Annotated in this window: 73 protein-coding genes and 1 tRNA gene (1 of these 74 only partly in view); 39 read left to right on the forward strand and 35 right to left on the reverse strand. The window is 67.8% G+C overall.

The window, feature by feature from the left end; all coding sequences use genetic code 11:
* Window positions 1–1,331 carry the 5' portion of a tetratricopeptide repeat-containing sulfotransferase family protein gene (locus tag GVN21_RS07160; protein WP_166574036.1) on the reverse strand. The gene continues 676 nt to the left of window position 1, outside the view, so only the first 1,331 of its 2,007 coding nucleotides appear in the window; it begins with the start codon at window positions 1,329–1,331; the stop codon falls past the left edge of the window.
* A gap of 232 nt (window positions 1,332–1,563) precedes the next feature.
* On the opposite strand from GVN21_RS07160, the gene GVN21_RS07165 reads away from it, so the two are divergent.
* The gene (locus tag GVN21_RS07165) at window positions 1,564–1,995 is read left to right on the forward strand and encodes a hypothetical protein (protein ID WP_166574037.1); all 432 of its coding nucleotides are present in this window, start codon (window positions 1,564–1,566) and stop codon (window positions 1,993–1,995) included.
* On the opposite strand, the gene GVN21_RS07170 is transcribed toward GVN21_RS07165, so the two are convergent.
* Genes GVN21_RS07170 through GVN21_RS07180 form a run of 3 tightly spaced genes read right to left on the reverse strand, consistent with a single transcriptional unit; the run spans window position 1,958 to window position 6,447 of the window.
* Window positions 1,958–4,366 carry an ATP-binding protein gene (locus GVN21_RS07170; RefSeq protein ID WP_166574038.1) on the reverse strand — a complete coding sequence of 803 codons (2,409 nt, stop codon included), beginning with the start codon at window positions 4,364–4,366 and terminating at the stop codon, window positions 1,958–1,960. The two genes, GVN21_RS07165 and GVN21_RS07170, sit on opposite strands and share 38 nt — an antisense overlap.
* A 51-nt stretch (window positions 4,367–4,417) precedes the next feature.
* The gene (locus tag GVN21_RS07175; protein ID WP_166574039.1) at window positions 4,418–5,206 is read right to left on the reverse strand and encodes an LOG family protein; all 789 of its coding nucleotides are present in this window, start codon (window positions 5,204–5,206) and stop codon (window positions 4,418–4,420) included.
* Window positions 5,203–6,447, reverse strand: a complete 1,245-nt coding sequence (locus GVN21_RS07180; protein ID WP_166574040.1) for an alpha/beta hydrolase — start codon at window positions 6,445–6,447, stop codon at window positions 5,203–5,205. The genes GVN21_RS07175 and GVN21_RS07180 overlap by 4 nt, the downstream gene beginning before the upstream one ends.
* 133 nt (window positions 6,448–6,580) lie before the next feature.
* Here GVN21_RS07180 and putA point away from each other — a divergent pair, with 133 nt between their 5' ends.
* A complete protein-coding gene (gene putA, locus GVN21_RS07185; protein WP_166574108.1) occupies window positions 6,581–9,628 on the forward strand; it encodes a bifunctional proline dehydrogenase/L-glutamate gamma-semialdehyde dehydrogenase PutA in 3,048 nt (1,015 codons plus the stop codon).
* Between the two features lie 89 nt (window positions 9,629–9,717).
* Window positions 9,718–10,497: an SDR family oxidoreductase gene (locus tag GVN21_RS07190; RefSeq protein ID WP_166574041.1), complete on the forward strand. Its 780-nt coding sequence runs from the start codon at window positions 9,718–9,720 to the stop codon at window positions 10,495–10,497.
* Here the strand turns inward: GVN21_RS07190 and GVN21_RS07195 are convergent.
* The 3 genes from GVN21_RS07195 to GVN21_RS07205 all read right to left on the reverse strand — a co-directional run bounded on the left by GVN21_RS07195 (window position 10,482) and on the right by GVN21_RS07205 (window position 12,739).
* Window positions 10,482–10,961, reverse strand: a complete 480-nt coding sequence (locus GVN21_RS07195) for a hypothetical protein (protein ID WP_166574042.1) — start codon at window positions 10,959–10,961, stop codon at window positions 10,482–10,484. The genes GVN21_RS07190 and GVN21_RS07195 overlap by 16 nt on opposite strands.
* 74 nt (window positions 10,962–11,035) lie before the next feature.
* Window positions 11,036–11,482, reverse strand: a complete 447-nt coding sequence (locus GVN21_RS07200) for a tRNA (cytidine(34)-2'-O)-methyltransferase (RefSeq protein ID WP_166574043.1) — start codon at window positions 11,480–11,482, stop codon at window positions 11,036–11,038.
* Window positions 11,483–11,500: 18 nt separating this feature from the next.
* Window positions 11,501–12,739 carry a serine hydrolase domain-containing protein gene (locus tag GVN21_RS07205; protein ID WP_166574044.1) on the reverse strand — a complete coding sequence of 413 codons (1,239 nt, stop codon included), beginning with the start codon at window positions 12,737–12,739 and terminating at the stop codon, window positions 11,501–11,503.
* Between the two features lie 143 nt (window positions 12,740–12,882).
* Here GVN21_RS07205 and GVN21_RS07210 point away from each other — a divergent pair, with 143 nt between their 5' ends.
* On the forward strand, window positions 12,883–13,500 hold the full coding sequence (locus GVN21_RS07210; protein WP_166574045.1) for a glutathione S-transferase family protein: 618 nt from the start codon (window positions 12,883–12,885) through the stop codon (window positions 13,498–13,500).
* Complete coding sequence (locus tag GVN21_RS07215; protein WP_166574046.1) at window positions 13,497–14,777, forward strand: MFS transporter; 1,281 nt, start codon at window positions 13,497–13,499, stop codon at window positions 14,775–14,777. The genes GVN21_RS07210 and GVN21_RS07215 overlap by 4 nt, the downstream gene beginning before the upstream one ends.
* Here the strand turns inward: GVN21_RS07215 and GVN21_RS07220 are convergent.
* From GVN21_RS07220 to GVN21_RS07235, 4 genes are all read right to left on the reverse strand, one after another.
* Entirely contained in the window at window positions 14,762–16,345 is a 1,584-nt protein-coding gene (locus tag GVN21_RS07220) for an AMP-binding protein (RefSeq protein WP_166574047.1), read from the reverse strand. The genes GVN21_RS07215 and GVN21_RS07220 overlap by 16 nt on opposite strands.
* Window positions 16,346–16,401: 56 nt before the next feature.
* The gene (locus GVN21_RS07225; RefSeq protein ID WP_166574048.1) at window positions 16,402–17,442 is read right to left on the reverse strand and encodes a serine hydrolase; all 1,041 of its coding nucleotides are present in this window, start codon (window positions 17,440–17,442) and stop codon (window positions 16,402–16,404) included.
* Window positions 17,439–18,263 carry a GntR family transcriptional regulator gene (locus GVN21_RS07230; protein WP_166574049.1) on the reverse strand — a complete coding sequence of 275 codons (825 nt, stop codon included), beginning with the start codon at window positions 18,261–18,263 and terminating at the stop codon, window positions 17,439–17,441. Before GVN21_RS07230 ends, GVN21_RS07225 begins: the two co-directional genes overlap by 4 nt.
* 77 nt (window positions 18,264–18,340) lie before the next feature.
* Entirely contained in the window at window positions 18,341–20,692 is a 2,352-nt protein-coding gene (locus tag GVN21_RS07235) for a TonB-dependent receptor (RefSeq protein WP_166574050.1), read from the reverse strand.
* A gap of 170 nt (window positions 20,693–20,862) precedes the next feature.
* Between GVN21_RS07235 and GVN21_RS07240 the strand changes: the two genes are divergently transcribed.
* The 8 genes from GVN21_RS07240 to GVN21_RS21340 all read left to right on the forward strand — a co-directional run bounded on the left by GVN21_RS07240 (window position 20,863) and on the right by GVN21_RS21340 (window position 29,965).
* On the forward strand, window positions 20,863–22,146 hold the full coding sequence (locus GVN21_RS07240; protein ID WP_166574051.1) for an MFS transporter: 1,284 nt from the start codon (window positions 20,863–20,865) through the stop codon (window positions 22,144–22,146).
* Between the two features lie 77 nt (window positions 22,147–22,223).
* Window positions 22,224–23,471, forward strand: coding sequence for a hypothetical protein (locus tag GVN21_RS07245; protein ID WP_240902794.1), 1,248 nt, complete (start codon window positions 22,224–22,226; stop codon window positions 23,469–23,471).
* Between the two features lie 8 nt (window positions 23,472–23,479).
* Window positions 23,480–24,007, forward strand: coding sequence for an NTP transferase domain-containing protein (locus GVN21_RS07250; protein WP_166574052.1), 528 nt, complete (start codon window positions 23,480–23,482; stop codon window positions 24,005–24,007).
* 74 nt (window positions 24,008–24,081) lie between these two features.
* Window positions 24,082–25,308 carry an acyl-CoA dehydrogenase family protein gene (locus tag GVN21_RS07255; RefSeq protein WP_166574053.1) on the forward strand — a complete coding sequence of 409 codons (1,227 nt, stop codon included), beginning with the start codon at window positions 24,082–24,084 and terminating at the stop codon, window positions 25,306–25,308.
* Window positions 25,309–25,543: 235 nt separating this feature from the next.
* On the forward strand, window positions 25,544–26,692 hold the full coding sequence (locus GVN21_RS07260) for a site-specific integrase (protein ID WP_166574054.1): 1,149 nt from the start codon (window positions 25,544–25,546) through the stop codon (window positions 26,690–26,692).
* A 522-nt stretch (window positions 26,693–27,214) separates the two neighbouring features.
* The gene (locus GVN21_RS07265) at window positions 27,215–27,391 is read left to right on the forward strand and encodes a helix-turn-helix domain-containing protein (RefSeq protein ID WP_166574055.1); all 177 of its coding nucleotides are present in this window, start codon (window positions 27,215–27,217) and stop codon (window positions 27,389–27,391) included.
* 74 nt (window positions 27,392–27,465) lie between these two features.
* Window positions 27,466–28,758, forward strand: coding sequence for a hypothetical protein (locus GVN21_RS07270; RefSeq protein ID WP_166574056.1), 1,293 nt, complete (start codon window positions 27,466–27,468; stop codon window positions 28,756–28,758).
* A gap of 205 nt (window positions 28,759–28,963) precedes the next feature.
* A complete protein-coding gene (locus GVN21_RS21340) occupies window positions 28,964–29,965 on the forward strand; it encodes an HNH endonuclease (protein ID WP_166574057.1) in 1,002 nt (333 codons plus the stop codon).
* A 428-nt stretch (window positions 29,966–30,393) separates the two neighbouring features.
* Here the strand turns inward: GVN21_RS21340 and GVN21_RS07280 are convergent, their stop codons facing one another.
* Complete coding sequence (locus tag GVN21_RS07280; protein WP_166574058.1) at window positions 30,394–31,431, reverse strand: hypothetical protein; 1,038 nt, start codon at window positions 31,429–31,431, stop codon at window positions 30,394–30,396.
* Between the two features lie 29 nt (window positions 31,432–31,460).
* A complete protein-coding gene (locus GVN21_RS07285) occupies window positions 31,461–31,679 on the reverse strand; it encodes a helix-turn-helix transcriptional regulator (protein WP_166574059.1) in 219 nt (72 codons plus the stop codon).
* Window positions 31,680–31,743: 64 nt separating this feature from the next.
* Here GVN21_RS07285 and GVN21_RS07290 point away from each other — a divergent pair, with 64 nt between their 5' ends.
* On the forward strand, window positions 31,744–32,214 hold the full coding sequence (locus GVN21_RS07290; protein WP_166574060.1) for a hypothetical protein: 471 nt from the start codon (window positions 31,744–31,746) through the stop codon (window positions 32,212–32,214).
* A 55-nt stretch (window positions 32,215–32,269) separates the two neighbouring features.
* Here GVN21_RS07290 and GVN21_RS07295 read toward each other — a convergent pair whose 3' ends face one another.
* The 6 genes from GVN21_RS07295 to GVN21_RS07320 form a co-directional block, all read right to left on the reverse strand.
* Window positions 32,270–33,199, reverse strand: coding sequence for a DUF4238 domain-containing protein (locus GVN21_RS07295; protein ID WP_166574061.1), 930 nt, complete (start codon window positions 33,197–33,199; stop codon window positions 32,270–32,272).
* 130 nt (window positions 33,200–33,329) lie between these two features.
* Window positions 33,330–34,079 (reverse strand): hypothetical protein, encoded by a 750-nt coding sequence (locus GVN21_RS07300; protein ID WP_166574062.1) that lies wholly within the window; start codon window positions 34,077–34,079, stop codon window positions 33,330–33,332.
* A gap of 66 nt (window positions 34,080–34,145) precedes the next feature.
* Window positions 34,146–34,706 carry a recombinase family protein gene (locus GVN21_RS07305; protein WP_166574063.1) on the reverse strand — a complete coding sequence of 187 codons (561 nt, stop codon included), beginning with the start codon at window positions 34,704–34,706 and terminating at the stop codon, window positions 34,146–34,148.
* Window positions 34,707–34,847: 141 nt separating this feature from the next.
* Window positions 34,848–36,053 carry a DUF6161 domain-containing protein gene (locus GVN21_RS21160; RefSeq protein ID WP_166574064.1) on the reverse strand — a complete coding sequence of 402 codons (1,206 nt, stop codon included), beginning with the start codon at window positions 36,051–36,053 and terminating at the stop codon, window positions 34,848–34,850.
* A gap of 13 nt (window positions 36,054–36,066) precedes the next feature.
* Window positions 36,067–36,837, reverse strand: a complete 771-nt coding sequence (locus tag GVN21_RS07315) for a hypothetical protein (protein WP_166574065.1) — start codon at window positions 36,835–36,837, stop codon at window positions 36,067–36,069.
* Between the two features lie 189 nt (window positions 36,838–37,026).
* Window positions 37,027–37,116 (reverse strand) — tRNA-Ser (locus tag GVN21_RS07320).
* 152 nt (window positions 37,117–37,268) lie between these two features.
* Here GVN21_RS07320 and GVN21_RS07325 point away from each other — a divergent pair.
* Window positions 37,269–38,288, forward strand: a complete 1,020-nt coding sequence (locus tag GVN21_RS07325; RefSeq protein ID WP_166574066.1) for a serine hydrolase — start codon at window positions 37,269–37,271, stop codon at window positions 38,286–38,288.
* Here GVN21_RS07325 and GVN21_RS07330 read toward each other — a convergent pair.
* From GVN21_RS07330 to GVN21_RS07355, 6 genes are read right to left on the reverse strand one after another with little or no spacing between them, the layout of a single operon-like run.
* Entirely contained in the window at window positions 38,272–39,066 is a 795-nt protein-coding gene (locus GVN21_RS07330) for a crotonase/enoyl-CoA hydratase family protein (RefSeq protein ID WP_166574067.1), read from the reverse strand. The two genes, GVN21_RS07325 and GVN21_RS07330, sit on opposite strands and share 17 nt — an antisense overlap.
* A gap of 16 nt (window positions 39,067–39,082) precedes the next feature.
* A complete protein-coding gene (locus tag GVN21_RS07335; protein ID WP_166574068.1) occupies window positions 39,083–40,396 on the reverse strand; it encodes an acetyl-CoA hydrolase/transferase family protein in 1,314 nt (437 codons plus the stop codon).
* A complete protein-coding gene (locus tag GVN21_RS07340; protein WP_166574069.1) occupies window positions 40,393–40,707 on the reverse strand; it encodes a hypothetical protein in 315 nt (104 codons plus the stop codon). The genes GVN21_RS07335 and GVN21_RS07340 overlap by 4 nt, the downstream gene beginning before the upstream one ends.
* A 3-nt stretch (window positions 40,708–40,710) precedes the next feature.
* Entirely contained in the window at window positions 40,711–41,439 is a 729-nt protein-coding gene (locus tag GVN21_RS07345) for an SDR family oxidoreductase (RefSeq protein WP_166574070.1), read from the reverse strand.
* A gap of 17 nt (window positions 41,440–41,456) precedes the next feature.
* Window positions 41,457–42,641, reverse strand: coding sequence for an alanine racemase (locus tag GVN21_RS07350; protein WP_166574071.1), 1,185 nt, complete (start codon window positions 42,639–42,641; stop codon window positions 41,457–41,459).
* Between the two features lie 4 nt (window positions 42,642–42,645).
* Entirely contained in the window at window positions 42,646–43,623 is a 978-nt protein-coding gene (locus tag GVN21_RS07355; RefSeq protein WP_166574072.1) for a threonine/serine dehydratase, read from the reverse strand.
* A 94-nt stretch (window positions 43,624–43,717) separates the two neighbouring features.
* Here GVN21_RS07355 and GVN21_RS07360 point away from each other — a divergent pair, with 94 nt between their 5' ends.
* From GVN21_RS07360 to GVN21_RS07385, 6 genes are all read left to right on the forward strand, one after another.
* Complete coding sequence (locus GVN21_RS07360) at window positions 43,718–44,257, forward strand: acyloxyacyl hydrolase (RefSeq protein ID WP_166574073.1); 540 nt, start codon at window positions 43,718–43,720, stop codon at window positions 44,255–44,257.
* A 4-nt stretch (window positions 44,258–44,261) separates the two neighbouring features.
* Window positions 44,262–44,807 (forward strand): hypothetical protein, encoded by a 546-nt coding sequence (locus GVN21_RS07365; RefSeq protein ID WP_166574074.1) that lies wholly within the window; start codon window positions 44,262–44,264, stop codon window positions 44,805–44,807.
* A 62-nt stretch (window positions 44,808–44,869) separates the two neighbouring features.
* Entirely contained in the window at window positions 44,870–46,090 is a 1,221-nt protein-coding gene (locus tag GVN21_RS07370; protein WP_166574075.1) for a M20 family metallopeptidase, read from the forward strand.
* A gap of 81 nt (window positions 46,091–46,171) precedes the next feature.
* Window positions 46,172–47,641 (forward strand): sensor histidine kinase, encoded by a 1,470-nt coding sequence (locus GVN21_RS07375; protein WP_166574076.1) that lies wholly within the window; start codon window positions 46,172–46,174, stop codon window positions 47,639–47,641.
* Window positions 47,642–47,652: 11 nt separating this feature from the next.
* Complete coding sequence (locus tag GVN21_RS07380; protein WP_240902795.1) at window positions 47,653–48,096, forward strand: response regulator; 444 nt, start codon at window positions 47,653–47,655, stop codon at window positions 48,094–48,096.
* Window positions 48,093–49,118 carry a response regulator gene (locus GVN21_RS07385; RefSeq protein ID WP_166574077.1) on the forward strand — a complete coding sequence of 342 codons (1,026 nt, stop codon included), beginning with the start codon at window positions 48,093–48,095 and terminating at the stop codon, window positions 49,116–49,118. Before GVN21_RS07380 ends, GVN21_RS07385 begins: the two co-directional genes overlap by 4 nt.
* Here GVN21_RS07385 and GVN21_RS07390 read toward each other — a convergent pair whose 3' ends face one another.
* Both GVN21_RS07390 and GVN21_RS07395 read right to left on the reverse strand, forming a co-directional pair.
* Window positions 49,119–49,562 (reverse strand): SRPBCC family protein, encoded by a 444-nt coding sequence (locus GVN21_RS07390; protein WP_166574078.1) that lies wholly within the window; start codon window positions 49,560–49,562, stop codon window positions 49,119–49,121. It abuts the gene before it with no gap.
* Complete coding sequence (locus tag GVN21_RS07395) at window positions 49,559–49,897, reverse strand: metalloregulator ArsR/SmtB family transcription factor (protein WP_166574079.1); 339 nt, start codon at window positions 49,895–49,897, stop codon at window positions 49,559–49,561. The genes GVN21_RS07390 and GVN21_RS07395 overlap by 4 nt, the downstream gene beginning before the upstream one ends.
* Window positions 49,898–49,970: 73 nt before the next feature.
* Between GVN21_RS07395 and GVN21_RS07400 the strand changes: the two genes are divergently transcribed.
* The 7 genes from GVN21_RS07400 to GVN21_RS07430 all read left to right on the forward strand — a co-directional run bounded on the left by GVN21_RS07400 (window position 49,971) and on the right by GVN21_RS07430 (window position 58,192).
* On the forward strand, window positions 49,971–50,537 hold the full coding sequence (locus tag GVN21_RS07400; protein WP_166574080.1) for a carboxymuconolactone decarboxylase family protein: 567 nt from the start codon (window positions 49,971–49,973) through the stop codon (window positions 50,535–50,537).
* A gap of 70 nt (window positions 50,538–50,607) precedes the next feature.
* A complete protein-coding gene (locus GVN21_RS07405) occupies window positions 50,608–51,291 on the forward strand; it encodes a GntR family transcriptional regulator (RefSeq protein WP_166574081.1) in 684 nt (227 codons plus the stop codon).
* An 86-nt stretch (window positions 51,292–51,377) separates the two neighbouring features.
* Complete coding sequence (locus tag GVN21_RS07410; RefSeq protein WP_166574082.1) at window positions 51,378–53,837, forward strand: TonB-dependent receptor; 2,460 nt, start codon at window positions 51,378–51,380, stop codon at window positions 53,835–53,837.
* A gap of 4 nt (window positions 53,838–53,841) precedes the next feature.
* Window positions 53,842–54,882 carry a hypothetical protein gene (locus tag GVN21_RS07415; protein WP_166574083.1) on the forward strand — a complete coding sequence of 347 codons (1,041 nt, stop codon included), beginning with the start codon at window positions 53,842–53,844 and terminating at the stop codon, window positions 54,880–54,882.
* Window positions 54,883–54,898: 16 nt separating this feature from the next.
* Window positions 54,899–56,377, forward strand: a complete 1,479-nt coding sequence (locus GVN21_RS07420) for a sulfatase-like hydrolase/transferase (RefSeq protein WP_166574084.1) — start codon at window positions 54,899–54,901, stop codon at window positions 56,375–56,377.
* 96 nt (window positions 56,378–56,473) lie between these two features.
* Window positions 56,474–57,574 (forward strand): trypsin-like peptidase domain-containing protein, encoded by a 1,101-nt coding sequence (locus tag GVN21_RS07425; protein WP_166574085.1) that lies wholly within the window; start codon window positions 56,474–56,476, stop codon window positions 57,572–57,574.
* Window positions 57,575–57,604: 30 nt separating this feature from the next.
* Window positions 57,605–58,192 (forward strand): TetR/AcrR family transcriptional regulator, encoded by a 588-nt coding sequence (locus GVN21_RS07430; RefSeq protein ID WP_166574086.1) that lies wholly within the window; start codon window positions 57,605–57,607, stop codon window positions 58,190–58,192.
* Between the two features lie 9 nt (window positions 58,193–58,201).
* On the opposite strand, the gene GVN21_RS07435 is transcribed toward GVN21_RS07430, so the two are convergent.
* Window positions 58,202–59,467, reverse strand: a complete 1,266-nt coding sequence (locus GVN21_RS07435) for a cytochrome P450 (RefSeq protein WP_166574087.1) — start codon at window positions 59,465–59,467, stop codon at window positions 58,202–58,204.
* 122 nt (window positions 59,468–59,589) lie between these two features.
* On the opposite strand from GVN21_RS07435, the gene GVN21_RS07440 reads away from it, so the two are divergent.
* Together GVN21_RS07440 and GVN21_RS07445 are read left to right on the forward strand one after the other, a co-directional pair.
* On the forward strand, window positions 59,590–60,288 hold the full coding sequence (locus GVN21_RS07440) for a DUF4336 domain-containing protein (RefSeq protein WP_166574088.1): 699 nt from the start codon (window positions 59,590–59,592) through the stop codon (window positions 60,286–60,288).
* 95 nt (window positions 60,289–60,383) lie between these two features.
* Window positions 60,384–62,075 carry a serine hydrolase domain-containing protein gene (locus GVN21_RS07445; protein WP_166574089.1) on the forward strand — a complete coding sequence of 564 codons (1,692 nt, stop codon included), beginning with the start codon at window positions 60,384–60,386 and terminating at the stop codon, window positions 62,073–62,075.
* A gap of 6 nt (window positions 62,076–62,081) precedes the next feature.
* On the opposite strand, the gene GVN21_RS07450 is transcribed toward GVN21_RS07445, so the two are convergent.
* Complete coding sequence (locus tag GVN21_RS07450) at window positions 62,082–62,924, reverse strand: helix-turn-helix domain-containing protein (RefSeq protein ID WP_166574090.1); 843 nt, start codon at window positions 62,922–62,924, stop codon at window positions 62,082–62,084.
* Window positions 62,921–63,082 (reverse strand): hypothetical protein, encoded by a 162-nt coding sequence (locus GVN21_RS07455; RefSeq protein ID WP_166574091.1) that lies wholly within the window; start codon window positions 63,080–63,082, stop codon window positions 62,921–62,923. The genes GVN21_RS07450 and GVN21_RS07455 overlap by 4 nt, the downstream gene beginning before the upstream one ends.
* A 74-nt stretch (window positions 63,083–63,156) precedes the next feature.
* Between GVN21_RS07455 and GVN21_RS07460 the strand changes: the two genes are divergently transcribed.
* Window positions 63,157–64,356 (forward strand): VCBS repeat-containing protein, encoded by a 1,200-nt coding sequence (locus GVN21_RS07460; RefSeq protein WP_166574092.1) that lies wholly within the window; start codon window positions 63,157–63,159, stop codon window positions 64,354–64,356.
* On the opposite strand, the gene GVN21_RS07465 is transcribed toward GVN21_RS07460, so the two are convergent.
* The 3 genes from GVN21_RS07465 to GVN21_RS07475 form a co-directional block, all read right to left on the reverse strand.
* Window positions 64,340–67,501, reverse strand: coding sequence for a CusA/CzcA family heavy metal efflux RND transporter (locus tag GVN21_RS07465; RefSeq protein WP_166574093.1), 3,162 nt, complete (start codon window positions 67,499–67,501; stop codon window positions 64,340–64,342). The two genes, GVN21_RS07460 and GVN21_RS07465, sit on opposite strands and share 17 nt — an antisense overlap.
* 3 nt (window positions 67,502–67,504) lie before the next feature.
* A complete protein-coding gene (locus GVN21_RS07470) occupies window positions 67,505–68,671 on the reverse strand; it encodes an efflux RND transporter periplasmic adaptor subunit (RefSeq protein ID WP_166574094.1) in 1,167 nt (388 codons plus the stop codon).
* A 102-nt stretch (window positions 68,672–68,773) separates the two neighbouring features.
* On the reverse strand, window positions 68,774–69,115 hold the full coding sequence (locus GVN21_RS07475; RefSeq protein WP_166574095.1) for a hypothetical protein: 342 nt from the start codon (window positions 69,113–69,115) through the stop codon (window positions 68,774–68,776).
* A gap of 79 nt (window positions 69,116–69,194) precedes the next feature.
* Between GVN21_RS07475 and GVN21_RS07480 the strand changes: the two genes are divergently transcribed.
* The 6 genes from GVN21_RS07480 to GVN21_RS07505 all read left to right on the forward strand — a co-directional run bounded on the left by GVN21_RS07480 (window position 69,195) and on the right by GVN21_RS07505 (window position 77,001).
* Window positions 69,195–69,548 (forward strand): DUF2200 domain-containing protein, encoded by a 354-nt coding sequence (locus GVN21_RS07480; protein ID WP_166574096.1) that lies wholly within the window; start codon window positions 69,195–69,197, stop codon window positions 69,546–69,548.
* Window positions 69,549–69,675: 127 nt separating this feature from the next.
* Entirely contained in the window at window positions 69,676–70,887 is a 1,212-nt protein-coding gene (locus GVN21_RS07485) for an AAA family ATPase (RefSeq protein ID WP_205689974.1), read from the forward strand.
* The gene (locus tag GVN21_RS07490; RefSeq protein ID WP_166574097.1) at window positions 70,887–71,336 is read left to right on the forward strand and encodes a hypothetical protein; all 450 of its coding nucleotides are present in this window, start codon (window positions 70,887–70,889) and stop codon (window positions 71,334–71,336) included. Before GVN21_RS07485 ends, GVN21_RS07490 begins: the two co-directional genes overlap by 1 nt.
* The gene (locus tag GVN21_RS07495) at window positions 71,333–73,300 is read left to right on the forward strand and encodes a hypothetical protein (protein WP_166574098.1); all 1,968 of its coding nucleotides are present in this window, start codon (window positions 71,333–71,335) and stop codon (window positions 73,298–73,300) included. Before GVN21_RS07490 ends, GVN21_RS07495 begins: the two co-directional genes overlap by 4 nt.
* Entirely contained in the window at window positions 73,293–76,220 is a 2,928-nt protein-coding gene (locus tag GVN21_RS07500) for a hypothetical protein (protein ID WP_166574099.1), read from the forward strand. Before GVN21_RS07495 ends, GVN21_RS07500 begins: the two co-directional genes overlap by 8 nt.
* 28 nt (window positions 76,221–76,248) lie before the next feature.
* Window positions 76,249–77,001, forward strand: coding sequence for a DNA polymerase III subunit epsilon (locus GVN21_RS07505; protein ID WP_166574100.1), 753 nt, complete (start codon window positions 76,249–76,251; stop codon window positions 76,999–77,001).
* Between the two features lie 6 nt (window positions 77,002–77,007).
* Here GVN21_RS07505 and GVN21_RS07510 read toward each other — a convergent pair whose 3' ends face one another.
* Window positions 77,008–78,636: an ABC-F family ATP-binding cassette domain-containing protein gene (locus tag GVN21_RS07510; protein ID WP_166574101.1), complete on the reverse strand. Its 1,629-nt coding sequence runs from the start codon at window positions 78,634–78,636 to the stop codon at window positions 77,008–77,010.
* 135 nt (window positions 78,637–78,771) lie between these two features.
* Here GVN21_RS07510 and GVN21_RS07515 point away from each other — a divergent pair, with 135 nt between their 5' ends.
* Both GVN21_RS07515 and GVN21_RS07520 read left to right on the forward strand, forming a co-directional pair.
* Window positions 78,772–79,476: a Coq4 family protein gene (locus GVN21_RS07515; RefSeq protein WP_166574102.1), complete on the forward strand. Its 705-nt coding sequence runs from the start codon at window positions 78,772–78,774 to the stop codon at window positions 79,474–79,476.
* 100 nt (window positions 79,477–79,576) lie between these two features.
* Window positions 79,577–80,206: a TetR/AcrR family transcriptional regulator gene (locus GVN21_RS07520; protein WP_166574103.1), complete on the forward strand. Its 630-nt coding sequence runs from the start codon at window positions 79,577–79,579 to the stop codon at window positions 80,204–80,206.
* 22 nt (window positions 80,207–80,228) lie between these two features.
* Here the strand turns inward: GVN21_RS07520 and GVN21_RS07525 are convergent.
* Window positions 80,229–80,912 (reverse strand): class I SAM-dependent methyltransferase (locus GVN21_RS07525; RefSeq protein WP_205689975.1); only part of this gene is annotated, 684 nt, incomplete at its 5' end.

Here is an 80,912-nt window from a genome sequence, read left to right on the forward strand (position 1 = left end):
GCCGAGTGGCTGGCCAGGATCTGCTCGATCAGGGTGGAGCCGGCGCGGGGCAGGCCGACGATGAAGATCGGATCGGGGGCGGCGCTGCCCCAGCCGGCGCGCTGGGCGAAGAAGGCCGGGGTGAAGAAGGCCATCGAGCGGTTGGCGTGGGCGGTTGTGTGGTCGGCGTCATAGTCCAGGCCGGCGCGGCGCAGGGCGGCGCCCCGCGCATAGTGCTCCAAGGCGGCGGCGGGGTTCCCGGCGTCCTCCAGCGCCTTGCCCAGCGCATAGTCGAGATGGAAGCGATCCTCCTCGCCGATGTCGGTTCGGGCCAGCTGAGCCCGCATGGCGGCGACATCGTCTTCGGAGAACCGGACGGTCTTGAGGTTGGCCAGGCTCCACCAGGCTTCGCCGAGCTGGGGCGTCAGGGCGATGGCGCGGCGATAGGCGGCGACGCAGTCGGCCTGGCGGCCGACGGTCTTCAGCGAATGGCCGTAGGACATCCAGGCCTTGGGCTGGTCGGGGTGGGCGGCCAGCACCTCCTCATAGAGGGCGATGGCGCCGGCGTAGTCGCCGATGCGCCCCAGCGCGGCGGCCTTGAGATTGCGGTAGCCGGCATGGCGGGGGTTGATGGCCAGCAGGCGATCGAGTTCCGCCAGGGCTTCCTCCGCCCGGCCAAGACGATAGAGGACGGTGGCGTGGTTGTGGCGGGCCTCGACGAAGCCGGGGGCCAGCTCCAGGCAGCGGGAAAGCAGGGCTTCGGCATCCTCGTTGCGGCCGAGGCGGGCGGCGGTCTCGGCCAGCATGCGGATGGCCGCCACATGGGTCGGCTGGCGGGCGAGGTAGGGCTTGAGCAGGCGTTCGGCTATGGCCAGCTGATTGTCGCAGAGCGCGGCGGCGGCCTGAATCAGCTCGGGATCGGAGACCGAGGCGCGGATCTGCTGGGCGCGGGCCTGCTCGGCGCCCTTGTCGTCCCCGGCGAGGGCCAACTGGTCGCAGAGGGCGTCCCAGGCGACGGCCAGGCGAGCGTCGAGGGCGACGGCGCGGCTCAGCGCCGCGATCGCCGCGCGGCCGACGCCGAGGTCGACGAAGGCCAGCCCCGCCTCCAGATGCACCGGCGGCCAGGCGGGATTGGCCCGGATCACCGGCTCCAGCGCCTGCAGCGCGGGTTCGGCCCGGCCCTGGCGGCGTAGGGCCGCGCCCAGCAGCAGGATGGCTTCCGGATGCCCCGGCATGGCGGCCAGGATCTCCCGAGCCTGAGCCTCGGCCAGGGCCGGCTCCTGGCCAAGCAGGCGGCGGCCATGGGTCAGGGCGGTGGCCAGGGTTCCGGTGGTGACAGCGTCGTCGGTCATCGCGCTAAGCGGTGCACGGAAGCGCGCGGGTTGTCGATGGGGGAGGATCCCGCGTGCGTTTGACAAGCATAAGATGTTGCGGGAGGGTGGCGCATCTGGAGATGAGATGCGCACCACCGTGATTGTCGCCTGCCTTTGCCTCATCGCCGCGATGGGGTGCGAGCGCAAGCCGCAGGCCGCGCCAGGTATCGGGTCGGAAGTCGCCAAAAACCCAAAACCGATAGACCCCGCCATGGCGCCGAAACTCCAGGCGTTGGCCACTAGCGCCTGCCATTGCGAACAGAAGGCCAAGACCAAGGCCGAGGAGGCGGCCTGCTGGACCAACTACTACCAGGTCGGCAAGGCCTCGATCGAAGGGGAGTATGCGACGGCCTGTGCGCCGATCAGCGCGGGCGGCCATGTCTACAACGGCGAGACCCCGCAGGAATTCAGAATCTACACCGGGTCCCACAGCGCGGCCGGCAAGCTGTGCACCGAGCATGAGGTCATAGCTGTGGAAACCGCTTGGCAGGCGGCCTTCGACGCGGGTCTTTCAGGTGAAGCGATGCGGACCCGGATGCGGCAGGCTCTGCAGGACTTCCAGGACGGCCGCGAGGTCGCGATGACCGGCGGCGGTTGCGGGCGGCCTAGCCGTTTGCCGCCTCCGCCCGTGGCGGCGGGCTGAGCGCCGCCTCCAAGGCCGCGAACAGCCGGCCAACCTCGATCGGCTTGGCGACGAAGCCATCCATGCCGGCGGCGGCGTATTCGGCGACCTGGTGGGACATGGCGTTGGCGGTCAGGGCGATGATCGGGGTGCGGGCGCGGCCGGTGGCGGCCTCCAGGCGGCGGATTTCGCGGGCGGCGGTGGGGCCGTCGACGCCGGGCATCTGGACGTCCATCAGGATGACGTCCCAGCTGTCGGCCTGCCAGGCGGCGATGGCCTGGGCGCCGTCGGAGACGACCACCGGCTCGACCCCGACCTGGTGCAGCAGGGTCTTGAGGACCAGCTGGTTGACCTCGTTGTCCTCGGCGGCGAGGACGCGGAGGGTCTCCCCGGTCAATTCGGCGTTGGGCGGGGTCGACGGCAGGACGGGCTGCGCCTCGGCGCGGCTGTCGGCGATGCGGGGGAGCGGCAGGGTGAAGGTGAAGACCGCGCCGGCGCCGATCTCGCTCTCGACGCTGATCTCCCCACCCATCAGCTCGGTCAACTGGCGGCAGATGGCCAGGCCCAGGCCCGTGCCGCCATAGCGGCGGGAGGTGGAGGCGTCGGCCTGTTCGAAGCGGCCGAACAGCTTGGCCAGGGGTTCCGGCGCGATGCCGATGCCGGTGTCGGACACACTGAAGCGGAGGATGCCTCCGGCTCGGGCGACGTTGACCCGGATCTCGCCGGCTTCGGTGAACTTCAGGGCGTTGGAGATCAGGTTGTAGAGGATCTGGCGTACCCGGATCGGATCGCCGAGGTAGACGCCCTCGGCCGAGGCCTCGACCTTCAGGTCGAAGCTCAGGCCCTGCTTGTTGGCGAGGGCGATGAAGGCGGCGTGGGCGCCGCGGGCCAGGTCCTTTAGGTCGAATTCGGCCTCGTCGAGGTCGAGTTTGCCGGCTTCGATCTTGGAAAGGTCGAGCACGTCGTTGAGCACGGCCAGCAGGCTCTCGCCCGACTGGCGGATGACATCCAGCCGCTCGCGCTGGACGCCCGATAGGTCGTCCGAGGCCATGGCCTGGGCCATGCCGAGCACGCCGTTGAGCGGGGTGCGGATCTCGTGGCTCATGGTGGCCAGGAAGGTGGATTTCGCGCTGTTGGCGGCCTCGGCATCGTTCTTGGCGGCGATCAGTTCGGCCTCTGCCGCCTTGCGGTCGGTCATGTTCTGCAGGGCGCCGACCAGGCGCACGGGCCGGCCGCGGGCATCGGTGAACATCTTGGCCGCGCCCTGGACCCAGACCTCGCGGCCGTCCGTGCGCCGGACGCGATAGATGGGGTCATAGCGCTCGCCCGTGGCCAGGTGGCGCTCCCAGGCGGCCTCGACCTCGGCCCGGTCGCGGGGATCGACGCCCTCGTAGATGTCCCGCCAGAGGCCCTCGTAGGTCTTGGGCTCCTCGAAGAAGGTGTCCTCGGCGCCGACCTTGATCAGTTCGCGCTGGACGAAGTCGAGCTCCCAGACATGGAGGTCACTGAGCTCCAGGGCCAGCTGCATGCGCTGTTCGGACCGCTCGGAGCGCTCCAGGGCCTCGACCAGTTCGGAGACGTCGCTGGCGGTCAGGACGATGCCGCCGATCTCGCCGTCGGGCTGTTTCCAGGTCTTCAGCTCGGTCTGCACCCAGACGGTCGGACCGGTGGGCAGGGTGATCCGGGTTCGGGAGACGCTGGGCGGGGCGCCGGCCAGGGCGGCATCGAAGCCCTTGCGGCTGCGCTCATAGACCTGTGGCGCGATGTCGTAGAGGGTGCGGCCCAGGGCCGCCGCCCGCGTCATCCCCAGGCTGCGGGCCCAGAAGCTGCTGGCGGCGATGACCCGAAGCTCGGCGTCGGTCATCACCAGGGAGGTCGGCATGGTGGCGACCAGGGCCTCCAGGGTCGACTGGGTGGCGGCCAGGGCCTGGGCGGCGTTGGCGCGGACCCATTCGTCGGCCACGAACTCGGCCAAGGCGGCCAGCTGTTCGGCGCGGACGGGGTCGTGGGGTTGCGGCGTGGCGCTGACCACCACCAGCAGGCCGGGGACCGAGCCGTCGGCCAGCTTGATCGGAGTGGCGATGTAGCCGCGCAGATAGGGCGGGCCGGAGACCAGCTTCAGATTGGCGTAGCGGGGGTCGGCGCGGGCATCCTCGATCCACAGCGGCTCGCCGGAGGCCATCACCTGCTCGGCGATGTTGTCCCGTCGCTGGTAGGGATCGTTGCCGGCCCAGCGACTGCGCCAGGCGACGCCGTCCTTGACCAGGACAACCGTACTTTCGGCGTCCTCGAACAGTCCCTTGGCAAAACGGGTGGCGCGGTCGAACACGGCCAGGGACAGGTCCAGGCCGAAAGGCGCGGTCATCCGCTCGCGGTCTTCGCGGGCAGCCACCTGTCCAGTTCCCCCCAATTTATCGTTGAGGTCAAAAATGGGGGCGCAGGGTTAACCGGCGGTTGAGGGCGGCGCCTCGATGGACTCATGCGGTCGAAGCCCGCCGGCCAGCAGGGCGGCCCAGATGCCCTCCGCGTCCTCGGCGAAGGCGAAGAAGTCCTGGTCCCCCGGTCCGATCAGGCCGTGCTCGACCAGGGCGTCGAACCCCACGACCGACCGCCAGAAGGCCTCGTCGAACAGCACCACGGGGATCGGCGGCGCCTTTCCCGTCTGGCGCAGGGTGAGGATCTCGAACAGCTCGTCGAAGGTGCCGAAGCCGCCGGGGAAGACCACGAGGGCGTTGGCCCGCATCGCCAGGTGCATCTTGCGCATGGCGAAGTAGTGGAAGCGGAAGGTCAGCTCCGGCGTGGTCCAGGCATTGGGTTCCTGCTCATGCGGCAGGGTGATGTTGAAGCCGATGGATGGGGCGCCGGCCTCGATGGCTCCACGGTTGGCGGCCTCCATGACGCCCGGCCCGCCGCCGGTGGCGATCACGTTGTCGCGGAACGGCTGGCCTTCGAGCAGGGCGCCGCCGCGCTCCGAGGCCAGGCGGCCGAAGGCGCGGGCCTGGCCGTACCAGCGCTGATGGGTCGGGGTTCCGTGCTCGCCCACCCGGGCGCTGCCGAACACCACGATGGTCGATCGCACGCCCCAGGCGCGCAGGGCCTCCTCGGCCTTGGCGTACTCCAGCTGGAAGCGGAGGCCGCGCATGGAATCGCCGAGCAGGAAGTCCTGATCCAAGGCGGCGAGGCGGTAGGAGGGGGAGGCGAGCTGGTCGGCGTTGCTGCGGGGGTCGGTCATGCTTTCAGGTGGGCGTCCAGAAACTGCAGGAAGGCGGTCCAGTCGGCGGTGGTGATCCCATGGCCGCCGCCGCGCGTCCACCAGGCCAGGTCGTCGGCGGGGCGAAAGTCGTTCTTCAGCTGGGTGGCGGTGAGGCCCGACGAACCGAACAGACGGTAGGCGGGGGTGGCGCCCTGGGCGGCGCGGAAGGCGCCCGCGGGGTCGGACCAGGTGTCCGACAGGCCGCTGCCCAGCATCACCGGACGGGGGGCGATCAGGGCGATCAGCTGGTGCTGGTCGATGTCGAGGTCGTAGCGCTGGGCTGAGCGGGCGTAGGCGGGGGAGAACCAGAAGCCGTATTCGTCGGTGATCTGCCGGATGGTCTCGCCGGCGCCGCTGCGACTTAGGCTGGCGCCGCCCCGCCCGGACTGGTGGCTGATCACCGCGGCGAAGCGGGGGTCGAGGGCGGCGGCCAGCAGGGCGGCCTTGCCGTGCCGCGAATGCCCCCAGACGGCGACGCGAGCCGGGTCGAAGCGCGGATCAGGAGTCAGGGCGTCGAAGGCGGAGGAATAGAGGCTGGCCCAGACGGCCAGGGCGCCGGCCCGCCGGTCGGCGGGCACATCCGGCTGGAGGGCGGCCAGGGCGGGTGGCGCGAGGACCGGATCGTCCGGGACGATCTCGCCGGCGTAGAACATGGCCAGGGCGTAGCCGGCCCCGGTGACCTCGGCGATCGAGGGGCCTGAGATGCGCTTGCCCAGAATGACCTTGATCACCGGGTCCAAGGTCTGGCTGCGGCAGGGACCGGGCAGGATGGCCTTGTCCTCGAACACTGCCTCGGGCCGTCCGGGGATGGCCGAGCGGATGCCGCAGAACAGCTCCATGACGATCAGAGGGGCCTGGGTCGCGCCTTTTGGCGAAGCGACGATCATGTGGAAGCGACGGTTCAGGGCCGGGTCGCCGAGACGCACGGTCCACTGCTCGACAAGGGCGTCGCCGACGTCCTCAAGGGTCAGGGTCTCGCGGGCCTCGACGACCGGCGCCCCCAGCAGGGGCGGATGGCCGTAGACCCCATCGAGAAAGGCGGCGCGCAACAGCGGGGCGCGGCGGCTGGTCCAGTCGTCTGCGCTGGTGACCGGTGGATCACCGCGAAAGGCGGCGAGCACTGGAGGCGAGGCCTGGGCCGTGGTCGCCAGGTCCGGCGGCGAGGCGCAGGCGGCGAGCAGGGCTAGAACCGCAAGCAGACTGGCGAGAGCTGGGCGCATGGAAATCCCCTGTCGACGGCCCGACCATAGCGCCGTTTGGCCGCGCCGCCATCGCCCCTTCCCGAAGGGCGCCCAAGGGCGTAGGAGGCGCGATATGAGCACCCCCCCGACCGCCCCCACCACCGCGGCTGGCCTGATCGACTGGGACGGCCTGGACGCCTTCAAGTATCGCGACGAGACCGAGACGGTGCGCGCCCTGCTGGACGCCGCCCCCCTTTCCGCGGAAGACCGCGCCGCGGTGCGGGCCGAGGCCGAGGCGCTGGTGCGCGGGGCGCGGCGCAGCGTGCGGCGTCAGGGGGTGGTGGAGAACTTCCTGCAGGAGTTCTCGCTGTCCACGCGCGAGGGGCTGGCGCTGATGTGCCTGGCCGAGGCGCTGCTGCGGACCCCCGACGAGGAGACCAAGGACCGGCTGATCGCCGAGAAGATCGGCAGCGCCGACTGGGCCAGCCACCTGGGCAAGTCGGGCAGCCTGTTCGTCAACGCCTCCGCCTGGGGGCTGATGCTGACCGGCAAGCTGGTCGAGGTGGACGAGCAGGCGACCAGCGACCTGCCGGGCTTCCTCAAGCGCGTCGCCGGCCGGGTCGGGGAGCCGGTGATCCGGGCCGCCGTCGGCCAGGCCATCCGCATCATGGGCGAACAGTTCGTGCTGGGCCGCACCATCGAGGCGGCCATCGCCCGGGCCAAGGGCGACGGGGATATCTGCAGCTTCGATATGCTGGGCGAAGGCGCCCGAACGGCGGCCGACGCCGAGCGCTATGAGAAGGCCTACGCCGAGGCCATCGCCACGGTCGGGCGGCTGTCGGGCGGCCAGGGGCCAGAGGCAGGCCATGGCATCTCGGTGAAGCTCTCAGCCCTGTCGCCCCGCTATGAGGCGACGCAGGAAGACCGGGTCTGGAGCGAGCTTTATCCGCGGGTGAAGCGGCTGGCGCTGATCGCGGCGAAGCACGACCTCAACTTCACCCTGGACGCCGAGGAGGCCGACCGGCTGGTGATCTCGCTGAAGCTGCTGGAGCGGCTGGCCGGCGAGGCGGAGCTGGGCGATTGGACGGGCCTGGGCCTGGCCGTTCAGGCCTATCAGAAGCGCTGCCCACAGGTGATCGCAGGGCTGGCGGAGCTGTCGAAGAAGACCGGTCGGCGGCTGATGGTGCGGCTGGTCAAGGGCGCCTACTGGGACAGCGAGATCAAGCGGGCGCAGGTGAACGGCCGACCGGGCTATCCGGTCTACACGACCAAGAGCGCCACCGACCTGTCGTACCTCGTCTGCGCCAAGGCCCTGATCGACGCGGCGCCCCACCTCTACGCCCAGTTCGCCACTCACAACGCCCACAGCCTGGCCGCCGTGCGCCGCATGGCCAAGGGCGCCGGGGTGAAGATCGAGTTCCAGCGCCTGCATGGCATGGGCGAGGCGCTCTACAAGGCGGCCGACGACCTCTACGACGGGGTGCTGGTGCGGGCCTACGCCCCGGTCGGCGGCCATGAGGATCTGCTGCCCTACCTGGTGCGCCGCCTGCTGGAGAACGGCGCCAACACCAGCTTCGTCCACGCCCTGCTCGACGAGCGGGTGCCGGCGGAGACGGTGGTGGTCGATCCCATCGCCGACATCACGGCGGTCGGGCCGGGACCGCACCGGAAGATTCCGCTGCCGGTCAACATCTATGGCGATCGGGCCAACTCCATGGGCATCGACATCAGCGTGACCGAGGAGCGCGGGAGGCTGGTGAAGGCCATCGCAGGGTTGCCCGCGATCCAGGCCGGGACCGGCGAGGCGGTGCATAACCCGGCGACGGGCGATGAGATCGGCACGGTCGGCGAGGCGACGAGCGCCGAGATCGACGCGGCCTTCGCGGCGGCGCGCAAGGCGCAAGGCGCCTGGGACGAAGCGGGCGGCATCGAGCGGGCCAAGGTCCTGCGGGCCATGGCCGACGCCCTGGAGGCCAACCGCGACCGGCTGATCGCCCTCTGCACGCGCGAGGCGGGCAAGACCCTGAACGACGGCGTCGCCGAGGTGCGCGAGGCCGCCGACTTCTGCCGCTACTACGCCCGGCTGGCGGAGACCAGGTTCGCCGGGCCGGAGGTGCTGAAAGGCCCCGTCGGAGAGACCAACACTCTGGAGCTGCGCGGGCGCGGGGTGTTCGTCTGCATCAGTCCCTGGAACTTCCCCCTGGCCATTTTCACCGGCCAGGTCGCCGCTGCTCTCGCGGCCGGCAACGCGGTGATCGCCAAGCCGGCCGAACAGACGCCCCTGATCGCCGCCGAGGTGGTGGGCCTCTATCATGCCGCCGGGCTGGACAAGGCCCTGCTGGCCCTGACCCCCGGCCGGGGCGAGACGGTCGGCGCGGCCCTTGTGTCCCATCCGGGCTGCGATGGCGTGGCCTTCACCGGCGGCACGGAAACCGCCTGGCGGATCAATCAGAGCCTGGCCGCCCGGCGCGGACCGATCGTGCCCTTCATCGCCGAGACCGGCGGCCTGAACGGCATGTTCGTCGACACCACGGCTCAGCGCGAACAGGTGATCGACGACGTCATCCTCTCGGCCTTCGGCTCCGCCGGGCAGCGCTGCTCGGCGCTGCGGCTGCTGTTCCTGCCCAAGGATACGGCCGACGGGATCATCGAGGGGCTGATGGGGGCCATGGACGCCCTGGTGGTTGCCGACCCGGCCGATCCCAGGACCGACGTCGGGCCGGTGATCGACGAGGACGCGCGGAAGACCCTTGCCGACCACCTGGAGCGGCTGAAGCGCGAGGCCAAGGTGCTGAAAGTGCTGGAGGGACCGACGACCGGGACCTTCTTCCCGCCGGTCCTGGCCGAGATTCCCACTGGCGACTTCCTGGATCGGGAGGTGTTCGGCCCGATCCTGCACATCGTCCGCTACGACCCCGAGAAGCTGGAGGCGGTGGCGACCGGCCTGGCGAACCGGGGTTATGGCCTGACCCTGGGCGTCCATTCCCGCATCGAGGCCTTCGCCGAACAGGTCAAGCGCCTGGTCCCGGCCGGCAACGTCTACGTTAACCGCTCGATCATCGGGGCGGTGGTCGGAGTCCAGCCGTTCGGCGGCCAGGGCCTGTCGGGCACCGGCCCCAAGGCCGGCGGGCCGGAGGCGTTGTCACGCTATGGCGTGGAGCGGGCGGTCAGCGTGAACATCACCGCGCAGGGCGGTGATCCGGCGCTGCTGAACCTGTAACGCTCCGCATGACTGAAAACCGCTTGGATGACCCTGGGCGGCCCGTGCGATAAGCTTTCAAACAAACGTTCGCAGCGAGGAAACCTACGATGGCCTTCACCCCCTTTGACCTGACCGGCAAGGTCGCCCTTGTCACCGGAGCCAACGGCGGCATCGGGCTCGGCATGGCCGAGGGCCTGGCCCAGGCCGGCGCGGACGTCGTGGTCTGGGGCCAGAACCCGGAAAAGAACGCCGCCGCCGAGGCCCGGCTGAAAGCCATCGGCGGCAAGGTGATGGTCCGCCAGGTCAACGTCGGCGATGAGCAGGCGGTGGTCGATGGCGTGGCCGAGGCCCTGCAGGAGATGGGCCGGCTCGACTTCGTGGTCGCCAACGCCGGGGTGGGTAAGGGCGCGCCCTTCACTGAACAAACCACCGAGAACTGGCGCCGGGTCACCACCGTCAACCTGGACGCCGTGTTCTGGACCTTCCGCGAGGCCGCCAAGCACATGGTCGAGCGGGCCGAGGCCGGCGATCCGGGCGGCAGCCTGCTGGTCACCTCCTCGACCTCGGCCATCCACGGCGCTCCACGCAACCAGGCCTACGCCTCGACCAAGGCCGCCGTGCAGGCGATGATCCGCGGCCTGGCCGTGGAGTTCGCCCGCTACGGCATCCGCGCCAATGCGGTGCTGCCCGGCTGGATCCGCTCGGACATGACCGCCGGCGCCCAGGGCAATGACAAGTTCAATGAGAAGGTCATCAGCCGGGTGCCGATGCGCCGCTGGGGCGAGCCGGAGGATTTCGCCGGCCTGGCCGTCTACCTGGCCTCCGACGCCTCCCGCTTCCACACCGGCGACAGCCTCGTGATCGACGGCGGCTACACTATCTTCTGAGGCGGATCGGCCTCAGGACCGGCGGGCGGGGTCACGGCCAGCGGGCCGCCCTCTTCCCAGACGATGCCGGTGGCGCCGATGGCCAGGCAGGCGGCGTGCAGATCGCCGGCCAGCCGGCCGAAGGCGGCCGAGCGGCGGGCCTTGGTCTTGGCGAACATGCCGAGGTCCATGGAGATGACCACTCGCCAGCGGTCGTCCTCGGCCCCGCCATCCGGCCGGGTCTCGCCCTCAGGACCGGTGGCCAGGGCGACGGCCACCCGCTTGCCCTCGTCATTATAGGCCAAGTCACTGAACCAGCCGAAGTCCTCGGCGAACGGCTCGCAGAACCCCCAGCCCCGCTCCGCGAGCGCCGGCCGCAGCGCCTGCTGCAGGGCCGCCCCGGCAATGCCGTTGACCGACTCGGCCAGATCCTCGGCCGCATCGCGCAAGGGCGCGGTGAAGGTCAATGTCCAGGCGGTGCTCATGCGGCGGGTCCCCGTTTTCCAGAGGATCACCCATCGTGGTTCACGGACCGTATCGGCGGATGAAAAAACCTGGCCTAGAGGCCGCCCGTCTGGCGCAGCGCCTCGAAGAGCCCGATCCCGGCGCTGACCGACAGGTTCAGCGAACGGGCGCCGGGCCGGATCGGGATCACCACCCGCGCGTCCGCCGCGTCATGAACATGATTGGGCGCCCCGGCCGTCTCGCTGCCCATCAAAAGGGTGTCGCCGGGCTGAAAGGCGAAGTCGTTCAGCGGATTTGCCCCCTTGGTGGTGAACAACACCAGCCGGCCCGGCGCCCGCGCCGCCTGGAAGGCGTCCCAGTCGGCATGGCGGGTCATGTGGCCGAGCGGGCCGTAGTCGAGGGCGGCCCGCTTCATGGCCCGGTCGTCGAAGGTGAAGCCGACGGGCTCGATGACGTGCAGCGGCACCCCGAAACAGGCCGACAGCCGGATGCAGGCGCCGACATTCTGGGGGATCTGGGGAGTGTAGAGGGCCAGGCGCATCGGCCCAGTTACCGCCCTTCAGGCCAGGGCGGAATAGACCAGCGTCTTCAGCTCGCGCCGCAGGGGATAGAGCAGCGAGGGCGAAAGCTGGGTCATGAACACCAGGTGCAGCTTCTCGACCGGGTCGACGAAGAAGGAGGTGGTGAACATGCCGCCCCAGTAGAACTCGCCGGGCGAGCCGGGGATCATTGTCTTGGCCACGTCCTGGGTGACCGCGAAGCCAAGGCCGAAGCCGACCCCGGCGTTCTGGGTCTCGCTGAACATCGACTGCGACAGGGTCGAGAGGTCCGATTTGCCGGGCAGGTGGTTGAGGGTCATCAGCTCCAGGGTCTTGCGGCCGATGATCCGGACGCCGTCCAGGCTGCCGCCGTTGCCGAGCATCAGGCAGAAGCGGTGGTAGTCGAGGGCGGTGGAGACGAGGCCGCCGCCGCCGGAGACCAGGGTCGGGGGCTTGCGCCAGACGCTCTCGGACCCCCGGTCGTACATCACCCGGCCCAGCTCCGGCCCGGCCCAGGCGTAGCAGTCGGTCAGGCGGTCGGCCCTGCCGGCCGGGACGTGGAAGCCGGTGTCGTGCATTTTCAGCGGGCCAAAGATGGTCTCTTCCAGATGCTGGTCCAGCGGCCGGCCGGTCAGGCGCTGGATGACCGCGCCCAGCACATCGGTGGAGACCCCGTAGTTCCAGGCCTCGCCCGGCGAGAACTCCAGCGGGACCTTGGCCAGGTCGGCGACGAAGGCGTCCAGGTCGGCCGCCCCGTGCCAGTTCTCCACCGGCCCGGCGTTGGATGGCATGGCGCGGTAGGCGGCGTCGACGTTGCTGCGGTTCTGGAAGCCATACGTCAGCCCAGACGTGTGACGCAGCAGGTCCAGCATCCGCATAGGCGCGGCCGGCGGCCGGGTCATGAACGGCACGCCGCCGCCCCCGCCGGCATAGACGCCGACGCCCTTGAACTCCGGCAGGACCTCCTCGACCGGGGTGTCCACCGCCACCTTGCCGTCCTCGACCAGCTTCATGAAGGCGACCGAGGTGACCGGTTTGGTCATGCTGGCGATGCGGAACAGGCTGCCTTCGTCGATCGGGGCGGCGGCGCCCTCGCGCGCGGCGCCCTGGCTGGAGAGGTGGACGATCTCGCCGTCCCGCGCGATCAGCAGCTGGGCGTGGGGCAGGCGGCCGGTGTCGAGGTAGCGATGCTTGAGGAAAGCGTCGATGTCGCGCAGGCGGGCGGGGTCGAAGCCATGCTTTTCCGGCGCTGCGATCATCGGCTCTTCCCTTCCCCTGGAGCGGCTCTGGCGGCCGGTCGTTCAGCGAAACTTGTATCACTATTGCCGACAAATTGTCGTACAAAGATTTTTGACATCGAGCGCCGCGCGGGACAAGAACGGCCAAGGGGAGACCAGCACCGATGATCGAACTCTACCATTGCGATGATGCGCGCTCGTTCCGCGCCCTGTGGGCGCTGGAGGAGATGGGGCTGCCCTACAGGCTGCACCTGCTGCCGTTCCCGCCGCGCATCCTCTCGCCCGGCTACCTGGACCTCAACCCGCTGGGCACCATCCCGCTGATGCTCGACGGGGAGATACGGATGACCGAATCGGCGGCCATCCCGCAGTACCTGGCCACCCGCTATGGCCCCACGCCCCTGGCCGTGGGACCGGAAGAGGCCGACTACGGCCTGTGGCTCGACTGGCTGCACCGGGGCGAGGCGACCCTGACCTTCCCGCAGACCATCGTGCTCCGCTACACCCGGCTGGAGCCCAAGGAGAGGCGGCTGCAACAGGCGGCCGACGACTATGCCCAGTGGTTCGTCTCGCGCCTGCGTCATGTGACGCGCGCCCTGAGTGACCGCGAATGGCTCTGCGCCGGGCGGTTCACCATGGCCGACATCAGCGTCGGCTACGCCCTGCTGCTGGCCCGCAACCTCGGCCTCGATGGAAAATTCAGCCCCGAGGTCGCCGCCTACTGGGCGCGGCTCAGCGTCCGGCCGGGCTTCCTGGCCGCCAAGGCGGCGCAAGGGGAATGAGCCAGACCCCCGCTCAACATAGTCCCGGCTATGCCCGACTGGTGCTGGCCATGTTGCTGGTGGTCTACACCTTCAACTGGCTAGACCGGCAGATCCTCGGAATTCTCGCCCCGGCCATCAAGGCCGACCTCGGGCTCTCCAACACTCAGCTGGGCGCCCTGGGCGGCATCGCCTTCGCCGCCCTCTATTCCACCCTGGCCATTCCCTTGGCCCTGCTGGCGGACCGGACCAGCCGCACCTGGGTGATCACCGCCTCGCTGACCGTTTGGAGCGGCTTCACCGCCCTCTGCGGGATGGCGACCGGCTTCTGGCAGCTGTTCCTGTTCCGGGTCGGCGTCGGGGTGGGCGAGGCCGGCGGGGTGGCGCCCAGCTACGCCCTGATCTCGCAGTACTTTCCCCCTGAGCGCCGGGCCCAGGCCCTGGCCATCTATTCGATGGGCATTCCGGCCGGGCTGGCTGCCGGCGTCCTGCTGGGCGCGGCCATCGCCAAGGCCGTCGACTGGCGCGCGGCCTTCGTGGTCATCGGCTTGGCGGGAGTGGTCATCGCCCCGATCTTCCGGCTGGTGGTCAAGGAGCCGCCCAAGGTCGCGGCCCCGACCGGAAGCAGCGTGGGCGTGGGCGCGGTGTTCGCCATCCTGTCCCGCAAGCCCAGCTTCTGGCTGATGGCCTTCGCCGCCGCGATGAGCAGCCTGACCGGCTATGGCCTGGCCTTCTGGACCCCGTCCATCGCCATGCAGACCTTCGGGTTCGACCTGACCACCACCTCCTACTTCTTCGGCTCCCTGCTGCTGGTCGGCGGGGTGACCGGGGTGCTGGCCGGCGGGGTGATCGCCGACAAGCTGGGCCGCGCCGACCGGGGCGCCTACGCGAAGCTGTCGGCCTTCGCCTGGCTGATCACCGCGCCGCTGTTCGTGGCCGGCTTCCTGTCGCCCTCGCCGGTGGTCGCCTGGCTGTTGCTGGTAATCCCCAACGGCATGACCCTGGTCTTCGTCGGCCCGCTGACTACGGCGGTGCAGCACCTGGTGCCCGCCCACATGCGGGCGACCGCGGCCGCCTGCTTCCTGTTCATCAACAACCTGATCGGGATCGGCGGCGGGTCCTGGCTGATGGGCGGCATCAGCGATGTGATGACCCCCCACTTCGGCGCCGAGGCGCTGAAGTACTCAGCCGTGGCGGTGGCAGGCTTCTACCTGGTGGCGGCGCTGCTGGGGGCGCTCGCGGTCAGGCCCCTGCGCCGCGACTGGGTGGATGACGTGGCGGCTCAGCCCGCCCCGTAGGCCGCCCGCAGGCCGAGCTTGTCGATCTTGCCGGTCGAGGCCAGGGGCATGGCCGGCAGGCGGACCACCGCGTCGGGAACCCACCAGGAGGCGACCCGGCCACGCACGGTGTCGAGCAGAGCCTGGTCGGTGATCTCCATGCCCTCGCGCAGCTCGACCAACAGGATCGGCCGTTCGCTCCATTTGGGGTCGGCGCGGCCGATCACGGCGGCCAGCGACACCTGCGGCAGTTCGCAGACGATGGCCTCGATCTCGGCCGGGTTGATCCATTCGCCGCCGGACTTGATCAGGTCCTTGGCCCGGCCGGTGATGGTCAGGCCGCCGTCCTGGTCGATGCGGGCCAGATCGCCGGTGTCGAACCAGCCGTCGGCGTCGACCACGGGCTTGGTCTGGCCGAAGTAGCGCTCGATCACCGCCGCGCCGCGCACATAGAGCCGGCCCTCCTGGTCGCGCTGTTCGGTCAGCGGGGCGCCGGCCTCGTCAGCCAGCATCAGGTCGACGCCCAGGGCCGGGCGGCCGGATACCGAAGCCGGGCGGTCCGGGTCGCTGAGGATGCTGAACACGCCCACCGGCGACAGCTCGGTCATCCCCCAACTGTTCTGGACCACCACGCCCAGCTGCTTCTCCAGCCGCTCCATCAGGGCCGGCGGGGTGGGGGCGCCGCCCAGGATGACCCTCTGGAGCGAGGGCAGGGCCATGCCGCTGGCGTCCAGGTATTCGCAGAGGCCGAGGAAGACGGTCGGCACCCCAACGGCGATGGTCACGCCCTCGTCCGCAATGAGCTTGGCCAGGCTCTCCCCATCGGTGCGGCGGCCGGGCAGGACCATTTTGCTGCCGGCCGCCGGCAGGGCGAAGGGCAGGCCCCAGGCGCTGGCGTGGAACAGCGGCACGACCGGCATGACCACATCGACCGTGCGGGCGCCCAGCACGTCGGCCTGCAGCATCTTCAGCGTATGCAGCAAGCTCGAGCGGTGGGTGTAGGTCACCCCCTTGGGCGCCCCCGTGGAGCCGGAGGTGAAGCAGAGGCCGGACGGGGCGGTCTCGTCGAAGTCGCCCCAGATGACGGCGCCGTCCGCGGCCGCGACCAAGGTTTCGAGCGGCTCGACAGTGGCGCGGGCGTGGCCGGCGGAGGGCTCGCCGTCGATGACCAGGACGCGATCGACGCCGGGGGCCTCATCCACGGCGGCGAGGGCCAGGGGCAACAGGTCGGCGCTGACAATCACGATCTTCGACTCCGACTGGCCGAGCATCCAGCCGAGTTGCGTCGCGGTCAGGCGGGGATTGAGCGTGTGACAGACCGCCCCCATGCCCATGATGGCGAACCAGGCCTCGACATGCTGCTGGGTGTTCCAGGCCAGTGTGGCGACGCGGTCGCCCCTCTTCACCCCGAAGCCGGCCAGCACGGCGGAGGTGCGGCGGGCGCGGGCGCGCAACTCGGCGTAACCGAGGCGGGCGTTGTCCTGTCCCTCGCGCGCGGTGACGACCTGCGTCCTTGGATGCCATTTGGCGGCGTGGTCGAGGATGCGGTCGAGCGTCAGGGGGAAGGATTGAATGGCGCCGTCGATCATACGCTGTCCTGTGGGGCTGTGCCCCCGTGGGGCTGGGGCTGGTGGGAGGACGGCGGTCAGTCGATCACCTTCATCAGCCGCAGCCAGATCTGCTGGTCGAAATCGCGGTCGGTGGCAGCCGCGCCGGTGCGAACCACCACCAGCTTGCGGCTGGGCACGACATAGAGCCGCCGGTCGAAGGCCCCGAGGGCGGCGACCAGGTCGGCCGGCGCGGCCTTGATCAGCGGACCTTCGGCGCGCGGGTTCTGCGGCCGCACCACATACTCCCCGCCGTTCAGCCACCAGAGGCGGCCGTAGGCGGGATTGGTCGCCGAGCGGACGAACATCGCGTCGAGCTGGGCCTTTGAAACGACCCGCTTGCCATCTTCGCCGACGCCGCCGTGCAGCACCATAAGGCCGAATTTCGCCACGTCCTGCGGGGTGGTGACCAGGCCGGTGGCGTTGCCGACCGAGGCCAGCGCGGCGGGCCGCTGACGCCAGGCGGTGTCGGTCATGCCCACCGGACGAGTCAGCCAGTCGGTGGTGATCGTCTCCAGCGGCTGCTTGGCGGCGGCGACCAGGACGGCCTTGCTGAGCGCATAGATGGGGGTGTTGTAGAAGAACTGGGTCCCGGTCGGGGCGACGTAGCGGCCCTGTTCGTCCAGGCCCGAACTCATCGTCAGGATGTGACTGACCTTGATCGCCGCCTCCTGCTCGGGCGTGGCCTTGGACCAGCCCTTGCCGAGGTACTGGCTGACCGGCGCGTTGACGTCGATCAGGCCCTTGTCGATGGCGATCGCCACCAGCACGGCGACGAAGCTTTTCTGTTGCGAGGCGACGTCTTCCAGCAGGGCGCCGTTGGCCGCCTTGCCGTAGACGAAGTTGGCGAACATCCGATCCTCGGTCGGGGCCGGCCAGGCCTTGTCGACCAGCACCTTGCCGTCCTGGATGACGATGAAGCCGGTGCTGTTCTGACGGCGCAGATAGTCGAGCAGGTCCTGCATGTCCGCCGACGGCGCCGCGCGGGCGGGCGTGGGGGCAGGGGGCGCCGCGCAGGCCGGAACGGCGACCACGGCGAGGGACATCGCCAGGGCGAGGGCGCTGAGCTTGGTCGTCATTTGGCTTTTCCTGCGGCGCGTCGCCGGGGCGTGGCGGCTTCGGGGCTGGCCATGTCGGTCCGCGGGCGCGGGCTGCGGGCCAGCATGATCCGGGCGACCTCGCCCTGCATGAAGTAGAGGATGTTGCGGGCCGCCTGGCTGGCCTTGTCGGCGTCGCGCTCCACCAGGCCGGCGCGCACCGTGCGCCAGTGCTCATAGGGGCCGGGGCCGTTGGCGTTGATGGCCAGGGCGACATAGGAGAAGTGGAAGCGGGTCTTGCGGCGGACGGCTTCGGTCATCCGCTGGGCGTCGGCGCTGCCGTAGCTGCTCATCTCGCCGAAGATGGCCTCGCTGACCTCCATGATCGCCTCGGCCGGCGCCTTCTCCTCGGCCAGGGCGAGCAGGCGGTCGATCCGGGTCAGGATGCGCTTGATGGCGGCGTCGGGCGCCCGCAGGCAGGCGAAGCGGGCGGCCAGGCCGTAGAGGGCGGCCCGGACCTCGTAGAGGTCGAACACCTCCTCGACCGTGGTGGCGGAGACGCGAGCTCCCCGGTTCTCCTCGATCTCGATCAGCCCGTCGTCGGCCAGCGCGCGTAGGGCGCGGCGCACGATCGAGCGGCCGACCCCGAACTCGCTGCACAGGCGGACTTCTCGCAGCCACTCCCCGGGGGCCAGTTCGCTACGCTGGATACGCACCCGCAGGGCCTGGGCGAGGGCCTCGGCGGTCGGGGCGATGGGGGTGTCGGAACTGGAGGCCAAGGACTTGCCCTTCACGGCATCGCCGTCCGCACCAAGCGGATTCGACGTCGGCTCATTGGTATGGGCGAAGGCGGGGAGGGGCAAGCTTACTGTCCGAAGGGGCCTGGATGTTGTCGTACAAAACGTAGGGCCGCGACGACATCCATCGCGGCCCCTGGCCGTTACCAGCGATAGGTCAGAGTCGCGCCGAAGGTGCGCGGCCGGCTGTAGCGGTTGGCCAGCGGGATGGCCCCCTGCTGCAGCTTCAGCACCGGGATGACCTCGTCGGTGGCGTTACGCACGAAGAAGGCCAGCTCGGTCTTGTTCCAGGTCCCCCCGAACCGCAGGTCGACGTTGTCGATGTCCTCCAACGGGATGAAGGGGGCGGTGGCGGTCACCGTGTCCTGGCCCCCGCCGCGCTGGCCGTTGTAGGCGATGTTGAAGAAGCCGAAGAGGTCTGTCCCGATCGGCTGGCGGTAGTTGAGGTTGGCCGAGAAGGTCCAGTCGGGGATCTGGGCCACGGTGCTGTCCAGGATCGGCGCGCCGGCGACCGCGGCGACCTCCGTGTAGGTCCCTTCCTGGTTGGCGGCGTTCAGGGCGATGGCGAACCGGCCGCTGCCGACCTGGAAGACGGCGTCGAGCTGGGCCTCGATGCCCTGCGTCTCCATGGTGCCGCCATTGATGTTGAAGGCGGTGCCGGCCTGGCCGCAGAGCAGCACCGTACAGCCGTCGCTGACCAGGGTGATGGCGTCGCTGGTCTCGGACTTGTAGGCCGACAGCCGCAGGAAGATGTTGCGGCCGAACTCCGACTTGAGGCCGACCTCGTAGCTGACCGTGCCCTCGTTGCCGTAGGTCGGGGTCAGCGGGTTGGGAGCGGCCGGCACGGTCGTGCCGTTGTTGACGCCGCCCGCGCGATAGCCCGTGCCGGTCTTGGCGTAGACCAGGTTGGATCCGAACCGGTAGCTGGCGTGGGCCGCGTAGCTGAGGTTCTCTTCCTCGAAGGTATAGGTCGTCGGCGTGCCGAAGGGGACGCCGGTGTAGAGGCGGAAGTCGCTCTGGCTGGCGGTCTTGTCGTCGCGGGAATAGCGAAGTTCGCCGCCCAGCGAGAAGGACCCGATATCGTACTTCAGCGAGCCGTAGATGGCCGCCGACTGATACTCCGAAGGCACGACCCGGCGGCTGCCGAAGGGCAGCGGGAAGACGGCGGGACAGTTCAGGGACGTCGGGTTCAGCCGGAAGCAGAGCGGCAGGGTCGGGGTGCCGGCGCAGATGCCGGACGTGGCGGTCAGGGCGCAGGGGTTGGTGGCTACGTCGCGGACATAGAAGTCCTCCTGCGCCAGATACTCGATGCCGGCCAGCCACTGCAGGGCGCCGTCGGCGGCGTCGCCGGCGATGTGGATGTCCTGGTAGAAGGTCTGGTCATGGGCGTCGGTCGCGGTGGCGCTGAACGGATAGAACCCGGCCTGGCCGCTGGCCTGGATCTGGCCCTGGGTCACCAGATCGACCCCCCCGGAAAAGCGCTGGGCGGAGTGGGATTCAGACCACATGCTGGTCGAGGTGACCTCGCCCCAGCCGAAGTCGTAGTTGGCGATGATCATCACCCGCTCGACGTCCTGGTGGAGGCTGTTCTCGACTTCGGAGGGGATGTCGTAGCGCGGGCCGGTGTAGCCGAGCGGCAGGGCGGGAAGAGCGCCCGCCGGGATCACCCACTGGTTGGCGAAGGTCGGCAGATCCATGTCCTGCCGGTCGTAAAGGAAGGTGACGTCGATCGGGCCGTCGTTGTAGCGGATCTGGCCGCGGGCGATGTAGCCGCTGGTGTGGTCGTAATAGACGTCCTGTTTCGGGTTGTAATAGAGGCCGGCCTCCTGGTCGGTCATCTGCACGCCGAAGCGGACCGCGACCTTGTCGCCAAGCTGCTGGTTGACCACCCCTTCGAGCCGGATCTGCTCCAGGTCGGCGGTGTAGGTGGCCGAGACGCGGCCGCCGTTGCGGAACTGCGGCTGGGCCAGCACGATATTGACCGTGCCGAACTCGGAGTTGCGGCCATAGAGGGCGCCCTGCGGTCCCTCCAGCACCTCGATCCGCGCCAGGTCGAAATAGTCGATGCGCTTGAAGTTGCGGCCGCCGAGCGTGCTGCTGCCGACATAGGCGCCGTTGACGAACAGGCCGACGCCGGAGTCGGCGCTGGTGGCGCGCTGGGTGCCGGAGCCGCGCACCGAGATCTCGGCCAGGTTCTCGCTGGCCACGCCGTTGAATCGCATGCCCGGAACGGTCTGCAGGAGGTCGCCGACCCCTTCGATGGGGCTCTTGGCCTCCAGCTGTTCGGCCGAGAGGGCGGTGATGGTCGAGGGCACGTCACGGACGGCTTCTTCGCGGCGGCGGGCGGTGACCACGACTGCGCCGACGTCCGTGGGCTCCGCCTCCTCGCTGGAGGACGTGGCGGCGGGGGCGGCGGGCGCCTCCTGGGCCATCGCAAGGTCCGGCGCGGCGAACGCCAGCACGGCGGCCGACGAGCAGGCAAGCAAGCGCATCATCATTCCTGGTTCTCCCTCTCCCCGATGCCGTCGTTGTCTGTCGCGGCGGGTGAACCTTCGTATTGTCCAACGGCGTTGTCAATATTGTACGACAACATTGACATCATCGTCGGGCTAAAACAGGGTTTGAGCCTTGAGAAGCGTCCTTCAAGAGCGCGGTGGGAAACGAGATGGCGACGGGCAAAGACGAGGGCCAGGGTCCTGGCCTGAAGGTGGCGGTGATGGCCTCGGCCGGCGCCGCGGTCGAATGGTACGACTTCTTCATCTACGGCACGGCCGCCGCCCTGGTGTTCCCGAAGCTGTTCTTCCCGGCCGACCTGCCGCCGTTCGTGGCCCAGATCGCCTCGTTCAGCACCTTTGCGGTGGGGTTCATCGCCCGGCCGTTGGGCGGGGCGCTGTTCGGCCACTACGGCGACCGGCACGGGCGCAAGCGGGCGCTGGTGCTGGCCATGTTCCTGATGGGGATATCGACCACCCTGATCGGCCTGCTTCCCAGCTATGCCTACATCGGCGTCGCCGCGCCTCTGCTGCTGGTGGCCATGCGGTTCGCCCAGGGGCTGGCGGTCGGGGGCCAATGGGGCGGGGCGGCCCTGCTGGCCATCGAGAGCGCGCCGGTCGTTCGGCGCGGCTTCTACAGCAGCTTCGTACAGGTGGGGGTGCCGCTGGGCGTGGTGCTGGCCAACGTGGTCTTTCTGGCGGTCAGCACCCTGACGCCGGAACCGGCCTTCCTGTCCTGGGGCTGGCGGATCGGCTTCCTGCTCAGCATCGCCCTGATCGGCATCGGGGTGGTGCTGCATCTGAAGGTGGTCGAGCCGGAGAGCCAGGAAGGGCCAGAGGAACCGGCGTCGGTCCATTCCCCGCTGCTCCGGGCCATCCTCGGCCACTGGCGGACCATCCTGCTGGCCGGCGGCGCCTTCGTGGCCAACAACGTCTGCTTCTATATCGCGATCACCTACGCCATCGCCTACGGCACGGGCACGGTGGGCATCCCGCGTGAGACCCTGCTGGCCGCGGTGATGACCGGCAGTGCGGTGATGATCCCGGCGCTGATGATCTGCGGCGCCCTGTCGGATCGCTATGGCCGGATGGGGGTCTTCCTGCTGGGCGCCCTGCTGTCGGGGCTGTGGGCCTTCGCCGTCTTCCCGCTGCTGGAGACCGGATCGGCCCCGGCCATCTTCGCGGCCATCGCGGTCCAGCTGGTGTTCGTCAGCATGATGTACGGGCCGCAGGCGGCGCTGTTCGCCGAGCTGTTCCCGCGCTCGGTCCGCTATTCCGGGGCCTCGTTGGGCTACCAGATCGGCGCGGTGTTCGGGGGCGGCTTTGCGCCGATCATCGCCACGGCGCTGTTCGCCCGCTATCAGTCCAGCCTGCCCATCGCGGTGTATCTGGCGGCGGTTTGCGCGATATCGTTCGTCTGTGTGCTGGCGCTGCGTCGCCGGGCGCCGACGACCTGATGTACGGGTTTAGGGAGTAATCACCGATGATCGATGCTAGCAGACGGGCCGTGCTTGGGGCGGGAGCGCTTCTTTCCATGGCTGGAACAGCATCCGCCGCCGCGCCGGTCTCGGCCCGGCCGGAAACCATCGAGGCGGACCTGCTCCGCTATGTGAAGTTCGGGATAAAGCGGGCCGGCGGCCCGGGCGACACTGCCTGCGGAGAGTGGCTGGCCGGCGAGCTGGAGGCGGCCGGCTACAAGGTCGAGCGCCAGACCTTCTCCGCCCCCTTCTTCGAAGAGCGCAAGGCCGAACTCTCGATCGCCGGCGCCACCGCTTCGGTCTATCCCCAGCCCATTGTCATCGCGACGGGTCCCGATGGCGTCGCCGGGCCGCTGGTGCGGGTGGATTTCGCCGGCCGGTTCGCCGGCTCCCTGGAGGGCGCCATCGCGCTCGTCGATCTGGCCCACGGCCGCTGGTCCTCGATGCTGACCCCCGCTGCGAAAGGACCCATCGCCGGCGCCTTTGCGGCCGGGGCCAAGGCGGTCGTGGCGATTACCAACGGCCCGACCGGCAAGGTCATCGCCCTCAACGCCGACGGCCGGGCGCCGATGTTCAAGGGGCCAGTGGCCCTGCTGGCCCCCGACCAGGCCGACCCCTTCCTGGCCGCCGCCTTCCAGCGAGCGGAGGCGAAGCTGGTCCTCGACGGCGAGGGTGGCCAGCGGCCGGCCTTCAACTTCGTGGGCCGGATCGACCGGGGCAAGGGCCGCTGGCTGGCCATCTCCACCCCGCGCTCGGGCTGGTTCACCTGCGCCGCCGAGCGGGGTCCGGGCGTGGCGGTCTGGCTGCACCTGGCCCGCTGGGCGGCCAAGGCCCTGCCGGACCATGACCTGGCCCTGGTCTGCAACACCGGCCATGAGTACGAGTATCTGGGCGCCGCCGAGGCGATGAAGGAAATCGCCCCACCGCCGGCCCAGACCAAATTCTGGCTTCACCTGGGCGCCAATGTCGCCGCCCGCGACTGGCACGACACCCCTGGCAAGCCCTCCCCCCTGCCCAGCGTCGATCCCCAGCGGTTCCTGTCAGTCTCGCCCGAGCTGCTGCCCCTGGCCCGCGAGCTGTTCGCCGGCCTGGCCGGCTATGAAGCGCCGGTGTCGAGCAAGGTGCTGGCCGCCGGTGAATTGGTCGAGGTGATCAAGTCCGGCTACGCCCCCGCCGCCGGGGTGTTCGGCATCCACCGCTATCACCATGTGGCCGAGGACGACGAACGCTGCCTCAACCCCGCCGCCACGGTCGCGGCGGCCGACGCCTTCCGCCAGTTCGTCCAGCGGGTCATCGCTTCCTGAGCGTAACGATGCTCGGCGCCATCATCCTCATCGGCGGCGCCTCCCGCCGCATGGGCGCCGACAAGGCGGCCCTGGACTGGGGCGGCCGCCCGGCCCTCGACCTTTGCCGCGCCCTGGCCAGGGCGGTGGGGGCAAGGCCGGTGCTGGCGGTCGGCCCGCGCGGCGAGGTGACGGACGACACCCCGGGCGCCGGCCCGGTCGGCGGTGTGCTGGCTGGCGCGCGCGCCCTCGCCTCCAGCGGCTGTCGCCGGATGCTGGTCCTGGCAGTCGACGCCCCGACCATCCGGCCGGAGGACTTGCTTCCCCTGCTGACCGCGTCCGGACCCGGCGCCGCCTTCGAGGGTCAGCCCCTGCCGATGGTCATCGACCTGGAGGTCCTGCCGCCCGACGCTGAGGCCCGCTGGCCGCTGGCGAGGCTCGTCGAGCGCGCCCGGCTCGCTCGGCCAGTCTGCCCGCCCAGCGTCATACGTCGCTTGCGCGGCGCCAATACGCCGGAAGAACATCGCGCGCTGATCAGCGGCGAAGACGCTGGCTGAAATGCGACACCCTCCCCTGGCCTTCCCCGACGCAAAGCGGAGCAGGCTGGGCAAAACAGGCCGGAGGACGCCGCATGAACATCGAATGGAGCGCCGAGGATCTCGCCTTTCGGGATCAGGTGCGAGCTTTTCTCGACGCCGAGCTGACTCCCGACCTTCGCAAGGCGGGCGCCAGCCTGACCAGTGTCTATGCCGACTACGAGGTCGGCATGGCCTGGCAGCGAATCCTCCACGCCCGGGGTTGGGCGGCGCCGGCCTGGCCGGTGGAATTCGGCGGCTGCGCTTGGTCGGTCACCCAGCGCTACATCTTCGCCACCGAGACCGCCATGGCCGGAGCGCCGCCGGTCTCGCCGATGGGGATCGGCATGTGCGGCCCGGTGCTGATCGGCCACGGGACACCGGCCCAGCAGGCCCACTACCTGCCCCGCATGCTGAGCGGCGAAGACTTCTGGTGCCAGGGCTATTCGGAGCCGCAGTCCGGCTCGGACCTGGCCACCCTGCAGATGAGCGCCGTCGAGGACGGTGACGATTTCATCTGCACCGGTCACAAGCTGTGGACCACCCACGCCCATGAGGCCAACTGGATCTTCTGTCTGGTCCGCACCGCCAAGGAGGAGATCCCGCAGAAGGGCATCACATTCCTGCTGATCGACATGACCCTTCCGGGCGTCGAGGTGACCCCCATCGTCTCCCTGTCCGGCGAGCACATCCAGAACCATGTCTTCTTCACCGACGTCCGGGTCCCCAAGTCCAATGCCGTCGGCCCGATCGGCCAGGGCTGGACGGTCGCCAAGTATCTGATGCAGTTCGAACGCGGCGGCGGGGTGGCCAGCCCCGGCATGCGGGCTCGAATCGCCAAGGCGGCGGCGATCCTTGAGGCCCAGTTCCCGGACCCGGCCGATCCGGAAGCCGTCGCCCTGCGCCGCCAGCTGGCGGACGCGGCCGTCCAGGTCGAGGCCCTGGCGGCGATCGAGCTGCGGGTGATGTCGGCCCTGTCGGTGGGCGGGGCGCCGGGTCCCGAATCCTCCATCCTCAAGACCGTCGGCACCGAACTCAGCCAGCGCCTGACCGAGATCGCCCTGGCCGCGGCCGGCGCCTATGCGGGGGCCTATCAGCCCCACATGGTCTCGCCGGGCGGACCGACGCCGGGGTTCATCCCGCCGCCGCAGAACGACGGGGTCGGACCGGACTACAGCTGGACCGTGGCCGCCAAGTACTTCAACGACCGGGCAGGCTCGATCTACGCCGGGACCAACGAGATCCAGCGCAACATCATGGCCAAGGCGGTACTCGGACTTTGAAAGCGTCTCCGGCCGTTGACGCGCGAGGCGACCGGCCGGCGGTCCTGTGAATTCAGCTTAGCTGGGAAGGATGGCGGAGAGGGTGTCCGCCGAACTTGTGTCCCGAACCATTCTGGCCTTTCCAAAAGTTCAACTAAAACAAATTGAAAGGGCTCACCTGTCCGTAGCTGTCTGCCACTGTTTCCGGAAATCGGGGCTCTTGTCTTAGGGTATGGCTTAGGGTTTAGGGTGGGTCATGCCCTCAGTTAACAAGCTCACTGCGCTCCAAGTCAGCCGCCTGACCGCACCCGGCTTCTACTCCGACGGAGAGGGCCTCTACCTACGAGTCGATAAGGGGAAGCGATGGGCCTTCGTCTATTTCATGCACGGCAAACGAAAGGAGATGGGCCTTGGCCCTCTGTCGGACGTATCGCTGGCGCGAGCACGCGAGCTTAAAGCCGCGGCAAGGGCATTGTGGCGCGAGGGCAAAGACCCGATCGAGGAACGCCGAAAGGCCAAAGGGGAAGCGACCACGTTTGGAGCCTTCGCCGAGTCCATCATCGGCGATTGGGAAAAGGCGTGGAGCAACCCGAAACACCGTCAGCAGTGGCGGAACACACTTTCCACATACGCCAAGGGGTTTTGGTCCTTACCTATCGACCTGGTCGATACGCACCATGTTGAAAAGGCGTTGAAACCTATCTGGTTGAGCAAGCCTGAGACGGCACGGCGCGTAAGGGCGCGAATTGAACGGGTGCTGGATGCAGCTAAGGCGAAGGGTCTCCGCAAAGGCGATAATCCGGCCCGTTGGAAGGATCACTTGCGCGGAACCATGGCGGGGCGAACCAGGGGTCCAAAGCGCCACCATGCCGCAATGCCATTCGCCGAAGTGCCGGCGTTCATGGTGCGCCTCCGTGAGGCTGAGGGGCTGTCTGCGAGGGCGTTGGAGTTCGCGATACTGACGGCAGGTCGGACTAGCGAGGTGCTTGAAGCCAAGTGGCCTGAGTTCGACCTGGAGGCCCGGATTTGGACTGTGCCCGCCGAGCGTATGAAAATGCGGATTCAGCACCGCGTCCCGCTTTCAGATCGGGCCGTTGAAATCCTGAAGGAGCTAGAGCCCTTAGGTGGTGACTACGTGTTTCCGGGCCAAAAGGCGGGCCGGCCGATGTCGAACATGGCGATGCAGATGCTCCTTCGCCGAATGAAGGTGGCCGTTACCCCTCACGGCTTCAGGTCCAGCTTTCGTGACTGGGTGGGTGAGGTAACCGACCACCCAAGGGAGATTGCCGAGGCAGCACTTGCTCACAAGGTTGGGAGTGAGGTGGAGCGGGCATACCGAAGGGGCGATGCTCTTGAGAAGCGCCGGGTCTTGATGTGTGACTGGGGTAGGTATTTAGACCAATAGGATAAGTAGTAAATCGCACTAAACAGGAAAGCCGCTTATTGGGACGGCACAAATAAGACAGTTATGTTCTCAGGTGACGTAAAAATTTCCTTCTGGACTTTTATTTTCTCCGTGAGCGATACGGCCTCTGCGCCATTTCGGCGTATAACCGGAGGCAGACTTGGCAAAAAATCTTACTACCCACCACACTGAGCTTGAGACTAATCTGTGTGGCGGCATTTCCTATCCGGATTTGAAGCAGGTTGTTGACTGCTTAGGTTCCACCTGCAGGCCGTGCGGACGGCCATTGTCCAATTCGCAGATTGGACGCCTCCGTCGCCTCCGGACGCGGGTAAACCGCCTCTCGTTTTTCACTGAGAGCTGCCGCCTGGTCCCGATATCGCTTCTCCAAGACATCGAGGCGATCTGCGCAGAAATGCAGTTGCTATGCCCTGACATTCAGGTTTGCCGCACCGCCACTGGGTCGGAGGCTAGAGATGCCGAGCTTCAATTCATCGCAACCTTGGCTGAGAGGCGGGATGCATGACCAAGCTTAAGCCTCAGCCGATCGCTTATCGCATCCGCGATGCGGCGGACGTGATCGGGCTTAGTCGTTCGACGCTCTACCATTTGGCTAAGCAGGGTAAGCTCCGTATCCGCAAGGTCGCCGGTCGATCACTGATCGCGCGTGAAGACCTGCTGAGCCTGCTTCAAAGCTAGGCCAACGAGGGGCTGCAGACCCTCCGCGGGCCTTCTCCGACCAACCTCAATCTATCCAAAATCAGGAGACTAATATGAACGGCAGCGCCCTTGCGCTCGCACCGTGGGACGACCCGTGCCCGCAACTTCAGGCCCTTTGCGATCTAGTTGCCGGCCGCCTGGCCGAGGGCGAGAGTCAGCCTAAGAGGACCAAAGACAATCAGGCTAGATTTCATCGCGCCCTAATTGCTGTCTGTGGCGTCAGTGCAATTGTTGCAACAGCGAGGGTATCAGACGGAGAAGGGTATCCCGTCTCGTTCGCGAACGGTGACTATGCCGGCGGACCGATAAGCATCGAACACCTTCGCCAACTGCGGAAGCAGATGGAAGGCGTCGGCCTGCTGAGAGTCGTTGGCGGTTTCCACGATCGGGGCGGAATGGGAGGAAGCAGGGTGACCCGCCTGCATCCCACAGAAGCTTTCCGTGAACTCGTGCAGCGCGCTGGGGTCCGTTCAGCGCACCTGGCGAGGCTTCAGGGCGACCTGGTGGTGATGCGCGGGCTGAGGCCATCGGGCCCGGAGCCGGAATCGGTGAGGGCAAGCCGGCTGACGCTAGACCGCCTGAACCGGTTGAACTCGAAACACAGTCTGACATTGCCCGATGAGGTCTGGGATCAGATCGCCGCTCCTTGGCAGCCCCGGGGGCTCGATGAGTGCCCCGCTCCTGTGGAGTTCCGCGGGATCAACGAGGCGAACGTCTCGCTACGTCGCATCTTCAAGGATGGATGGGATCGCGGTGGTCGGCTGTACGGGGGGTGGTGGCAGAATGTCCCAAGCAAGCCGCGCAAGCGGCTTCTGATTGATGGTTGCCCTACCGCGGAATTGGACTTCAGGGCGCTGCATCCCCGCATCCTGTACGCCCGTCAGGGCGAGGAGCCGGAAGGTGACCCCTACACGCTGGAGGAGTTCGAAGAGGTCATTAGGGGGCAGGGGAAGCGCACTTTCAACAGGATTATAAATGGCACTTGGAACAAGCCCAATAAGTCGAACCCATTAAACTTCGTCAAAGAGGACAAGGGGACTGGAAGGTTTCAAGAGCGGGCTAGGTTTAGAAAGTATGTCGCTGAGTTTCGTAAGAAGCACGCTCTAATATCTGATAGTTTTGGTAAGGGGGTCGGAATTCAGCTTCAGTGCGTGGACAGCCAAATAGCCCTAGAGGTCATCGACGCCTTTCTAGCCATGGGTGAACCAATTTATCCGGTACATGACAGCTTCATCGTTAGGGGCGTCATGAGGGAGAGATTGTGGTCTGTGATGCGGGAGTCATCTTTCAAGATATTAGGTGTTTCAGTGCCTGTATCCGGGCGTCTTGCGATTCCTTGTACCTAAAGCTGTGTGCAAGTGCTTGTCGGCGCTACGCGCCTCCTCCTCCATTACTAGGAGACCTAGTGCCGACTGCTTGCCCCGCTGAAACTGAGCCCCTTCAGGGCGCGCTAGGGGGGCTTGGAACGTTGCCCTTCCCCACCTAGCCGGAGAACGCAGAACCTGGCTGTATGGCCTTCTGACAGCCTTCTAGGCCTGTCCTGATTGGGGGGTGGCAGTGGCGGTAACGAGAAGCGACGTACTGAAGGCGCTTGGCGAGTTTGATGCCCTGGGAAGGTCCGAATTTCTGGCTGCCTACGGCTTCAGAGCTTCCCGGGACTACGTATTGCGCCATGGGGGCAAAGAGTACGACTCCAAGCCGATCTGGGCCGTAGCTCACAAGTGGGATGCTGACGTAGCCCGGCCGCTCAAGGTCAACGAGTTTAGCGGGGGCGCGGCTGACACAGTGAAGAAGCTGCAGGCGCTTGGTTTCGAGGTGGTCAAGGAGCCTTCTAATCCTGACTGGACCTGGGATGAGCACGTCCTGGCCCTAGAACTCTACATGCGCGATCCGACCACAACGCCTGGTCACGGTAGCAAAGAGGTTCTTGAGCTTTCCGCCCTGTTGAACGCCTTGGCCCGTCGATCGGGCCTTGTCGGCAACGATCGGTTCCGGAACCCCAATGGCGTCTACATGAAGCTCATGAACTTCAGGAGGCTTGATCCTGCGGTTCTGGCTGAGGGCAAGAAGGGCCTTTCTCAGGGTGCGGCAGGAGAGGAACGGGTCTGGAATGCCTACCTTGGCAAGCTGGACGAGCTACGGGCGAGGGCAGCGGCTATCCGCCTGGCGATCGATGACGCTGAGGTAGACCTAGTACCCGCGGCGGACGACTACGAGGCCGAAGAGGGCGGCGTTGTGCTGCGCCTCCACAAGTCTCGAGAACGGGATAGGAAGCTCATCGGGAAGAAGAAGGCACAGGTGCTAGCCCAAACAGGAAAACTCGCCTGTGAGCCCTGCGGCTTCGACTTTCGGGAGGCGTATGGTGATGTGGGCGATGGGTTCATTGAGGCCCATCATCGTAAGCCCGTTTCGACCCTCAAGAAGGGCGAGAAGACGCGCCTGGCAGACCTGGCTTTGGTTTGTGCCAACTGTCATCGGGTGCTCCACAAAAGGGGGCTTATGGCAGTTGAAGACTTAGCCAAGCTGATTGGGATTCGACGTGCGCCGGCTTAGCCTCTGCGGTCTGGCGGGAGCGTTCGCAGTGTTCGTCCCGTCCGTCGCCTTCGCTGACCCCTGTAAGGCTATTCCCGATCGCGGGCCGGCTCCGGCTTGGATCAAACCTGATGCCAAATTCTCGGGTGTCGTCCGGTACATAGTGGACGGTGACGGGTTCTGTTTGGGTGGTCGAGACCCGACCAGCTGGATTGAAGTCCGCATGGTGGACTTCGACGCGCCGGAGCTTCGCGAACCAAACGGAAGGGAAGCGAAGGCCAAGCTATCGGATCTGATCTTGGGCAGGAGGGTGAGTTGCACGGTTCGCCCCGGACGTAACGGACGAGCGGTAACCCACGATCGCGTTTTGGCATCCTGTCAGATGGGGGAGCGATCAATCGCAACCGGACTGCGGGCCGCCGGCGTTTCAGAGGGCGGTAACTGAGATTCTATGCAGCCGATTCAACCGTTTCTCCACCAAGAGACAGCAAATCCCCTACGACCATATAAGTGTAAGCCACATACCTGTCAGCTTCGCTCTTCTCAGTGATTGTAGCGTGACTGCCCTTTTGGGCAGCCTGAAATATGCTGTCTAAGCGTTCTCCAAGGAAAGATAGATGAGAGCCCACAATTTCCGAGAACCTACTCGATTCGCTGTTTTCCTCAGCATACGCCATAAGGCGATTTATGTAGTTATCGGCCCCCAGCTTGATAGATTTTTGCTTGGAGCCACTACCCACAATCTTGTCCTCCCTAGCCGGGTATAAAGAATCCGCAAGGTCCTGAAGTATTCTCCTGCAGCTGTGCACAGCGTTGGATATGTCTTCCGGGTTCTCAGATCGCATGTTTTCGTAAATGGCGGAAAAGCGTTTGACCGCCTCCGGTACTCTTAATCCGACTTCTCCATCGACCCTCTGTCGAATTCGACTGAATACATCATCAACGATACCGGAAAATTTAAGTTCATAGTACTGACGCGTGGCATAGTCGTAGATGAGAGCGCGCCGACTTGCCAGCCTTGTCGAATTTTCCTGTATCGATCGCTTAATAGCATTGCGTTCTAACAGGTTTCCTGAACTGTTTACAAACTGGTGGGGATTGGCCGAGCTTATGCTTCCATCCTGCGCAGCGCCCAGCGCGATCTTTTGAATTTCGAGTTGTGTCTCAAGCGTTCCGATGCTCTCAAGGAACATGTAGGTTTCTATGTCTTCGGTCTTCGGTTTCTTCTTCTTATAGCGTCGACCGGAAAGAAGGCCGCGTTTCCAATTTTCCGCGCTCATCCCATTAGGTTCGTGGGGGTATCCGCTGGCTTCATACTTAAACACCTCTGCGAACTCGAAGTCGTTCAGAAGTCGGGCTAGTCGCGTAGCCTTCAAGGCGCAACGATCAAGTGGAATTTCATCTAACTCAATGTTTCTGATAATCTCCTCAGCTAGGCCGAGAGCTTCATCCATTGCTTGCTTAGATGCAGGAATACGTTCGGGCATTAAATCGGCTCGCGGAAGAGGCTTACCTATTAGGGTTCTAGCGGTGCGGCAACAAGGTGCGCCGGGTCCGTGCCCAGGGCAGCCGCTAAACGCCCAATCACACGCAGGCTCGGGTTCCTTCGCCCCGCTTCAATTCCCCTGAGGTAGGTGACGTCAATCCTTCCGTCGGCGGCCAACTCCTCCTGAGTGAGCCCTGCCTGAAGCCGGCTGGATCGAACATTTTCCCCGAAGATTTTGCACCAATCCATTTGCAGGAGAGGGCTTCACCGGGCTTATAGTCACCAGGGATTATAGTCCCTATCGGGGTTGACGATGAATGACACGCTGCAGAAGGTCTTCAAAACAGGGCAGGAAGAGGAGAGTGGCGGTGGTGCCATTTTCGGAATTCTCATCCTCGCGGTGTTGATCGCCGGCGGGCTCGGGCTCGTGAAGGGCTGTTCAAAGGAAGATGCAAAGTCGGCCAAATCAGATGCCGCGGAGGAGGCGACTACTCCAGTTCCTGAGAGCGTCGAGTTGCCGTCAGATGCGGCTGTTAATGCCGCCGCTCGAAAAGCCGTACGTTGGAAGCTAGCCGATCCAGATTCGGCCAAGTTCCGGAATGTGTTCGTTGTAGCGAAGCCCGGCCAAGCGAAGGCGGTCTGCGGTGAGGTAAACGCCAAAAATCAGATGGGCGGTTACGCCGGCTACAAGCGGTTCATCTCCGCCGGCACGGTCAAGCTAACTTATTTCGAAGATGACCTCGCGGACATGGATGAGGCGTGGCGCACACTATGCACGCGGTAGCATGGGCGCAGAGCTTCATCGAGGCATGATCCAAAGCCCCTGATTGTCCCGTTCACTACCTTCCAAACAGCCGGCGCAAGGCCAAGTCTCCCGTATCCACGCCCGGAATGTTCGCAATGATCTGGTCCGGAAGATTGTCGGGCGTTTCGAACTTAAGGTGCTTGCCAACGGCGTAGATGGGCTGAATTTCAGGGCGATCGTTTCGATAGAAAATCGCCGTCCGTGCATAAACCTGCACGACCTGGTTGAGCGCGTCCGCTTCTTCGGAACTTACCGTTAGGCTGAACACTCGGGGCAAAACTGTGTAGCTGAGTGGCACGACAAAAAGGACGCTGAGCCTGGGGGTTACCGGTACTAACATCTCAGGCGCTAGTGCATGCCCGCCGGGCGGAGTGATGTTGTGAAAGAACCCATCGCCAAAGACAAACTCCCGATCGGGCGAGAATATCACAACATACTTTCCTCGACCTGATACCTCTTTTACGGTTCGCTTGTGTGTAGACCGCAAGTTTGAGCCGATAAGTACGTTGCGCTCGCGATCTGGAAGCGGCCCTCGTAAATGCTCAGCGAGGCCGACTGCAATTTCTCTGGTCATTGGACTACGAACCGCCAGCGACACCAAACATTCGGACAGATTCGAGAGTTCTTGGTCTGAGGCAGACCGGGGAAGGAAGCGCCGCCGCCGTTCTACAGGCAACGGGGTTGGCTCATGATGTACGCTTTCAAGCCATTGAATAACGCCGGGGAAATTGCTGTCGGCACGATCGAATTCTTGTTCAAAACTCTCGTCCCAAACAGTCTGCTCTCCCGGCCTGCCAAGCAAAATATGGTGTCCATTGCCGATGACCCCGAAATTGGCGGGGGTTGAGCGTCTGGTATCGCCGTTGGGAAGCAGCCAATTCACACCACCTTTATCGTCTGCCCAATGGGCAGATACGCACTCCGGCCACCAATGGTGCCGTTCCGACTTCAGCCGCCGCTCCATGCCCAAACCCGTCCGCCTCTCACGCGAGAAGAAACTTTTTGTCGCGTTTAAAGATCGATAGGGAAAGGGGGCCGGGGTCAAGATTGCTGCGTTTGAACGTGCCGCGCTAACTAACAGCTCGGGCCTTTGCTCAACATTTCCAGCCTTTGACAACCTTCGGAGCCTTCTCTCGCTCGCTCCAGGATCGGCCTTCATTACGAGCGCGGCGGTAACGCTTGTCGCACTTTTGGAACGCACCTGGCGGAACTGGTTTGCCTAGCTTCAGATAGTCATGTGCGCAGGCGACAATCGCTGCTGCCTCGCCCCCATTCATCCCGGTGTGGATCGCCTGAATGCGTAGCTTTTCAAACGCACCCGGATCGAGCGTGTGCCCCGGAGAGTTGGAGAAGGCTCGAAAAATTGCCCTTGAATTGCTAACGCTGCTGTAAAGGGCCTGGCCTAGGTTGTCTTGAAATATCGTGTAGTCATCCCCCGACAGCAAGCAGAGTTGCATGTCTGCGTTATCTAGCTCAACATAAGTTAGCTCAACTCGTTCCATTACCGGTATTAGGTCGTTATAATTTCCGATGCCGTTCACTGCAAGGTTCCAACCTCGAAACTGCAAATCACCAACGGCGGCCAAGTGGCGGCGGTTCGCGGCCTCCAGATTGCTTACTGCCGTTACCTGGTGGCTATATAGGTTGCTTACGAACGCGGCTTGCTCTTGCCGAAATGCGGCAACCGAGGATGCAACAGCAGCAAACGCCGCCAGAAGTGTGGAGTAAAACAACACCGACTCGCGGTTCTTGAAACGATCTTGGATTGCTCCAAGAGAGCGAGCAATTTTCGACGCCAACGCCGCTAACCGAGGCTGCCGGCGCTCCTCCTTCAACTTGGGCATCGAAGTCCGCCTCAGATAGCTGATCCCGGTTTCCGACTTCAACCAAAGGGCAAATAAATACAACTCTTAAGGCGTTTCCGACCATCCATCCAACGCCCGATAGACGCTGGCCCGACCGATATTGAGCCGCCGCGCAATCTCCGTGGGTCGAATTCCTTCAGCCTTTAGAAGGCGAACCTGGTCGACTTCAACCGTCGGCTTTCGGCCGCTATAGCGACCCTCAACCTTCGCCTTCTCGATTCCCTCCCGTTGCCGCTCTTTCCGAAGATCCGTTTCGAACTCCGCAAACGCCCCTAAGAGGTTGAGCATCAGCCGACCGGTAGTGCTTGCGGTATCAATCTCTCCCTGCTGTAGCGCCCGGAAGTGAACGCCCTTCGCGGTAAGGCTGTCGATCACCTGTCTCAGGTCAACGATCGAACGAGCGAGCCGATCAAGGCGCGTGACAATGAACGTATCCCCTTCCCGGACATAGGAGAGGGCCTGGTCCAGCTGGTCCCTGCCGGCAGTGCTGGTTCCGCTGCGCTTCTCCTCAAAGAGCTTCTCACAGCCCGCGGCTTTCAGTTGCTCCCGTTGAACGTCCAGCGACTGCCCATAGCTGGAAACCCGAGCATACCCGACCATCGCCATTTGATTGTGTCCCAATAGGTTCTTAGACCTTGGAAACGTATCGTCTCAATTGGTTCATGGCAACCCTAGTGAGACAGTTTTTGTGTCTCAGCGGAATGACTCAGATGGGTATACTTCTATGAGAACCGCAATCTATGGAGCCTATCTGGTGGGGCTTCCAATTCTCGCCAGTAGACCAGCCAAGTTCACATCTCCGGGTCCGTCATCTTTGACGATGCCGTCGGCTGAGCTCCTAAACAGGGCGCTGAGAATAATCTGGCGCTCTTGGTCGGAAGCTGCCTGCTCTAGCGTCAGTGCGAGGTAGGTCGAAGTCATCACTGCGCGTTCCTCCGCGTCCTTACGCAGGTGGTGTTCGCTTAGGTACAGCCTGGTAAGGAGCCGGCCGATCCAAAAAGCGAGCGCTCCTAAGGAGCCAAGGCCGGCGGAAAGAATGAAGTAGACTGGTGTGGGGACCTTGACGCTCGCGTTTCCCAACAAAATCAAGCTCGTAGCACCAAAAGCAGCCGCGAATCCAATGACTGCCAGAGGAAAATACCATTTCAACCGCTCAATAGATTTCTCTTCCGCAGCAGCGTGTCGGATGGATTTGTCCTGCCAATATTCAACAGGGGCTTTGAGCTTCATGTGCTCCGTATACGTCGCCTTAACATCAGACAGGTCTTGAATTGCTTGCCTTTCGACGGCGCGTTGCAATTTTTCTCGTTTCTTCCACTTCGCCAGATGCTTTAGCGTGAGTGTTCGGCCCTTTGTTACCGTTCCCGCAACCAACTCTTCCCACTGAACCTGTCGTGAACGCTCAGCCTCAACCAATTTGGCGACCTCTGATCTAAGGTGCTCTCTAGTGTTGGCTCTTTCGGCGCGAAGTCGGGCCGCTAGGTTTTCCGGTGGAATAAGCGCAGGTGCAGCAAACTGAATTAGGGCGGTAAACTGCTCACCGCTCAAACCTTGCCTGAAATTGACTCGTCCGCGGTGCATTGAGTAGGCGAACGCCGCGAGGCCCGGATTGCTCAGGTGGGCAATCGCCCGAAGACGTTCTGCTTCATCGCTGGTGTGGTGGAGGAGGCGCTCGCCTGGAACCGCGAAGGCAGACGCAATGATGCTTGCTGCGCTCGTTAGCGGCTGGCTTTGTTGAGCGTTCAATTCGATGTCGGTTTGAAGCTGCCTAAGGCGTTGCTGGACTTCAACTTCCGTCCCGTAAGGGTCGAAAGCGGCTGTGTTAGACAGCCATTTCCAAGCTTCAACTTCAGCACGGGCAAATGAGCGGGCATCGTCCCAGCTACGAAGCACAACGGTTCCGCCGTTGTCTCCCAAGTCGATCCGTACGGCTTCCATGGTGTCGCCTTTCACTCTGCGTACCCGATCATTTGAGCAGTTCCGGGCTGAGCTCATACTTTGCAGGCGCTGCCTCGTACCGGGCCTTCTCCGCTTGATAGAGCGTTTCGTCTGCGAGCAACTTGTTCATCGCTTTGTAACACGTTCGTGCCACTATAAATCCCAGTCCCGCAAATAACAGCAATCCGATGAAGAGCATCCGGGGCAGCCAAGTTTCAATAAGATCGAACCACCAAGGCGTAATGAATTGACGATATTCATAATCGTCATGTGTGCGAACCTTGATCGGAATTAGCCCATCCTCGTTAAATACGCGCATATATCGAGTCGAGTAGCTGTTTCCCCAATCTAACCGCCACCACATGTAGACCTGTACGCGGGCTCCGGGGGCAATTTTGCCTACCAGAATGTCTTTCGCGTCGAGGTCTACTGTTCGGCTTATCGATTTTCCCTCGGATTTTACGACAAGAAGAGCCGGGTACGGAGCCGCCTTGAACTGGATTCGGATCGGCTTTGATTCGGTAACTCCGTTGTTTTGAATTTCCACAAGAGCGTAACTATAATCTTCCGTATCTGTGAAATCATCGATTGCCGGCCTTGTTATGCCGGCATTTTTCATGACTACCTGAGGGTCGGCCGAGTTCAGAGTCGGAAACGGATACCAGTAGGAAGGGTATACATTCGTAACAAGTCCGCGGTCCGTGAAGGCGGACTTTATTCGGTCTTGAAAGGCAAATGTCGTTACCGCTAGAATGAAAGGAATAATGAGTATTTGAAGCGTGATTGTAAGCGTCTTCACTGGATTTCTCTCCCCCTTGCCCAAGGGGTTCAGCCTACAGTCGTGCTCTGTGACCGCGCAAGCAGGTGCTGTGCTTACTGTCCTGGCATCGGGAAGGGCAAGGCCGTGCTGTTCTTAGGGTGCCAGTTAGGGCGTCCGTTTAACACGGCTAAAAAAGATCAATAAAAACAACAAGTTTTAAAATACCGGTGGCGGAGAGGGTGGGATTCGAACCCACGGTACCCGTCAAGGCACGCCGCATTTCGAGTGCGGTACATTCGACCACTCTGCCACCTCTCCATACCGGTGTAGTGAGCCTTTTTGAGGGGCCCCCTGATCGAAGGCGCGGAACCTAGCGATGCGGACCCTTCAGCGCAAGGGCCGATTCCGTGTGCGACGGAAGGTCCAGGGCGGCGGCGTTGAAGCCAGGGTTTTGGCGAAAGGTGGGCGGCATGATCGGACGGGTATTGGCGGTGCTGGCGTTGGTGCTGGCGAGCGGCTCTCAGGCGTTGGCGGCCGGTCCGGCGGCGGTCTGCGCCGAGGCCCAGGCCTATTCCACGGCGCGCAATGGGGTGTCGGTCCTGGTGCTGAAGAACGGCGCCGCGGTCTGCGAGGGCTATGCGGGCGCCGGCGGGCCGGACAGGGGCTGGGAGATCTGGTCGGGGACCAAGAGCTTCAATGGCATGATCCTGGCGGCGGCGGTGCAGGACGGGCTGATCACCCTGGACGAAAAGGTCGCCGACACCCTCCCCGAATGGCGGGACGATCCGCGAAAGACCAAAGTCACCATCCGCCAGCTGCTCAGCTTGACCAGCGGCATCGAGACCACCGTCGGGCGGGCGCCGGACTATGCCGGAGCCGTGGCCGCCGCCGTGACGGCCGAGCCGGGGACGCGGTTCGACTATGGCGCAGAGCCGTTCCAGGTGTTCGGGGCGGTGATGAACCGAAAGCTGAAGGCGGCGGGAACAGGGGACGCCGATGTGCTGGCCTATCTGAAGCGGCGAATTCTCGATCCGGCCGGGGTGCGCTGGACCAACTGGCGTCGCACGCCGTCCGGTGATGCGCTGTTGCCGCAGGGGGCGGTCTTCACCGCGCGCGAATGGGCGAAATTCGGCGAGTTCGTCCGAGGCGGGGCGGTGAGGGATGGCCGGCCGCTGGTCGATCCCGTCGCCTTCCAGGCCCAGTTCGAGGGCACGGGCGTCAACCCCGCCTATGGCCTGACCTGGTGGCTGGCCAGGCCGGGCGGCTTTGGTCCCCGCACCGCGCCGGTGGATTTCACCGACGGGTCCGCAACCCTTCCGGCCGACCTGAGGATGGCGGCCGGCGCCGGCAAGCAGCGGCTGTATATCCTGCCGTCCTGCGGCCTGACCGTGGTGCGCCAGGCGATGTTCAACCTTCGCGACGCGCGCGGCGGCGGGCCGCAATGGAGCGACCACGCCTTCCTTGCGCCGATCATCAAGGCCTGGTGCTGACCCGGACCGCCTGTTGGAAGGCCCCGCCGCGACCCTCGCCGCCGCCGAAGCGGGCGGCGCCGGCGGCGGCTTCTCCGGACTGCAGGGTCTGCAGGCCGACGCCGATCTCGAAGGCGGCGGCCGCGTCCCAGTCCAGGCTCCATTGGGCCAGGGCCGAGCGGCGGTCGTTGCGCAGGCAGGTCTGGGGGAAGGCTGCGATCTGGCGGGCCAGGTCCAGGGCGACCTCAAGCGCCTGACCATCCGGGGCGATGCGGTTGGCCAAGCCGATGGCCAGGGCCTCGTCGGCGGCGACCGGTCGGCCGGTAAGGATCAGGTCCATGGCTCGCGACTGGCCGATCAACCGGGGCAGACGCACGGTGCCCAGGTCGATCAACGGCACCCCGAACCGACGGCAGAAGACGCCGAAGGTGGCGCCCTCGGCCGCCACCCGCAGGTCGCACCACAGCGCCAGCTCCAGCCCGCCGGCCACCGCAAAGCCCTCGATGGCGGCGATCACCGGCTTGGACAGTATCATCCGGGTCGGCCCCATGGGGCCCAGGTCGCCCGTGCGATGGACGGGGTTGGCCCGGTCCGTTCCGATGCCCTTGAGGTCGGCTCCCGCGCAGAACTGCCCGCCCCCGCCGGTCAGCACCGCGACCTTGGCGTTACCGTCGGCGTCGAACCGCTGAAACGCCTCGTACAGGGCGCGGGCGGTCGGCCCGTCGACGGCGTTGCGCGCCTCGGGGCGGTGAAGGGTGACCACGGCGATCTCGCCGTCGAGGGCATAGGTGACGGACATTCGGTCTCCCTGGATGTCAGATTAGTCCTGCCGCCTTGGCCTCGGCGCTCAACGCCTCTCTGAACTTCGGATCGGCCAGGGCGATGATCGCCTTGGCCCGTTCGAAGCCGTTCAGGCCCTTCAGGTCCTTCCACCCATGCTCGGTGGCCACGATGTGGACGTCGTTGCGCGGCGTGGTCACCGGCCCGTCCAGCCGGCTGACGATCCGCGAGATGGTCCCACCCTTGGCCGTCGAATGGCAGGCGATGATCGACTTGCCGTCCCGGGAAGCATAGGCCCCGCGCACAAAGTCCAGCTGGCCCCCAGCGGCGCTGTACTGGCGCCCGGCCATATGCTCGCTGTTGCAGGCCCCCGACAGGTCGATCTGCAGGGTGGCGTTGACCGAGACGACCTTGTCATTGCGGGCGATCACCGCCGGGTCGTTGACGTAGTCCACCTGCCGGCTCTCCACGGCGGCGTTGTCGTCGATGAAGTCGTAGAGGGCCTTGTCTCCGAGCGCGAAGGTGAAGATCGACCGGCCGGTGTTGGTCGCCTTGCGGGCGTTGGTCACCGCCCCGCTCTGCATCAGCGCCATCAGCCCGTCGGAGAACAGCTCGGTGTGGATGCCGAGGTCCCGGTGGCCGCTGAGGGCGGCGCAGACCGCCTCGGGCAGGGCCCCGATCCCCATTTGCAGGCAGGCCCCGTCCTCGACCAGGCCGGCGACGATGCGGCCGATGGCGGCGTCCTCCGGGGCCGGCTCGCGGCGGGGGTCTTCAAACAATGGGGCGTCGTGCTCGACGATGGCGTCGACCTCGCTGACATGGATCATCCCGCCCCGGACACGGGGCATGTGGCGGTTGACCTCGACCACCACCCGCCGCGCGGACTTCACCTGGCCCAGGCCGTAGTCGTTGCTGGTCCCCAGGCTGAAGAAACCGTGGGCGTCCATCGGTGAGACGGTGGTCAGGAAGGTGTCGATCGGCTTGGGCTCGCTCATCAGCCGGGGCGCCTGGGAAAAGGCGCCGGGCACGAAGCAGATGGTCCGCTTCCCCTCCGCCTCGCCCTGGGCCAGCAGCGCCCGCTCCCAGGGACCCAGGAAGAAACAGTGCGGCCGGATCCGGTCCATCAGCTCATAGCGCAGCACCGTCTGGGCCGCGTGCGGCGTGGAGTGGAAGTAGTAGAGCCGGACCTCGTCGATCTCGTTCGCCTCGGCCCGCGCCGCCAGGGCGGCCAGCAGCGCCGGCGGCTCGGCCAGGGCCATCCCCATCGCTACCCGGTCCCCGGACGCGATGTCGCCCACTGCCTCTGCGGGGGTGGTCAGCTTGCCGGCGTACTGGTCCTTGGGGGTCATTTGACGATCCTGCAGCCGAAGTCCCGTTCATAGACCGCCTCGCCGGAGAAGATAGCCAGCCGGCTGGTCACCCGGGCCTTCGCGGGCAGGCCGGAGCGGTCGACGTCGATGTTGAACCGGTCGAGGTAGGCGCCGAAATCGGTGCGGCAGCTGGCTTCGGAGCGGCCGGTGACGAACAGGCAGGAGCAGACCTGCTTGGCGGTGAAGGTGGCGCCCGTCCGGGGCCATGGGCTGAACTGGACCCAGGCCAGGGCGAGGAGGGCCGCCAGAGCCAGTCCGCCGCTCGCCAGGATCAGGGTCCGTCGGCGCATGGCCTAGAGCGTCAGCCCCCCATCGACGATCAGGGTCTGGCCGGTGACGTAGGCGGCCAGCGGCGAGGCCAGGAACATCACCGCCCCGGCCATGTCGTCCGGCGTGCCCAGGCGGCCCAGCGGGATGCCGCGCAGGGCGCCGGCCAGACGTTCTGGGTTCTCGGTGGTCACCTTGGTCAGCTTGGTGTCGACCAGGCCCGGCGCCACACCGTTGACCCGCACGCCATCGCTTGCCCAGGCCTGGCCCAGGGTTCGGGTCAGGGCCACGGCGCCCGCCTTGGAGGCATTGTAGGCCGGGTTGCCGCGGGTGGCGTGGAAGGCGGCGGTGGAGCTGATGGTCACAATGTTGCCGCGGCTGGCCTTGAGGTCGTCGAAGAACCGCATGGAACAGGCCATCAGGCTGTCGAGGTTGACCCCGACCACCTTGCGGAACCCGTCCATCTGGAACTCGCCCTTGCGATAGATGACCGTGCCCTGGGCCAGGACCAGGACGTCCAGGCCGTCGAAGGGCGAGGCGGCGTTGGCCACCGCGTCGCTGTCGGAGGCGTCGACCTGGGCGAAAGTCAGGCCCTCCAAGTCCGAGCCGTCTTCAACGCGATAGTCGTCCTTCGGCCGGGTGCCCCAGACGGCAACCTTGGCGCCGCGCGCGCGGAACCCATGGGCGATGCCGTTGCCGATGCCGCTGGTGCCGCCGACGACCAGCACCCGCTTGCCGGTGAAATCGAGATCCATCCCCGCCTCCCTGACGCTTAGAGCTTTGGAGCCGTGACCCGCCGCGCGTCCACCGCCCATCGTTCCCATGACCCGTCTTCCGCCACGACAATCAAGGCGTCATGCAGGTTGATGGTCGGGTCGCAGTGGCCGGGCTGCAGCCAGACGATGTCTCCCAGCCTCGGCGCGTCGGTGGGCCAGGGGGCGGCGGGATCCGCATCCAGCGCTTCGACGGCCGTGACGAAATCTCCGCCCTTCAGCATCGGGATGGCCGAGGGATGCAGGATCATTCCGTGCTCGTCCCCCATCGGCCGCCAAAGCGAGCCCGCGCCGGCGCCGGACGCGACCTTGGCCGGCGGGCCGTCGCTGCTCAGCGCCTTGAAGCCGGCATCGACGGTCACGTGGCTCTTGTGGGTGGCCGAGACCACCGAGGCGGCCAGGAACATCGCCTGACGGAAACCCCAGGCCCCGCCGGCCGGCGCCTCGCAGACCTCGTACTCGACGTCCATCACCGCATAGCTGCCGGCCTGCAGCTCGGTGAACACCCCGCTCTTCAGGTCGAAAGCATGGCTGCCGGTGCCGCCGCCGGTGATCACGGGCGGCGCCAGGGCGGCGGCGGTCAGGGCATCGCGCACCTTGGCGGCCCGATCGATAACCGCGTCATAGGCGGCCTGCCGGTCGCTCTTCCCGCCAATGTGCTGGATGTGGCCGGCATAGGCCTGGATGCCGGCGAACCGCAGGCCTTCCGTCTCGGCCGCCTGACGAGCCAAGGCGACTACCTGATCCGGATGGGCGCCGGTGCGGTGGGTGCCGGGATCGAGGTCGACGACCAGGTCGATGACCCCGCCGGCCGCTCGCGCCGCCGCGCCCAGCCAGGCGATCTGGTCGGCATGGTCGGCCGTGGCCCCGATGCGGGCCTTGGCGGCCAGGGCGGCAATGCGCGGCGCGGCCCACTGGGCCGAGGGGGCGGTGACCAGGACGTCGGGGATGCCCGCCGCGACGAAGGCCTCCGCTTCGCCCACCGTCTGAGCGCATAGGCCAACCGCGCCGCGTTCGACTTGCAGCCGGCCGAGCGTCGAGCACTTGTGGGTCTTGCCGTGGGCGCGGAGGCGGACGCCTGCCCGGTCGCAGAGGCCCTGCATGTTGGCGAGGTTGGCGTCGAGTGCGGCGCGATCGATGAGCAGGGCAGGGGTCTGGAGCGGGCGGAAAGACCAGATCGTCATCGGCTCAGATTTCCCCGCTCAGGACTTTGGCAAACAGCTCGGGATCGACGTTGCCGCCCGACAGCACCACCCCCACCGTCTTGCCCTCCACGGGCAGCTTCCCGGCCAGCAGGGCCGCCAGGGCCACACAGCCGCCCGGCTCGACCACCAGCTTCAACCAGGTAAAGGCATAGCGCATGGCCTCGGCGACCTCCGCATCGGTGACCGTCAGCACCCCCGTCAGGTTGGTCTGGTTGATCGGGAAGGTCAGCTTGCCGGGCATCGGCGACATCAGGGCGTCGCAGATCGACCGGGCGCCCTGGTCGACCCCGACCCGTTCGCCGGCGGCGAGGCTGCGGGCGGTGTCGTCGAACGCGGAGGGCTCGACCCCATAGACTTCGGTCGCCGGCGACAGATGCCTGAACGCCGTCGACACCCCTGCCGCCAGCCCGCCACCGCCGACGGGGGTAATGGCCATGTCCAGGTGGGCGCCCAGGGCGCGGGCCTGCGCCTCCATCTCCAGGGCGGCGGTGCCCTGGCCGGCGGCTATATCATAGTCGTCGAAGGGCCAGACGATGGTCATTCCCCGCACTTGCGCAATCTGGCGGGTGATGGCGTCGCGGTCGTCGGTGTAGCGGTCGTAGAAGATCACCTCGGCGCCGTAGTCGCGGGTGTTGGCCACCTTCATGGCCGGCGCGTCCTGGGGCATCACGATCACTGCCGGGGCCCCGACCATCCGCGCCGACAGGGCCACCCCCTGGGCGTGGTTGCCGCTGGAGCAGGCCACCACGCCGCGCGCCCGCTCCTCGTCGCTGAGCCGGGAGATCTTGTTCATCGCCCCGCGGAACTTGAAGGCCCCGCCGCGTTGCAGGGTCTCGGGCTTGATCAGCACCCGTCCGCCCAGCCGGCCGTTCAACGCCGGGCTCTCGACCAGGGGTGTGACCACAGCCAGCCCCTCGATGCGGGCGGCTGCGGCCTCGATGTCGGCGAACGTGATGGTCATGTCGGATCCCTGCGGCAATCACCCTCTGCTAGCCCTTTGCGCGCAACCCTCAAAGCCCGTAAGACCGGACATCAACTCTTGTCGGGGGCAGCCCATGCGTGCGGTGTTTGTCGGGGCGGCTATGGCCCTGGGTCTCGGGTTCGCGGGCGCTGCCCAGGCGGGCGAGGTCGGCGTCGGCGTCGGCGCCCACGACGTCGACCTGTGGAAGGAACAGTGCTGCTTCGAAGGCGGCCAGAACCTCGAGCTCCACTGGCGTTCCGATCCGCTGGAGGTCGATCGCGGTCTCGGTATCTGGCGCCTGTGGGCCATCGGCTCGGTCAACAGCGACGAGGGGACCAACTTCGCGGCTGGCGGCATCCAGCGCCGGTTCTGGGGCGACAAGAAGGTCTACGCCCAGCTCAGCGTCGGCCTGGCCGTGCACGACGGCGAGGACGGCGACCCGCCGGTGGCCAATCCCGACCGCATCTATTTCGGCTCACCCGTCCTGATCGCCTCCGAGGCGGCGGCGGGGGTCAACTTCAACGAAAACTGGTCCGGCGAGATCGCCTATTTCCACATGAGCCACGCGGGCCTGGCGGGCGACCAGAACCCGGGCCTGGACGTCATCTCGGTCCGGCTGATCAAGAAGTTCTAGGGCGATGAAAGCGGTCTGGTTCGCGGTCGCCCTGCTGGCGGCGACCCCGGCCCTGGCGCAGGCTCCGCCGACGGACAAGGACCGGCAGGCCCTGCTGCAACGGTGGGGCCGGGCGGCGACCGAGGACGCCGAACGGCTCGCCGAGCGCAATCGTCCTCGGCGGCCCGAACTGCTCAATGCCGTCAAGGCGGCCAATCCGGGTCAGGAGGCGAAGGTCGTCCCCATCGTCCGGACGGCAGAGCTCTGCGTCGCCGAAGGCTCCGTCTATCAGACCCGCCTTGACGCCCTGGAAGTCGCCGCCGGCATGACCGACCCTGAGATCCTGGCCCTGACCGAGTTCTACGAGGCGGTCCGCGCCCAGGACGCCGGCGCGCCGACGGACAAGGAGGCGCTGGCGGTGCTGGCCGCCAAGGCGCCGCTCGACAAGCTAGGCGAGGGTCTGACTGCGATCAGAAAGCGTGGCCTCTCCGAGCACGCGAAGACCCATGCCCGCGGCTGTCTCGAGACCATGAACAACGCCTTGGAGCGGGAAGGGCTGAACCAGCCCTGAGCGGCGCGTGACAAGGCTCCGTCCGTCGGCCTACGGTGCGTTTCGAACCTTCGGAGCCCCGCATGAACGCCCTCGCCATCGACCGTGACGCCTGGACCGCCGCCGGCGACGCCGAGTTGCATGACGCCATCGAGCTGCGCCGGGCCATCCATATGGAGCCGGAGCTGGGCCTGCACCTGCCCAAGACCACCGAGAAGGTGCTCAAGGCCCTCGAAGGGCTGCCTCTGGAGATCCGCCAGGGGCCCTCGACCACCGGCGTCCTGGCCATCCTGAAGGGCAGCGCCAACGGCCGAACGGTCCTGCTGCGCGGCGACATGGACGCCCTGCCGCTGACCGAGGACACCGGCCTGGAGTTCTCCAGCCGCACCCAAGGCGCGATGCACGCCTGCGGCCATGACACCCATGTGGCCATGCTGGCCGGCGCCGCCCGCGCCCTGTGCGCCCGTCGCGACCAACTGCCCGGCACGGTGATGTTCATGTTCCAGCCGGGAGAGGAGGGCCACCACGGGGCCCGCTTCATGCTCAATGACGGGCTGATCGACCCGCTGCCCGACGCCGCCTTCGCCCTGCACGTCTCGCCCAACATGCCGACCGGAACCTTCGCCAGCCGGCCCGGCCCGCTGCTGGCTTCGTCCGACAGCATCCGCATCCGGATTGTCGGGGCCGGAGGCCACGCCTCCATGCCGCAGGACGCGGTGGACCCCATCCCGGTCGCCTGCGAGATCGTCACCGCCCTGCAGGCCTTCGTCACCCGCCGGGTGTCGGTGTTCGACCCGGCCGTGCTGACCATCGCCCATATCGACGCCGGCACCACCTACAACATCATTCCCGAGCACGCGATCATGCGCGGCACCTTCCGCACCCTGTCGGAGCGTTCGCGCGAACTCGTCCGCGCCGGGGTGAGGACGGTGGCCGAAAACATCGCCGCCGCGCACGGCTGCCGCGCCGAGGTTGAGATCGAGGAAGGCTTCCCGGTCACGGTCAACAACGCCGCCGCCGTGCGTCTGGCCGAGCAGACCGCCAAGGCCCTCTATGGCGATAGCGCCTGGCACACGATGGAGAACCCGATGATGGGGGCCGAGGACTTCTCCTACGTCCTGCAGAAGGCCCCTGGCGCCATGGCCTTCCTCGGCGCCGCCCCGGTCGGCGTCGGCGGCGACTACCGCGCCTGCTGCGCCCTTCATTCCAACCGCATGACCCTGGATGAGCAGGTGATGGCGCGCGGCATCGCCATGCATTGCGCCTTCGCCGAGGCGGTTCTGACCGGCGGGCTCGAAGGCTGAGGACGGCTGTGTCGGCTACCGGCTAGCGACATCCCGCCGCACCGGCTATGGGACGGGTCCACCGTCCGGGGCGACTTCCACATGCAGATCACTGACCGTCTCTTCAACCGGCTCGTGCTGAGCGCGGTGACGGTCGGGTTCGTGGCGGTGCTGCTGGCCGGCTTCGTGCTGTTCGCCACCATCCAGCGAAACCAGGAATTCAATCGCTGGGTCGATCATACTTACCAGGTGCAGCAGGCGCTGGCCGACTTCCGCATCCAGCTGGAACGCTCGGAGACGGCCCGGCGCGGCTACATCCTGCGGCGCGACCAGCGCTACCTGGCCTTCCTCCAAAGTTCGATGCGCGAGCTGCCCGAGGCGCTGGCGCAGGTGGAACGGCTGACCATTGACAACCCCGCGCAGCAGGGGCGGGTCGCGCAGATCCGGACCCTCTATGAGCGCCAGCTGGCCTTCGTCCAGGAGTCCGAACGGCTGGTGAGCGCCGGGGCCATTCCCCAGGCGGTCAACCGCTTCCGCAACGACGGCAGCATCGAGAATATCATCGCCCTGCGCGACATCCTGGTCGAGGCCCGGGCTGAGGAGCAGAAGCTGCTGGAGGTGCGGACGGCGCAGCAGACCGCCGGCCAGCAGACCCTGTTGTGGGTGATGATCGTCTGCGGCCTGCTGGTGCTGGGCGTGGCCGGCGGCTCGACCTTCGTCATCTTCCAGTACACCCGCGACCTGACCGCCAGCCGCCGCTCCCTGACCCGGCTGAACGCCAACCTCGAGGGCCTGGTCGAGGAGCGCACCGTCGACCTGCGCCGGGCCAACGACGAGATCCAGCGGTTCGCCTACATCGTCAGCCACGACCTGCGCTCGCCGCTGGTCAACATCATGGGTTTCACCGCCGAGCTGGAGGCGGCCAACGTCCCGCTGGGCGAGCTGGTCGATCGGGTCGAACAGGCCAATCCGGACCTGCTCAGCGACGACGCCCGCTCGGCGGTGCGTATTGAACTGCCCGAGGCCACCGGCTTCATCCGCGCCTCGACCCAGAAGATGGACCGGCTGATCAACGCCATCCTGCGGCTGTCGCGGGAGGGCCGCCGGGTGCTGACCGCAGAGCCGCTCGACATGACCGCCCTGGTCGAGGGCATCGCCGCCAGCCTGAAGCATCGCACCGACGAGCTTGGGGCGACCATCACCATCCAGGCCATGCCGGACCTGGTCAGCGACCGGGTGGCCGTCGAGCAGATCCTGTCCAACCTGATCGAGAATGCCGTCAAATACCTCAAGCCCGGCCGGGTCGGCCGCATCTTCGTCCGCGGTCGGGCGGAGGGAACGCGGGTCGTCTACGAGGTCGAGGACAACGGCCGGGGCATTGATCCCAAGGATCACGAGCGGGTCTTCGACCTGTTCCGCCGTGCCGGAACCCAGGATCAACCGGGCGAAGGCATCGGCCTGGCGCACGTTCGTGCCCTTGCCTATCGCCTGGGTGGAATCATTTCCTGCGATTCCGCGCTTGACCAGGGCGCCACCTTCCGGCTTTCCCTACCTGCCGTCACGACGACCTGAAGAGAGACACCTTGAGCCAGCATGTCACCATCGTGATGATCGAGGATGACGAGGGTCACGCCCGTCTGATCGAGAAGAACATCCGCCGCGCCGGGATCAGCAACCCGATCCGCCACTTCCTGGAAGGCACCAGCGCGGTCGATTACCTGGAAAACGCGCCCGAAGGCCCAAACCACAACGGCCCGGCCCTGGTGCTGCTCGACCTCAACCTGCCGGACATGAGCGGCACCGACATCCTGGCCCGCATCAAGGGCGGAGACGGAGCGCTGAAGCGCACGCCGGTGGTGGTGCTGACCACCACCGACGACAAGGTCGAAATCCAGCGCTGCTACGATCTGGGCTGCAACGTCTACATCACCAAGCCGGTGAACTACGAAAGCTTCGCCCAGGCGATCCGCCAGCTCGGCCTGTTCCTGTCCGTGATCCAGGTCCCCGGGGACGAACCCACCGCGTGACCGGACCTCGCGTCCTCTACATCGATGACGATGAGGGCCTGCGGCTCCTCACCCGCCGCGCTTTGGAGCGGCGCGGCTATGTCGTGACCACCGCCGCCGGCGGCGAGGAGGGCGTCGCCCTGGCCACCGCCGAACCCTTCGACCTGATCGCTATCGACCACTACATGCCGGGCCTCGACGGGCTGGGGACGTTGGAGCGGCTCAACGCGGCCGGAGTGAAGGCGCCGGTGGTCTATGTCACAGGGTCGGAGGAGAGTCGCATCGCCGTGGCGGCGCTGAAGGCCGGGGCTGCCGACTATGTGGTCAAGACGGTCGGCGACGACTTCTTCGACCTGCTGCACAGCGCCTTCCGCTCGGCCCTTGAAACCGGCCAGCTGCGCCAGGCCCGCGACGAGGCGGAGGCCGCCTTGCAGGCCAGCAACGAGCGGCTGGCGGTGCTGCTGCGCGAGGTCAACCACCGGGTGGCCAACAGCCTGCAGCTAGTCTCCGCCTTCGTCCACATGCAGGCCGGCGCCCTGGCCGACCCCGCCGCCAAGGCCGCCCTGGCCGACACCCAGCAGCGCATCGCCGCCATCGGCCAGGTCCACCGCCGCCTCTACACCGCCAGCGATGTCGAGGCGGTGGATCTGGAGGACTACCTCGGGGCCCTGGTCATCGAGCTGACCGGCGCCTGGTCGACCCCGACCGCCTGCCGCACCCTGACCCTGTCGGTCACCCCCGCGCGGCTGGAGACGGACCGGGCGGTGTCGCTGGGCGTGATCGTGAACGAGCTGGTCTCCAACGCCTGCAAATACGCCTACCCGGCCGACGCCGCCGGTGAGGTTCGCATCCGGCTGCAGCGGGACGATCAGGGCCTGGTGCTGACGGTCGAGGACGACGGCCCCGGCTTTGATCCCGCCGGCCCGGCCACCGGCACGGGCCTGGGCAGCCGGATCATCTCGGCCATGGCCGCCAACCTGAAGACCCGGCTGTCCTACGAGCCCGGCCCCGGCACGCGGGCGGTGATGCGGATCCCCGCCTGATCAGATGAGCGCCTCGCCCAGGTTGTCGAGGGCGGCGCTCCAGCCGGCCTTGCTGCCGGCGATCATTCCGCCGCCGTCGAGAGCGACGATCTGGTTGGTCAGGGTCAGCTTCGATCCGGCTCCGTCGGGCTCGATCTCGACGGTGATCAGGTAGACGCTCAGCAGGGTCTCGCCCTCGCTGCAACGCTCGGAGAACACCAACCGCCGGCCGGGGACGATCGCCTCGTACAGGGTCTCGATCCGGTACCGCAGGTCGCCAGGCGAGCCGCAGCGGCTCAGATCGCGCCCACCCACCCGGAAGTCGGTTGCGTCGAAGACCAGGGCCTCGCCCTTGGGTACGGCCCAGCGTAGCCGCGCGTCCGGATCGGCCCAGGCGGCGAACACCCGCGCGGGGCTGGCGGGATAGCTGCGCTCCAGCACCAGCGTGTCGTGCATCGGGCTCATTGTTCGTCTCCGTTAGTGGTGGCCAGGTAGTCGCCCAGCCGGTCAAGGCGCCGCTCCCATTCCAGGCGGCGCGTGTTCAGCCAGCCTTCGGCGGCGCGCAAGGCGTCCGGCTGCACCTGGCAGGTGCGGATCCGGCCGGTCTTGGTCGACCGCACCAGGCCGCTGGCCTCCAGCACCTTGAGGTGCTGCACCACCGCCGACATCGACATGTCGAGCGGCTGCGCCAGTTCACTGACCGAGGCAGGGCCTCGGGTCAGCCGATCGACCATCCAGCGCCGGCCGGGATCGGCCAGGGCGTGGAAGGCGCGGTCGAGTGGGTCTGAATGCTGAAGCATATGCTTCACTATCAAGCCGTCGCGCCCTTGCCAAGGGGCCGCTATCGTGGCCGTCAAAGAGAGAGGAAACCCCATGCGCCTTGCCGCCCCCCGCATCGCCCCCGTCGCCGACGCCGAGTTCACCGAGGACCAGAAGGCGGTGCTGGGGCCGATGGTCGCCACCGGTCGGCCGGTGCTGAACATCTTCCGCACCCTGGCGCGGTCGCCGGCGGCGCTGAAAGGCTTCCTCGGTTGGGGGGAGTATGTGCTGTCGAGGAAGAATGACCTGCCGGCGCGGGAACGGGAGATCGTGGTGCTGCGCATCGGCTGGCTGTGCAAGGCCGGCTACGAATGGACCCAGCACGTGCCGATCGGCATCCGCGCCGGCCTCACCGAGGCCGAGGTCGAGCGGATCAAGCAGGGCGCCGACGCGGGCTGGAGCGACGCCGACGCCGCCCTGATCCGCGCCTCCGATGAGCTGCACCACGATCACTTCATCAGCGATGCGACCTGGGCGGCGCTGAAGGCGCATTTCAGCGACAAGCAGTGCATGGATCTGGTGTTCACCGCCGGCCAGTACACCCAGGTCTGCATGATGCTGAACAGCTTCGGCGTCCAGCTCGACCCGGGCCAGACCCTGGACCCGGACCTGAGGGGGTGACGACGGCCGCAAACGCCCTGGTTGATTGTCTGACAATACTGTACCGTGATGCCGTGAACCGGAGACTGTAATGGCCGAAGCCGAGATTCCCGCCCGCGGGTCGCTGCCGCTGGACGCCCGGCTTTCGCAGTTGCTCATCCGCGAAATCATCGCTGGGGATTACCCTCCCGGCTCCTGGATCCGGGAGCAGGAGGTCTCCGCCCGGCTGAAGGTGTCGCGCGCCTCGGTGCGCGAGGCCCTGCGCAATGTCGCTTACGCCGGCTTCGTTGAGATCCAGCCCTGGCGCGGGGCCCAGGTGGCCCAGATCTCGCGCGGAGAGCTGCTCGATATCTTCAGCCTGTTGGCCGAAACCTATGCCAAATGCGCCTACTGGGCGGCTGATCGCTTTCCCGCCGAGCACATTCCCCGCCTTTGGGAGCTGTTGGATGCCGCCGGCCGGGCGGTTCAGGGGCGGAGCGACCCCAAGGAGCATTTCGAAGCGTCGTTCGCCCTGGGCCAGCTTATCGGCCGCCATTCGGGCAGCCGGCTGGCCTATCGCATGCTGGTCCAGGTGGGGAACCTGGCCCTCTGGCAGCAGAGCCTGCTCGTCCCCGGGTCGGACCACAGCTACGAGCAATCCCTGTCGGCGCACCGGGTTCTGGTCTCCGCCATCGAGGCGCACGAGGCCGAGATCGCCGAGTCCGCCGCCAGGATGATCGTGATGATCACCCGCCGCTCGCTCGAGGACGGCGCCGTTGGCGCTCGCAGGTCGTAAGAAATACGATAAAGCCTATCAAAAAAGTATTGTTTGACAATTTATTTGAATGAGAGAAATCTCCCGATCAACAAGAGGGAGGATCCATGCCGCATCATCGTCAAACCCTGTTCGCCGCCGCCGGTCTCGGCGTCGTCCTGGCTGCCTTGGCCTCAGCGCCGGCCGCCATTGCGCAGGACGTGCCGGCCCCGCCGGCCGCTGCCACGGACGTGGGCGAGGTGATCGTCACCACCCGCCGTCGCGACGAAGCGCTGCAGGACGTGCCCGCCGCCGTCAGCGCCATTACCGCCGGCGACCGCGAGGCGCTGTCGCTGGAAAACCTCGACGACTACCTGCGCCAGGCGCCCAGCGCGAGCCTGATCGCCTCGGGTCCGGAATACCTCAACGACATCTCCATCCGCGGCCAGGGCGGCGGCCGCCTGGGCTTCTCGGAAACCGCGACCGGCCTGTTCCGCGACGGGATGTTCGTCGCCGGTGGCGGCTTCGGCGGTCGCTCGCTCAGCCGGCTGGACTTCTTCGACGCGGCGCGGGTGGAGGTCATGCGCGGGCCGCAGGGCGCCCTGTTCGGGCGCAACTCGGTGGGCGGGGCGGTGAACGTGGTCACACAGACTCCGGTGGACGCCTTCGAGGCCAACGCCACCCTGCGCCTGCAGGACCCCGACCACGTCGCGTTCGAGGGGGTGGCCAACATCCCGCTCATCGACGGGGTGGCGGCCCTGCGCATCGGCGGCATCGCGGTCGATCAGGCGGGGGGCGAGGTCCGCAACCTGACCACCGGCAACTATCTCGACTACAGCCGCTTCCAGGCCCTGCGGGCTGCCTTGCGCTGGACGCCGAGTGACACCCTGACCATCGACTTCATGTTCGAAGGCTCGCGCAGCGAGGCGCCAGCCTTCGGCAACCTCGGCCGCCGGCCGCTGCGGGCCGACGGCACGGTGATGGATCCCTCGCCGGACCTGCGGGCCGATATGAACCGCGAAGGCGGCGCCGAGATCGACGACAATTCCTACTTCCTGACCGCGGTCTGGGACCTGGGCTTCGCCGACCTGAACATGCGCGCCAGCTACAAGCAGCGCGACGGCATGCGCGGTGGCGAGGACAACGACCACTTCGCCGGCCAGAGCAGCATCGACGTCACCCCGGGCGCGGACACCCGCGGCCCCGACTACACCCTGGTACAGGCCGAGGATTTCAGCCGCACCGGGGTTCAGGCCTTCCTGGCGTCCAAGGGCGAGGGTCGGCTCAGCTGGCTCGTCGGCGTCGAATATCTGTCGTCAGAAGCGACCGTCGACCTCGATCCCAACCTCTGCCCCGCCTACACGGGCACGGCCCAGCCGGCGACGGCGGGCTGCTATGTCGGCGCCGCCGGGGCGCTGACCGGCGTTCCGGCCCAGGTGCGCAACGCTGCCCGGCTTGGCCTCAACCACGACCTGTTCGAGGAAGGCCTGGAATCGCCCTCCCTGTTCGGCTCGCTGGAGTTCGCCTTCACCGACAGCACCCGCCTGGGGCTGGAGGCCCGGGTCCAGACCGACAGCAAGGACTACCGGATGCAGCGCTGGTCGGAGGACCCGCTGGTCTATTTCGGGGCTGGCGCCGTGCCGGCCGGGATGATGGCCCCGATCACCGTCGACCCCGACGGCGCCGGCGGCCCACTGCCCGCCTCGCCCGTGCAGTTCTGTGCGCCGACGCAGACCGGCTGTTCCGCCGCCCTGTCGGCCGTCGATATCAGCACGGACGCCGAATGGACCTTCGTGACCCCCGCCGTCACCCTGACCCAGAAGTTCGGCGAGAACAGCACCGGCTACCTGCGGTTCGCCACCGCCTACCGGCCTGGCGGCTTCAACACCAACCTCGGCCCAACCAATGTGCGGGACGTGCTGCTCGACCAGCTGCAGTACGATCCGGAGTACATCTACAGCTATGAAGCCGGCTGGAAGGGCCGCCTGTTCGGGATCAGCCTGGCCGGCGCGGTCTACTACAGCTGGACCAACGAGGTGCAGGTGACCACCGCGCCCTCCGCCCTGGCCCGCGGCTTCGTGCTCGACAACGCCGGCGACGCCACCATCGTGGGTTGGGAAGTGGAGGCCCGCAAACGCTTCCGCATCGGTCCCGGAACCCTGGACGCCTTCCTGGCGGTCAGCGGGCAGCAGGGCGAGTTCGACGAGGGCGCCGAGGTTCTGTTCGACAGCAACGGCGATGGCGTGCCGGAGCTGAACGACCTGGAAGGCAACGAGGTGCCCCGCATGCGGGACTACCAGATGGTCTTCAACCTGGCCTACCGCTTCCCCATCGTCGGCAATTGGAACGGCCTGGTCTCGACCAGCTTCCAGATGGCGGACGGCGGCTATGAGACCCCGCTGAACACCGCTTCCTATGAGGGCTACAAGCTTCTGGACGGGCGGATCGGGGTCAGCAACGGCACCGTGCGGCTGTCGGTGTTCGGCCGGAACCTGACCGACGAGCGCTACATCACCAACATCCTCAACACCAACGAGTACTACAATGAGCCCCGGGTCATCGGGGTCGAACTTGGCGTGGAGTTCTAGACCAATGGCCACCTACAGCCCCCGCACCTGGGTCGCTTTCGCCGCCGCCGGCGCGCTGGCATTGAGCGCGGTCGGGGGTTGCGCGGCCGCCGCTCCTCCCTCCGTTACCGCAATGGCGGCGGTCGCGACTCCGCATGAGGTCACCATCGTCAAGGGCGAGTGGGTCGACGCCAAGCGCGGCCGCACCATCCCCTACAAGCTCTACCTGCCCAGCGGCGCGGGACCGTTTCCGGTGGTGGTCCATTCCCATGGCCTGGGCGGCAGCCGCGAGGGCTCGACCTACATTAACGAGGCGCTGGCCCGCGAAGGCATCGCCGTCTTCGCCATCCAGCATCCGGGGTCGGACAGCAGCATTCTGAACCCGGAAACCATCGGCGCCAGCCGCCAGGGCCGGCTACAGCTGCCGCCCGGCGCCGCCGAGGGCCGGTTCGGTGACCTGCCCTTCGCCCTCGACCAGATCACCGCCCTGAATGCCGAGGGCCCGTACAAGGGCCGCTTCAACTTAGCGCGGATCGGCATGGCCGGTCATTCCTTCGGCGCCCTCTCGACCCTGATCGCGGTCGGCCAGTCGCTGCCGGTCGTCGATCAGCAGTACAGGGATCCGCGCATCCGGGCGGCCATCGTCTACAGTCCCAACAAGCCGCGCCAGGGCGAGGCGGGGCCTGCCTTCGCCAAGGTGAAGACCCCGATCCTGCACTTTACCGGCACCAAGGACTCCACGCCCCTCGATCTTGAAAAGACCCCCTGGGAACGGACCATCCCCTTCCAGACCATCACCGGCGCCGACCAATTCCTGATCGTGCTGCACGAAGGCGACCATGGGGTGTTCGGCGGCCGGCTGGGCGGCGGCGGGCTGAACAAGCCGACCGATGCGGCCCACACCGCGGTCATCAAGGCCGAAAGCATCGTCTTCTGGCGCGCCTGGCTGCTGGACGACGCGGCCGCTTCGGCGCAGCTTTGCGACATCCCCACCCGGGTCGCGGCCCAGGCGGACGGCTATGTGAAGGCGCAGCGCTGCGGAGCGCCGACGCCTCTGCCGCAGTAAGCAGGAGGACCGGAGTATGCGCGCCCTGATGGCCCTGGCGGCCGCCCTCATCCTCACCGCCTGCGCCGGCCATGCGGAAACCGAGGTCGCGCAGCCCAAGCGGCAGCCTAACGTCATAGTCATCCTGGTCGACGATCTGGGTTATGGCGATCTGTCGACCTACGGCGGGTGGATCCCGACGCCGCACATCACCGCCCTGGCCGCCTCGGGCGCGCGGTTCACCGAGGGCTATGTCAGCGCTGCGGTCTGCGCGCCCTCGCGCGCCGCCCTGCTGACCGGCCGTCCCCAGACCCGGTTCGGCTTCGAGTTCAACCCGGTAGGGCGCGACGCGACCAGCGGCCTGTCGCGGGGCGAGACCCTGATGCCCCAGGTGATGAAGCAAGCCGGCTACGCCACCGGCATGGTCGGCAAGTGGCACATCGGCTCAGGCCCAGGCTTCCACCCGCTCGACCGGGGCTTCGACAGCTATTTCGGCATCCTCGGCGGGGCCGGCGACTTCTGGCTGGAGCAGAAGCCGGGCGACATCCACGCCGCCATCGACGGGGATCAGCTGACCGTCCGCTCCCGCATGCCGGTGGTGCGCGGCCGCGAGCCGGTGACCGAGACCCGCTACCTGACCGACGCCTTCACTGACGAGGCCATCGATTTCGTCGAGGCCAACAAGGACCGCCCCTTCTTCCTTTATCTGGCCCACACCGCGCCGCACACGCCGCTGCAGGCGACGGCCCAGTACGCCGCCCGCTTCCCGGACATCAAGGACCCCCACAAGCGGGCCTATGCCGCCATGGTCTCCGGGCTCGACGACAACATCGGCCGGCTGATGGCGGCGCTCAAGGCGCGGGGGTTGGAGCGCGACACCATCGTGGTCTTCCTCAGCGACAACGGCTGCGCCCACTATGTGCGCGGGGCCTGCACTAACAAGCCGCTGGCCGGTTTCAAGGGCATGTACTGGGAGGGCGGCATCCGGGTGCCCTTCATCCTGTCGGCGCCCGGCCGGGTCGCGCCGGGCCAGGTGATCGCCACCCCCGTCTCCAGCCTCGACCTGATGGTCACCGCCGCCCGCGCCGCCGGGGCGGCGCCGCCCGCGAAGGCTGAGGGTCTGGACCTGATCGGCCTGCTCAAGGCGCGGGGCAAGGCGCCCGAGCGCGGCCTGTTCTGGCGAACGGGCCCCAACTATGCCGTCCGCGAGGGCCGTTGGAAGTTGGTGGTGGTCAACAAGACCGACGACCTCGACGATCCTGCCGGCGTCTACGGCTCGCCCACCCCGGACGGGGTAGGGGCGGTGATCTCACCGCTGGGCCAATGGGTGCTTCTCTATGATCTGGCCGCCGATCCCGGTGAAAAAGTCGACCTGTCCGCCCGCCATCCTGAGGTGGTGAAACGGCTGATGGCCAGCTACCGCGCCTGGGACGCGAACAACGCCCCGCCGATGTGGACCAGCCGCCGCCAGTTCCGCACCGAGGTCGAGGGCTACAAGGTCCAGCTCTACAACTAAGCGATCCGGCCAATTTGGCTCTTCTGTGAGGCGAGCGCCCCTTGGCGCCGCGCCGCTCCAATGGTTCACTCCTGATTAACCATGGGGGTGTGGGCGATGATGAAGGGCCGCAAGTACGAGTCGTTCCACCGGGCGCGTCGCCCGGCGCGGCGGCTGCCGGCCTTCGCCTTCCCGCCGGAAGCCGACTTCGTCTTCGACTCCGGCGTCGAGTCCGCCTTCGAAGCCGGGCCGACGATGAGCAACCACATGTCGACCGCTGAGGCCGACCTGCTGGACGCGTATTCCAACGCCGTGGTTCGCGCCGTCGAGCATGTCGGTCCAGCCGTGGTCCGGGTGCAACCCCTGACCTCTGACCGCAGCTTCGCCGGCGAGGGCTCGGGCTTCGTGGTCACCCAGGACGGCTTGATCCTGACCAACAGCCATGTGGTCCAAGGCTTCAACCGCTTCGCCATCATTACCGCGGAGGGCCGGGCGCTGACCGCCCGCTGCGTCGGCGACGATCCGGACACCGACATCGCCCTGTTGAAGGTCGAGCAGGCGGTGCGCCTGCCCCATGCCCGGCTGGGCGATTCCAAACAGCTGCGCCGGGGCCAGCTGGTCATCGCGATTGGCGCCCCGCTGGGTTTCGAGGCCACGGTCACCACCGGCGTGGTCTCCGCGCTGGGCCGTTCTCTGCGCGGTGAGCGCGGCCGGCTGATCGAGGACCTGATCCAAACCGACGCCGCGCTCAACTACGGCAACAGCGGCGGCCCCCTGGTCAACAGCGCCGGCGAGGTGGTCGGCATTGCGACCGCCGTGATCTCGGGCGCCCAAGGTCTCTGCTTCGCCGTGGCCGCCAACACCGCCAGCTTTGTAATGGCCGAACTGCTGGCGCACGGCCATGTCCGTCGGGGCTCCATCGGCGTCGTGGCCCAACAGACCCCTGTGCCCCCGGCCATGGCCCGCGCCACCGGCGTTTCCCAGGCCTACGCCGTCTGGCTGGCCGCCGTCGAACCCCATGGCCCAGCCGCCAAGGCCGGCCTGGCCGAGGGCGACCTGATCATCGCCGCGGACGGCAAGCCGCTGACCGGCCTTGATGACCTGCTCCGCGTCCTGGGACCCGGCAGCATCGACCGGTCGATCACCTTCGACCTGATCCGCGCCGGCAAGCGGCTGACCGTCAAGGTCACCCCCAAGGCCCGCAAGAAGCACGGCTGACGGCGGCCCGCCCGGGGTCTAGATGATCCGGTGACCAACAAGCCCCGCCCCGCCTCGCCTGACGCCGCCGGCATTCGCGGCCGGGCCCTCGACGCGGCCGCCGCCATCCTGGCCGAGCAGGGGGCGGAGGCGCTGAACCTGCGGGCCATCGCCGAGACGGCGGGGATCGGGCTGGCCTCGATCTACCACTACTTCGAGAACAAGGAGGCGCTGCTGGTCAGCCTGGCGCTGATGGGGCTCGAGGACCTGCGGCGCGACATCCTCGACTACCAGGCGCGGCCGGAATTCGCCTCGCCGATGCGGGGCGGGGCGCGGGCCTTCTTCCATTTCGTGGAGACGCGGCCGGAGCTGTTCTCCCTGATGCTGGGCGAGCGGCTGCTGTCGCGGCATTCGGAGCTGCGCGAGGCCGAGTACCGGATGTTCGAGGCCTACAAGGCGGCGGTGCTGGCCGACGACCGCATCCCCGCCCACCGCCGCGAGAACGCCGCCCACGCCCTTTGGGCCCTGGGCCGTGGGATGGCGGCGATCATGGCCTCCTATCCGGCCGGCCAGCGCCCGCCGGAAATCATGGCCCAGCTGGCCGCTGGGGCGGGCTGGCTCATCGATAGGCCGGACTGATTTCCTGCTCTAGTTCCGAGCAGGGATCACCACCGGCAGGGTCTCGTAGCCGCGCACGAAGGTGGAGTAGGTGCGCTTGGGCTCGCCGACCACCCGCACCTCCGGGAAGCGCTTGAGGATCTCTTCCCAGATGATGGTCAGCTGCAGTTCGGCCAGCCGGTTGCCGACGCAACGGTGGATGCCGAAGCCGAAGGAGATGTGCTGGCGGGGCCGTTCGCGGTCGATGATGTAGGCGTTGGGCTGGGCGATGACGCGGTCGTCGCGGTTGCCCGAGACGTACCACATGACCACTTTCTCGCCCTCGCGGATCAGCTTGCCGCCGACCTCGGTGTCGACCACGCAGGTGCGGCGCATGTGGGCCAGCGGCGTCTGCCAGCGGATGGTCTCGGAAACCATCGACGGGATCAACGAGGGGTCCGCCCGCAGCTTGGCGTACTGGTCGGGGTTCTGGTTCAGCGCCAGGATCGAGCCGGAGATGGTGTTGCGGGTGGTGTCGTTGCCGCCCACGGTCAGCAGCACGACGTTGCCGAAGAATTCGCGCGGCGCCATGTCCCGGGTCGCCGGGTGGTGGGCCAGCATGGAGATCATGTCCGGCGCCGGGGGGGCGTTGACCTTCTGGTTCCAGAGGCCCGCGAAATAGGCCTGGTACTCGGCGAAGATCTCCAGCTTCTCCTCGAGCGTCTCGACCAGCCCGCCCGGCACCGGGATGGCGGTGACCACGTCCGACCAGTAGGTCAGCTTGCGGCGGTCCTCCTGGGGAGCATCGAACAGGGTGGCCAGGGTCATGGCCGTCAGTTCCTTGGACACCAGGTCGACCCAGTCGAACTCCTCGCCGATGGGCAGGCCATCGAGGATCGCGGCGGACCGCTCGCGGATCTGCGGGGCCATCAGCTGCAGGTTGGCGGGCGAGACCGCGGGGCTGACCGCCTTGCGCTGCACGTCATGGCGCGGCGGGTCCATGGCGATGAACATCGGCAGCGGCTCGAAGTTGGATGAGCCCCCGGCGATGGTGATCCCGCCCTTCAGGAAGTCGGAGCTGAAGGCCTGGTGGTTGGTGTCCACCGCCATGATGTCGTCGTAGCGGGTGATCGACCAGTAGGGGCCGTGCTCGCTCTCGGCCGTGAAATGCACCGGGTCCTCGGCCCGCAGCCGCTCGAAGATCGGGAAGATGGTGTCGGCCTGGAACAGGGCCGGCTGGGCCGGGTCCAGGCTCTCCAGCGGCAGGTCGTAGACAGGGTCCCGGGTCCTGCCGAGGTCGATCGATCCGTCGCTCATGGCGCGCTCCCGTCCAATGGTTTTCCGTCACCTGAGGGGTTCGAACAACGTTTCACAAGGGCCTCACTGCCCTTGCGGCCGACCGCCGAAGCGCTTCAACTGCCCCGGCTTGGAGGGCGATCATGGACCGGCCGCTGCAGTCGTTCGGGCCGGACCTCTGGCTGGCGGACGGGCCGATCGCCCAGGTGGCCGGATTTCCCTATCCGACCCGGATGGCGGTCGTCCGCCTGTCCGGCGGCGGCCTGTGGATCTGGTCGCCTGTCGCCCTGACCGAAGGGCTTCGACAGGCGGTCGAGGCGCTGGGCGAGGTTCGCCACATCATCGCGCCCAACAGCCTGCACGACCTGCATCTCGCCCAATGGGTGACGACCTTTCGGTTGGCGACCCTGTCGGCGGCGCCGAGCTTGCGGAAGCTGAGGCCCGACCTGCCCATCGCCCTCGAGCTGGCCGACGCCCCGCCGCCCGCCTGGGCCGCCGACCTCGATCAGGTGCTGGTCCACGGCAACGCGATCACCACCGAGGCGGTGTTCTTCCATCGGGCCAGCCGCACGGTCCTGTTCACCGACCTGATCCAGCAGTTTCCGTCCGGCTGGTTCCACGGTTGGCGAGCCCTGGTCGCGCGGCTGGATCTGATGACCGAGCCCGAGCCCGCCGTGCCGCGCAAGTTCCGCCTGGCCTTCACCGACCGGGGTGCCGCCCGCCTCGCCCTGGCCCGTATCGAGGCCTGGCCGGCGAGCGCGGTGGTGATGGCCCACGGCAATCCGGTCGAACGGGACGGCCAGGCCTTCATCGGCCGCGCCTTCCGCTGGCTGACCGGGTGATCGCCGAACATTGCGCATTTGAAACGAGCGGCCGGTCGCATCCTGGTCCACAGTCCCAGGCCTTGGGGCTTTCTCTGTTCAGGAACCGACCACCGATGAAATCCACCGCTCTCGCGATGGCGCTGACCCTCTGCCTCGCGCCGCTCGCGCCCGCCCTTGCCCAGGCCCAGCCGGCCGCCGCGCAAAAGGCCCCGAGCGACGCCGACGTCGCCCGCTACGCCAAGGACCTGCTGGAAGCCACCTACCCGGCGCAAGGCCCCGGCGCGGCCGTCCTGGTGGCGCGCGGCGACACCGTGCTGTTCCGCGGCGCGCGGGGCGAGGCGGACATGGATGCTCACACGCCCCTGACGCCGACCCAGCTGTTCCGCATCGGCTCGGTGACCAAGCAGTTCGCCGCCGCCGGGGTGCTGAAGCTGGTCGAGGAGGGCAAGGTCAAGCTGGATGATCCGCTGACCAAATACGTGCCCGGCTACCCGAACGGCGACAAGATCACCGTGCTGATGCTGCTCAACCACACCAGCGGCATCAAGAGCTACACGGGCATTCCCGGCTACATGATGACGAGCATCCAAAAGGACCTGACCACGGCCCAGCTGATCGAGGTGTTCAAGGACCAGCCGGTCGACTTCGCCCCGGGGGGCGGCTGGAAATACAACAATTCCGGCTACGTGCTGGTCGGGGCAGTCATCGAGTCCGCCAGCGGCATGGCCTGGTACGACTACCTCGACAAGGTGTTCTTCCAGCCCCTCGGGATGAAGGACACCGGCTACGGCGGTGACCCCAAGCTCGTCGCCCGCCAGGCCAAGGGCTACACCGAACAGGGCGGCAAGGCCGTGCCGATGCGGATCTTGAGCATGACCCAGCCGCACGCGGCCGGCGCCCTTCTGTCGACCCCGGACGACCTGTTGAAATGGAACCGCGCCCTGCATGAGGGCCGGGTGCTTAAGAGCGAGCTCTACAGCCGGATGATCACCCCGGAAGGCGCGGCGGCGGCGTCCGACTACGGTTTCGGCATCGGGCCGGGCAAGGTGCGCGGCGCCCCGACGCTCGAGCACAACGGCGGCATCTTCGGCTTTATCTCCCAGCTGACCTACTACCCCGGCCCCGACATCACCGTGGTGGTCCTGCAGAACACCGACGATGGCCCGGACGTCGGCGGAACGGCCCGCCGGTTGGGCGCCGCGGCGCTCGGCAATCCCTATCCGGCAGTCAAGGCCGTGCCGGTCGATCTGGCCACCCTGAAGGCGGCCGAGGGCGTCTATCGCTTCGACGAGAAGACCAGCCGCATCCTGAAGGTGGTCGACGGCAAGCTGACCGCCGAACGCACCGGCGGCCGGCCGGCGGTGCTGACCGCGATCGGCAAGGACGACTACCTCTATCCGGATGGTTTCAACCGCCTGACCCTGGAGCGCGACGCCAAGGGCGTCATCACCGGCATGCGCTTCTTTCAGATGGGCGAAGGTCCCGGCGTGGTCGGCGACCGCACCACCGAAGCGCTGCCCGCCGACCCGGTGGCGGTGAAGCTGTCGGCCGCCGCCCTGGCGCGACTGCCTGGCGTCTATGAAGTCGCCCCCGGCGGCCCGGCGATGACCGTCACCGTCGAGGGCGAGGCGGTGAAGGCCCAGCTGACCGGCCAGCCGCCGGTGAACCTGCGCGCCACATCGGCCACCCTGTTCGATGCGGTCGAAGCCCCGGCCTCGCTGGAGTTCGCGGCCGGCGACGGCCCCTCGGCCCAGTTCACCCTGCGCCAGAACGGCCGGGAGATCGTGTTCAAGCGCAAGTCCTGAACGGGCTCATTCCGGCTGGGCGATGAACTCGCGGAAGCCGGGCGGGTGGGCGTCGAAAAGGGCTCTGTTCGGTCCCACCCAGTCGGGCGAGGCGTCCCGATGGAGCAACAGGTCCGACGCCAGGGCGTTGTGCAGCACCACGCTGAGAAACAGGTTGTCGGTCCACAGCGCCTCGCCCTCTCGCCCGCCGGTGGCCAGCGGCACGCCGGCGACCAGCGCCTCCCGCCCGTCGGCGACCAGGATCAGCGGCGCTACCGGCCAGACCGTCGCCACCTTGTCCCCGACCGGCGAGACGATGCAGGTCGACCCCTCGACCACGTCCTCTGCCCGCAGCACCAGCCCTGAGGACCGCACCCCCCGCGCCGTCGCGGCGACCAGGGCGGGCCGCAGGGCGGCGACCGGCCCGCCAGACATCTCCCAGATCAGCATCTCGCGGGCCCGGCCGATCATCGCCTCGGCCCGGGCAAAGATCTGGTCCGGATCGGTCATCTGGGTGACCGCCCCGGCCGGGGGCGGGGCGGCGATCCGCTCCAGAAGCCGGGCGGCCTCCTCGAACTGCCGGTCCTGCCGCGCCCGCAGGCGCGCGAGAAGTTCGGCCGGCGGGGCGGCGCGGTAGGTCCGGGGCGACTGGCCCGTGGCGCTGACCGCCCCCTTGGCCTCCAGCCCAGTCAGGGCGGCATAGACGCTGGGCTGGCCCTTGCCGATGGCCTGGGCCAGGCGATAGCCGGTCTGGTCCGGCCGGGCCAGCAGGGCGCCATAGGCCTGGGCCTCGATCTCGGTGAACCCGAGGGGCGCCAGCGCCTGGCGCAACGCGTCCCCGGTCGATGTTACCGAGATATGATCGCTCATTCCGGCCCCTTACCCCACAGTTTCCGCGCGCCAAAATTGAACATCATGATCGGAAACGCCAGCAGCAAAGGCATCGGCGACTGAGTGACGGCCGCGGCCCCCAGCGCAATGAGGAAGGCGACCACGGCCACCCACTCGGCGATTTTCCAGACGCTCACGGCACGGACCTTTCAATTTGATACTTTCAAAGAAAAGTATCATTGTCCGTCCGGCGATGTGAAGGGGAGAAAGGATGGCGCTTGGAGTCCTTATGGTGGCGGCCTTGCTGCAGGGGGCTCCGGCGCCGGTTTTCCGGTTCGAGCAACGCGAGGTCTCCGGCATGACGGGCGCCAACACCATGGATGTCGAGGCGGCGGATCTCGATGCCGACGGCGACCTCGACCTGGTCGTGGCCCAGGAGTTCAAGGCCAACCTGGTGCTGATCAACACCGAGGGCGTCTTCGCCCCCGACCGCACCCTGCTGCCCCAGCCGACCCTCGACGACCTCCCCGGCCCGCCGCAGCTGCGCTTCGAGGGCGCGGGCCATGACAGCGAGGATGTCGCCATTGCCGACTTCAACGGCGACGGCCGGCCCGACATCGTGATCGTCTCCGAGGACGACGTGAAATTCGGCCGGCGCGAGGTCCACGAATATTTCCTCAGCTCGCCAACGGGCTATCAGCGGATCCTGGGCGTGCTGCCGGACAGCGAGGCCGACGCCGTGGTCCACGGCGATGTGGATGGCGACAGCGCCCTCGACTTGGTCATCGCCGGCGCCGGCCCGGTCATCCTGCTGAAGGGCGACGGCAGGGGCGGGTTCAAGGACATCTCCAAGGGGCTCCCGGCCAACAGCCGGGTCGTTCAGGACATCGAACTGGCCGACCTCGATGGAGACGGCGATCTCGACCTGGTGATGGGCCAGGAGGGCGGCCACGCCCTGTGGCTGGGCGATGGCAGGGGCGGCTTCACGGACGCCTCCGACCGCCTTCCCGATCCCGGCAAGGTCGAGGCCCGCAAGGTCGCGCACGTCGATATCGATGGGGACGGGGACCTCGATCTCTACTTCAGCCACGTTGGTTGGCAGGGACGCAGCCCCCGCGATCGCCTGCTGATCAACCAGGGCGGCGGCCGCTTCACCGACGCGACCGCCGCCCGAATCCCCGAGGATGACGACACCACCCTCGACGCCCGCTTCGCCGACCTCGATGGGGATGGCGACCTCGACCTGGTCCGCGCCAGCGTCGGGGCCGTCACCGTATGGTTGAACGACGGGATGGGCCGGTTTTCCGACGTCAGCGCCGCCGTGGTCCCGCCGTTCACCGGTCCCAACCTGGCCGTCGAGATCCAGGACTTCGACGGGGATGGCCGGCCCGACATCTATGTCGGCCAGCTAAGGGGCGGCGGCGGCGGGCCCGAGATCCGGGACCGGCTGCTGATCAACCGGAAGCCTTAGACCGCCACCGAGCCGCCGCGACCGGAAGCACGATCAAGGTCAGCAGGGTCGCCGCCAGCAGGCCGCCTATGACCACGGTCGCCAGCGGCTTCTGAACCTCTGCCCCTGGCCCGAAGGCGAAGGCCATCGGCAGGAAGCCCAGCACCGCCACCAGCGCGGTGGTCAGCACGGCGCGCAGCCGGCTGACCGCCCCTTCCAGCGCCGCCTGACCCGGCGGGGCGCCCTCGTCCAGCCGCTGGCGGATAGCCTGCATCAGCACCAGTCCATTGAGCGTCACCACCCCGGAGACAGCGATGAAGCCGACCGCGGCGCTGATCGACAGCGGCATGCCCCGCGCCAGCAGGGCCAGCGCCCCGCCGGCCACGGCCAGCGGCACCCCGGCGAACACCAGGGCCGCGTCCCGCACGGACCTGAGCGCCAGCACCAGCAGCAGGGCGATGGTCGCGAACACGATCGGCAGGATCAGCGCCAGCCTGGCGCTGGCCCGCTCCAGGTTCTCGAACTGACCGCCCCAGGCCAGCCAGCCGCCAGGCGGCGGGGCGACCTGCCGGCTGACCTTGTCCCGCGCCTCGGCGACGAAGCCGCCCAGGTCCCGGCCGCGCACATTGGCCTGCACCACGATCCGGCGCTTGCCGTTCTCGCGGCTGATCTGGCTCGGCCCTTCGGCGGTGTCGAACCGGGCCACCGCCGATAGCGGCACGGTGGCCGCGCCGGGCTCGGCGTCCTCGGGCATGACCGGCAACTGGGCCATGATGGCCGGATCGTTGCGCAGGTCGTCGGCCAGCCGCACCACCACGTCAAACCGACGGTCGCCCTCCAGCACATGTCCGGCGGAGCGACCCGCCAGCCCGATGGCCAGGGCGTCGGCGGCGTCACTGGCGTGGATGCCCTGGGCGGCCGCCACCGTCCGGTCGACGGTGGCCGTGATCGTCGGCTGGCCGGAGACCTGCTCGACCCGCACATCCGCCGCCCCGTCGATGCCACGCAGCACCGAGGCCACCTGTTCGGCGGATCGGGTCATGGCGGCGAAGTCATCGCCATAGACCTTCACCGCCACGTCGGAGCGCACCCCGGCGATCAGCTCGTTGAACCGCATCTGGATCGGCTGGGTAAACTCGTAGGCGTTGCCGAGCAGCTTGCTCAGTTTCGCCTCCATCCGCTCGACCAGCTCGGCTTTGGACAGGCCCGGATCAGGCCAGTTCTTGCGGGGCTTGAGGATCACGAAAGTGTCGGAGATCGACGGCGGCATCGGGTCCGACGCCACCTCGGCGGTGCCGGTGCGGGTGAACACCACGGCCACCTCGGGCATGGCCTTCAGGGTCTGTTCGACGCGGAACTGCATCGCCTGACTCTGTTCCAGCGAGGTTGAAGGGACCCGCAGGGCCTGAACCAGCACATCGCCCTCATCGAGGGTCGGGGCGAACTCCCGGCCCAGCATCAGGACGGCGACCAGCCCGACCAGCGCCGCCGCCCCCGCCCCCGTCAGCACCGTGCGCGGCCGCGCCATCGCCGCGCCCAGCGGCGGGGCGTAGCGGGCCTTGGCCAGGCGGGTGAGGCGGGTCTCCTCATGATCGGCTTTCGGTTCCCGCACCCACAGCGTGGCCAGGGCCGGGACCAGGGTGAAGCTGAGAACGAAGGCGCCGAGCAGGGCCAGCATGACGGTGGCCGCCATCGGGCCGAACATCTTGCCCTCCACACCCTCGAACATCAGCAGCGGGGCATAGACCAGCAGGATGATCGCCTGGCCGAAGGCGGCGGGCCGCGCCATCTCCCGCGCCGCCCCAGCGGCGATGGCCAGCCTCTCGGAAGCCGATAGCGGCCGTCCCTCCGCCTGGCGGGCGAGGCCCAGCCGTCGCAGGGTGTTCTCGACTACCACCACCGCCCCGTCGACGATCAGCCCGAAGTCGAGGGCGCCCAAGCTCATCAGGTTGGCGCTGATCCCCAGCCGGTTCATCGCCGAGGCGGCGAACAGGAAGCTCAAGGGGATGACCAGGGCGGTGATCACCGCCGCTCGCACATTGCCCAGCGCCAGGAACAGCACGGCGATGACCAGCGCCGCGCCCAGGGCCAGATTGTGCTCAACCGTGCGGATGGTCGCCTCGACCAGCTTGGTGCGGTCGAGCACCGGCCGGATTATCACCTGCGGCGGCAGGCTGGGGCCGATCTCGGTCAGTCGCTGGCCGACCCGCTGGGCCACCTCGCGGGAGTTTTCCCCCTGCAGCATCAGGGCGGTGCCGATCACAGTCTCGCGGCCGTCGGCGCTGGCCGAGCCCAGGCGCGGGGCCCGGCCGATCTCCACCATCGCCACGTCGGAGACGCGGATGACCTGGCCGCCCCGGTTGAGGATCGGAGTCTGGGCCAGCTCCCCAAGGCTGCGCACTCGCGCGTCGGCGCGAACGATGTAGGCCTCGCCCGCCCGGTCGACATAGCCGGCCCCGGCGATGCGGTTGGCGTGTTCAAGCGCCTCGACCAACTGCACAAGCCCCACCCCGTGGGCGGCCAACCGCGCCGGATCGGGATGCACGGCGTATTCCTTGACGTAGCCGCCCAGCACATCGACCCCGGCGACGCCCTTCACCGTCTTCAGCTGCGGGGCGACGATCCAGTCCTGCACCGTGCGCAGGTAGGTGGCCTTCTCCTTGTCGCTGACCAGCCGCTCGCCCTCGGGCGTGACGTAGGGGGTGTTCGGCTTCGCGGCCGCTCCCTTGAACTCCAGGGTCCAGATGTAGACCTCGCCCAGGCCGGTCACCACCGGCCCCATCGAGGGGGTCAGCCCCTCCGGCAGGTACTCGCGCGCCGCCTGCAGCCGTTCGCCGACCAGGTTGCGGGCGAAATAGATGTCTGTGGCGTCGGTGAAGACAGCGGTGATCTGGGAAAAGCCGTGCCGGGAGAGCGAGCGGGTCTCGGTCAGGCCGGGCAGGCCGGCCAGGGCCGTCTCCAGAGGGAAGGTGACTTGCCGCTCGACCTCCTCCGGTCCGAGGGCCGAGGCGACGGTGGTGATCTGCACCTGGCGGTTGGTGATGTCCGGCACCGCGTCGATAGGCAGCCGCAGGAGTTCGCGCCCGCCCAGGACTGCCAGCAGGACGGCCAGCGCCAGCACCAGCCAGCGGTAGCGCACGGAAGCGTCGATGATCCTGTCCAGCATGACCTAGTGCCCGTGCTCGGCTTCGCCCTTGGCGAGTTCCGCCTTGAGCAGGAAGGCGCCCGCCCCGGCGACCCGTTCGGTCCCGGTCAGGCCACTGACGATCTCGACCCGGCCGTCGGCCACGGCCCCGGTGACCACCGGCCGAGCCCGGAAACCCGCGCCCTCGACCACGAACACCGAGGGTCGGCCCTCTACCGTCTGCACCGCCTCGACCGGCAGGGTCAGCAGGCCGCTCCCCGCCCGGCCCGTGGCCAACCGGGCGGAGATCACCGTCCCGGCCGGCGGGGAAAAGCCCTCGGGCCGGGCCCGCACCGTCACCACCCCGCGCTCGCCGGCCGGGGCGATGGCGGTGACCACCGCGTTCACCGCCTGGCCGTCAGCCGTGCGGCCAGCCAGCCGGTCCCCGACCCTGATTGTCGCCGAGGCCCCGGGCGGGGCGTCGAAGACCAGCTCCAGCCGGCCGGTGTCGGATACCGCCGCCACCTCCTGATCCTCCTCGTGCAGCACCTGGCCAGGGCTGGTGGCCAGCCGGCTGACCACCCCGCTGACCGGGCTGCGCACCACTACCCGGCCGTCCGGGCCGGGTGAGCCATAGGCCGCCAGCCGCGCGCGGCCCGCCCGCAGCTCGGCCTCAGTGCGGCGGCCTTCCGCCTCGGTGATGTCCAGCCGGGCGCGGGCGATGAAGCCCCGCTCGAACAGTGACCGGTCCCGCGCCAGGGCGGCCCGGGCTGCGTCCGCGGACGCCTGGGCCGCGTCGACATTGGCCCGCGCCGCCGCTCCCTCCGGGCTGCGCATGGTGACCAGGGCCGCTCCCGCCCGCACCGCACTGCCCGGCCCCACGTGGACGGCGATCACCGTCCCCGGCAGCGGCGCATCGACCACCGCCTCGGCTCCGGGCGCGAACGCCGCCCGGCCGGGCAGGATCAGCGCCTCGCCTCCGCCCCGCTCGGGCGCCACGATGCTGACCCCAGCCGCAGCCGCCTTGGCCGGCGACAGGGCGACCAGCCCGTCCTCGCCGCCCTCATCATGGCCCTCTTCCTCGCCGTGGCCATCCTTGTGGGCGGCCTCCTTCGTCGGCGGCTCCGGCAGCAGCCGGGCGGCGCCAAAGCCGGCGCCCAGGGCGATGACCACGGCCACGCCGGTCACCAGCCAATGTCTGTCGATCTTCATCTTGTCCTCGCGCGGCGCGCCGTCGGAGCGCCGGACTCATGGTCGGAAGGCGGCGCGTGGGGCGCCGCCTGGATCAGGTCGGGAGGGGCAGAGCCCTGGGCTTCAAGCCCTGGGTGGTCGATCGAGAATGGAGGAGCCGTCCATCGGCGCGCCGATTTCACGCGGCGCGGTGGCGGCGCGGCGGATGGCCAGCGGCTCGCCCGGCATGGCCGCCACGGCGACAAGGCCGACGTGTGCGGCATGACAGCAGCCGTGGCCGCAGGCCGGTCCGCAATCGATGCAGCCGTCCTGTTCGCAGGGATCGGCGGGCTGATCGACGGAGACGGCCGCAGGCTCGGGCGCGCAGGCCTGGGCCACGGCGGGCAGGGCCATGGAGGCGAGCGCCACCAGCAGCACGCCCACCAGACCGAGGCGCCCAAACGCCGTGAAGATCGCCCTCGCCATCGAAGCACTGATAGCACAGCGGTCCCCGCGCCGTCTCGCGGGCTTTACCCCGAACCGGGATTGGGACGACATTGGTGCCATGACCAAGCCCCGCATCTACGGCATGAGCTTCGCCGGTGTGTACCGCCTCTACATCGCCAAGGCGGAGCGCAAGGGGCGGACCAAGGCCGAGGTCGATGAGGCGCTGCGCTGGTTGCTCGGGGTCAGCCAGGAGGATCTCGATGGCCACATCGCGGCGATGACCACTTTCGAGGACCTGTTCGCCGCCCAGGCTCCGACCCTGAACCCGAACCGGTGGCTGATCACAGGGGTGGTCTGCGGGGTGCGGGTCGAGGCCATCGAGGAGCCGCTGATGCGGGAGATCCGCTACATGGACAAGCTCATCGACGAACTGGCCAAGGGCAAGGCGATGGCCAAGGTCTTGCGTGCCTGAGGGTAACAGGTCCGCTCAATCACCGCACCGGCCGCCCGGCCGCTTGAAATGGTCCCGCCCGGCGATCACAACGATGGGCAGTAAAGTATCGCTTGGACCGGCGTCGGGGATGTCGGTGGGGGAGCCGATGGACCTGTCTGACCGCAATGCTTCGGTGCGACTGATCAATGCCCAGCTGGATGCGCTCAGCGGCCAGTTTGTCTCTCGCCGCGCCATCCTCGAACTGATCATGCTCGGGCTGATCGCCCGCGAGCACGTGCTGCTGATCGGCCCTCCCGGCACCGGCAAGTCGCTGGTCGTCCAGGCCATCGCCCGCAGCGTCGAGGCCCGCTACTTCGAATACCTGATCGGCCGTTTCACCGAGCCTTCGGAACTGTTCGGTGGGCTGGACCTCAACGCCCTGAAGGACGGCGAGATCAAGCCGGTGACGGGCGGAATGCTGCCCGAGGCCGAGATCGCCTTCCTGGATGAAATCTTCCTAGGCTCGACCGCCATTCTCAACTCGCTGCTGAAGATCCTCAACGAGCGGACCTACCGGCGCGGACGGTTTGCGATGAAAAGCCCGATGCTGTCCTGCGTGGCGGCGTCCAACGCCCTGCCGGAAGACCCGCTGCTGGCCGCCTTTGCCGACCGCTTCCTGCTGACCAGCTTCGTCGATCCGGTCGAGGACGATCAGCTGACCGCCCTGATGCGGGCCGGCTGGGCCTTGGGAGTCGAGGGGCGGGCCGAGGTTCCCAGCCTGCCGGCCGGTGTCGTCGGCGCCCTGCACCAGGCGATGCTTGCTATCGATTTGACGCCCATCCACGAGGCCTACGCCCATATCGTCCGCAAGGTGAGGCTGACCGGGGCGGTGCTGTCGGACCGCAAGATCGTCAAGGCCCAGAAGCTGGTCGCCGCCGCCGCCCTGCTGCGCGGCCAGACGGCGGCGGGGCTCGAGGACCTCTGGCCGATCACCTTCCTGGTCCAGTCGCGCGACCAGCAGGCCCAGGTCCGGGACCTCCTGCAGGCCGAGCTGCAGCATAGCCGCAACCCGGTGCTGACCGGCAGTGTCGCCCAGGCCGTGCACGGTCCGACCGCCCATGCCGCCGAACTGACCGAACAGGCCATGGCCCTGCTTGAGGCCAAACCGGCCCTGGCCAGCGATCCGCTCTACGAGGTCTGGCTGGTGCGGCTGGAGACCCTGCTGGCCCGCATCGACGCGGCCTTCGACGCCAAGAGCCTACCCCAGGGCCTGCGCGCCGTTCGGGCCAGCCTGGAGAGTCTGCTGGAAACCCATTCGAGCGGGCGGGGCCAGGCGCCCGCCGCCGCCGAACTGACGGCGCCGGCCGAGGCGGACTGATGCGCTGGCGCCGGGTCGATCCGGTCCAGACCCTCGACGCGGCCCTGCTGACAGGCGCGGACGCGGCCGACCGGCTGCGGGCCGCCATCGCCCGCTCGCCCCTGTTTCGCACCCTGCGCGTCGCCCATGGGGAAGACTGGGCGGCGGTGTTCGCCGGCCAGATCGCCGGCGTGGGCGGGACCACCGAAACCATACTGCCCCGCATTCCCGGCGCCGTCGCACTGTACGAGGTCGAGCCCGACTGGTGGTTGCCCGTCGGGGTGGCCGTGGATGTGCCGGCTCACCTGGCGCCGGTCCTGTGGCGGGCCCTGGCCAACAGCCGTCGGTTCGAGCCTCCGGCCATCGTCGCGCCCCGCTTCGATGCCGACGGGACCAGCGGCGATGCCGACCTGTACCTGGCCCGCCAGGCCGTTCCCTTCGAGCGCTCGACGCTGGCGGAGCCGGCATGACCACGGCCGTGCATCAGGACCAGGAGGCGATGCCGGCCGCCTACGCCGTGTTCGCCCCGGTGCTGGAGCGGCTGTCAGCGCCGATGCAGCAGGTGCTGGGCGGCCTGCTGGCCCAGTTCGAGCGCGGCCTGAACCGTTATGATCCGCCGCGCGCCCGACCGCAGGGCGAGTTCGAGGGCCTGGGCGGTCTGGCCCGCAGCGGCGACATCGGCCATGTGCTGCAGAGCGAGCTGCTGCTGCGCACCGAGGCGCCCCTGGAGTTTCTGCGCCGACTGGCCGACGGCGAGACCCTGTTCCTGGAAAAACAGTACGCTGATCCCGGCGCCCGGCCCGTCTACCGGGCCATGGTGTCGGTGGGGCCAGGCGCCCTGGGCCATGGTCGCATCCTGTCGCTGGCGGCCCTGTTCTACCTGGCCCGCATCGCCGGCCAGCGGGGCGCCGACTTCCACTGGTGCTTCCTGCCGCGCGAGGACGGGGCGGTGTGGTTCGAGGGCCTGACCGTCAATGGGGTCAAGCGTCTCCTGAAGGCCGCCAGCTATCGCGAACTCGACGCCGCCGACCAGGAAGAGGCCATGGCCCTTTGGTCGCGGCTCAGCGGAGAGCCGGTGGAGGTCGCCGACTGGGTGATCGGCGCCCGGCCCCGTCGCCACATCACCGGCCGGCCCGCGGCGGTCGATGTCGCCGCCAATGCGTTCGGCTTCATCCTCGGTCCGCCGATCCCGTCCGCGTCCCGGTCGATGACCCTGGCCATGCGCCTGGCCGGACAGCCGCGCCCGGGCCTGGAGCTGACCTTCCCGGACGACCGGGTCTGCGTTTCGGCTCTGCGCGAGCCCTTCGCCCCGGTCAGCCCCCTGGCCTTGCCGCCGCCGGAGACCGCACCGGCCATCGCCCGCACCGGCTGGGCCCCGACCGGCATGGCCTCCGCCCACGGCCGCGCCCGTATCGTGCGGCTGGAAGAGGGGCTGCTGATCCTGGAGTTCAGCAATGATTCCGAGCTGAAGAGCAGCTGGCTGCTGCGGATGCCGCCGGGCGCCGTGCTGGCCGGCATCCGCTACGACCAGAGTCGGATCAACGTGCTGCTCTACCGCGAGGTTTCGGGCCAGGGGCAGCTGGCCTTCGGCAGCTTCTTTCTCCACGAGTACGCCAACCTTGCTCCCTTCGAGAAGGTCCGCCACGCGGTGCCGGCCGGCCAGCTGTTTAAGCGACATCCGCCGGACGCCATTCCGCCGCTGCTGGTCACGGGCCGGACGGTGCGGTTCTATTCCTTCGGCGGGGGCGTCTATGACCTGATGCTCGACGGCCAGGGCCTGGATGTGTTCAAGCCCCGTCGCGAGGCGCCGAAGATCGTCGGCTCCGATGGCTTCCACCACGTCTATCTCGAGGAAGGAACGCCTGCCCGCTTCGTCGTGAAGAAGCACGATCAGCTCATGTACCACCACTTCCGGCACGGGCAGCATGCGGTGCAGCCCGACCGGCTGCTCGGCCTCTGTCACCAGCCGTCGGAGCAGGCCCTTGCCTACAGCCAGGCGCCGCAGCGTTGGGTCATCGCCCCCCACCTTCCCCACCAGCAGACCGAGGCGGCGCCCGAGGCCGTCGAGGTCAAGCTGGAGGCGGGCGACCGGCTGCTGGCCGGCCGCTGGCGACCGCAGGGTGCGCAGGTCCGCATCTGGTCCGATGCCCGCCACGGCGGCAAGGGCACGATCCGCAGCGCCCAGGTCCGCGACGGGGTCCTCGGACGGCCCCAGCATGAGGTGAAACTTGGCCGCGACGCCGGCCGGATGACCCATCTGGAGATTGGCTATCACGGCTATTGGGGCCTGGTCGTTGGGGAAGACGGCAAGCTGGCAGAGCTCCTGTACCTGCGGCCCAACCGCAAGACCTCAAGCCTCGCCCGCACCGCCTGGAACCTTCGGGACCTGGCCCGCGAGGCCAAGGCCTTCGACCTGGGGCGTATTCTTGACTAGCCTGGCCCACGTTTTGCGGCGCAGCCGTCGTCTGGCCGGCCCGCCTTTCCCGGCGACGCCGACCCTGCCGTTCGGCGAGGCTTGGCCGGGGCTGGCTGTCGTGCTGGCCCAAGGCGCGACGGGTCCGGACCTGCGCGCCCTTCGCGAGCGCATCGACGGCCTGTGGCGCGGGCCGCTCGACGGTGAGGGAGTCGAAGTCCTGCTGGTCAGCTTCATCGCGCCCGTCCTGCTGACCGAGGCGACTGTTCCCGGCGCCCTGCCGTTGGCGGCGGGACATGCAGGCGTGCTGCGCAGCTTCTTCCAGGAGGCGGCCACCCCCGGGACTCCCTTCACCAAGGTCCCCGTCCGCCGCCTTGAGTTGCTGTGGGGCGGGCGGGTCCGCCGCATCGCCCTGGAGGCGCTCGCGCCCCAGCCTCTGGAGGCGTTGTGGGACCTCCCGCGTCTGCATATGCATCCCCAAGCTGCCCCACGCCGCGCCGCCGCCGGCCCCGCTGTTGTGGGCGAGGGCAGGGGGGAGGGCGAGCCCGACGGCCTGCTGCCCGTCGGCCGCAGCGAGCTGACCCTGACTGGCAGGACCCAGATCCTTTCGGACGCGGTCGAGGAGTCGATGGCGGCGCTGCGCGACCGCACCAAGCTCTCCAACATCTTCCGCCAGATGTTCCTCGGCGATGGCCGGGCCGGCGGCCAGGGAAAGGCTGGTCCCTGGGGCCAGGCGCCGGCGCCCAAGGGACCCACGGCCATGGAGAACCTGGCCGGCTGGCTGCGCTGGCACACCCCGCTGGGCGACCCGCTCCGTCGCAGCATGGCCGAGCGGATGAAACTGGTCGAAAAGCTGCTGGCCTCCGGCGATCTGGACAGCGCGCTGAAACTGGCCATGGCGCTGGGGAGCAAGGCCAGCGAGCTGCGCGACAAGATCTTGCCCAACCGGCTGTGGGACGCGCGGTCTTCCCTCGACTTCAACATCACGGGGAGCGGCTTCTCGATGCCGATCCTCGGCGGCGGGTCTTTCGACAGTCTCTACCAGCGCTACCGCAACCTGGCCGAACAGCTGGAGCGGGACGGGGACTGGCGCCGCGCGGCCTTCGTCTACGCCCAGCTGCTGGATGACCACGCCAAGGCGGTCACCGCCCTGGAAAAGGGCGGCATGTTGCGCGAGGCGGCCAAGCTGGCCATCGACGCCAGACTGCCGCCGGTGCGGGCCATCCGGCTGCTGTACAAGGCGGGCGAACTGGACGCCGCCCTGACCCTGGCCAAACAGGCCGCCTGCTTCGAGGAGCTGGCCCAGGACAGCAAGGGCAACGCCGGCTACCACGCCTTCGTGGTCAAGGCCTGGACCGACATGCTGGTCGGGACCGACCAACCGCTGCGGGCCCTGCAGGTCACCGATGCCCTGGCCGGAGAGGCTGACGGGGCGCTCGCCGGCGCCCGCCGCCGCTGGCTGGAGCGGGCGCTGCGCCTGCGCGGCGAGGACCCGCCGGGCGCAGAGCTGACCGCCCGCGGCCTGCTGACCGCCGACTGGACGCCGGACGACATCTCGCCGGAGGGGATCGAGGCCTTCCCCGACATGCCGCGCATCGCCGGCCAGGGGCCGCTGCCGGCCCTGCTGGCCGATCTCCAGACCCTGTTGGCGGGGCCGGGCGAGGCCGAACCGCAGGACCTGCTCGACCTTCTCCACGCCTTCACCCGCCTTGGCGACGAGGGCCGGTCCGAACAGGCCGCCTTCTGGGCCAGGCCGGCCCCGGCTATCCTCGAAGCTCTGGCTCTCGGCCTTGTCGAGCGGGCCGCCGTTCGCCTGGGCCAGGCCGAGCTTGCAGCCATGAGCGCCCTGCTCGGCCGCGCCGGCCTGTCGGTTCTGGCCGTCGACCTCGACAAGCTGAACAGGCTGCATCGGCCGACCGGGCGGAGCCTCCAGCACTGGCGGCTGCCGGCCGCGGATGTGCAGCGGTCTCCGGTGCGCCGGGCCTGCCTGCTGGCCGGGGGCGACATGCTGGCCTGGCGCGAGAACGATCAGCTGCAGCTGTTTGATCGCCATGGCGCGCCTCTGTGGCAAGGGACGCTGAGCGGCGTGCTCGGCCTAGTCCCGGTCGGCCAGAGTCCCAGCGCCCTGGTCATCCAGGCGGGGGAGGACGGCGCCGTTACCCTCAGCCGCTTCCTGGCCGGCCCGCGCCGTATGCTGCCCATCGGCCGAGTGCGGCTGAGCGCCTGGCACGACGTGACCAGCGAGAGCCAATGGCTGGTCCAGATCGACGGAGACATCGGGGCCCTCGACCTGGTCGCGCTGTGCGCGCCCCGGCCTCAGGTGCGGTTCCTTTGGTCGGTCGCCCTGACCGAGCAGGTTCAGGCCGTGGCCTTCGCCCACGACCCGGCCGGGCCCGGCTGGATCACTCGTGACGTCGGCCCCCGGCCTGGCGTGCTGGAATCCTGGACCCGCTCGCCGGCCGGCGTGCTGACCACCAACCTTCTGATCCCCCAGGGCGCGACGCCCAGCGATGTGATCCCACCCGCCGACTGGTCATGGCGGTCCCATTCGGTGACCCGTATCGGCGAGGGGCGCGGGGTCATGGTTACCCTGCCTTGGACCCGCGAGCGCGAGCGCGAGGCCGCCGCCCGGGCCCGCGCCGTTCTCGACACGCAGCCAGCCCAGCTCGACCGTTTCCTGCCCGGTGATCTGGGGCGGGCCTACGCGCGCCTGCCGGATCCCGAGACCGACACCCCGACCGCGACGATCACCCTGCACGACCATGCCATCAAACAGGCGCTGTTCCGCATCGAACACGACCCAGACGCCCTCGTCGTCTGCCTCGCCCGCTCGCCCGGGCGCGGCGTCGGCGTCCCCAACGTTCGCAGCCTCCTGTTCGCCGACCGCCACGGCCGGCTGATCGCCGTGGAGCTGCCCAGCGGCAACGTGGTGGTCGCCTAGCCCCTTTCGGCGACCTATCTTTCGACCCATGTCCGCCTCAGCCAGCCGCGTCCGCGTCATCGACCTGGAGACCGCCGGGACCGGCGCGGCCGATGTCTGCGAGATCGGCTGGCAGGACGTGGCGCTCCAGGACGGCCGTTGGGCGGTGACGGAGGAGCGGGGGGCCGCCTTCGTCAATCCGGGGCGGCCGATCAGCGCCGCCACCATGGCCATCCACCACATCCTCGACGAGCAGGTCGCCGGCGCCCCTTACTGGAAGGACGCCGCCCCGCCGGTGTTGCGGCCGGAGGGCGGGGTGGTGGCGCTGGCGGCGCACCGGGCGGCGTTCGAGCAGCGGTTCTGTACCCCTTCGTTGAGCGGCGGGGCCGCCTGGATATGCACCTGGAAGTGCGCCATGCGGCTGTGGCCGGAGCTGCAGAGCTTCTCCAATCAGATGCTGCGCTACCAGCGGCGGCCGGAGGGGCTAAACCACGAGACCGGCCTTCCCGCCCACCGGGCGATGCCGGACGCCTATGTCACCGCCCACCATCTGCGCGACATGTTGAACGCCGTGGGGGCGGAGCAGCTGTTGGCCTGGAGCGCGGAGCCGGGGCTGTATCCGCGCGTGCCGCGAGGGGCGGAGCGGGGGATGGCCTGGGCCGACCTGCCGCTGGAGGTGCTGCGAGCGATGGCCAGGGATCGGGACTGGGACGTCCGGTTCAGCGCCGAGACCGAGCTGGCCCGGCGGGGGGAGGCGGTCCCCACGGCCAAGACCCGGATACCGCAGCCGCGTCTGTTCTGATCTCCTCTATCCGCCGGGGTGGAGGCCGGGCGCCTCCTGGCCGGTGCGTTCGACGTATTCGGTATAGCCGCCACCGTATTGGTGGACGCCCTCGGGGGTCAGCTCCAGCACGCGGTTGGACAGGGCGCCGAGGAACCTCCGGTCGTGGCTCACGAACAGCATGGTGCCCTCGAAGTCGGCCAGGGCGGCGACCAGCATCTCCTTGGTGACCATGTCGAGGTGGTTGGTCGGCTCGTCCAGCACCAGCAGGTTGGGCGGATCGAACAGCATCATGGCCATGACCAGCCGGGCCTTCTCGCCGCCCGACAGCACCCGGCAGGGCTTCTCCACATCGTCGCCGGAGAAGCCAAAACAGCCGGCCAAGGTGCGCAGCTGGCCCTGGCCAGCCTGTGGGAAGGCGCGGTCGAGGGCTTCGAAGATGGTTTCCTCGCCGTCCAGCAGGTCCATGCTGTGCTGGGCGAAATAGCCCATCCGCACCCCGGCCCCGATGTTGACCACGCCCTGGTCGGGCGTGGTGCTCCCGGCTACCAGCTTAAGCAGGGTCGACTTGCCCGCCCCGTTGGCGCCCAGCACGCACCAGCGCTCTTTGCGCCGCACCAAGAAGTCTAGGCCCTCATAGATCGGCTGGGCGCCATAGCCCTTGTGCACGCCCTTCAGGCTGATCACGTCGTCGCCCGAGCGGGGGGGGCTGCGGAACTCGAACTGCACCGACTGGCGGCGGCGGGGGGCCTCGACCCGCTCGATCTTATCCAGCTTCTTGACCCGGCTCTGCACCTGGGCGGCGTGGCTGGCGCGGGCCTTGAACTTCTCGATGAACTTGATTTCCTTGGCCAGCATCGCCTGCTGGCGCTCGTACTGGGCCTGGCGTTGGGCCTCGCCGAGGGCGCGCTGGCCGTCATAGAAGTCGAGGTCGCCGGAATAGGTGATCAGGGACCCGCCATCGATCTCCACCACCTTGCCGATGACCCGGTTCATGAAGGCCCGGTCGTGGGAGGTCATCAGCAGGGCGCCGTCGTAATTCTTCAGGAAGCTCTCGAGCCAGATCAGGCTTTCCAGGTCCAGGTGGTTGCTGGGCTCGTCGAGCAGCATGCCGTCTGGCCGCATCAGCAGGATGCGGGCCAGGGCCACCCGCATCTTCCAGCCGCCGGACAGCAGGCCGACATCACCGTCCATCCGCTCCTGGGAGAAGCTGAGGCCCGCCAGCACCTCCCGCGCCCGCGCCTCCAGCGCATAGCCGTCCAGCGCCTGGAACCGCTCCTGCACCTCGCCGTAGCGGTCGATGATCTCGTCCATCCGGTCGGCCTGGTCCGGATCGACCATGGCGGCCTCGAGCTCATGCATCTCGGCAGCCAGGGCGCTGACCGGGCCGACCCCGTCCATCACCGCGGCCACCGCGCTCTGGCCCGACATCTCGCCGACGTCCTGGCTGAAATAGCCGATGGTCATGCCGGGATCGATGACCACCAGGCCGTCGTCAGGCGCCTCCTGGCCGGTGATCATCCGGAACAGGGTGGTCTTGCCCGCGCCGTTGGGCCCAACGAGGCCGACCTTTTCCCCCTTCTGCACGCCCATCGAGGCTTCGATGAAGAGGAGCTGGTGGCCGTTCTGCTTGGTGATGTTGTCGAGGCGGATCATGCGGCGGGCTGTTAGCCGGGGCCGGGGCGAAGCGCCAGGGGGGCTGGAGGGTGGAGGCCTCGGTCGGCGATAAAATGAACCTGTTCATTTTATTATTGCTCTGCTAGCTTTGCTGGGCAACGCAAGGAGACGGCTATGGCCCAGGGGGAAATCATCGATCGGGACTTCGCGGCGAAGTTCCTGGTCGCCGCGGACGCGCCGCTCGACTACGGCGTCTATCTGCTGTTCCACGAATGGTGGGCGGAAGCGCCGCGGGAGGCGATCGAGGCCTATAGCCGGGAGCTGGCCTCCATTCCCGAAGCGGCCCCCCTGCTGGCCAGCCGGTTCATCGCCGAGCCGCTGTCGCTGGAGCGCCTGGCCGCGTGCGCGCCGGGCACGCTGGGGCATGCCTACCGGCGCTTCATCATCGACAACGGGCTGGAGCAGAACCTTGGCCGCAACTACCGCAAGTTCAACGCGGAGCTGACCGCCTCGGGCAAGCTGGACCGCCTGCCCCCGGACCTCAGCTACATGATGGTCCGCGGATTCCAGATCCACGACTTCCTGCACGTTCTGACCGGGTATGAGGCGACCAACTGGGGAGAGCTGGCCCTGGCGGCCTTCTATCTGGCCCAGCTTCGGTTCCCGTATCACGCCATGAGGGTGGCGGTGACCACCGCCCACATGGCCTTCGTCAGGCCCGGTCTGATCGTCGACGCCATGGACGCCTTCGTCGACGGCTGGAGCTTTGGCCGCAGCGCTTGCAACCTCAATTTCGAGCGTTGGGAGGACGAGCTGGATACGCCGCTGGAGGTGCTGCGGGCGCGGATGAAGCTGAACCGGACGAGGATGGCCGCCTAGAGGAGATGGAGTCCCACCGCCCTGGGCTCGGCGTTTCAGGGGGCGCGCGTCGGCGCCGATTACCGGTTTCCCCGCGTCGGAACCCGCTCTAAGGCAGGGCATGCCCCGGAAACCGGCGACCGACGATCAACGGCAGGCGGCGCGTCGCACCCTGCAGAAGGCGGCCGCCGGCCTCTATGCCGAGGCCGGCGCGGCGGCGGTCTCGGCCCGCGCCATCGCCCAGCGGGCCGGGGTCAGCGTCGGGACCCTCTACGCCCACTTCGGTAGCCTTCAGGGGCTGATGCAGTCGTTGTGGATGGAGCCTGTCGAGGTCATCAACGCCGAGTTGGCGCAGCTAGCGGCCGGCATCGACGATCCGATTGAGCGGCTGCGGTCCCTCCTCAACGCCTATGTCGAGGTGGCACTGACGCGGCCGGAGCTGTTCCGCGGCGCCTTCCTGTTCGTGCGCCCCGAAACCCTGCCCAAGCCGGAGCGGCGGCCGCTGGAGGAGACCCCGTTCGCGGCCCTGCTGGTGGCGGCGATCCGGGAGGGCCAGGCCAGCGGTGTGGTGCGGGAGGGCGATGCCGCCGAGCTGGCCCAGATGGCGTGGGCCGGGGTGCATGGCTGCCTGGCGCTGCCGATCAATTTCGACCGCCTGGCCTTCGCCGAACCGCCCAGGCTGGCGGCGCGGATGATCGAGATGCTGATCGCCGATCTGGCGGCCGCGTCGACGGACGGGCCGGCGGTCTAGGCTCGGGCTTTCGGCCGGTCGCTCAGCCCTTCGCCGCGTGCCAGCCCCGGATCATGAAGGCCTGGAAGAAGGGGATCGGCAGGGCGAAGTCCGCGTCCCGCCAAAGGCTTTCCGTCTCGGCGAGGGTCAGGACGCCCAGGGCCTGGCGCATCATCTCGCCCAGCATGGCGAGCGACTCGGGCGTGGCGCCCATCCGGGCCTGCACCTGTTTCCAGTCCTCGAGCATGGCCGGCGCCTCTGGCGCATCGAGGTCGCCGCAGATCTCGGCGCTGACGAACCGGCCGCCGGGCGCCAGGCGATCATGGATGGCGCGATAGAAGCCGACCCGCCCCTCGCGCTTGATGAAATGGGCGACCAGCAGGCTGACCACGGCGTCGAAGCCGTCCTCGGCGACATCCTCGACATAGCCGGTCAGCAGCCGGCACCGATCCAGCACCCCGGCCTCCTCCAGCCGATGCCGCCCGACCGCCAGCATCTCCGCCGAGGGATCGACCCCGACGAACGACCACCCCGGCCGCGCCGCCGCCAGGGACAGGATCTCCGCCCCCGTCCCGACGCCGACGCAGAGGACGCGGGCGTCGTCGGGGAGGTCGGCGAGGGTGAGGCCGATCAGGAAGTGCAGGTTGGCGGAGATGGGGGCAAGGGCGCTGTTCCGGCGATCGTAGGCGTCGGCCATGTCCTTGTTGAAGAGGACGGGGGTTGGGGT

The sequence above is a fragment of the Caulobacter sp. SLTY genome (genome assembly GCF_009905535.1).
Taxonomy (GTDB): domain Bacteria; phylum Pseudomonadota; class Alphaproteobacteria; order Caulobacterales; family Caulobacteraceae; genus Caulobacter.

Coding starts and splice junctions, on each gene's coding strand:
- GVN21_RS07465 (WP_166574093.1), bottom strand. CDS start 67,501: ATGCTGGACAGGATCATCGACGCTTCCGTGCGCTACCGCTGGCTGGTG.
- GVN21_RS07235 (WP_166574050.1), bottom strand. CDS start 20,692: ATGATGCGCTTGCTTGCCTGCTCGTCGGCCGCCGTGCTGGCGTTCGCC.
- GVN21_RS07260 (WP_166574054.1), top strand. CDS start 25,544: ATGCCCTCAGTTAACAAGCTCACTGCGCTCCAAGTCAGCCGCCTGACC.
- GVN21_RS07510 (WP_166574101.1), bottom strand. CDS start 78,636: ATGATCCGCCTCGACAACATCACCAAGCAGAACGGCCACCAGCTCCTC.
- GVN21_RS07255 (WP_166574053.1), top strand. CDS start 24,082: ATGAACATCGAATGGAGCGCCGAGGATCTCGCCTTTCGGGATCAGGTG.
- GVN21_RS07480 (WP_166574096.1), top strand. CDS start 69,195: ATGACCAAGCCCCGCATCTACGGCATGAGCTTCGCCGGTGTGTACCGC.
- GVN21_RS07475 (WP_166574095.1), bottom strand. CDS start 69,115: ATGGCGAGGGCGATCTTCACGGCGTTTGGGCGCCTCGGTCTGGTGGGC.
- GVN21_RS07495 (WP_166574098.1), top strand. CDS start 71,333: ATGACCACGGCCGTGCATCAGGACCAGGAGGCGATGCCGGCCGCCTAC.
- GVN21_RS07375 (WP_166574076.1), top strand. CDS start 46,172: ATGCAGATCACTGACCGTCTCTTCAACCGGCTCGTGCTGAGCGCGGTG.
- GVN21_RS07450 (WP_166574090.1), bottom strand. CDS start 62,924: ATGAGCGATCATATCTCGGTAACATCGACCGGGGACGCGTTGCGCCAG.
- GVN21_RS07365 (WP_166574074.1), top strand. CDS start 44,262: ATGAAAGCGGTCTGGTTCGCGGTCGCCCTGCTGGCGGCGACCCCGGCC.
- GVN21_RS07280 (WP_166574058.1), bottom strand. CDS start 31,431: ATGCCCGAACGTATTCCTGCATCTAAGCAAGCAATGGATGAAGCTCTC.
- GVN21_RS07190 (WP_166574041.1), top strand. CDS start 9,718: ATGGCCTTCACCCCCTTTGACCTGACCGGCAAGGTCGCCCTTGTCACC.
- GVN21_RS07340 (WP_166574069.1), bottom strand. CDS start 40,707: ATGCGCCGACGGACCCTGATCCTGGCGAGCGGCGGACTGGCTCTGGCG.
- GVN21_RS07490 (WP_166574097.1), top strand. CDS start 70,887: ATGCGCTGGCGCCGGGTCGATCCGGTCCAGACCCTCGACGCGGCCCTG.
- GVN21_RS07515 (WP_166574102.1), top strand. CDS start 78,772: ATGGCCCAGGGGGAAATCATCGATCGGGACTTCGCGGCGAAGTTCCTG.
- GVN21_RS07290 (WP_166574060.1), top strand. CDS start 31,744: ATGAATGACACGCTGCAGAAGGTCTTCAAAACAGGGCAGGAAGAGGAG.
- GVN21_RS07195 (WP_166574042.1), bottom strand. CDS start 10,961: ATGAGCACCGCCTGGACATTGACCTTCACCGCGCCCTTGCGCGATGCG.
- GVN21_RS07175 (WP_166574039.1), bottom strand. CDS start 5,206: ATGACCGACCCCCGCAGCAACGCCGACCAGCTCGCCTCCCCCTCCTAC.
- GVN21_RS07370 (WP_166574075.1), top strand. CDS start 44,870: ATGAACGCCCTCGCCATCGACCGTGACGCCTGGACCGCCGCCGGCGAC.
- GVN21_RS07335 (WP_166574068.1), bottom strand. CDS start 40,396: ATGACCCCCAAGGACCAGTACGCCGGCAAGCTGACCACCCCCGCAGAG.
- GVN21_RS07355 (WP_166574072.1), bottom strand. CDS start 43,623: ATGACCATCACGTTCGCCGACATCGAGGCCGCAGCCGCCCGCATCGAG.
- GVN21_RS07225 (WP_166574048.1), bottom strand. CDS start 17,442: ATGACGACCAAGCTCAGCGCCCTCGCCCTGGCGATGTCCCTCGCCGTG.
- GVN21_RS07445 (WP_166574089.1), top strand. CDS start 60,384: ATGAAATCCACCGCTCTCGCGATGGCGCTGACCCTCTGCCTCGCGCCG.
- GVN21_RS07165 (WP_166574037.1), top strand. CDS start 1,564: ATGGCGCCGAAACTCCAGGCGTTGGCCACTAGCGCCTGCCATTGCGAA.
- GVN21_RS07200 (WP_166574043.1), bottom strand. CDS start 11,482: ATGCGCCTGGCCCTCTACACTCCCCAGATCCCCCAGAATGTCGGCGCC.
- GVN21_RS07210 (WP_166574045.1), top strand. CDS start 12,883: ATGATCGAACTCTACCATTGCGATGATGCGCGCTCGTTCCGCGCCCTG.
- GVN21_RS07180 (WP_166574040.1), bottom strand. CDS start 6,447: ATGCGCCCAGCTCTCGCCAGTCTGCTTGCGGTTCTAGCCCTGCTCGCC.
- GVN21_RS07440 (WP_166574088.1), top strand. CDS start 59,590: ATGGACCGGCCGCTGCAGTCGTTCGGGCCGGACCTCTGGCTGGCGGAC.
- GVN21_RS07520 (WP_166574103.1), top strand. CDS start 79,577: ATGCCCCGGAAACCGGCGACCGACGATCAACGGCAGGCGGCGCGTCGC.
- GVN21_RS07505 (WP_166574100.1), top strand. CDS start 76,249: ATGTCCGCCTCAGCCAGCCGCGTCCGCGTCATCGACCTGGAGACCGCC.
- GVN21_RS07390 (WP_166574078.1), bottom strand. CDS start 49,562: ATGAGCCCGATGCACGACACGCTGGTGCTGGAGCGCAGCTATCCCGCC.
- GVN21_RS07270 (WP_166574056.1), top strand. CDS start 27,466: ATGAACGGCAGCGCCCTTGCGCTCGCACCGTGGGACGACCCGTGCCCG.
- GVN21_RS07425 (WP_166574085.1), top strand. CDS start 56,474: ATGATGAAGGGCCGCAAGTACGAGTCGTTCCACCGGGCGCGTCGCCCG.
- GVN21_RS07400 (WP_166574080.1), top strand. CDS start 49,971: ATGCGCCTTGCCGCCCCCCGCATCGCCCCCGTCGCCGACGCCGAGTTC.
- GVN21_RS07435 (WP_166574087.1), bottom strand. CDS start 59,467: ATGAGCGACGGATCGATCGACCTCGGCAGGACCCGGGACCCTGTCTAC.
- GVN21_RS07410 (WP_166574082.1), top strand. CDS start 51,378: ATGCCGCATCATCGTCAAACCCTGTTCGCCGCCGCCGGTCTCGGCGTC.
- GVN21_RS07415 (WP_166574083.1), top strand. CDS start 53,842: ATGGCCACCTACAGCCCCCGCACCTGGGTCGCTTTCGCCGCCGCCGGC.
- GVN21_RS07395 (WP_166574079.1), bottom strand. CDS start 49,897: ATGCTTCAGCATTCAGACCCACTCGACCGCGCCTTCCACGCCCTGGCC.
- GVN21_RS07485 (WP_205689974.1), top strand. CDS start 69,676: ATGGACCTGTCTGACCGCAATGCTTCGGTGCGACTGATCAATGCCCAG.
- GVN21_RS07285 (WP_166574059.1), bottom strand. CDS start 31,679: ATGGATTGGTGCAAAATCTTCGGGGAAAATGTTCGATCCAGCCGGCTT.
- GVN21_RS07265 (WP_166574055.1), top strand. CDS start 27,215: ATGACCAAGCTTAAGCCTCAGCCGATCGCTTATCGCATCCGCGATGCG.
- GVN21_RS07295 (WP_166574061.1), bottom strand. CDS start 33,199: ATGGAGCGGCGGCTGAAGTCGGAACGGCACCATTGGTGGCCGGAGTGC.
- GVN21_RS07250 (WP_166574052.1), top strand. CDS start 23,480: ATGCTCGGCGCCATCATCCTCATCGGCGGCGCCTCCCGCCGCATGGGC.
- GVN21_RS07245 (WP_240902794.1), top strand. CDS start 22,224: ATGGCTGGAACAGCATCCGCCGCCGCGCCGGTCTCGGCCCGGCCGGAA.
- GVN21_RS07205 (WP_166574044.1), bottom strand. CDS start 12,739: ATGATCGCAGCGCCGGAAAAGCATGGCTTCGACCCCGCCCGCCTGCGC.
- GVN21_RS07350 (WP_166574071.1), bottom strand. CDS start 42,641: ATGACGATCTGGTCTTTCCGCCCGCTCCAGACCCCTGCCCTGCTCATC.
- GVN21_RS07300 (WP_166574062.1), bottom strand. CDS start 34,079: ATGCCCAAGTTGAAGGAGGAGCGCCGGCAGCCTCGGTTAGCGGCGTTG.
- GVN21_RS07215 (WP_166574046.1), top strand. CDS start 13,497: ATGAGCCAGACCCCCGCTCAACATAGTCCCGGCTATGCCCGACTGGTG.
- GVN21_RS07330 (WP_166574067.1), bottom strand. CDS start 39,066: ATGTCCGTCACCTATGCCCTCGACGGCGAGATCGCCGTGGTCACCCTT.
- GVN21_RS07345 (WP_166574070.1), bottom strand. CDS start 41,439: ATGGATCTCGATTTCACCGGCAAGCGGGTGCTGGTCGTCGGCGGCACC.
- GVN21_RS07360 (WP_166574073.1), top strand. CDS start 43,718: ATGCGTGCGGTGTTTGTCGGGGCGGCTATGGCCCTGGGTCTCGGGTTC.
- GVN21_RS07240 (WP_166574051.1), top strand. CDS start 20,863: ATGGCGACGGGCAAAGACGAGGGCCAGGGTCCTGGCCTGAAGGTGGCG.
- GVN21_RS07220 (WP_166574047.1), bottom strand. CDS start 16,345: ATGATCGACGGCGCCATTCAATCCTTCCCCCTGACGCTCGACCGCATC.
- GVN21_RS07325 (WP_166574066.1), top strand. CDS start 37,269: ATGATCGGACGGGTATTGGCGGTGCTGGCGTTGGTGCTGGCGAGCGGC.
- GVN21_RS07460 (WP_166574092.1), top strand. CDS start 63,157: ATGGCGCTTGGAGTCCTTATGGTGGCGGCCTTGCTGCAGGGGGCTCCG.
- GVN21_RS07305 (WP_166574063.1), bottom strand. CDS start 34,706: ATGGCGATGGTCGGGTATGCTCGGGTTTCCAGCTATGGGCAGTCGCTG.
- GVN21_RS07420 (WP_166574084.1), top strand. CDS start 54,899: ATGCGCGCCCTGATGGCCCTGGCGGCCGCCCTCATCCTCACCGCCTGC.
- GVN21_RS07470 (WP_166574094.1), bottom strand. CDS start 68,671: ATGAAGATCGACAGACATTGGCTGGTGACCGGCGTGGCCGTGGTCATC.
- GVN21_RS07405 (WP_166574081.1), top strand. CDS start 50,608: ATGGCCGAAGCCGAGATTCCCGCCCGCGGGTCGCTGCCGCTGGACGCC.